This is a genomic window from Mesorhizobium sp. B2-4-3, assembly GCF_006442815.1.
GTDB lineage: Bacteria > Pseudomonadota > Alphaproteobacteria > Rhizobiales > Rhizobiaceae > Mesorhizobium.
This window is the reverse complement of record NZ_VFVL01000015.1, coordinates 1-111544: the sequence shown is the minus strand read 5'-3', so window position 1 is coordinate 111544 and position 111544 is coordinate 1. Positions and strand designations below refer to the sequence as shown.

General features: G+C 64.1%; 109 protein-coding genes, 2 tRNA genes, 1 pseudogene and 1 riboswitch (1 of these 113 cut by a window edge). Of the genes and pseudogenes, 61 read left to right on the top strand and 51 right to left on the bottom strand.

All coding sequences use genetic code 11. The features are described 5' to 3' along the window. From FJ956_RS16380 to FJ956_RS16330, 11 genes are all read left to right on the top strand, one after another. Positions 1–1695: the end of an SPOR domain-containing protein gene (locus tag FJ956_RS16380; RefSeq protein ID WP_140680148.1), read on the top strand. Its footprint begins 1758 nt before the window's first position; only the last 1695 of its 3453 coding nucleotides appear in the window; its start codon lies beyond the left edge, outside the window; its stop codon occupies positions 1693–1695. Between the two features lie 133 nt (positions 1696–1828). Next, positions 1829–2848 carry a beta-N-acetylhexosaminidase gene (nagZ, locus tag FJ956_RS16375; protein WP_140680151.1) on the top strand — a complete coding sequence of 340 codons (1020 nt, stop codon included), beginning with the start codon at positions 1829–1831 and terminating at the stop codon, positions 2846–2848. A 62-nt stretch (positions 2849–2910) separates the two neighbouring features. After that, positions 2911–3711 (top strand): ScpA family protein, encoded by an 801-nt coding sequence (locus FJ956_RS16370; protein ID WP_140680416.1) that lies wholly within the window; start codon positions 2911–2913, stop codon positions 3709–3711. Next, positions 3708–4463 (top strand): SMC-Scp complex subunit ScpB, encoded by a 756-nt coding sequence (gene scpB / locus FJ956_RS16365; protein ID WP_140680153.1) that lies wholly within the window; start codon positions 3708–3710, stop codon positions 4461–4463. The genes FJ956_RS16370 and scpB overlap by 4 nt, the downstream gene beginning before the upstream one ends. Before the next feature lie 182 nt (positions 4464–4645). Further along, positions 4646–4864: a twin-arginine translocase TatA/TatE family subunit gene (locus tag FJ956_RS16360; protein ID WP_027167260.1), complete on the top strand. Its 219-nt coding sequence runs from the start codon at positions 4646–4648 to the stop codon at positions 4862–4864. An 83-nt stretch (positions 4865–4947) separates the two neighbouring features. Further along, positions 4948–5676 carry a Sec-independent protein translocase protein TatB gene (gene tatB / locus FJ956_RS16355; protein ID WP_140680155.1) on the top strand — a complete coding sequence of 243 codons (729 nt, stop codon included), beginning with the start codon at positions 4948–4950 and terminating at the stop codon, positions 5674–5676. Next, the gene (gene tatC / locus FJ956_RS16350) at positions 5673–6536 is read left to right on the top strand and encodes a twin-arginine translocase subunit TatC (RefSeq protein ID WP_140680157.1); all 864 of its coding nucleotides are present in this window, start codon (positions 5673–5675) and stop codon (positions 6534–6536) included. Before tatB ends, tatC begins: the two co-directional genes overlap by 4 nt. Positions 6537–6635: 99 nt before the next feature. After that, positions 6636–7940: a serine--tRNA ligase gene (gene serS, locus FJ956_RS16345; RefSeq protein ID WP_140680161.1), complete on the top strand. Its 1305-nt coding sequence runs from the start codon at positions 6636–6638 to the stop codon at positions 7938–7940. Between the two features lie 4 nt (positions 7941–7944). After that, positions 7945–8703 (top strand): 5'/3'-nucleotidase SurE, encoded by a 759-nt coding sequence (gene surE, locus FJ956_RS16340; RefSeq protein ID WP_140680163.1) that lies wholly within the window; start codon positions 7945–7947, stop codon positions 8701–8703. 47 nt (positions 8704–8750) lie between these two features. Then, complete coding sequence (locus FJ956_RS16335; protein ID WP_140680167.1) at positions 8751–9404, top strand: protein-L-isoaspartate(D-aspartate) O-methyltransferase; 654 nt, start codon at positions 8751–8753, stop codon at positions 9402–9404. A 138-nt stretch (positions 9405–9542) separates the two neighbouring features. Then, positions 9543–11063, top strand: a complete 1521-nt coding sequence (locus tag FJ956_RS16330; RefSeq protein ID WP_140680169.1) for a LysM peptidoglycan-binding domain-containing M23 family metallopeptidase — start codon at positions 9543–9545, stop codon at positions 11061–11063. A gap of 111 nt (positions 11064–11174) precedes the next feature. Here FJ956_RS16330 and FJ956_RS16325 read toward each other — a convergent pair whose 3' ends face one another. Beyond that, positions 11175–12065, bottom strand: a complete 891-nt coding sequence (locus tag FJ956_RS16325; RefSeq protein WP_140680171.1) for an NAD-dependent epimerase/dehydratase family protein — start codon at positions 12063–12065, stop codon at positions 11175–11177. 112 nt (positions 12066–12177) lie between these two features. Here FJ956_RS16325 and FJ956_RS16320 point away from each other — a divergent pair, with 112 nt between their 5' ends. Continuing rightward, positions 12178–12987 (top strand): AraC family transcriptional regulator, encoded by an 810-nt coding sequence (locus FJ956_RS16320; RefSeq protein ID WP_140680173.1) that lies wholly within the window; start codon positions 12178–12180, stop codon positions 12985–12987. 34 nt (positions 12988–13021) lie between these two features. Here FJ956_RS16320 and FJ956_RS16315 read toward each other — a convergent pair whose 3' ends face one another. After that, the gene (locus tag FJ956_RS16315; protein WP_140680175.1) at positions 13022–13894 is read right to left on the bottom strand and encodes an ATP-binding protein; all 873 of its coding nucleotides are present in this window, start codon (positions 13892–13894) and stop codon (positions 13022–13024) included. A gap of 266 nt (positions 13895–14160) precedes the next feature. On the opposite strand from FJ956_RS16315, the gene yajC reads away from it, so the two are divergent. The 7 genes from yajC (at position 14161) to FJ956_RS16280 (ending at position 20995) form a co-directional block, all read left to right on the top strand. Beyond that, on the top strand, positions 14161–14499 hold the full coding sequence (yajC, locus tag FJ956_RS16310; RefSeq protein WP_140680180.1) for a preprotein translocase subunit YajC: 339 nt from the start codon (positions 14161–14163) through the stop codon (positions 14497–14499). Positions 14500–14551: 52 nt separating this feature from the next. Next, positions 14552–15565, top strand: coding sequence for a hypothetical protein (locus FJ956_RS16305; RefSeq protein ID WP_140680182.1), 1014 nt, complete (start codon positions 14552–14554; stop codon positions 15563–15565). 88 nt (positions 15566–15653) lie between these two features. Continuing rightward, complete coding sequence (secDF, locus tag FJ956_RS16300) at positions 15654–18203, top strand: protein translocase subunit SecDF (RefSeq protein ID WP_140680185.1); 2550 nt, start codon at positions 15654–15656, stop codon at positions 18201–18203. A 76-nt stretch (positions 18204–18279) separates the two neighbouring features. Beyond that, the gene (locus FJ956_RS16295) at positions 18280–18669 is read left to right on the top strand and encodes an Mth938-like domain-containing protein (protein WP_140680187.1); all 390 of its coding nucleotides are present in this window, start codon (positions 18280–18282) and stop codon (positions 18667–18669) included. After that, positions 18670–19542 carry a phytoene/squalene synthase family protein gene (locus FJ956_RS16290; protein ID WP_246672135.1) on the top strand — a complete coding sequence of 291 codons (873 nt, stop codon included), beginning with the start codon at positions 18670–18672 and terminating at the stop codon, positions 19540–19542. Positions 19543–19619: 77 nt separating this feature from the next. Further along, on the top strand, positions 19620–20045 hold the full coding sequence (locus FJ956_RS16285) for a hypothetical protein (RefSeq protein ID WP_140680192.1): 426 nt from the start codon (positions 19620–19622) through the stop codon (positions 20043–20045). After that, positions 20045–20995 (top strand): sterol desaturase family protein, encoded by a 951-nt coding sequence (locus FJ956_RS16280; RefSeq protein WP_181170269.1) that lies wholly within the window; start codon positions 20045–20047, stop codon positions 20993–20995. The genes FJ956_RS16285 and FJ956_RS16280 overlap by 1 nt, the downstream gene beginning before the upstream one ends. 8 nt (positions 20996–21003) lie before the next feature. Here the strand turns inward: FJ956_RS16280 and FJ956_RS16275 are convergent, their stop codons facing one another. The 5 genes from FJ956_RS16275 to FJ956_RS16255 form a co-directional block, all read right to left on the bottom strand. Next, positions 21004–21336 (bottom strand): type II toxin-antitoxin system RelE/ParE family toxin, encoded by a 333-nt coding sequence (locus FJ956_RS16275; RefSeq protein ID WP_140680420.1) that lies wholly within the window; start codon positions 21334–21336, stop codon positions 21004–21006. Next, complete coding sequence (locus FJ956_RS16270) at positions 21308–21610, bottom strand: type II toxin-antitoxin system ParD family antitoxin (protein ID WP_140680208.1); 303 nt, start codon at positions 21608–21610, stop codon at positions 21308–21310. The genes FJ956_RS16275 and FJ956_RS16270 overlap by 29 nt, the downstream gene beginning before the upstream one ends. 71 nt (positions 21611–21681) lie before the next feature. Continuing rightward, complete coding sequence (gene trmFO / locus FJ956_RS16265; protein WP_140680217.1) at positions 21682–23091, bottom strand: methylenetetrahydrofolate--tRNA-(uracil(54)-C(5))-methyltransferase (FADH(2)-oxidizing) TrmFO; 1410 nt, start codon at positions 23089–23091, stop codon at positions 21682–21684. A 398-nt stretch (positions 23092–23489) separates the two neighbouring features. Next, on the bottom strand, positions 23490–23630 hold the full coding sequence (locus FJ956_RS16260; protein WP_084508100.1) for a DUF1127 domain-containing protein: 141 nt from the start codon (positions 23628–23630) through the stop codon (positions 23490–23492). A gap of 51 nt (positions 23631–23681) precedes the next feature. Next, a complete protein-coding gene (locus FJ956_RS16255; RefSeq protein ID WP_006335194.1) occupies positions 23682–23822 on the bottom strand; it encodes a DUF1127 domain-containing protein in 141 nt (46 codons plus the stop codon). A 234-nt stretch (positions 23823–24056) separates the two neighbouring features. Between FJ956_RS16255 and FJ956_RS16250 the strand changes: the two genes are divergently transcribed. Both FJ956_RS16250 and FJ956_RS16245 read left to right on the top strand, forming a co-directional pair. Further along, entirely contained in the window at positions 24057–25175 is a 1119-nt protein-coding gene (locus FJ956_RS16250; RefSeq protein WP_140680227.1) for a DUF2157 domain-containing protein, read from the top strand. Next, positions 25172–25753, top strand: coding sequence for a GDYXXLXY domain-containing protein (locus FJ956_RS16245; protein ID WP_140680235.1), 582 nt, complete (start codon positions 25172–25174; stop codon positions 25751–25753). The genes FJ956_RS16250 and FJ956_RS16245 overlap by 4 nt, the downstream gene beginning before the upstream one ends. 115 nt (positions 25754–25868) lie before the next feature. Here the strand turns inward: FJ956_RS16245 and FJ956_RS16240 are convergent. Then, positions 25869–25953: transfer RNA gene (locus FJ956_RS16240), tRNA-Leu, on the bottom strand. Positions 25954–26396: 443 nt separating this feature from the next. Here FJ956_RS16240 and tig point away from each other — a divergent pair. Together tig and FJ956_RS16230 are read left to right on the top strand one after the other, a co-directional pair. Further along, positions 26397–27881 (top strand): trigger factor, encoded by a 1485-nt coding sequence (tig, locus tag FJ956_RS16235; RefSeq protein WP_140680248.1) that lies wholly within the window; start codon positions 26397–26399, stop codon positions 27879–27881. A gap of 177 nt (positions 27882–28058) precedes the next feature. After that, entirely contained in the window at positions 28059–28586 is a 528-nt protein-coding gene (locus FJ956_RS16230) for a hypothetical protein (RefSeq protein WP_246681611.1), read from the top strand. 8 nt (positions 28587–28594) lie between these two features. Here FJ956_RS16230 and FJ956_RS31015 read toward each other — a convergent pair whose 3' ends face one another. Continuing rightward, the gene (locus FJ956_RS31015; protein ID WP_140680262.1) at positions 28595–28894 is read right to left on the bottom strand and encodes an isochorismatase family protein; all 300 of its coding nucleotides are present in this window, start codon (positions 28892–28894) and stop codon (positions 28595–28597) included. A 130-nt stretch (positions 28895–29024) separates the two neighbouring features. Between FJ956_RS31015 and FJ956_RS16220 the strand changes: the two genes are divergently transcribed. Then, complete coding sequence (locus tag FJ956_RS16220; RefSeq protein ID WP_140680269.1) at positions 29025–29405, top strand: cytochrome c family protein; 381 nt, start codon at positions 29025–29027, stop codon at positions 29403–29405. 388 nt (positions 29406–29793) lie between these two features. Beyond that, positions 29794–30612 carry a DUF2189 domain-containing protein gene (locus FJ956_RS16215; protein ID WP_140680276.1) on the top strand — a complete coding sequence of 273 codons (819 nt, stop codon included), beginning with the start codon at positions 29794–29796 and terminating at the stop codon, positions 30610–30612. 42 nt (positions 30613–30654) lie between these two features. Here the strand turns inward: FJ956_RS16215 and FJ956_RS16210 are convergent, their stop codons facing one another. The 8 genes from FJ956_RS16210 to map form a co-directional block, all read right to left on the bottom strand. Further along, positions 30655–31128 carry an aminoacyl-tRNA deacylase gene (locus FJ956_RS16210; RefSeq protein WP_140680283.1) on the bottom strand — a complete coding sequence of 158 codons (474 nt, stop codon included), beginning with the start codon at positions 31126–31128 and terminating at the stop codon, positions 30655–30657. Positions 31129–31208: 80 nt separating this feature from the next. Beyond that, a complete protein-coding gene (locus FJ956_RS16205; RefSeq protein ID WP_140680290.1) occupies positions 31209–31610 on the bottom strand; it encodes a cytochrome C oxidase subunit IV family protein in 402 nt (133 codons plus the stop codon). Between the two features lie 26 nt (positions 31611–31636). Beyond that, entirely contained in the window at positions 31637–32356 is a 720-nt protein-coding gene (locus FJ956_RS16200) for a heme-copper oxidase subunit III family protein (RefSeq protein ID WP_140680297.1), read from the bottom strand. A gap of 10 nt (positions 32357–32366) precedes the next feature. Next, positions 32367–33071, bottom strand: coding sequence for a cytochrome c oxidase subunit 3 (locus FJ956_RS16195; RefSeq protein ID WP_140680304.1), 705 nt, complete (start codon positions 33069–33071; stop codon positions 32367–32369). Continuing rightward, positions 33068–34837 carry a cytochrome c oxidase subunit I gene (gene ctaD / locus FJ956_RS16190; RefSeq protein ID WP_140680311.1) on the bottom strand — a complete coding sequence of 590 codons (1770 nt, stop codon included), beginning with the start codon at positions 34835–34837 and terminating at the stop codon, positions 33068–33070. The genes FJ956_RS16195 and ctaD overlap by 4 nt, the downstream gene beginning before the upstream one ends. 17 nt (positions 34838–34854) lie before the next feature. Next, positions 34855–35742, bottom strand: a complete 888-nt coding sequence (locus FJ956_RS16185; RefSeq protein ID WP_140680318.1) for a cytochrome c oxidase subunit II — start codon at positions 35740–35742, stop codon at positions 34855–34857. A 142-nt stretch (positions 35743–35884) separates the two neighbouring features. Continuing rightward, positions 35885–36646: a DNA repair protein RadC gene (gene radC, locus FJ956_RS16180; protein ID WP_140680324.1), complete on the bottom strand. Its 762-nt coding sequence runs from the start codon at positions 36644–36646 to the stop codon at positions 35885–35887. A gap of 134 nt (positions 36647–36780) precedes the next feature. Further along, a complete protein-coding gene (gene map, locus FJ956_RS16175; RefSeq protein ID WP_140680331.1) occupies positions 36781–37608 on the bottom strand; it encodes a type I methionyl aminopeptidase in 828 nt (275 codons plus the stop codon). 170 nt (positions 37609–37778) lie between these two features. On the opposite strand from map, the gene FJ956_RS16170 reads away from it, so the two are divergent. The 4 genes from FJ956_RS16170 to FJ956_RS16155 all read left to right on the top strand — a co-directional run bounded on the left by FJ956_RS16170 (position 37779) and on the right by FJ956_RS16155 (position 41408). Then, complete coding sequence (locus FJ956_RS16170) at positions 37779–38174, top strand: hypothetical protein (RefSeq protein WP_140680338.1); 396 nt, start codon at positions 37779–37781, stop codon at positions 38172–38174. Between the two features lie 114 nt (positions 38175–38288). Then, positions 38289–38525, top strand: coding sequence for a hypothetical protein (locus FJ956_RS16165; protein ID WP_140680345.1), 237 nt, complete (start codon positions 38289–38291; stop codon positions 38523–38525). 146 nt (positions 38526–38671) lie between these two features. Beyond that, positions 38672–39643, top strand: a complete 972-nt coding sequence (locus FJ956_RS16160) for an ABC transporter substrate-binding protein (protein ID WP_140680353.1) — start codon at positions 38672–38674, stop codon at positions 39641–39643. Between the two features lie 82 nt (positions 39644–39725). Beyond that, a complete protein-coding gene (locus tag FJ956_RS16155) occupies positions 39726–41408 on the top strand; it encodes an iron ABC transporter permease (RefSeq protein WP_140680422.1) in 1683 nt (560 codons plus the stop codon). On the opposite strand, the gene FJ956_RS16150 is transcribed toward FJ956_RS16155, so the two are convergent. Further along, positions 41409–42452 (bottom strand): ABC transporter ATP-binding protein, encoded by a 1044-nt coding sequence (locus tag FJ956_RS16150; protein ID WP_140680359.1) that lies wholly within the window; start codon positions 42450–42452, stop codon positions 41409–41411. 214 nt (positions 42453–42666) lie between these two features. Here FJ956_RS16150 and FJ956_RS16145 point away from each other — a divergent pair, with 214 nt between their 5' ends. Then, the gene (locus FJ956_RS16145) at positions 42667–42972 is read left to right on the top strand and encodes a DUF982 domain-containing protein (RefSeq protein WP_140680367.1); all 306 of its coding nucleotides are present in this window, start codon (positions 42667–42669) and stop codon (positions 42970–42972) included. Between the two features lie 30 nt (positions 42973–43002). Here the strand turns inward: FJ956_RS16145 and FJ956_RS16140 are convergent, their stop codons facing one another. From FJ956_RS16140 to FJ956_RS16105, 8 genes are all read right to left on the bottom strand, one after another. Further along, positions 43003–43689: an aspartyl/asparaginyl beta-hydroxylase domain-containing protein gene (locus FJ956_RS16140; RefSeq protein ID WP_140680375.1), complete on the bottom strand. Its 687-nt coding sequence runs from the start codon at positions 43687–43689 to the stop codon at positions 43003–43005. Positions 43690–43784: 95 nt separating this feature from the next. After that, positions 43785–45278, bottom strand: a complete 1494-nt coding sequence (locus FJ956_RS16135) for an efflux transporter outer membrane subunit (protein WP_140680382.1) — start codon at positions 45276–45278, stop codon at positions 43785–43787. A 13-nt stretch (positions 45279–45291) separates the two neighbouring features. Continuing rightward, positions 45292–48435, bottom strand: a complete 3144-nt coding sequence (locus FJ956_RS16130) for an efflux RND transporter permease subunit (RefSeq protein WP_140680386.1) — start codon at positions 48433–48435, stop codon at positions 45292–45294. Positions 48436–48439: 4 nt separating this feature from the next. Continuing rightward, a complete protein-coding gene (locus FJ956_RS16125; protein WP_140680388.1) occupies positions 48440–49732 on the bottom strand; it encodes an efflux RND transporter periplasmic adaptor subunit in 1293 nt (430 codons plus the stop codon). Next, the gene (locus tag FJ956_RS16120; RefSeq protein WP_246672136.1) at positions 49716–52862 is read right to left on the bottom strand and encodes an efflux RND transporter permease subunit; all 3147 of its coding nucleotides are present in this window, start codon (positions 52860–52862) and stop codon (positions 49716–49718) included. The genes FJ956_RS16125 and FJ956_RS16120 overlap by 17 nt, the downstream gene beginning before the upstream one ends. Beyond that, entirely contained in the window at positions 52859–54016 is a 1158-nt protein-coding gene (locus tag FJ956_RS16115; RefSeq protein ID WP_140680390.1) for an efflux RND transporter periplasmic adaptor subunit, read from the bottom strand. The genes FJ956_RS16120 and FJ956_RS16115 overlap by 4 nt, the downstream gene beginning before the upstream one ends. After that, the gene (locus tag FJ956_RS16110; RefSeq protein WP_246672137.1) at positions 53997–54200 is read right to left on the bottom strand and encodes a hypothetical protein; all 204 of its coding nucleotides are present in this window, start codon (positions 54198–54200) and stop codon (positions 53997–53999) included. Before FJ956_RS16110 ends, FJ956_RS16115 begins: the two co-directional genes overlap by 20 nt. A gap of 108 nt (positions 54201–54308) precedes the next feature. Continuing rightward, positions 54309–54971, bottom strand: coding sequence for a hypothetical protein (locus tag FJ956_RS16105; protein WP_140680392.1), 663 nt, complete (start codon positions 54969–54971; stop codon positions 54309–54311). Positions 54972–55212: 241 nt separating this feature from the next. Between FJ956_RS16105 and FJ956_RS16100 the strand changes: the two genes are divergently transcribed. The 3 genes from FJ956_RS16100 to FJ956_RS16090 all read left to right on the top strand — a co-directional run bounded on the left by FJ956_RS16100 (position 55213) and on the right by FJ956_RS16090 (position 57628). Further along, positions 55213–55959 carry a response regulator gene (locus FJ956_RS16100; protein ID WP_140680395.1) on the top strand — a complete coding sequence of 249 codons (747 nt, stop codon included), beginning with the start codon at positions 55213–55215 and terminating at the stop codon, positions 55957–55959. After that, the gene (locus tag FJ956_RS16095; protein WP_140680397.1) at positions 55956–57200 is read left to right on the top strand and encodes an ATP-binding protein; all 1245 of its coding nucleotides are present in this window, start codon (positions 55956–55958) and stop codon (positions 57198–57200) included. Before FJ956_RS16100 ends, FJ956_RS16095 begins: the two co-directional genes overlap by 4 nt. A gap of 134 nt (positions 57201–57334) precedes the next feature. Then, positions 57335–57628 carry a hypothetical protein gene (locus FJ956_RS16090; protein WP_140680399.1) on the top strand — a complete coding sequence of 98 codons (294 nt, stop codon included), beginning with the start codon at positions 57335–57337 and terminating at the stop codon, positions 57626–57628. 941 nt (positions 57629–58569) lie between these two features. Here FJ956_RS16090 and FJ956_RS16085 read toward each other — a convergent pair. The 3 genes from FJ956_RS16085 to phaC all read right to left on the bottom strand — a co-directional run bounded on the left by FJ956_RS16085 (position 58570) and on the right by phaC (position 62442). After that, positions 58570–58644, bottom strand: a tRNA-Glu gene (locus FJ956_RS16085). Between the two features lie 475 nt (positions 58645–59119). Next, positions 59120–60280, bottom strand: coding sequence for a YcbK family protein (locus tag FJ956_RS16080; protein ID WP_246672138.1), 1161 nt, complete (start codon positions 60278–60280; stop codon positions 59120–59122). Between the two features lie 326 nt (positions 60281–60606). Further along, positions 60607–62442 (bottom strand): class I poly(R)-hydroxyalkanoic acid synthase, encoded by a 1836-nt coding sequence (gene phaC / locus FJ956_RS16075; protein WP_140680403.1) that lies wholly within the window; start codon positions 62440–62442, stop codon positions 60607–60609. 97 nt (positions 62443–62539) lie between these two features. Here phaC and FJ956_RS16070 point away from each other — a divergent pair, with 97 nt between their 5' ends. The 6 genes from FJ956_RS16070 to recJ all read left to right on the top strand — a co-directional run bounded on the left by FJ956_RS16070 (position 62540) and on the right by recJ (position 68862). After that, positions 62540–62944: a hypothetical protein gene (locus tag FJ956_RS16070; RefSeq protein WP_181170271.1), complete on the top strand. Its 405-nt coding sequence runs from the start codon at positions 62540–62542 to the stop codon at positions 62942–62944. A 48-nt stretch (positions 62945–62992) separates the two neighbouring features. Continuing rightward, positions 62993–64210 carry an LL-diaminopimelate aminotransferase gene (locus FJ956_RS16065; protein WP_140680404.1) on the top strand — a complete coding sequence of 406 codons (1218 nt, stop codon included), beginning with the start codon at positions 62993–62995 and terminating at the stop codon, positions 64208–64210. Between the two features lie 58 nt (positions 64211–64268). Beyond that, positions 64269–65582, top strand: coding sequence for a homoserine dehydrogenase (locus FJ956_RS16060; protein ID WP_140680406.1), 1314 nt, complete (start codon positions 64269–64271; stop codon positions 65580–65582). Between the two features lie 215 nt (positions 65583–65797). After that, positions 65798–66781: a class II fructose-bisphosphatase gene (gene glpX, locus FJ956_RS16055; RefSeq protein WP_140680408.1), complete on the top strand. Its 984-nt coding sequence runs from the start codon at positions 65798–65800 to the stop codon at positions 66779–66781. Between the two features lie 71 nt (positions 66782–66852). Next, positions 66853–67077 carry a DUF6434 domain-containing protein gene (locus FJ956_RS16050; RefSeq protein WP_140680410.1) on the top strand — a complete coding sequence of 75 codons (225 nt, stop codon included), beginning with the start codon at positions 66853–66855 and terminating at the stop codon, positions 67075–67077. Next, the gene (gene recJ / locus FJ956_RS16045; RefSeq protein ID WP_140680412.1) at positions 67078–68862 is read left to right on the top strand and encodes a single-stranded-DNA-specific exonuclease RecJ; all 1785 of its coding nucleotides are present in this window, start codon (positions 67078–67080) and stop codon (positions 68860–68862) included. Positions 68863–69248: 386 nt separating this feature from the next. Here recJ and FJ956_RS16040 read toward each other — a convergent pair whose 3' ends face one another. From FJ956_RS16040 to folE, 3 genes are all read right to left on the bottom strand, one after another. Then, the gene (locus FJ956_RS16040; RefSeq protein ID WP_140683676.1) at positions 69249–70214 is read right to left on the bottom strand and encodes a patatin family protein; all 966 of its coding nucleotides are present in this window, start codon (positions 70212–70214) and stop codon (positions 69249–69251) included. An 84-nt stretch (positions 70215–70298) separates the two neighbouring features. Continuing rightward, the gene (hisI, locus tag FJ956_RS16035) at positions 70299–70757 is read right to left on the bottom strand and encodes a phosphoribosyl-AMP cyclohydrolase (RefSeq protein WP_140683678.1); all 459 of its coding nucleotides are present in this window, start codon (positions 70755–70757) and stop codon (positions 70299–70301) included. A gap of 41 nt (positions 70758–70798) precedes the next feature. Beyond that, positions 70799–71428: a GTP cyclohydrolase I FolE gene (gene folE, locus FJ956_RS16030; RefSeq protein ID WP_140648134.1), complete on the bottom strand. Its 630-nt coding sequence runs from the start codon at positions 71426–71428 to the stop codon at positions 70799–70801. Between the two features lie 236 nt (positions 71429–71664). On the opposite strand from folE, the gene FJ956_RS16025 reads away from it, so the two are divergent. Together FJ956_RS16025 and FJ956_RS16020 are read left to right on the top strand one after the other, a co-directional pair. Then, positions 71665–72111 carry an iron-sulfur cluster assembly scaffold protein gene (locus FJ956_RS16025; RefSeq protein WP_140683680.1) on the top strand — a complete coding sequence of 149 codons (447 nt, stop codon included), beginning with the start codon at positions 71665–71667 and terminating at the stop codon, positions 72109–72111. Further along, the gene (locus tag FJ956_RS16020) at positions 72108–72584 is read left to right on the top strand and encodes a cell envelope integrity protein TolA (RefSeq protein ID WP_140683682.1); all 477 of its coding nucleotides are present in this window, start codon (positions 72108–72110) and stop codon (positions 72582–72584) included. The genes FJ956_RS16025 and FJ956_RS16020 overlap by 4 nt, the downstream gene beginning before the upstream one ends. A 19-nt stretch (positions 72585–72603) precedes the next feature. On the opposite strand, the gene FJ956_RS16015 is transcribed toward FJ956_RS16020, so the two are convergent. After that, a complete protein-coding gene (locus tag FJ956_RS16015; protein WP_140683684.1) occupies positions 72604–73521 on the bottom strand; it encodes a LysR substrate-binding domain-containing protein in 918 nt (305 codons plus the stop codon). Between the two features lie 91 nt (positions 73522–73612). Between FJ956_RS16015 and FJ956_RS30505 the strand changes: the two genes are divergently transcribed. From FJ956_RS30505 to blaOXA, 3 genes are all read left to right on the top strand, one after another. Next, the gene (locus FJ956_RS30505) at positions 73613–73771 is read left to right on the top strand and encodes a hypothetical protein (protein WP_181170369.1); all 159 of its coding nucleotides are present in this window, start codon (positions 73613–73615) and stop codon (positions 73769–73771) included. Positions 73772–73832: 61 nt separating this feature from the next. After that, positions 73833–74207, top strand: a complete 375-nt coding sequence (gene yidD / locus FJ956_RS16010) for a membrane protein insertion efficiency factor YidD (RefSeq protein ID WP_140683686.1) — start codon at positions 73833–73835, stop codon at positions 74205–74207. 143 nt (positions 74208–74350) lie between these two features. Then, the gene (gene blaOXA / locus FJ956_RS16005; protein WP_140683688.1) at positions 74351–75163 is read left to right on the top strand and encodes a class D beta-lactamase; all 813 of its coding nucleotides are present in this window, start codon (positions 74351–74353) and stop codon (positions 75161–75163) included. Positions 75164–75169: 6 nt separating this feature from the next. Here blaOXA and FJ956_RS16000 read toward each other — a convergent pair whose 3' ends face one another. Further along, on the bottom strand, positions 75170–76006 hold the full coding sequence (locus tag FJ956_RS16000) for an SAM-dependent methyltransferase (protein WP_140683690.1): 837 nt from the start codon (positions 76004–76006) through the stop codon (positions 75170–75172). A gap of 226 nt (positions 76007–76232) precedes the next feature. On the opposite strand from FJ956_RS16000, the gene thrS reads away from it, so the two are divergent. From thrS to FJ956_RS15985, 3 genes are all read left to right on the top strand, one after another. Beyond that, on the top strand, positions 76233–78206 hold the full coding sequence (gene thrS, locus FJ956_RS15995; RefSeq protein WP_140683692.1) for a threonine--tRNA ligase: 1974 nt from the start codon (positions 76233–76235) through the stop codon (positions 78204–78206). 83 nt (positions 78207–78289) lie between these two features. After that, the gene (locus tag FJ956_RS15990; protein WP_140683694.1) at positions 78290–79231 is read left to right on the top strand and encodes a GNAT family N-acetyltransferase; all 942 of its coding nucleotides are present in this window, start codon (positions 78290–78292) and stop codon (positions 79229–79231) included. A gap of 152 nt (positions 79232–79383) precedes the next feature. Next, a complete protein-coding gene (locus tag FJ956_RS15985) occupies positions 79384–80211 on the top strand; it encodes an outer membrane protein (protein WP_140683696.1) in 828 nt (275 codons plus the stop codon). Positions 80212–80226: 15 nt separating this feature from the next. On the opposite strand, the gene FJ956_RS15980 is transcribed toward FJ956_RS15985, so the two are convergent. Beyond that, on the bottom strand, positions 80227–81192 hold the full coding sequence (locus FJ956_RS15980; RefSeq protein WP_140683698.1) for a hypothetical protein: 966 nt from the start codon (positions 81190–81192) through the stop codon (positions 80227–80229). A 277-nt stretch (positions 81193–81469) separates the two neighbouring features. Here FJ956_RS15980 and FJ956_RS15975 point away from each other — a divergent pair, with 277 nt between their 5' ends. After that, positions 81470–82054, top strand: a complete 585-nt coding sequence (locus tag FJ956_RS15975; RefSeq protein ID WP_140683700.1) for a nitroreductase — start codon at positions 81470–81472, stop codon at positions 82052–82054. A gap of 5 nt (positions 82055–82059) precedes the next feature. On the opposite strand, the gene FJ956_RS15970 is transcribed toward FJ956_RS15975, so the two are convergent. After that, positions 82060–82827 carry a TetR/AcrR family transcriptional regulator gene (locus FJ956_RS15970; RefSeq protein WP_140683702.1) on the bottom strand — a complete coding sequence of 256 codons (768 nt, stop codon included), beginning with the start codon at positions 82825–82827 and terminating at the stop codon, positions 82060–82062. A 142-nt stretch (positions 82828–82969) separates the two neighbouring features. Here FJ956_RS15970 and FJ956_RS15965 point away from each other — a divergent pair, with 142 nt between their 5' ends. Next, entirely contained in the window at positions 82970–83644 is a 675-nt protein-coding gene (locus FJ956_RS15965; protein WP_140683704.1) for an isoprenylcysteine carboxylmethyltransferase family protein, read from the top strand. A 65-nt stretch (positions 83645–83709) separates the two neighbouring features. Here FJ956_RS15965 and FJ956_RS15960 read toward each other — a convergent pair whose 3' ends face one another. Together FJ956_RS15960 and FJ956_RS15955 are read right to left on the bottom strand one after the other, a co-directional pair. After that, the gene (locus tag FJ956_RS15960; RefSeq protein WP_140683706.1) at positions 83710–84591 is read right to left on the bottom strand and encodes a CoA ester lyase; all 882 of its coding nucleotides are present in this window, start codon (positions 84589–84591) and stop codon (positions 83710–83712) included. Then, positions 84591–85043, bottom strand: a complete 453-nt coding sequence (locus FJ956_RS15955; protein WP_140683708.1) for a MaoC family dehydratase — start codon at positions 85041–85043, stop codon at positions 84591–84593. The genes FJ956_RS15960 and FJ956_RS15955 overlap by 1 nt, the downstream gene beginning before the upstream one ends. A 152-nt stretch (positions 85044–85195) precedes the next feature. On the opposite strand from FJ956_RS15955, the gene FJ956_RS15950 reads away from it, so the two are divergent. Further along, positions 85196–86317: a DUF2336 domain-containing protein gene (locus FJ956_RS15950; RefSeq protein WP_140683710.1), complete on the top strand. Its 1122-nt coding sequence runs from the start codon at positions 85196–85198 to the stop codon at positions 86315–86317. A 25-nt stretch (positions 86318–86342) separates the two neighbouring features. Here the strand turns inward: FJ956_RS15950 and FJ956_RS15945 are convergent, their stop codons facing one another. The 3 genes from FJ956_RS15945 to parE are packed head-to-tail and all read right to left on the bottom strand — an operon-like array spanning position 86343 to position 91001. Beyond that, positions 86343–86780, bottom strand: a complete 438-nt coding sequence (locus FJ956_RS15945) for a VOC family protein (RefSeq protein ID WP_140683713.1) — start codon at positions 86778–86780, stop codon at positions 86343–86345. A gap of 42 nt (positions 86781–86822) precedes the next feature. Further along, positions 86823–88904, bottom strand: a complete 2082-nt coding sequence (locus tag FJ956_RS15940) for an FUSC family protein (protein ID WP_140683715.1) — start codon at positions 88902–88904, stop codon at positions 86823–86825. A gap of 42 nt (positions 88905–88946) precedes the next feature. Next, positions 88947–91001 (bottom strand): DNA topoisomerase IV subunit B, encoded by a 2055-nt coding sequence (gene parE, locus FJ956_RS15935; protein WP_140683717.1) that lies wholly within the window; start codon positions 90999–91001, stop codon positions 88947–88949. 254 nt (positions 91002–91255) lie between these two features. Here parE and cpaB point away from each other — a divergent pair, with 254 nt between their 5' ends. The 9 genes from cpaB to FJ956_RS15890 all read left to right on the top strand — a co-directional run bounded on the left by cpaB (position 91256) and on the right by FJ956_RS15890 (position 100534). Next, the gene (gene cpaB / locus FJ956_RS15930) at positions 91256–92176 is read left to right on the top strand and encodes a Flp pilus assembly protein CpaB (protein WP_140683719.1); all 921 of its coding nucleotides are present in this window, start codon (positions 91256–91258) and stop codon (positions 92174–92176) included. Between the two features lie 101 nt (positions 92177–92277). Then, the gene (locus FJ956_RS15925) at positions 92278–93645 is read left to right on the top strand and encodes a type II and III secretion system protein family protein (protein WP_246672221.1); all 1368 of its coding nucleotides are present in this window, start codon (positions 92278–92280) and stop codon (positions 93643–93645) included. Between the two features lie 4 nt (positions 93646–93649). Beyond that, complete coding sequence (locus tag FJ956_RS15920) at positions 93650–93925, top strand: hypothetical protein (RefSeq protein ID WP_140683723.1); 276 nt, start codon at positions 93650–93652, stop codon at positions 93923–93925. Positions 93926–93938: 13 nt separating this feature from the next. Further along, the gene (locus FJ956_RS15915) at positions 93939–95153 is read left to right on the top strand and encodes a response regulator (protein WP_140683726.1); all 1215 of its coding nucleotides are present in this window, start codon (positions 93939–93941) and stop codon (positions 95151–95153) included. Further along, positions 95150–96571, top strand: a complete 1422-nt coding sequence (locus tag FJ956_RS15910) for a CpaF family protein (protein WP_140683728.1) — start codon at positions 95150–95152, stop codon at positions 96569–96571. The genes FJ956_RS15915 and FJ956_RS15910 overlap by 4 nt, the downstream gene beginning before the upstream one ends. Positions 96572–96575: 4 nt before the next feature. Next, entirely contained in the window at positions 96576–97541 is a 966-nt protein-coding gene (locus FJ956_RS15905; RefSeq protein ID WP_140683730.1) for a type II secretion system F family protein, read from the top strand. 1 nt (position 97542) lies between these two features. Beyond that, positions 97543–98505 carry a type II secretion system F family protein gene (locus FJ956_RS15900; protein WP_140683733.1) on the top strand — a complete coding sequence of 321 codons (963 nt, stop codon included), beginning with the start codon at positions 97543–97545 and terminating at the stop codon, positions 98503–98505. A 202-nt stretch (positions 98506–98707) separates the two neighbouring features. Continuing rightward, positions 98708–99181, top strand: a complete 474-nt coding sequence (locus tag FJ956_RS15895; protein WP_140683735.1) for a hypothetical protein — start codon at positions 98708–98710, stop codon at positions 99179–99181. A gap of 180 nt (positions 99182–99361) precedes the next feature. After that, positions 99362–100534 (top strand): GGDEF domain-containing protein, encoded by a 1173-nt coding sequence (locus tag FJ956_RS15890; RefSeq protein ID WP_140683737.1) that lies wholly within the window; start codon positions 99362–99364, stop codon positions 100532–100534. 15 nt (positions 100535–100549) lie between these two features. Here FJ956_RS15890 and gcvP read toward each other — a convergent pair whose 3' ends face one another. From gcvP to gcvT, 3 genes are read right to left on the bottom strand one after another with little or no spacing between them, the layout of a single operon-like run. Next, on the bottom strand, positions 100550–103360 hold the full coding sequence (gcvP, locus tag FJ956_RS15885; RefSeq protein ID WP_140683739.1) for an aminomethyl-transferring glycine dehydrogenase: 2811 nt from the start codon (positions 103358–103360) through the stop codon (positions 100550–100552). Positions 103361–103377: 17 nt separating this feature from the next. After that, a complete protein-coding gene (gcvH, locus tag FJ956_RS15880) occupies positions 103378–103746 on the bottom strand; it encodes a glycine cleavage system protein GcvH (RefSeq protein WP_140683742.1) in 369 nt (122 codons plus the stop codon). A gap of 6 nt (positions 103747–103752) precedes the next feature. Next, positions 103753–104853, bottom strand: coding sequence for a glycine cleavage system aminomethyltransferase GcvT (gene gcvT / locus FJ956_RS15875; protein ID WP_140683744.1), 1101 nt, complete (start codon positions 104851–104853; stop codon positions 103753–103755). A 149-nt stretch (positions 104854–105002) separates the two neighbouring features. Then, a riboswitch (glycine riboswitch) is annotated at positions 105003–105089 on the bottom strand. Positions 105090–105432: 343 nt separating this feature from the next. On the opposite strand from gcvT, the gene FJ956_RS15870 reads away from it, so the two are divergent. Continuing rightward, a complete protein-coding gene (locus FJ956_RS15870) occupies positions 105433–106437 on the top strand; it encodes a hypothetical protein (RefSeq protein ID WP_140683747.1) in 1005 nt (334 codons plus the stop codon). Positions 106438–106439: 2 nt separating this feature from the next. On the opposite strand, the gene FJ956_RS15865 is transcribed toward FJ956_RS15870, so the two are convergent. Then, positions 106440–107303 (bottom strand): transporter substrate-binding domain-containing protein, encoded by an 864-nt coding sequence (locus FJ956_RS15865; RefSeq protein ID WP_181170370.1) that lies wholly within the window; start codon positions 107301–107303, stop codon positions 106440–106442. Between the two features lie 87 nt (positions 107304–107390). Between FJ956_RS15865 and FJ956_RS30715 the strand changes: the two genes are divergently transcribed. Then, entirely contained in the window at positions 107391–107999 is a 609-nt protein-coding gene (locus FJ956_RS30715) for a DUF3011 domain-containing protein (protein ID WP_210241606.1), read from the top strand. 40 nt (positions 108000–108039) lie between these two features. Here the strand turns inward: FJ956_RS30715 and FJ956_RS15855 are convergent, their stop codons facing one another. The 6 genes and pseudogenes from FJ956_RS15855 to FJ956_RS15830 form a co-directional block, all read right to left on the bottom strand. Further along, positions 108040–108468 (bottom strand): GNAT family N-acetyltransferase, encoded by a 429-nt coding sequence (locus FJ956_RS15855; RefSeq protein ID WP_140683751.1) that lies wholly within the window; start codon positions 108466–108468, stop codon positions 108040–108042. Beyond that, positions 108468–109259, bottom strand: a complete 792-nt coding sequence (locus FJ956_RS15850) for a molybdopterin-binding protein (RefSeq protein ID WP_140683753.1) — start codon at positions 109257–109259, stop codon at positions 108468–108470. The genes FJ956_RS15855 and FJ956_RS15850 overlap by 1 nt, the downstream gene beginning before the upstream one ends. Before the next feature lies 1 nt (position 109260). Next, positions 109261–110133: a cytochrome b/b6 domain-containing protein gene (locus FJ956_RS15845; protein WP_140683755.1), complete on the bottom strand. Its 873-nt coding sequence runs from the start codon at positions 110131–110133 to the stop codon at positions 109261–109263. Between the two features lie 98 nt (positions 110134–110231). Then, entirely contained in the window at positions 110232–110903 is a 672-nt protein-coding gene (locus tag FJ956_RS15840; RefSeq protein WP_140683757.1) for a DUF1345 domain-containing protein, read from the bottom strand. Positions 110904–110929: 26 nt separating this feature from the next. Next, positions 110930–111397 (bottom strand): YaiI/YqxD family protein, encoded by a 468-nt coding sequence (locus FJ956_RS15835; RefSeq protein WP_140683759.1) that lies wholly within the window; start codon positions 111395–111397, stop codon positions 110930–110932. A gap of 66 nt (positions 111398–111463) precedes the next feature. Then, positions 111464–111544, bottom strand: a pseudogene (locus tag FJ956_RS15830) (aldehyde-activating protein); the annotation flags it as partial.

Below are 111544 nucleotides of genomic sequence, written 5' to 3'. Positions count from 1 at the left end.
AGCGAACCCGCAACGGATTATTCCGCCTATGCCAAGCCGGCGCAGTCGCCGGCGCCTTCGTCGCCGCCTCGCCAGCACGAAGACGTGCCGGATGTCGAGACGGTCGATGTGCCGGAGCGCGTGGTCGCGCTCGCGGACGACCTCGACATTCCGGAGCTCAGCTTCGAGGAAGACCAGCCGGCGGCGCCCGCTTACGACGATCTCGATGCGGAATTCGCCAGCCTGCTCACCGACATGAACGCGACGGAGATCGCGCCGGCGCCCGCGCAGAACCGGGGCTATGATGACGAATCCTACAGCGCCGGCTTCAATGGTTATGACCGTCGCGACTTGCGCACCGAGGCTCCGGCGGCTCCGGTAGCCCCGGCGTCGCTTGCCGTCGCGAACGATTACGACGCCGACGACCTGCCCGGCAGTCGGCCGGTTTCGCAGGCGGAGGATTTCGCCGCCGATGAGCTCGACTACGATCCCGAGCTCGAGGAAGCGATGGCGATCCCCGGGCTTGCAGAGCGCGAGGCGGCGCAGCCGCGCCGGCGCGGCGTGATGATGGCGGCGCTGGTCGGCGCCGTGGTGGTTCTCGGCGGCCTTGGCGCGCTGGCCTTCTCCTTCGGCGGTAAGGGCGGCAGCGAGGCTCCTGTTATCGTCAAGGCCGACAATTCGCCGATCAAGGTGAAGCCCGAAAATCCGGGCGGCACGGTGGTGCCGAACCAGGACAACAAGGTTTATGACGCGGTGGCCAAGGGCGGCGGCGCGGCCAAGCCCGCCGAGCCGGTGCAGCAGAAGCTGGTGAACACCACCGAGCAGCCCGTGGACCTGGCATCGAAGGAACCGCCGCCGAGCCGGGTCGTCGATCTCTCGCCCAACGACGACGCCGCGGCCGGCACTGACGCCGCCGACGATTCAGCTGCAGCCTTGCCTGGCGTCGCGCAAGCGACCGTGCCGCAAAGCGCGCAACCTGCCGCGCAGGCAAGCGCGCAGCCGGCAGCGCCGGCGCCGAAGTCGGAAGACCGCATCGCCCAGGTGCTGCAGCAGGATGCCGACAACACCGTCAACAACGATGTCGTCGCCGTCGCGCCGCGCAAGGTGAAGACCATGATGGTGAAGCCGGACGGCTCGCTGGTGCCGCGTGAAGACCCGGCCCCGGCCGCGCCGAAGGTCGCGGCGGCCGAGCCGAGCGATCCGGCGCCGCAGCATGTCGCGGCGGCCTCCGACGGCCAGCAGACGGGAACCGTGGCTTCCGACGCGAGCCAGTCCGATACGGGCCAGGCCGATGCGCCTGCCGTCAAGCCGGCGAAGGCCGCGAAGAAGGCTGAAGCCAAGGCTCAGTCGGCCAACACGCCGGCGGTGGTGCCGGTGGCGCCGGCGCGTCCGTCCGACCAGCCGGTCGATATCGTCGGTGAGGTCAAGCCGGACCAGGTCGCTTCGATCGATCCGGCGGCGGCCGCCGGCAGCGGCTCGTGGTCGATGCAGATCGCCTCACAGCCGACGGTCGAAAGCGCGCAGTCGACCTATCAGGACTTGCAACGCCGCTACGGCAGCGTGCTCTCCGGCCGCACCGCCAGCATCGTCAAGGCGGAAGTCGCGGGCAAGGGCACGTTCTATCGGGTTCGCGTTCCTGCGAAGTCGCGCAACGACGCGATTGCCATGTGCACCAGCTATAAGGCGGCCGGCGGCAACTGCTTCGTATCGCGCTGATTAAGTCAAGCCTATCAAAGCCGGCGCCGCCGCGAGGCCGCGCCGGCTTTTCGTTGTGGACGGTTGTGGGCTTTGGCAGGTCCGAGGGCAGGGGTGATTCCCTTTGCTCGCTCAAAGCCTTAAGCTTCCCGGCATGAGCGAATCAAAATCCATGATCCTCGGCTGCGCCGGGAAATCCCTCACTGAAGGCGAAATCCGCTTCTATCGCGATGAACGTCCCTGGGGCTTCATCCTGTTTGCGCGCAACATCGGCGAGGCCGGGCAGATCCGCGATCTTGTCGCCTCGATGCGCGACAGCGTCGGCCGCCCGGACGCTCCGGTCTTCATCGACCAGGAAGGCGGCAGGGTGCAGCGGCTGCGTCCGCCGCTGGCGCCGAACTATCCGGCCGGCGGCGCGCTTGGCGCATTGTGGCGCGACGATCGCGAGGCCGGCCGCCGCGCCGCCTGGCTGATGGCGCGGCTGCATGCCTTCGATCTCTCTCGGCTGGGCATTACCGCCGACTGCCTGCCGGTGCTCGATGTGCCGGTCGAAGGCGCCAGCGACGTCATCGGCGCGCGCGCCTATGGCAAGGAGCCCAATGCCGCGATCGAGCTTGGCCGGGCTTCGGCCGAGGGGCTGATGTCCGGCGGCGTGCTGCCGGTGATGAAGCATATTCCCGGCCACGGCCGTGCCTTTGCCGACACGCATTTCGCGCTGCCGACCGTCGATACGCCGCTGGAAGAGCTCAGACGGCATGATTTCGCCCCGTTCAAGGCGTTGAACGAGCTGCCGATGGCGATGACGGCGCATGTCGTCTACAGCGCCGTCGATCCCGACAATCCGGCGACCACATCCGCCAAGGTCGTCGACCAAGTGATCCGCGGCGAGATCGGTTTCGACGGGCTGCTGATGAGCGACGACACCTCGATGAAGGCACTTTCTGGGGATTTCCCGACAAAGGCGGCCTCGATCCTTGCGGCCGGCTGCGATCTCGTTCTTCACTGCAACGGCGTTTTCGAGGAGATGTCGGGGATCGCGTCGCGCACGACGGCGTTGTCGGGCAAGTCGTTGCAACGCGCGGAGCGGGCGCTGACCTATATAAAGGACCGCGACGTCGCCGACGAAACCGCGATACGCGCAGAATTCGCCACCTATTTCGAAGCGGTGGCCTGAACCGAAGGGACCAAGGGCAAGTGGCGGAGACATTGGAAAGCAAGGCCGCGAAGGCCGCACCGATGGACCGTCTGTGGGCCGAGAACGACGATTCACGCCTGACCGGCGACCCGTCGCTGGTCGTCGACGTGGCCGGCTTCGAAGGTCCGCTCGATCTTCTCTTGCATCTTGCCCGCAACCAGAAGGTCGATCTGGCGCGCATTTCGATCCTGGCGCTCGCGGAGCAATATCTGGCCTTCGTCGAGAAGGTGCGGGCGCTGAGACTCGAGCTTGCCGCCGACTATCTGGTGATGGCGGCGTGGCTCGCCTTCCTGAAATCGAAGCTGCTGATCCCGAAGCAGCCGGGCGAAGAGGGCGAAAGCGGCGAGGAACTGGCGGCGGTGCTGCAATTCCGGCTGAAGCGGCTGGAAGCCATGCGCGACGCCGCGGCGCGTCTGGTCAACCGCAACCGTCTCGGCCGCGACGTCTTTTCGCGCGGCATGCCGGAAATGGTGATCATCGAGAAGCGCAACAGCTTTTCGGCCTCGCTCTACGATCTGCTCACCGCCTACGCGCAGCAGCGCCAGAAGCAGGCGATCAACAATGTGACGATTGCCAGGCGCGCCGTTTGGTCATTGAAGGATGCGCGTGAGGTGCTGGCGCGCCTGATCGGCTCGGTCGGCGACTGGACGGCGCTCGACAGCTTCCTGATCGAATATCTGGCGGCGCCGGAAGAGAAGCGCACGGCGATGGCCAGCTCTTTCGCGGCGACGCTGGAAATGGTGCGCGAGGGCAAACTGGACATGCGGCAGGACCAGGTGTTTGCGCCGATCTATCTGCGCGGCCGCGCGCAAGGGGTAAGGGCAGTCGAGGTGGTATCATGAGCGAACGCGCCAACGCTTCGGTCATTCCGTTCAAGGTCGAGGACGAACCGGAAGACGAGATGGCGGAGCAGGGTTCCATCGAGAACCCGGCCGAGCGGCTGCAATTGTCGGAAGCCGTGCGCATGGCGGAGGCAATCATTTTCGCCAGCGCCGAGCCGGTCAGCGAAAAGCAGCTTGCCGCGCGCCTGCCGGAAGGCGTGAACATTGCCGCCGCAATGGCGGATCTGCAGGAAATCTATGCCAAGCGCGGCGTAAACCTGGTACGGGTCGGCGATGCCTGGGCTTTCCGCACCGCCGGCGACCTGGCTTTCCTGATGAGCCGGGATTCGGTCCAGCAGAGAAAGCTTTCGCGCGCGGCGCTCGAAGTGCTGGCGATCATCGCCTATCACCAGCCGGTCACGCGCGCCGAGATCGAAGACATCAGAGGCGTCGAGACGTCGAAAGGCACACTCGATACGCTGCTCGAAACGGAGTGGGTCAGGATGCGCGGCCGCCGCCGCACGCCCGGACGGCCGGTGACCTATGGCACCACCGACGCTTTCCTGGATCATTTCGCGCTGGAGGAGATCCGCGATCTGCCCGGCATGGAGGAGTTGAAGGGCGCTGGCCTGCTCTCGACGCGCATGCCGGCCAATTTCTCGATGCCGGTGCCGCCGGCCGATCCCGATGCGCTCGCCGAAGACGAGGACGCGCTGACCGATATCGACCTCGAGGAGCTCGGGCTGCTGACGCCGCGCGTCACGGAAGAGTGACCGCGAAACCGGCGCGGGATGGTTTATTGGCAAGGCCTGCGCGGATTCGTAGCAAGGCGCTCACGCCGAAAGTGCGTGACATCCGCTAGCCATTTTATCAACTTCATTGCGGTTGTGTTTGAATCCCCGAGCGAAAACGCATAGATCATCGCCAGGGAAAAACATTCGAGAGAGATTTAGCAATGGGTTCGTTTTCGATTTGGCACTGGATGATCGTGCTGGTCATCGTGCTCCTGGTGTTCGGCCGCGGCAAGATCCCGGAACTGATGGGCGACATGGCCAAGGGCATCAAGAGCTTCAAGAAGGGCATGGCCGACGACGACGCCGACGACAAGCGTACCGTCGAACATCGCGCTGACGAGACTGTTTCGCCGGCCAAGGAAAAGGTCAGCAAGAGCTGATCTCGGTTGTTGCTTTGAGCATGCCGTTGTCCCAAAACCGCTTCGTATTTTTGGGCGGCAGGCACTCGTCGGAATAGATTGTCATGTTCGAAGTCGGTTGGAGCGAACTGCTGGTGATCGCGGTCGTCATGATCGTGGTCGTCGGGCCTAAGGATTTGCCCAACATGCTGCGCACCTTCGGCCGCACCGCGGCGAAATTGCGCGCCATGGCCGGCGACTTTCAGAAGCAGTTCAACGAGGCGCTGAAGGAAGCCGAGCTCGACGATGTGAAGAGCTCGATCGATAGTCTTCGCGGCCTCAATCCGATGAACGAGGTGCGCAAGCAGCTCAATCCGTTCGAGCAGGCAGCGGCCGATGTGCGCGCCGGCGTCGATACGATGATGAAGCCCAAGCCGGCCGCCGATCCGGCGGCGCCTGCAGCGGAGACGCCGCAGGCCGCCGAGCCGCTCAAGAATGGCGCGACGGATATGCCCGGCGTCCGTGGACCCGAGGCTGCCTCGGCGGCTCCGACCTTCCCGGCCATGACCGACGCCTCCGTCACCGCACCGGTTTCCGTGACCGCCGCGCCGGCCCGGCCGGCGAAAAAGGCTGCGACCGTCAAGGCCAGGACGACCGGCGCCGCGGCGAAAACGGGAGCGGCAACTAAGGCACCGGCTGCAAAAGCGCCGGCCAAATCCTCGCCGGCCTCGGTTAAAGTCGCCGCGCCCGCCAGGGAGGTTGCGCCCAAGGCTGAGGCAAAGCCTGCCGCGGCGAAGAAGCCGGCCGCGAAGAAGGCAACCGACGGCAAGAAGATGGCGGGCGACACCAAGTGAGCGTTTCGGACAAGGAAAAGGAAGAAATCGAAAAATCATCCGCGCCGCTGATCGAGCATCTCATTGAGCTGCGCCGCCGCTTGATCTGGTCGCTGGGTGGCTTCTTCGTCGCCTTTCTCGTCTGCTTCTTCTTTGCCAAGCGCCTGTTCAACCTTCTGGTCGTCCCGTTCAAATGGGCGACGCAATGGGCAGGGCTCGACCCGCACAAGGTCGAGCTGATCTACACTGCGCCGCAGGAGTTCTTCTTCACCCAGGTGAAGCTCGCCATGTTCGGCGGCATGGTGATCGCCTTCCCGCTGATCGCCACGCAGATCTACAAATTCATCGCGCCGGGCCTCTACAAGAACGAGCGCAGCGCCTTCCTGCCATTCCTGATCGCCTCGCCCATCCTGTTCCTGATGGGCGCCTCGCTGGTCTATTTCTTCTTCACCCCGATGGTCATGTGGTTCTTCCTGGCCATGCAGCAGACCGGCACCAACGACCAGGTGCAGATCTCGCTGCTGCCGAAGGTGTCGGAATATCTCAGCCTGATCATGACGCTGATCTTCTCCTTCGGCCTGGTGTTCCAGCTGCCGGTGGTGACCAGCCTTTTGACGCGCGTCGGCATATTGTCGTCGCAGGCGCTGGCCGAGAAGCGCAAATGGGCGATCGTTCTTTCCTTCGTCGTTGCCGCCGTGCTGACGCCGCCCGATCCGATGAGCCAGTGCGGCCTCGCCATCCCAACCATCATTCTCTACGAGGTCGCCATCTGGTCCTCGCGCATGATCGAGCGCAGCCAGGCGCGCGACCGCCTGGCGCGCGAGCAGGCGGAGGCCGGGAACTCTGCCGCCAGCAACACGCCGGATGCGCCGTCGACATAAGTCGCCAAGCCGGAAAATCGCGGCGGTGCGCCTACCCGCCGTCTTGCATCGATGGCGGATGCGGTTTACCCCCTCGATCCTTACTTTTGAGGATCGACCATGCTTGATATCAAATGGATTCGCGACAACCCGAAGGCCCTTGCGGAAGCGCTGGTGAAGCGTTCCTGGTCGACGGGCGATGCGCAGTCCACGGTCGACGACCTGATCGCCAAGGACGAGGCGCGGCGCACGCATCTAAGTGATTTGCAGCTCAAGCAGGAGCGTCGCAACGCCGCCTCGAAGGAGATCGGCAATGCCATGCGTTCGGGCGATTCAGCACTCGCCGAGAAGCTCAAAGGCGAGGTCAGCGACATCAAGGCGTTCATCCAGAATGGCGAGGCGCGCGAGCGCGAGCTCGACAAGGCGCTGGACGACGCGCTGGCGGTGCTGCCCAACGTGCCGCTTGATGACGTCCCAGTCGGTAAGGACGAGCACGACAATGTCGTCAAGCGCATCGTCGGCGAGGTGCCGACGCGTCCGAATTGGGTGAAGGAGCATTTCGAGATCGGCGAAGCGCTCGGCATGATGGATTTCGAGCGGGCAGCGAAGCTGTCCGGCTCGCGCTTCACGGTGCTGAAGAGCCAGCTGGCGCGTCTGGAGCGGGCGCTCGGCCAATACATGATCGACCTGCACACCACCGAGCACGGCTATGAAGAGATCATCCCGCCGCTGATGGTGCGCGACGAGGTGCTTTTCGGCACCAACCAGCTGCCGAAATTCGAGCTGGACCTGTTCTTCACGCCGCACGGCGACAGTCGCCTCGGCCTGATCCCGACGGCCGAGGTGCCGCTGACAAATCTCGTGCGCGAGGAAATCACCGCACATGAAAAGCTGCCGCTGCGCTACACGGCGTTGACGCCATGCTTCCGTTCGGAAGCGGGCTCGGCCGGCCGCGACACGCGTGGCATGCTGCGCCAGCACCAGTTCTACAAGGTCGAGCTGGTCTCGATCACCGACCAGGAAAGCTCGATCGCCGAGCATGAGCGGATGACTGAATGCGCCGAGGAGGTGCTGAAGCGGCTCGGCCTGCCGTTCCGCACGGTCACGCTCTGCACCGGCGACATGGGCTTCGGCGCGCGCAAGACCTATGACATCGAGGTCTGGCTGCCGGGGCAGAACGCCTATCGCGAAATCTCGTCCTGCTCGGTTTGCGGCGACTTCCAGGCCAGGCGCATGGATGCCCGCTACAAGGACAAGGACGGCAAGGGCAATCGCTTCGTCCATACGTTGAACGGCTCGGGCACCGCGGTCGGCCGCGCTCTTATCGCCGTCATCGAAAACTACCAGAACGAGGATGGCAGCGTAACCATTCCTGAAGTGCTGCGGCCTTACATGGGTGGTCTCGCCAAGATCGAATCGAAATGACTTGATGCGCATTCTCCTGACCAATGACGACGGCATCCACGCCGAGGGGCTGGCGTCGCTCGAACGCATAGCCCGCACGCTGTCGGACGACGTCTGGGTGGTCGCGCCGGAGCAGGACCAGTCCGGCTATGCGCATTCGTTGTCGATCTCGGAGCCGCTCCGGCTGCGCAAGATCGGCGAGAAGCATTACGCCGTGCGCGGCACGCCGACCGACTGCGTCATCATGGGCACGAAGAAAATCCTGCCCGGACGGCCGGACCTTATCCTGTCCGGCGTCAATTCCGGCGCCAACATCGCCGACGACGTCACCTATTCCGGCACCGTTGCGGGCGCCATGGAAGGCGCGCTGCTCGGCGTGCGCTCGATCGCGGTCAGCCAGGCCTATTCCTATGTCGGCGAGGATCGCGTCGTTCCTTACGAGACGACCGAGGCGCTGGCTCCGGCGCTGCTCAAGCGCTTGGTGGAAACGCCGCTGCCGGAAGGCGTGCTGCTCAATGTCAATTTCCCGAACTGCGCGCCCGACGAAGTGGAGGGCACCGTCGTTACCGCGCAGGGCAAGCTGGTGCACAGCCTGTGGGTCGACGAGCGGCGCGACGGGCGCGGCCTGCCTTACTACTGGCTGCGCTTCGGCCGCGAGCCGGTCGAAGGCAAGAAGGGCACGGACCTCCATGCGATGCGCAACCGGCTGGTGTCGGTGACGCCGCTGCAGCTCGACCTCACCGCCCATGAACTCCGCGACCAGCTGACCAAGGCGCTGTCATGAACAAGGCGTTGGCATGAATAGGGTTTTGGCATGAACACGGTTTTGGCATGAACACGGGCATCGACGACCGCGAAGGTTTCGCCGCTTTCCTGCTCAGGCTGCGGGGCAGAGGTGCGGCGCCGAAGGCGCTGGTCGCCGCCTTCGAGGCGACGCCGCGGCGTGGTTTCCTGCCGGCGCAGTTCCATGCGGTCGCCTGGTCGGACGGCATGCTGCCGATCGAATGCGGCGAGGCGATCGAGGGCGCCGATCTGCAGGCGGCGGTGATCGCCGCGCTCCACATCGAGCCGGGCAACCGCGTGCTCGAGATCGGCACCGGCTCGGGCTACACGGCCGCCGTCATGTCGAGGCTTGCGGCGCGCATCATCACCGTCGACCGCTACAAGACCCTGACCGAGCAGGCAAAGCAGCGCTTCGAGGCGCTCGCCATCAGCAACGTCATCGCCCGCCAGGCCGACGGTTCCAACGGCCTGCCCAATGAAGGGCCGTTCGACCGTATCGTCGCCTGGGCAGTCTTCGACAGCCTGCCGCGCTTCCTGCTCGACCAATTGTCGAGCGGCGGCATCGTCATCGCGCCGATCGGCCCGGAAGAAGGCGGGCAGGTGCTGGCCAAGCTCACCAAGGTCGGCAGCCGCTTCGAGCGCGAGGACATCGGCATGGTCAGGCTGCAGCCTATCCTGCGCAGCGTCGCGATGGTGATTTAGCGGCCTTACGGCTCTTCGCCAAAATTTCCGCCAATGTTTTAAGAAAATTTTTGTCGGATTCTAATGGGTTAACCGCCCAGTAACATTAACGCGCTTTAATCGTGACCAGTTTGTACCGGGTCTGTGCGGGTTAGTGCGATGCAATTCAATCACTTGAAGGCAAACAGACGTAATCTGGCGCGCGGTTGCGCTGTCCTGATGATTGCCGGCGCGGCGGCCGGGTGCAGTTCCCAGTCGATGCGCTTCAACGGTGTCGATGATGTCTTTACATCCTCCACCAACAATCAGCGTGCCATCATCAACAAGCAGAATGTCGACCAGCCCTATCCGGGCGACACGGTCGCGCCTGCGCCGGTCGACGGCACCCATACTCAGTCGGTGAGCCGCTCGAGCCTCGATCCGGTTACGGCCCAGCAATTGCCGCCGCCCTCGGCGTCGGCTCCGGCAAAGCCGATGCGTACCGCTTCGGCTCCCGCCCTCGCGCCGGCTCCGGCGCTTGCTCCCGCGCCGCATCTCGACAGGACGGCCACCGGCACGGTTGCCGCGGCCAAGCCGTTCAAGACCGCCGAGCCCGATGCCGTGCGCAATGCGAGCGCCGCGCCGCACGCGACCGAAATCGTGGTGCGGGACGGCGAGACACTTTCGGGCCTTGCGGCGCACTATCATGTGCCTGCCGATGCCATCGCCAAGGTCAACGGGATCGATCCCAAGAAGGGCATCCGCAGCGGCCAGAAGATCGTCATCCCCGCCTATGCCTATTCGAGCAAGGCGGAGCCAAAGGTCGCCGAAGGCAAGCCGGTGAACACGCCGAAGCAGCCCGCGCCGGAAAAGGTCGCTGTGCTGCCGCAGCAGCCCAAGGTCAAGGACGGCAAGTCGGCCGCTCAGGTCGATGCATCGGCCGCGGCCAGCGGCTCGAAGAACCCCAAGCCCGCGCCGCGGATGGCCGAGGCCAAACCGGCCGGCGCCGGCGGCTCCTACACCGTGCAGCAGGGCGACTCGCTGTCCTCGATTGCCAGGAAGACCGGCGTCGGCGTCGTGGCGCTGAAGCAGGCCAATGGCATGCAGGACGGCCTCCTCAAGATCGGCCAGACGCTCAAGGTTCCGGCCGGCGGCACGGTCGCTGTCGCAGCGGCCAAGCCCGCGGCCACCAAGCTGGCGGTCGATCCGGTGACGACGGCAACGACGCCGCCGGCGGCCAAGACCACCGAAACGCTCGCCTCCTATACGCCGCCGAAGAAGGACGCCAAGGTCATCCAACAGGCCGAGGACGACGATGCGGTGGCGCCCGACGCGACCGGCATCGGCAAGATGCGCTGGCCGGTGCGCGGCCGCGTCATCTCCGGTTTCGGTTCCGGCAAGGACGGCGTCGACATCGCGGTGCCGGAAGGAACGCCGATCAAGGCGGCCGAGAACGGCGTCGTCATCTATGCTGGCGACGGTCTCAAGGAATTCGGCAACACCGTCCTGGTGCGGCACGAGAACGGCCTGGTCACCGTCTATGGCCATGCAAGCTCGATCGAGGTGCAGCGCGGCCAGAAGGTCAAGCGCGGCCAGGAGATCGCGCTGTCGGGCATGAGCGGCACCACCGACTCGCCCAAGCTGCACTTCGAAGTGCGCAAGAACTCGGCCCCGGTCGATCCGACCGGCTATCTCGAATAGAACAAGAACCGTTTTGCTGGCCGCCTGACCTCCAGTCCGGCCCGCCGTCTTCAGCCCGCTCCGCAAGGAGCGGGCTTTTTCAGATTCGTGCAAGATGCCTGCCCGCAAGGTTCAGAGATGATCACGGAGCGTGTCGGCGATCATCTCTTCAAGGCTGCTGGCCTTCACGCCAAGAAGTGTCTCCGCGTCGGAGCTATCAACCAGCAAGGGGCTCTCGAAAAGGTACCGCATCTCGATGAGCTCATGCATGCCAAGGGCTTCCATCTCGGAGATGGAATAGGAGCGTGTTTCTGGGACCTCTTGTCCGAGCATTGCCGCGGTTTTCCGGATGAGCTCGCGCGGCGAGGCGTATTGCGAAGGAACATGAAATGCCCGACCCCATTCACCCGTGTAGCGGGAGGCCGCGACAAGCGCGCTGGCGACGTCCTTGGTGAAGGACCAGGCATGAGTTGCGTCGAGGTCTCCAATGAAAGCAGTGGGCTTGCCTTCAATGATGGAAGGCAGCGCGATCAGCGAGAAATAGCTGATCGCGCCATGTCCGAGATAGTCGCTGGACCGCACTTCGATCGCCGGCACACTGGCCCGGAGCGCCCGCTGCCACATGATGGTCCTGGCGGTTCCCTTCTTCGAGCTCGGGTCCAGCGGCATGTCGGAGCGAAGCGGGTTTTCGGTATTTTTCCCATAACCATAGAGGTTTCCGAGCACGATAAGCTTCGCGCCTGCCGCTTCCGCCGCGCGCACGGTGCCGTCGATTATGGGGAAAAAGTCGGTCGGCCACCGATGATAGGTGGCCATGGCACACATGAAGATGGCATCGGCGCCTCGGCAGATACGCGACAATTCCAAGGCATCCGTGGCATCGGCCTGTATGGCTCGCACATTCGGCAACGTGTTCGAACCGACGCTTCGGCTTGTAAGCACGACATCATGGCCTTCTTCGCCTAGAAGGCGAGCGGTCTCGCGTCCGACCGGGCCCGCGCCGACAACGACATGGAAACTCATGGCAACCTCTCTTCCAAGCTTGATGGGAGAGGGGTGAGTACAAGCTCGCGGCATTGAAAATCGCGCGGGAACCGCCAAATCTTGGACAGGTTTTGCCATGAATCGAGAGAGCATGCGTCCGCAATTCGCCCCGGCCCGATCCTCGTCAGACGTAGCAATGGTCTCCCGCCATGTTGAAGCAGGCGTCCATCGCCTGTCCCGAGCGTCACACCATCGCATCATGGTGCATGCGAGCGCGGCGACGCGCTCCTACTGCAATCAGGTCGGGCGATATTTCGTCAGGCGCGCCGGCGATATCGACCTGGTGCCGGCCGGCGAGGAGGGCGGTTTCGAGGCGGAAACCCCGTTCGACACGGTTGAGATCGTCTTGCAGCCGGCCTTGATGGAAAGGGTCGCCGCGGAACTTGGCGGCAGGGCGCGAGTGTCGCGGTTCGAGACGCGCCATTTGCTGCGTGACCAGCGCATCGAACATCTCGCCCGGGCGCTGCAGAGCGATCTCGACGCAGGCGCGCCGAGCGGTCCTTTGTTTGCCGACAGCATCGGCGCCGCCCTTGCGGTGAGGCTGCTCGGTCTCGATGGCCCAGACATTGTTCGAACGAACCGGTTGTCGGATGCGCAGCTCAAGCGGGTTCTGGAACACATCGAGACCGCTCTCCACGAGCCGCTTTCGATTGACCGGCTGAGCCGGGTTGCCGGCGCGAGCAGCTCGCACTTGCGGACATGGTTCAAGGTGGCGATGGGCGTCACCTTGCATCGCTACGTGTTGCGACGGCGCGTGGAACGCGCGCGCCTTCTGCTGCAGCAAGGCGATCTCAGCACAAGCGAGGTCGCCGCATTGACGGGCTTTGCGCACCAGTCGCATCTGGCGCATTGGATGCGCCGCGAGATCGGCCAAACGCCACGTGACCTGCGACGGGCGTAGCCGCCCAAATGACGCTGGCGACGCTATCGGTGCTTCAATCCTTGAGCGGCTTGCCAAGCCGGCCGGCGAGGTCCTGGGTGAACTGCCAGGCGACGCGGCCGGAGCGGCTGCCGCGCGTGGTTGCCCATTCCAGCGCCTCGGCGCGCAGCTGCTCGGGGTCGATCGCCAGGTCGTGATAGCGGACATAGCCGTCGATCATGTCGAGATACTCGTCCTGCGAGCATTTGTGGAAGCCGAGCCACAGGCCGAAACGGTCGGAAAGCGAGACTTTTTCCTCCACCGCTTCCGAGGGGTTGATGGCGGTCGAGCGCTCATTGTCGATCATGTCGCGCGGCAACAGATGCCGCCGGTTGGACGTGGCGTAGAAGATGACGTTGGTGGGGCGGCCCTCGACGCCGCCTTCGAGCGCCGCTTTCAGCGACTTGTATGATGTGTCGTCATGGTCGAAGGAAAGATCGTCGCAAAACAGGATGAACCGATAAGGCGCTGCCTTCAGGAGACCCATCAGCTTAGGCAGCGTGTCGATGTCTTCGCGGTGGATCTCGATCAGCTTCAGCGGCCGGTCGAGCTTGTCGGAGGCGTTCACGGTGGCATGCACGGCCTTGACCAGGGACGACTTGCCCATGCCGCGAGCGCCCCACAAAAGCACGTTGTTGGCTGCATAGCCGGACGCGAAGCGCTCGGTGTTGTCGAGCAGGATGTCGCGCACGCGGTCGACGCCGCGGATCAGGCCGATGTCGACGCGGTTGACCTTGCGCACCGGTTCCAGAAAGCCAGGGTCCGCCTGCCAGACGAAGCAGTCGGCAACGCCGAGGTCGGTCTGCGGAACCGGCGGCGGGGCGAGGCGGGAAACCGCCTCGATCAGGCGGTCGAGTTTCTTGTTCAAGGCGTCCAGGCTGTCGGTCATATCAGGTCTTTTTGTTGTGATATTTCAGCATGTGGGAACAGCTTCCACGGCGTCGCTGCTAGAACCAGGTCCAAGCTTTTGTTGGAGCATGATCTTTCGGTGGCCTCGAAGCCGTTTCCGCTGCGACGCTCTAGCACGCCGCAAACGGCTGGAAAAGCAACGGATCGGGCTCGCAGCGCAGTTGCATTGGCAAGTTTACCGACTATATTCCGGCCAAATTTTCGCGGGGCCGCCCCGGCGGTATTTCACCATCCAGGAGTTTCTTGATGTTCGTTACACCGGCATACGCCCAGGGCGTCGGCGCTTCGCCAGACATGCTTATCTCGATTTTGCCGTTTGTCCTGATTTTCGTGATCATGTATTTTCTGATCATCCGGCCGCAGCGCGGGCAGCTGAAGAAGCGCCAGGAAATGCTCTCGGCGGTGCGCCGCGGCGACACGGTGGTGACGGGCGGCGGCTTCGTCGGCAAGGTGACCAAGGTGATCGACGACAATGAGCTGGAGATCGACCTTGGCGGCGGAACCAAGGTGACCGCGCTGCGCTCGACGATCTCGGACGTGCGCGTCAAGGGCGAACCGGTGGCGAACCAGAACGCCAAGAAGTAGGCGAAATCCCAGCGGTGATGGCTGCGGGCAGGGTTCTGACGAACGGCGGCATATGGTCTATCTTTCGCGCCTGAAGGTCATTTTGATCGGGCTTGCCCTGATCTCGATGGTCTTCGGCGCGTCGAATGTTCTGGCCGCAGTGCCTGGTGCGCATATTCTGTTTCACCTGGATACGGACCAGGTAAAAAGCCGCCGGCTGGAAGCAAAGCGCGACCAGATCAGGACGCTGCTTCGCGACGCCGAACCCAGGATCAACTATAGCGGCCTTGTCGTATCGGGCCTCACGGTTCAACTGCGCATTAGCGATCCCGCGCAAGTCGAGGCCGCCAAAGCGGCACTCAAGGCGGTGGTCGATCCCATTGCCGGCAAGGAAGGCCCGGTCCAGGAGTTTGCGCTGGACGACAGCGAGCCTGGCTTGTTGAAGCTCACCATGACCGATGCCGGCGCGAAGTATCGAACCTCTGCCGCGCTCACACAGTCGATCGAGATCATCAAAAATCGCCTCAACGAACTTGGCGTGGCCGATCCCTCGGTCCAGTTGACGGATGACGGCATACTGGTTCAGGCGCCAGGCGCCGCGGATTTGCACAGCCTGGCGCAAACCCTTGCGCGGCGAGGCCGACTGAGCTTCCAATTGGTCGATACTTCGATGCCTGTGGACGATGCGGTCAATGGCCAGGCGCCCGCCGGATCAACGGTGCTGTACACGCCGGATGATCCGCCAGTTCCCTATCTGGTCGAAGACCGGGTGCTTGTCTCGGGCGACAGCGTGCTGGACGCGAAAGCGATCCACGACAGCTCGACAGAACAGTTTGTCGTCGCATTCCGGCTCGATTCCAAGGGTACGCAACGTTTCAAGTGGGCAACCACTCGGAATATCGGCAAGCCATTTGCGGTGATTTTGGACGATCAGGTGATTTCGGCACCTATGATCCGTGAACCCATCGAGCACGGCACTGTCCAGATATCGGGTAATTTCACGGCTGAAAGCGCCAGGGAACTCGCGCTGTTGTTTCGCACCGGCGCGCTGCCGGCGCGATTGACAATAGTCGAGGAAGCACGATAGGGCCGGCCATGGCCGGAATGACAACCATAGCTGACTACGAGCCGATGGCGGAACGCTGCCGCTTGTACGCCTGAACGGATAAGAACGAATGCTCTATTTCTCGCGCCTGAAGATGATCCTGATCTGGCTCGCCGTGGCCATCACAGTGATCCTGGCCGCGCCCAACCTTTTCCCGGCAAGCACGCTGGCGCAACTGCCGAGCTGGGTGCCGAAGCGGCAGATGACGCTCGGCCTCGACCTTCAGGGCGGCTCGCACATCCTGCTGCAGATGGATCAGAACGACCTGATCAAGGATCAGCTGCAGACGACGCGCGACGAGATCAGGACGCTGCTGCGCGACGCCAAGATCCAATATACCGGCCTTGGCGGAACAGGCCGAACCGTGCAGGTGCGCATCAACGATGCGAGCCAGGTCGAGGCCGCCAAGACAGCGCTGAAGCCGATAACCAACCCGGTCACGGCCGGTCTGTTTGCCGGTGGTTCCGTGCAGTCGATGGCGCTGGACGATTCCGAGCCTGGGCTGTTGAAGTTCACCGTCACGGATGCCGGCATCAAATATCGTACCTCGACCGCGCTCTCGCAGGCGATCGAGGTGGTGGAGCGACGCGTCAACGCGCTAGGCACGACCGAGCCGATCGTGCAGCGGCAGGGCGACGATCGCATCCTGGTCCAGGTGCCTGGGCTCCAGAACCCGCAAAGGCTCAAGGACATTATCGGCCAGACCGCCAAGCTGACGTTCCAGATGGTCGACACGTCGGTGCCGGTCCAGGACGCGATGAAGAATCGCCCGCCGGCTGGCGACTCGGTCCTTTATTCGCAGGACGATCCTCCGGTTCCTTACCTGGTCGAGAACCGCGTCATCGTCTCGGGCGAAGACCTGTCGAATGCGTCGCCGACTTATAATTCACAGACCAATGAGCCGGTGGTCTCGTTCACCTTCAATTCCCGCGGAGCGACCAGGTTCGGCCAGGCGACCCAACAGAATGTCGGCAAGCCGTTCGCCATCGTGCTCGACAATCAGGTGATTTCGGCACCGGTGATCCGCGAGCCGATCCTCGGCGGCAGCGGCCAGATCTCCGGTAATTTCACGACCGAGAGCGCCAACGACCTCGCCGTCTTGCTGCGCGCCGGCGCCCTGCCGGCCAAATTGACGATCATCGAAGAGCGTACCGTCGGCCCGGGCCTCGGTCAGGATTCCATCCACGCCGGCAAGGTGGCTGGTGTGATCGGCTCGATCCTCGTCGTCGCCTTCATGTTCGTCGCCTATGGTTTCCTCGGTTTCATCGCCAATATCGCCTTGGCCGTGCACGTGGCGATGATCGTCGGCGCGCTGTCGCTGCTCGGCGCCACGCTGACCTTGCCCGGCATCGCCGGTATCGTGCTCACCATCGGCATGGCGGTGGACTCCAACGTCTTGATCTATGAGCGCATCCGCGAAGAGCGGCGCAACGGCCGCTCGGTCATCCAGGCGATCGACACCGGCTTCTCCAAGGCGCTTGCGACAATCGTCGATTCCAACGTCACCTCGCTGATCGCGACCGTCGTGCTGTTCTTCTTGGGCACCGGTCCGGTGAAGGGCTTCGCCATTACCTATGCCATCGGCATTCTGACGACGGTCTTCACAGCCTTTACCTTCACCCGCATGCTGGTGTCGATCTGGCTGCGCCGCGCTCGTCCGAAGGAATTGCCGCGCGCGCCGGTCACCTTCATTCCGCCTGGCACCAAAATCCCGTTCATGGGCATCCGCCGCTGGACATTTGCTCTCTCCAGCACGTTGTCGATCCTGTCGGTCGTCGGCTTCCTGACTCTTGGTATCAACTACGGCATCGACTTCAAGGGCGGCTCGATGATCGAGGTGCAGTCCAAGCAGGGCGACGCCGACCTCGGCGACATCCGCAACAGGCTGTCCGAGCTCAACATCGGCGAGATCCAGGTGCAGCAGTTCGGCGCGCCGAACGACGTGCTGATCCGCGTCGGCACGCAGGACGCCGGCGAGAACGCCGAGCAGACCGTCATCGACAAGGTGCGGGGCGAGCTGCAGGACCAGTATGATTTCCGCCGCGTCGAAGTGGTGGGTCCGACGGTTTCCGGCGAGCTCGCCAAGCAGGGCACGATCGCCATGCTGATCGCGCTGGCGGGCATCCTGCTCTATGTCTGGTTCCGCTTCGAATGGCAGTTCGCCGTCGGCGCCATCGTCGCCACGGTACACGATGTGGTGATGACGATCGGCTTCTTCGTCCTCACAGGACTTGAGTTCAACCAGTCGTCGCTGGCGGCGATCCTGACCATCATCGGCTATTCGCTGAACGACACCATCGTCGTCTATGACCGCGTGCGCGAGGATTTGCGAAAATACAAGAAGATGCCGCTGCCGCAGCTCTTGAACAACGCCATCAACGAGACGCTGTCGAGAACCACGCTGACCTCTGTCACCACGTCCCTGGCGCTGTTGGCGCTGGTGCTGTTCGGCGGCGAGGTGATCCGCTCGTTCACGCTGGCGATGCTGTTCGGCGTGGTGTTCGGCACCTATTCGTCGATCTTCATCGCCGCGCCGCTGCTGATCCTGTTCCGCTTGCGGCCGCAGGCCGCGACCGAAGAAGAGAAGAAGCCGGTGAACGGCAAGGCCGTGACGACCTGACGCTCTAAATCAAGGAGATGGAGCATGATGTCGTCCGAAAACCGCTCCACGCTTTTCGGCATCATGCTCTAGACCCATGGCCAAAGGCATCATCATCCGCGAGGCGCATTTCCCGGGCAAGGCGCCGATCGAGGCCTATGGCAATGGCGGCTTCCGTTTTGCCGACATGTCGCATCGGGGCTCGCTGCTCGTGCTGCCGTCGGGCATCCATGGTTGGGAGCCGGCCGATCCGCTGGCGCTGAAGGCCTCGGATTTCGACAGGCTGTTCGCCGAGGCCGGCAGGGTGGAGATCCTGCTGGTCGGCATGGGCAAGGAATTGCGGCCGCTGCCGGCGGCGCTGCGCGCCGCGCTCAAGGAGGTCGGCATCGCGGCCGACCCGATGTCGACGGGGGCGGCGGTGCGGACCTACAATGTGCTGCTCGCCGAAGACCGCGCGGTGGCCGCTGCGCTGATCGCCGTCGACTGAATGGCCGGCACGTCCAACATCGTCAAGAATGGCGGCGTCGTCATGGATGCGGTGCGCGCCGCCGACCATGACCGGTATCTGTCGGCGCTCTACGCGCCGGCCGACAGGCGCGACGCGCTGCTCGCGCTCTACGCCTTCAACGCCGAGATCGCCGGCGTGCGCGATCGCATCCACGAGCCGCTGCCGGGCGAGGTCAGGCTGCAATGGTGGCGCGACGTCATCGCGGCCGACGGGCCAGAGGAGACCGGCCATCCGATCGCCGATGCCCTGAAGGCCGCGATCGTCGGCAATCATCTGCCGAAATCCGCTTTCGACAACATGCTCGAGGCGCGCATCTTCGATCTCTATGACGATCCGATGCCGTCGCGGACCGACCTCGAGGGCTATTGCGGCGAAACGGCCGCTGCGCTGATCCAGCTTGCGGCCATGGTGCTCGATCCGGTCGCGGCGCCGCGCTTTGCCGAACTGGCGGGCCGGGCCGGTTGCGCTCAGGCCATAACCGGCCTGCTGCTTCTGCTGCCGCTGCATCGTCGCCGCGGCCAGTGTTTCGTGCCCGCGGACATCCTGGCGGCCGCCGGCACGACGCCGGAAGAGTTCGTCAAGGGAGAGGGCGGGGCCGCCGCCGAGCGCGCGGTCGCTGCGACGATCGCGCTGGCGCGGGACCATCTCAACGCCTTCGAGAAAGTCGCGCCGGGGCTTCCCGTTGCGCTGCGGCCGGCTTTCCTGCCGTTGGCGCTGACCCGTGTCTATCTCGACAAGATGGAGAAGGCGGGCGGGTCGCCGCTCGGCTCGACGGCGACGCTCTCCACCCTGCGCCGGCACTGGTTGCTCCTGCGTCATGCGATGCGGGGCTGGACGCCCCCTTTGACGTAAACGTCAATCGTGCTAGGGGTTCCGTCTATGTGGACTCGCGTCAAAGAAATGCGGGCCGCCGGAGGAGTAGACTTTCCATGAGCCTGCCAGTCCTGGTCGTTCTCGTCGTGTTCGGCATCGCGTTGTCGGTCGCCGCCGTGCACTTCACCGGCGGCACGACGACCGCGACGCTTGCCGGACCGGATCAGGCGCTCGCACGCTTTGCCGAGGATTTTCCCGACGAGAGGCCGAGTACAGTACGGCTGACAGCCGACAGCCATGCCGCGTTTCTCGATCTTGGCCCGCAGCGTTGCGGCGTCGTCCAGAGCATCGGCGACTGTTTTCTGACGCGCATCGTCACGCCGCACGACATTCTGGCGCTGGCGAGGGAAGGGAATGCGGTCTCACTGCGGCTCAATGATTTCACCTGGAAAGGCGGCAATTTCGTCTTTGCCGAAGAAGCCGGCGCGCTGGCGGTGGCGGCGGCATTGCAAGGCCATGAGCGGATCCGAAAGGCGGCGTGATGGACGAGTATAATTTCCCGCAGGTCACCCAGCTTGCGATCCCGTTCTTCGTCGCGGCGATCCTGATCGAGCTCTGGCTGGTGCGCACCGGCCGCGCGAAAGGATCGTTCGAGACGCGCGACACGCTGGCCAGCCTGATGATGGGAACGGGCAATGTCGTTGCAGGCCTGCTGCTCGGCGTCGTGTCTTACTGGGCGCTGCTGTGGCTCTGGCAGTTCCGCTTCTTCAATCTCGGCCTGTCGGTCTGGGTGTTCGTCGCGGCCTTCCTGCTCGATGATTTGCGCTACTATGTCTACCACCGCATTGCGCATCGAGTGCGCTGGGTATGGGCTGAGCATGTCAACCATCATTCAAGCCAGCACTACAATCTGTCGACCGCGCTCAGGCAAAGCTGGACCGGGCTGTTTACCTTCACCTTCATCCTGCAGGCTCCCCTGGTGCTGCTCGGCTTCCATCCGGCGGTGATCGCCTTCGTCTTCGGCTTCAACCTCGTCTGGCAGTTCTGGATCCACACCGAGACGATCGGCAAGATGTGGGGCTGGTTCGAATTCATCTTCAACACGCCTTCGCACCACCGCGTCCACCACGCCACCAATCCGCGCTATCTCGACGCCAACTACGCCGGCACGCTGATCATCTGGGACCGCATGTTCGGCACCTTCGTCGAGGAGTTGGAGGAAGACCGACCGCGCTACGGCATCGTCAAGAACATCGGCACCTTCAATCCATTGAAGGTGGCGTTTCACGAATGGATCGGCATGTTCAAGGATGCGCTGGCGCCGGGCCTGACGTTTGGTCAGCGCGTCAACTATCTCATCCAGCCGCCGGGCTGGAGCCATGACGGCTCACGCGACACGTCGGAGACGCTGAAGGCGGCTTATGTGAGGAGGAATCCGGGAGAGGCGGGCAAGCCGGGGTTGCCGAGCGCGAAGGCGGAGGCGGCGGAGTAATCAACGCCTTAGGATGGATCGCCAGAACCACCGTCGCGCATCAATGTCTCGTAGTCGCGGCCGCCGTAGAAGATGTTGAGTATGAGAACGACATCGCTCTCGACAACATAGGTGATGACCGCAGAATGTTCGAAAGGGACGGTTCGCAGTCCGGGCGCGATGTCATCGCGCGAGCGGCCGCCGCGAGGTGCATTGCCGATGCTTTCGCAGCGCTTTCTAACCCGATCCACGAAGCCATTGGCGACGTTTTCGCTGCCGCCTTTCTCAAGGATGTAGCTGCCAATCGCTTCGAGATCGGAGATCGCGTTTTCGCTAAGAACGACGGCGAGGCGCTGGATCATCATGGCCTTGCGCCAGCTGTGAAATTCGGTTCTTTACCCGGTCGATTGCTTCGTCGAGTGGGACGGCTGGTCTTTTATCTTCGATCGAAGCCCTCACCCGCGCCCGGATCGATGCCATTCGCTCGGCATGCTCTTCCTCTTCGCGCTGGAAGGCGCGGAGCGCTGCGCGGACGACTTCGCTGGCGGAGCCGAAAGACCCGTCCTCGACTTTCTCGCGGATCATGCGCGCCATGGCAGGCGTGACGGTGATGGATAGTTTCTCGGCAGATTCCATTGACATCGCTCCATGCATATAAAGTGGGATGATATCCTACTTTATATGCATGGCCAATGGGACAGAAAAGCTTATTCGGCTGCCTCAGCTCTGCCCGGCAGCCCCAACCATGCCCTGCATTCAGCCAGGGCGCGGGAGGTGATGGCGTGCCTTTTGGCGACGGTCTTGTCCTTGCCGCGCAGACGCTTGCCTTCGGTCTTCGGTGCTTCCACGGGTGGGAACAGACCGAAATTGACGTTCATCGGCTGGAAGGAGCGTTTGCCGGGCTCGTCGTCGGAGACGATATGGCCGCCGGTGATGTGGTTGAGCAGTGCGCCGAAGGCGGTGGTTGAGGGCGGCAGCGAGGGCGTCTGGCCGAGCCGTTCGGCGGCGGCGAAGCGGCCGGCGAGCAGGCCTATTGCCGCGCTTTCGACATAGCCTTCGCAGCCGGTGATCTGGCCGGCGAAACGCAGGCCTGGCCGCGATTTCAGCTGCAGCGACGGATCGAGCAGCGTCGGCGAGTTGATATAGGTGTTGCGGTGCAGGCCGCCGAGACGCGCGAAGTCCGCGTTTTCAAGGCCGGGGATGGTGCGGAAGATGCGCACCTGCTCGGCATGCTTCAGCTTGGTCTGGAAGCCGACCATGTTGTAGAGCGTGCCCAGCGCATTGTCCTGCCGGAGTTGCACCACTGCATAGGCCTTGACCGTCGGATTGTGGGCATTGGTCAGCCCCATCGGCTTCATCGGCCCGTAGCGCAGCGTCTCGACACCGCGCTCGGCCATCACCTCGATCGGCAGGCAGCCGTCGAAATAGGGCGTGCCTTCCCACTCTTTGAACTCGGTCTTTTGGCCGTCGAGCAGCGCCTGGACGAAGGCGAGATATTGCTCCTTGTCCATCGGGCAGTTTATGTAGTCCTTGCCGGTGCCGCCGGGACCGACCTTGTCGTAGCGCGACTGGAACCAGGCGGTCTCCATGTCGATCGTGTCGAAATGGATGATCGGCGCGATGGCATCGAAGAAGGCCAGCGCATCGGCGCCGGTGGCTTCCGCGATCGACTGCGCCAGCGAGGGTGCGGTCAGCGGGCCGGTGGCGATGATCGCCTGGTCCCAATCCTCGGGCGGCAGTCCCGGCACTTCCTCGCGCCGGATGGCGATCAGCGGATGCGCTTCGATCCTCGCGGTAACTGCATCGGAAAAGCCGTCGCGGTCGACCGCCAGCGCACCGCCGGCCGGAACCTGGTTGGCGTCGCCGGCGCTCATGATCAGCGAGCCGGCAAGCCGCATTTCGGCATGCAGCAGGCCGACCGCATTGTTTTCGGCGTCGTCGGAGCGGAAGGAGTTCGAGCATACGAGCTCGGCCAGGCTGTCGGTCTTGTGGGCGTCGGTGCCGCGCACCGGGCGCATTTCATGCAGTACGACCGGAACGCCGGCTTGCGCAATTTGCCATGCGGCTTCGGAGCCGGCGAGGCCGCCGCCGATGACGTGTACGGGATTTTTGCTCATGAGCGCCGGAATAATCGCTTGGCGGTCCGATTGCAATTGCCGGCCGGCAACGGGCGAAGTGGGAAGCCTGCGCCAGAAACAACAACACCCGCCGGGGGAGGAGGTCCGGCGGGTGTCGTTTTGGGGGTCGATCCTCGGGAGGAGGTGAAGATCGACCTTATTCGTCATTGCCGGGGAGGAGGTCGGCTCTGACGAAATCTCTTTCGCTTTTAGAGGGGGCGAAACCCCTGGAAGACGAACTTCGTTCGCTGAAGACGAACTTCGTTCGCTTCTGAACAACGCCCGCCGGGGGAGGAGGTCCGGCGGGCGCCGTTTTGGTGGTCAACCCTCGGGAGGAGGTGAGGGTTGGCCGTATCCGTCAGGGTCGGGGAGGAGGTCGACCCTGGCGAAATTCCTGGTTAGATCGCCTTGCGGGCGACCATCTTGATCTCGTCGCGAACGATGCCGAGATCATGGAGCTGGCGGTTCGAAAGCCGACCCAGCTCGGTAACGGTGTCGCGGTAGACGCGCCAGTTACGATAGCTGCGGATCAGGTTCATTGTCGTTACTCTCTTCAAAACTGGTTCGGACCATTTGCGGTCCGAAGCGGGTTAGACCGCCTTGCGGGCGACGTAGTGGATGTCGCTGCGGCTGATGCCGAGGTCGGTCAGTTCACGGTTCGACAGGCGGCTCAGCTCGGAGACGGTGTCCCGGTAGCGGCGCCAGTTGCGGTAGTTGCGGATCAGGTTCATGGTAGTTCTCGTTTCGTCTTTGGTTCGGATCATTCCGTTTGTGTACGAACAGAAAATAGGTCGGATCATATCGGTTTAAAAGTGCCGTTGGCGCATGGCAGCAATGCAAATTGTGCAATGCAACATTAACGGCCATTCACGCCTGCGTCACAAAGAAGGCCGAATCGGAAAATGCCGCCCCGTCAACGGTTTGGCTGTTCCGGCTGAGGAAATGACCAGGCTTCGGGGGAAAGCATGGCGGGCTATACAGCGCGGGTAAGGGCGGATATCGCCCGCTGGCGGGAGAGAGAGCTGATCGATCCCGCCACGGCGGAGGCATTGACGCGCGACGTCGCCGCCAACGAGCGCGCGTCGCTGAGTTTCGGCTCCATCCTGGCGATGATGGCGACGCTTTTGTTCGGCGCGGCGATCCTGATTTTCGTCGCCGCCAATTGGGAGGCTATCCCGCGTGTCGTTCGCGTGGCGGCGCTTTTCGCCGTCATCCTGGCTGGCTATGTCGGCGGCGCTGTGCTGAAGACGCGCGACCATGACGCGATCGGCGAGGCGCTGTGGATCGTCGCCGCCGCCGCCTTCGGCGGCTCGATCGCGCTCATCGGCCAGATGTATCACCTCTCGGGCGACGAGGCCTCGGCGCTGTTGACATGGTGCGCCGGCACGGCGCTGGCGGCGGTGGCGCTGCGTTCCAACCCGCTGACCGTGGCGGCGGTCGGCATTGCCGACGCCTGGCTGGTCCTCAAGGGGTTCGGCTTCTACTGGCGCGCGGAGATCCCGCATCTCTTCATCGTCATGGCGGTCGTGCTGTTCGCCATTTCGTTCTGGACGCGCAGCCGGGCCGCGCGCCACCTCATCATTCTTTCTGTCATTCTCTATCTGGTTTTGCTGGCGACGGATCACGACACGTTGCCGGTGGCGGTTTCGCTCGCCGTCGTATCGGCGCTGCTGTTTGCCGCTTCGGTCTTTACGGGCGATCCGATCGACAGGATCCTTCAGCTCGGCGGCCGGCTGCCCTTGCACGCCTTGTTCGGTTTCCTCACCGGCATGGCGATCGTCCAGTTCGAGCTGGCGGATGAAAGCACCTACAACAGCGGTTTCGCCGTCGCCTCGATCGTGGCGCTTGCCGGCATCGTGGCGGCGATCATGCTGGCTGGCCGCGAGAGCAGGGGGCTGCGCTGGCTGGCCTATGCCGGCTTCGCCTTCGAACTCGCCATCATCTATGGGGTCACCTTGCGGTCGATGCTCGATACGGCCGGATTCTTCCTGGCCGCGGCCGTGCTGCTCGGCATCCTGGCGCTGGTCATCATCCGCATCGAGAAGCGCATGAAAGCGCCTGCCCAGACAGGAGCAACGACATGACCGGCAAGAAACTGATCATCGCGGCGCTGGTGCTGGCGCTTGTCCAGATCGGCTTTCTCAGCTGGATCATCGCCGGCCGCGCCGCGATCCTGCGCAGCGGCAAGGAAGTGCTGCTGAAGGTCCAACCGGTCGACCCGCGCGATCTCCTGCGCGGCGACTATGTCTCGCTCAGCAACAACATTTCGCGAATCCCGGTGAAGCTGATCGCCGACATTCCGCAAGGCAAGTTTTCCAGCGACGACGGCTCGATCATGGTGCGGTTGAAGAAGGGCGCGGACGGCTACTGGCAGCCGATGGCGGCCTGGTTCGGCAAAGCACCGGCCCCGGCGGGCGCGGACGAGGCGGATATCGCCGGGCATGTCGCCGCGGGCTGGGATCTTCGCAGCCCCGGCATGACGATCGCGCCGGACTACGGGATCGATCGCTTCTATGTGCCGGAAGGTGAAGGCATGGCGATCCAAGACGACATGCGCGTGCGGCCGTTCGGCATCAAGCTCGCGCTCGCGGCCGACGGCACGGCGCAGATCAAGGCGCTGATGGATGGCGACAAGACGCTGTTCGAGGAGCCGCTTTACTAGCGCCTTGGGTTGGCACTGACAGCGCCGGTCCTCCTTCGCCAAGGCTTCGGAGGACACCTTCGGCTCTTCGAGCCTCAGGTGGTGGCCTGCCATCCGAAGCTCGAAGAGCGAAGGATGGTGCGGATGAAGGGACTCGAACCCCCACGCCTTTCGGCACTGGAACCTAAATCCAGGGCGTCTACCAATTCCGCCACATCCGCTTTCCCCGGCAATCCCATGTAGCCATCATTCTGTCAATGTCGGCGCCCAAGTCATGCCTATCCAGTTAAAAGCGCGTCGCGTCGAAATGGATTCAGGTGACGCGCTTAAGTCCTTTGATGCATGCCGTTCGCCCAAAACCGCTGCGCAACTTTGGGCGGCATGCATTGAAGCGAAGATGGTTGAAAATTAGCCTAGCCTGTGACAAAAGGCGTGTCGAATGTGACGGAATGTGAATTTCCGCCTCTGCAAGGTGCGAAAAGTTATAGGAAAAACAAGAACTTATTCGCATTTGGCAAGGCGCAGTTCAGGAGGATTTGAACCGCATTAGCGGTCAAATCGCCAGGTTCCGTCCCAAAAGCCATTTCCGGCAAGATCATACCGGCAGGCTGTAAACGGCTAAGAACCGTTTGGCAGTCTCATTGTTGAAAACAAAGGTTCTAGGATGCAGGTCACCGAAACGCTCAACTCCGGTCTCAAGCGCGAGATCAAGATCACCGTGCCGGCCGGTGACATGGAAGCCAAGCTGATGGCGCGGCTGACCGACGCCCGCGACAAGGTGCGCATCAACGGCTTCCGCCCGGGCAAGGTACCGGTGCAGCACCTGCGCAAGATGTACGGCAAGTCGTTCATGGCCGAGGTCGTCAACGAGATCCTCAACGACTCGACCCGTTCGATCATTTCGGGGCGCGGCGAAAAGGCCGCCATGCAGCCCGAAGTGATCATGACCGAGGACGAGAAAGAGGCCGAGAAGATCCTGGCCGGTGGCGCCGATTTCGAATTCAGCCTCAACTACGAAGTCATCCCGCCGATCGAGATCAAGGATTTCTCCGACATCAAGGTGACGCGTCAGGTCTATGACGTGCCGGACACGGAAGTCGAGGATCAGGTCAAGCGCGTCGCGGAATCGGCGCGCAGCTACGAACCGAAGACCGGCAAGGCCGCCGAGGGCGACCGGGTCAGCATCGATTATGTCGGCAAGATCGGCGGCGAGGCTTTCGCCGGCGGCGCCGGCACCGACCAGCCGCTGGTGCTCGGCTCCAAGGAGTTCATCCCGGGCTTCGAGGACCAGCTGATCGGCGCGAAGGCCGGCGACGAGAAACAGGTCACCGTCACGTTCCCGGAAAACTACCAGGCGGCGCATCTGGCCGGCAAGGAAGCCACCTTCGACGTCACAGTCAAGGAAGTGTCGGCGCCCGGCGCGCTCGAGGTCAATGACGAGACGGCCAAGAATCTCGGGCTGGAATCGCTCGAGCGCCTGCGCGAGATCGTGCGCGGCCAGATCGAGAACCAGTTCGGCTCGATGACCCGCCAGAAGGTGAAGCGCCAGCTGCTCGACCAGCTCGACGCGTCCTACTCGTTCGAAGCGCCCTCCAAGCTCGTCGAGGCCGAGTTCAACAACATCTGGGCCCAGGTCAACCGCGACCTCGAAGCCGCAGGCCGCACTTTCGCCGACGAAGAGACGACGGAAGAAGAGGCGCGCGCCGAATATATGCGCCTTGCCGAACGCCGCGTGCGCCTTGGCCTCGTGCTTGCCGAGATCGGCGAAAAGGCCGGCGTCACCGTGTCGGACGAGGAACTGCAGCGCGGCCTGTTCGAGCAGGTGCGCCGCTTCCCGGCCAACCAGCAGCAGGAAGCCTTCGAGTATTATCGCAGCAACCCGGAAGCCATCAACGCGCTGCGCGCGCCGATGTTCGAGGAGAAGGTGGTCGACTATCTGCTCGGCCAGATCTCGGTCGACGACGTCAAGGTCGGCAAGGACGAGCTGATGGCCGACGACGACGAGGCCGAGACCGCGACCAAGGCGAAGCCGGCCAAGAAGGCCTCGTCGAAGAAGGCCGAGGCAAAGGCGGACGAAGCCACCGACGAGGCGGAAGAGCCGAAGAAGAAGGCCGCGCCGAAAAAGAAAACCGCCAAGGAAGCCGAGTAACAGCTTCCAATCCATCGATTTCAAAAGGCCGCCTCCGGGCGGCCTTTTTCGTGTTGAGGTACTTCATTGTGGCGGCGCGGCAACACTGACAACTTGTCTTGATGGCCCACCGCTGGCGATACGGAGCGTTGAATATTATCTGCGCTTCATCGCATGCGCGGGTGTTTGGAGGCATTGGTGAGGCTGGGGTTCATGATGAGGGACGTGGTCGTCGCCGCGGCGCTCTTGTTTGCCGCGGCCGCCGGTGCCGCCCGGGCCGAGCCGGATCTCGGCAACTGGAGCGTTGGCGCCGGCGACGACGGCCGGATCACGGCATCGCTGCATGCCAGCAACAAGCTGATCACCGGCGGCGGGGCCTTGGGTTACAGTCCTGTGCTGACCCTGGCTTGCCGGCCCGATGGCGAACCACGCTGGAGCGAGTGGCTCCAGCTCAACGATGCCGTCTCCGCCAGCCGCAAGATCACCATCTCCGTCGTGGTCGACGGCGGCGGCAAAACCGATGAAAGCTGGTCGGTCGGCCCGCGCGGCAGAATGCTGGTCAGGGACGGGGACGACGGCATCAGGCGTCTGGCTTCAGCGAACCGGCTGACGCTGTCGTGGCGCTTCGGCCTCCTGTCGGGACGCGGCGAGGCCGATTTCGAACTCGCGGGCCTCTCCGAAGCGATCGGACAGATCGCGGCAAGCTGCAAAACCGATCCGCCCTGATCCACTGCTTAGAACAGGCTTTCCAGTTCTGCGGCCGTCATCACCCGCCCGAACACCTTGCCGACGATGGCGAGCGTCGCGTTGTGCGAGGCCTCGTCCAGCCCGCCATTGGCATCTCTGACGAAAGCCACCTTGTAGTCACTCATGAAGGCGCTGCGGGCCGTCGATTCGCAGCAGATGCTGGTTCCCAGTGGTTTGAGGCGGCTGCTGTCCTGTGTCGTATCCGGTCGAAATGGCCGAAGGCCACCCGCCCGTCGCTCACGGCCTAAACCTCCGCAAAGGCTGGGTTTTCTATGTATTGGGATCATTCTGTGGTATGTAGATGCCGCAGTTCCACTGAAGAGACGCGAACAATCCGCTGTACCATGCAGGGCACAAAAGCGAGGCCGGTGTGGAGCGGCTTCGTCCGACGTAAGTGACCATCAGGGAGGAAATGCGATGCGTGCAATCGCGCTTTTCATTGTCTTGTCCGCAACGACCTTCTTCGCAAGTCCATCGCAGGCGCAGGATGCCGCAGCGGGCGAAAAGGTCTTCACCAAGTGCAAGGTCTGCCACATTGCCGACCAGGACCAGAACAGGATCGGCACGTCCCTGCATGGTGTCATCGGGCGTGTCGCGGGCACGCATCCCGATTTCACCTATTCCGCGGCCATGATCGCGGCCGGAAAATCCGGCATCAAATGGGACGAACCGACCCTGACGACCTACCTTCACGCCCCCCAGGCAATGGTCAAAGGGACGAAGATGACATTTCCCGGCCTCAAGGACGATAAGGACATAGCCAACGTCATCGCTTACCTGAAACAGTTTTCCAAGTAGGCGCCGTTGCGGGCCCTATCTGGGTGGTCGCCCGCCGAAGGAAAGAGGACCGGCAATTGCGCTGTTGAGATGCCGCGCGCTCCGTGCCGTCACGCCGGCAGCGCAAAGAACCCCAACAGCAGCAGAATGACTATGCCAAGACCGAGTATGAGAAGCGTCCGCGTATCCATGACGTTCACCTTCGCCGCTTGAGAATACCGAAAAAGAACCTGTGGAGCCAGCATGCTGCTGCGGCCGACCATTGGCCGGCGCCGACAGAGAGGCGACAAATCGGGCGCAAAGGAGTATGTTGGCGGTAGTGCAGGTTGCGGTTTGCGTGAACCAGTCACGCAGAGCGGTAGCACAGTGAAATCCGCGACCTTGCCGGACCCGATCTGGAGGAACGGCCATGGCAAGCTTTCACGTGATTGCAGGCGCCAGCGAAACGCTGGAGCGTACCAAGGTGAGAAAGATCGGCGTTTCCGATCTTTTCGATGCGCTCAGGCGCGGTGTCGACGACTTCATGATCAAACCCTCGCACATCGTGTTTCTGTGCATGATCTATCCACTTGTCGGTGTGGTGCTTGCCACCTGGACATCGGGAGCAAACACGCTGCCGCTGCTGTTTCCACTGGTGTCAGGTTTTGCGCTGATCGGGCCGCTCGCGGCGATCGGCCTCTATGAGATCAGCCGCCGGCGCGAAGCCGGGCTAGATGCTTCCTGGAAACATGCTTTCGAGGTCAGGAATTCTCCGGCGCTGCCGGCCATTGCCGCGGTCGGCATCATGCTGTTTGCGATCTTCATCACCTGGCTTTTAACTGCCAAGTTTTTCTACGAGTACCTGTTCGGCCCCGAGCCGCCGGCGTCACTGTCCGGTTTCATCGCCCAGATATTCGCCACCGGGCGCGGCTGGACGCTGATCTTGCTGGGTCACGCGATCGGGTTCGTATTCGCCGTGGTCGTGTTGTGCACCACAGTGGTCGCTTTCCCGCTGCTGCTCGATCGCGACGTCGGTGCCTATGAAGCCATCCACACTTCGGTGCGGGTGGTCCTGGCTAACCCGATTGTGATGGCCGTCTGGGGACTTATCGTCGCCATCGGGCTGATCATCGGCTCGCTGCCCGTGTTCGTGGGGCTGGCGGTCGTGCTGCCGATCCTTGGCCATGCCACCTGGCACGTGTACCGCAAGGTGGTGGAGCCGCCGGCTGGCCCCAGACCGGCGAACTGAGCAAGTCCCTGTATTGCGTGCCGGCAACACCACCGGTGCCGTTCAGTAAGCCCGGTGGCTGAACCGCGCCTGACGCGCGCCCGTGGTCAGGTTGCGGAAATCGTTGCCGCTGACATGCACAAGCGTCTTGTGGTCGCCGCCCTCGAAATAGATATCGGCGACATCGCCCAGGCTTTCGTCCAGAATGACCGGCACGTCATAGGCCGCGCCGATCGGCGGTATGGCGCCGATGTCGCAATCGTCGAAGAGCGATACCACCTCATCCTCGGAAGCGAGCCCGAGGCGTCTGTCCATGACGTCCTGTAGCTTGCCGAGCTCGATCCTATGGGTGCTTGGCACCACAGCCAGCGCATAGCCGAGCTCGTGGTGAACGACCACGGACTTTGCCATGATGCTGCCGGGCACGTGCGCGGCAATAGCGGCTTGCCTGCTGGTGGCGGTTCGATGGTGTGCGACGGTGTCGTACGGGATTCCCTTGCCGTCGATAAAATCCTTCAGCCTGTTTGCCATCGTCATTGTCCGCGTCCTTTGCTTGAGTTCACGGTGCATGCGCCAAACCAAATGGACCGGTGTCCTGCTGTTTTTGGCGGCACCCGTCAGGGACCGGGCCCGAAAAACGCGATACGGGTCAGCAGCGTATAATCGGCCTCAAAGACCATCATCGTCACGAAGACCAGCACCAGTATCGGCGGCAGGATGATCGCATACATCATTGCCAGCCGCTCCCAGGCCATGTGCATGAAGACGGCGACGATCAGTCCCGCCTTGAGCATCATGAAGATCAGGATCAGCGACCATCTGGGATAGCCGTGGATGCCGAAATAGTCGACCAGATAGGAGCAGGTGCTGAGAATGAACAGCCATGCCCAGACCACCAAGTAGAGCTTGATCGGGTGCTCCTGATGGACCTCGGCGTGAGCGGCCGTAGCAGCCGCATCCTGCGCATGGGCGGCGTGCAGCGCGTGTTGTCCGAGACCGTTTGCGGTTGCTTCAGCCATATCGTCCTCTCAACAAAGCCTGCCTTTCACCAAAGATAGAAGAAGGCGAAGATGAACACCCAGACCAGGTCGACGAAATGCCAGTAGAGGCCCATGATCTCGACATTCTCGTAGCGGCCCCGGCGGCTGGTGAAGAAGCCGGGACGGCCGGTGTCGAAGTCGCCACGCCAGACTTTTCGCGCCACGATGATGAGGAAGATCACGCCGATCGTCACGTGCGTGCCGTGGAAACCGGTGATCATGAAGAAGCATGAGCCGAACTGCGCGGCTCCCCAGGGATTGCCCCAGGGCCGTACCCCTTCGGTGATCAGCTTGGTCCATTCGAAGGCCTGCATGCCGACGAATGTTGCGCCAAGCGCAGCGGTCAACAGCATCAGGATCGCGGTCTTGCGGCGGTCGCGGCGGTAGCCGAAATTGACCGCCATGGCCATGGTGCCGCTGCTCGAGATCAGCACGAAGGTCATGATGGCGATAAGGATCAGCGGGATCTCCTGGCCGCCTATGCGCAAGGCAAAGACCTCGCTCGGATTCGGCCAGGGCACGCGTGTCGACATGCGGGCGGTCATATAGGAGAGCAGGAAGCAGCCGAAGATGAACGTGTCGCTGAGCAGGAAGATCCACATCATGGCCTTGCCCCAGGACACGTTTTTGAACGCGCGCTGATCCGAGGCCCAGTCGGCGGCGATCCCGCGCAAGCCTTGGGGGCGATCCAACGGGCTGGTATGCGTCAGTGTCGTTTCGGCCATCGCCAGTCTCCTAGGTGAGCAGCCGCTGGCAAATGCTCACGAACGTTGCCGCCCAGCCGGCCAGAACGGCGAAGATGCAGAGCCAGACGAAAAGCAGGAAATGCCAATACATGGCGCAGAGCTCGACGCTGAGGCGCAGCCGCTCCGGCCGCGCTCCGTTCCAGGCGCCGGCGCTCGTCCTGCCAAGGCCGACCAGCCCGCCCAGTATATGCAGGCCATGCATTGCCGTGATCAAATAGAAGAAGCTGTTGGCCGGGTTGGAGGCCAACAGGTAGCCGTCCTCGGTCAGCTGCCGCCAGGCCACCAACTGGCCGGCGAGGAAGGCGAGGGCGGTCAGTCCCGCCGTTGCAAGGCCGAGCCTGACCATGTCCATCTGGCCCCTGCGTGCGGCGACCACGGCACATTGCAGCGCGACGCTGCTCAGCACCAGCACGCCGGTGTTCAGCCAGAGCAGGCGCGGCAGCGGCAGCGGCCGCCAGTCGGACAGGCCCATGCGCATGAAATAGGCGCTGACAAACAGCGAAAACAGGCAGCCGACGACCGCCAGGAAGACACCGAGGCCGATCTTGGCGGTGGGCAGGGCCGACCGGCCGAGACCGACGAATTCCTCGGCCAGGCCTTGCTCCAGCCACGGCTTAGCCGTCAACCGCTGGTGCGAGAGCCACCAGCCGGCAAAGCCGGCGACCACCAGTAGAAAGACGAGGATGACGCTCATGCCGGCTCCCTTGAGGGGGCGAAGTCGCCCGGCACGTTCTGCGGGATGAAGTCCTCCTTGGCGCCCGGCACGCTGTAGTCATAGGCCCATCGATAGACGATCGGCAGCTCCTTGCCGAAATTGCCGTGCGCCGGCGGCGTCTGCGGTGTCTGCCATTCGAGCGTGGTCGCACGCCACGGGTTGCCGCCGGCCTCGCGGCCATGGCGGATGCTCCAGATCAGGTTGAACAGGAAAACCAGCTGCGCGAAGCCGACGACGAAGGCCATGATGGAGATGAACGAGTTCAGATGACGGGCCGACTCCGTCATGATGGTCATGTCGGTCAGTTCGGCGTAGCGCCGCGGAATGCCCATCAGGCCGAGATAGTGCATCGGGAAGAAGATCAGGTAGGCGCCCAGGAAGGTTACCCAAAAGTGGAACTTGCCGAGCGCTTCGTTCAGCATCCGTCCGGTGACCTTCGGATACCAGTGATAGATCGCGCCGAAGATCACCAGGATCGGCGCGACGCCCATGACCATGTGGAAATGGGCGACGACGAACATGGTGTCCGAAAGCGGCACGTCGACAACGACATTGCCGAGGAACAGCCCGGTTAGGCCGCCATTGACGAAGGTGACGATGAAGGCGAGCGCGAACAGCATCGGGACGGTGAGGTGGATGTCGCCGCGCCACAGCGTCAGGACCCAGTTATACACCTTGATCGCCGTCGGGATGGCGATGATCAAGGTGGTGGTGGCGAAGAAGAAGCCGAAATAGGGATGCATGCCGCTGACATACATGTGATGCGCCCAGACAACGAAGCTCAGGGCGCCGATGGCGATGATCGCCCAGACCATCATTCGGTAGCCGAAGATGTTCTTGCGCGCATGCGTGCTGATCAGGTCGGAGACGATACCGAAGGCCGGCAGGGCCACGATGTAGACCTCCGGGTGGCCGAAGAACCAGAACAGGTGCTGGAATAGGATCGGGCTGCCGCCATTGTGCTGCAGCTGCTCGCCCATCTCGACAATCGCCGGCATGAAGAATGAGGTGCCGAGCACGCGGTCGAGCAGCATCATAACGCAAGCGACAAACAGCGCCGGGAAGGCGAGCAACGCCATGACGGTGGCGGTGAAGATGCCCCAGACGGTGAGCGGCAGACGCATCAACGTCATGCCGCGCGTGCGCCCCTGCAGCACCGTCACCACATAGTTCAGGCCGCCCATGGTGAAACCGATGATGAACAGGATGAGCGAGGAGAGCATCAGGATGATGCCCCAGTCCTGGCCGCCGGGCGTGCCGGTCATGATGGCCTGCGGCGGGTAGAGGGTCCAGCCGGCGCCGGTCGGTCCGCCCGGCGCGAAGAAGCTCGACACCAGCACGAGCACGGCGAGCAGATAGATCCAGTAGCTCAGCATGTTGACATAGGGAAACACCATGTCGCGGGCGCCGACCATCAGCGGGATCAGGTAGTTGCCGAAGCCGCCGAGGAAGAGCGCGGTGAGCAGGTAGATCACCATGATCATGCCGTGCATGGTGATGAACTGGTAATAGGCCTCCGGGGTGATGAAATCGAACGTGCCGGGAAAGCCTAGCTGCAGGCGCATCAGCCAGGACAGAACCAGCGCCACAAGTCCGATCGCGGTTGCCGTTGCCGAGTACTGGACCGCGATGACCTTCGCGTCCTGCGAGAAGACGTATTTCGTCCACCAGCTGTGCGGATGGTAGAGTTCCATCTCCCCGACTTCGGCGGGAGGAACGGCATCTGCGGGTGTGACGTCGACCATCGGAGCACCTCCGTGCCCTATTGTGCGGACCTCGAGAGTTTCGAGTTTGCCGCTACGCCCAGATTGGACGCTATTGCCTCTCCTGGCAGCGAGTTCGCCGAGCCCGATTGCTGGGGCGCCGACAATTGCGCAAAAGTCTGCTGCTGGCCGAGCCAGGCCAGATAGTCCTGCTCGGTGTCGACCATGACCACGCCATGCATCAGCGGATGTCCCTGGCCGCACAGTTCGGCGCACAAGACCTGGAAAGTACCGGTCCTGATTGGGGTGAACCAGAAATAGGTCACCGAGCCCGGGATCATGTCCATCTTGGCGCGGAATTCCGGGATGTAGAAATCGTGCAAGACATCGATCGAACGCAGCAGCACCTTGACCGGCTTGCCGACCGGCAGATGCAGATCGGCGGCTTCGACCAAGACATCATCCTGGCCGTTCGGGTCTTTGGGGGCCACGCCCAACGGATTGTCAGCGGTGACGTCGCGGGTGTCCGAAGTCCCGAGCTTGCCGTCCTTGCCGGGCAAGCGGAAGCTCCACTGCCACTGCTGGGCGACGACCTCAATCTCGGTCGCATCGCTTGGAACGGTGACGAAGCGGCTCCAGACGAACAGGCCGGGGACCAGCAGGGCAGTGACGCCTGCCGCGGTGACGACCATGAGCCACCATTCGAGCCGCTTGTTCTCCGGTTCGTATGCCGCGCGATTGCCTTCGCGATGCCGGAAGCGGAAGACGCAATAAGCCATGAACAGGACGACCGCGGCAAAGACGATGCCGGTGATCCAGAAGCTGATGATGATGGTGTGGTCGATATAGTCCCAGTTCGAGGCAATGGGCGTCCACCACCATGGGCTCAGGAAGTGGAACAACACTGAGCCCACAACGATTAAAACGAGTACAAGCACAACGGCCATGTCCCGTTCCTCCCGGCATTCGGGAGCGCGAAGCATCCGGAAATGCCAAAGCGCATCATGCTCGATTTCCGGTTGAAATTCCAGAGCCGACTATCCGATTGGCAAAACGTTGCTATTGCGCCCGGAGCTTCGGGCGGGGCCTTCAGATCAGCAGCAGGCCCTTCATCGAGGCGTTGCCCTTGCGGCCGATGATGATGTGGTCGTGGACCGCGATGCCGAGCGGCTTGGCCGTATCGATGATCTGCTTGGTCATCTCGATGTCCGCGCGGGAAGGTGTGGGATCTCCCGAAGGGTGGTTGTGGACCAGGATGACGGCGCTGGCTGAGAGCTCGAGCGCACGCTTCACCACCTCGCGCGGATAGACCGGCGTGTGGTCGACGGTGCCTGTTTGCTGCACCTCGTCGGCGATCAGCCCGTTCTTCTTGTCGAGGAACAGGACGCGGAACTGTTCGCGGGCCTCGAAGGCCATGGCCGAACGGCAATAGTCGAGCAATTGCGTCCAGTTGGACAGGATCTCGCGGCCGCGCACCTCGCCGCGCGCCATGCGCTGGGCGGCGGCGGCGATGACCTTTAGATCGGTCGCGACGGCCGGCCCGATGCCTTTGACTTCCTCGAGCAAGGATGCCGGCGCGCCGAGCACTTCGGCCAGCGAGCCGAAGCGGGCGATCAGCGCCTTGGCGATGGGCTTGGTGTCGACCCGCGGGATCAGCCGGAAGAGCAGCAGCTCGAGCAGTTCATAGTCGGGCAGGGCGTCCGGTCCGCCGGCCACGAAGCGTTCGCGCAGACGGTCGCGATGGCCGTGATAATGGGGCTTTTCTGCTGCCGCGGCCGTTTTCGGCACCATCTTGGGCGGCTCGATCCAGCCTTCGGAAAAGAACGCCCGCTCGTCCTCGACTTTCCCCATGCTCACCCGCTCCCCCTCAGGCTTCGGCTGAAACCTAAAGCAATTCCCGGAAAAGTGTGAAGCGGTTTTCCGTTCGGAATTGCGTGAAACAAGAGGATAGAGCGACCATCGTTTCCATGAAACGATGAACCGCTCTACCCCGGCAGGCCGGGGCGGTCGAGCTTTTTCGGCGACAGCGTGAAGATCTCGCAGCCGGTGTCGGTGACGCCGATCGTGTGCTCATACTGCGCCGACAGCGAGCGGTCGCGCGTGACCGCCGTCCAGCCGTCCGACAGCACCTTCACATGCGGGCGGCCGAGATTGATCATCGGCTCGACCGTGAAGATCATGCCCGGCCGCATCTCGACGCCTTCATTGACGGTGCCGTAATGCAGGATGTTCGGCGCGTCGTGGAAAAGCTGGCCGACGCCATGGCCGCAGAAGTCGCGCACCACCGAGCAGCGCTCGGCCTCGGCATAGGTCTGGATCGCGGCGCCGATGGCGCCTGTACGGGCGCCGGGCTTGATCGCGGCGATGCCGCGCATCAGGCACTCGTAAGTCACCTCGAGCAGGCGCTCGGCTGCGCGCTTGATCGAGCCCACTGGATACATGCGCGAGGAATCGCCGTGCCAGCCGTCGAGGATATAGGTGACGTCGATGTTGACGATGTCGCCTTCCTTCAGCGGCTTGTTGTCGGGAATGCCATGGCAGACGACATGGTTGATCGAGGTGCAGGACGACTTGGTGTAGCCGCGATAATTGAGCGTCGCCGGCAGCGCGCCATTGTCCATGCCGAATTCGAAGACGAAGCGGTCGATCGTTTCCGTCGTCACGCCGGGCTTCACCATCGGCACAAGCTCGTCAAGGCAGCGCGCGGTGAGGTCGCAGGCCTTGCGCATGCCGGCAAAACCTTCCTCGCCATAGAGGCGAATCTGTCCGGTATTTCGAAGGGGGGCCGTGGAGGCGTCGAGATAGGTAACCATTTTTGTCCGTTTGCCGGCGTCGGCTCCAAAGGAGGCGAACGCGAAAATCTTCTCCAGATTTGGCACCGGAAGCCGCAAGGTTCAAGGACGAAGTGCGGTTGCGGCGTCCATTGCGGCTTTCCTCCGGCCATTCCATGGGTTAGGGGCGGTCCTGATATCGGGAGATCGCCTTGACGGCACCTGAACGCGAAAGATCGATGCTGTTGCCGGTCAGGGCCGCCTGCGCGGGCCTGATGGCGCTGCTGATGCTCGCGCTGCTGGGCTTTGCTCAGGCCGAAATCTCCGCATCGGCCGTTTCGCTCCCGGGCACTTCCAGCGTCAGCGCCGCTCGCCAGGGCGACACGATCGCGCTGCTCAGAACGACCGGCAAGGCGCAGGCGCTTGAAGTCCGGGCCGGCCGGCCGCTGCCGATAAAGCTCGTCAGCGGCAATCCAGGCGCGCTCGCCCCCGCATCCGATTTCCTGCTTATCGGCCAGGCGTTGCCGGCTGAGATGGGCGTCGCGCCCGTATCGGGAAGCGCAGCAGCTTCGCGCACCAACCAGCCACGCGCGCCGCCCGCCGCGTAAAGTCTTGGCCGCCGAGCGCGGCGTTCAAATCAAAGACAATTCCTTCGCGTCGCGATCCGGCGACGGCCGCCGGCCGTCCGCCGATTGCGTGCGCGTCAGTTCGGATTCCGTTCAATGCAACGCATCAAGACGTTCAAGACGCTTACCCGCGCGGCGGCCGCGGCCTCTTTTCTGGCAGTCCAGGCGGTAATCTGCATCGGCACCGTCTACTGGGCCGTTGCCGCCACCCTTCGCATGGAAGGAGCGGCGGCGATCGTGCTCGGCGCCATCTTCGCGCTGCCGTCAGCCTATGTGCTGACGGTGGTTGCCCGCATGGCCTATGATGCCGAGACCGACCCGGCCAACCAGTAGCGCCGATGATACGGATTAGGGGCAAGGGCAGGGCGATGCGAGTTGCGTCGTCCTGTCACATAATGGTTATCCTGCGGCCTTACTCAGGTTTTCCAGCCCCGGCGCCTGCCGGACCTTCCCAGCCGTAATCAACAACAGGTATTTCCATGCGCCAGATCGTTCTCGCCGCCCTATTGCTGGCATCCACCGTAGCGGGAGCCGCCGCCGACAGCAGGCTGGTGCTCTACACGAGCCAGCCCAACACCGACGCCCAGCAGACCGTCGACGCCTTCATGGCGAAGAACCCGGGCATCAAGGTCGACTGGGTGCGCGACGGCACGCCGAAGATCCTGGCCAAGCTACATGCCGAGATCGAGGCCGGCCAGCCGCAGGCCGACGTGCTGCTGATCGCCGACGTCGTGACCATGGAAGGCCTGAAGAAGGAGGGCCGGCTGCTGGCCTATCCAGAGGCCAAGGTCGACGGCCTCGACGTGGCGCTCTACGACAAGGACAAGACCTATTTCTCGACCAAGCTGATCACCACCGGCATCGTCTACAACACCAAGGCGCCTTTCGTGCCGACGAGCTGGGAAGATTTGAAGAAGCCGGAAGCCAAGGGCCTGATCGCGATGCCCAGCCCGCTGACCTCGGGCGCCGCGATGATCCATACCGTGACGCTGACGGGCAACCTGCCGGAGGGCTGGGACTATTATGGCGCGCTCGCCAAGAACGGCGCGCAGGCCAGCGGCGGCAATGGCGACGTGCTGAAGGCGGTCAGCGGCGGCGACAAGCTGTTCGGCATGATCGTCGACTACATGCCGATCCGCGAGAAGGCCAAGGGCGCGCCGGTCGAGTTCGTCTTCCCGAAAGAGGGCGTGTCCGCCGTCACCGAGCCGGTCGCCATCCTCTCCACCGCCAAGAACCAGGACGCAGCCAAGGCGTTCGTCGATTTCCTCTTGTCGAAGGACGGGCAGGAAATGGCGGCCAAGATGGGCTACATCCCGGCGCGCGCCGACGTCGCGCTGCCGGCCGGCTATCCGGACCGCGCCTCGATCAAGGTGCTCGGCTATGATGCGGCGGCCGCGCTCGCCAACGATGCCCAGAACAAGGAAAAGTTCAGCGCGGTGATGAGCCGGTAAGCGGCCCGAAAGGGAAGCCTTGGCCTCCGCGGAACATCACATCGCCAAGCGGGGCGTGGCGTCGCCGCGGGCCGGCGGCTTCATGGCGTCAGGCCCGATATTCGGCCAGCGTTTGTCGGCGCTGGCCGTCCTGCTGGTCATCGCCGTGCTCTGCGTGTTGCCGATGGCGCGCCTCGTGCTTGCGGCGATCGCGCCAGGCGGCGAGGCCGATTTCGCAGCCTTCGCCGGGCGGCTTGCCAGCCCTGCCGCGCTCAAGGCGATGTGGCACACGCTGGACACGGCTTTTTTCGGCGCGCTGCTGGCGCTTTGCCTCGGCATTCCGTTCGCCGTCGCAGTGACGATGACCGATCTGCCGGGACGAAAGATCCTCGGGTTTCTTCTGCTCTTACCGTTGATGATCGCGCCGCAGGTCACCGCGCTCGCCTGGCTGCATCTCTTCGGCCCGTCGAGCACGCTGCTCGGCATGCTTGGGCTGGCGCCTGCGCCCGGCAGCGGCAATCCCATGCTTGGCCGCGGCGGCATCATCCTTCTCTATGGCGTTCAGCATGCGCCGATCGTGTTCATCACCATGCGGGCGGGGCTGTCGCGCGTGCCGCGCGATCTGGTCGAGGCGGCGCGCTCCTGCGGCGCGCGGCCGCTCGGCGTATTGCGGACCATCGTGCTGCCCGTCGTGCGGCCCTATGTGGTGGCCGCCGCGGCGCTTGCCTTCGTCTCGGGCGTCGGCAATTTCGGCATACCGGCGCTGCTTGGCATGCCCGTCAACTATCTGACGCTGCCAACCCTGATCTATCAGGACCTGTCGAGTTTTGGCCCGAGCGTGTTGCCGCAGATCGCGGCGCTGTCTGTGCTGGTCGGCGCCCTGGCGCTGGCCGGCATGGTCTTCCAGTCGCTGGCGCTGCGCGGCGCCGGGCATCGCATCGTTGCCGGCACGCCGGCGCAATTCGAGCTCGGAGGCTTGCGCATGCCGCTCGCCGGCGCGGGCTGGCTGGTCATCGGCCTGATCCTCATTCTGCCGGCCTGCGCGTTGCTGGCGACGTCGCTGGTGCCGTCCTTCGGCGTGCCGCTCAGTCCGCGGACGGCAACGATCGCCAACTATGTGGAAGTGCTTGTCCGGCAGGCGTCGACGGCGCGGGCCTTCCGCAATTCGCTGCTCTTTGCCGGCGGCGCGGCGCTTATCCTCGCCCTTGGCGCCATTCCCATGGCCGCGCGGCTCGAACGTTTCGACAAGCGCTGGCGGCGTGTGCTGGGCGGCATCGTCGACCTGCCTTACACAATCCCCGGCGTGGTGCTGGCGATCGCCTGCATCCTTTTGTTCCTGCGGCCGCTGCCGCTGATCGGCAGCCTCTACGCGACCGCGTCGATCATCCTGGTCGCCTATGCGATGCGCTTCCTGACGCTGGCGATGAAACCGGTGACGACCGCCGTCGGGCAGATTCCGCGCGATCTCGAAGAGGCGGCGGCGGTGTCTGGCGCCGGTCCGTTCCGGCGGCTCGCAACGATCACCGCGCCGCTCGCGGCGCCGGCCGCCGTGGCGGGCGGGCTGCTGGTATTCATGAGTGCCTTCAACGAGTTGACGGTCTCGGCGCTGCTGTGGTCGAGCGGCAAGGAAACGCTCGGCGTCGTGCTGTTCAGCCTGGAGGAGGCGGGGCTCGGCACGCAGGCCGCGGCAATCGCTGTGTCCACGATCGTCGTCGTGATCGCGCTGCTTCTGGCGCTTGATCGGCTCGGCCGCCGCTTGCCGGCCGGCGTGTTGCCCTGGCGCTAATCAGGCGCTCGGCACCACCCAAGCGTCCGACACGGCGACATGCACGCGCTGTCCCACCGCCAGTGCCTCGGCGCTGTCGACGAGCAGGTGCTGGCCGGGCTCGGCGAGCGCCAGCCGCACCTCGTGCACCGGCCCGCGATAGACGCTGTCCAGCACCGTCGCGGGCAATCCCTCGGCCGCGATGCGCAAGGCTTCCGGGCGCAGCAGGACCTTGACCGCACCGGCCGGTTTGTCCTGGCTGCGCGCCGTGAGCCGGTGGCCGGCGATATCGATGATCGAGGCCTTGTCCGAATGGCCGACGGTGTTGCCTGAGACCAGGCTGCCGCGACCGACGAAACCGGCAACAGCGGCGTCGGCGGGAGAGCGGTAGATTTCCCGCGGGGGTGCTGCCTGCAGCAGTCGGCCTTTGCTCATCACGGCGACGCGGTCGGCAAGCGCCAGGGCCTCGGCCTGGTCATGCGTGACATAGACGATGGTCGCGCCGGTGCGGCGGTGGATTTCGCGGAAGGCGTCGACCATTGCCGCGCGCAGATGCATGTCGAGATTGGCGAGCGGCTCGTCGAACAGGATGATGCCGGACTCGGCGATCAGGCAGCGGGCCAGCGCCACGCGCTGCCGCTGACCGCCCGACAACTCGTCGATGCGGCGCTTGGCGAAGCCGCCAAGCCCGACGATATCGAGGACCGAAGCGACGCGGGCAGGGATGTGGGCGGAGGGGACATGCCTGGCCTTCAGCGGATAGGCGACGTTTTCGGCGACATCCATATGCGGCCACAGCGCGTAGGATTGGAAAACGACGCCGACATTGCGCGCCTCCGGCGGCAGCTGCCGCTTCGGGTCGGCGACAAGCGCATCGCCAAGGAAAACACAGCCTTCGCTCGGCGCCTCGAAGCCGGCGATCAACCGCAGCATCGTCGTCTTGCCGCAGCCGGAAGGGCCGAGCAGCGCCGTGAAAGATCCCTGCGGAAAGGCCAGCGAAACGCCGTCCAGCGCGGTGGTGCCGCCATAGCGCTTGACCAGAGACTCGACCCGGATTTCGCTCATATTTTCGCCCGCGGCAGCTGTGATGGCCGGCAATACGGTGGAAATCCGGCATTGGCAATGAGCCGGTATCGATCCGGACTGACGCCGATCCGCCGCACCGGCGAACCTAATCTTCACCGCACTGAGGTCACATTTGCGAGTCAGAAGGCCGCAAAAAGCAACTTTTCACATCGAGCGGCGTTGCTCAGGGCTGCGCCAGTTCGGGAGACAGGGAATGGACAGACTGCAATTCGAGGTGCCGGTGCGCATCACGCCCGCGCCCGGCCTGCCGGTCGAGGAAATCTACAGCGTCGAGCAGGCGCTCGATTTCCTGCAGGATTGGCCGAAGCGCCGGCAGGGCAAGGTCTACGAAGCCGCGTTCAACGCCTGCTTCGGCGCGACCGTCGATGTCGCCAGCGCAGAGGAAGCCTGCCGCGCGTTCGCTGCCTTCTGCCGCGTCAGCGGATTGCTGGCGAGAGACGCGATGTTCCCCGGCAAGCCTGGCAGCGGGACAGGGACGTATCGCGAGGCGCGCGCTTAAAGCGCGGCGCTTTGAGCCTTTGCAACTGGTTCAGCCGCCGAACGACACACCACGATAGCGCATCCCAACCTGCACGCCGCGCACGATCACGCGCGACAGGATTTCCATGTCCAGCGGCATTTGCGGACGCCACACGTCGAGGAGGAGAGCCACGCGGGGCTGATCCGAGTTGTTCATAACCTCGTGCTCGAACGTGTCGTCCCATAGCATGCACTCGCCGTCGGCGATGCGCCGTTCCTCGTGATCGATCATCATGATCGTTGCCGGACGGCCGTCCGGCTGTTTCGGGATGACCAGGCCAAGATGGAACCGCATGATGCCGCGAAAAGGTCCGCGGTGCGCCGGGATGTGCTTGTGTGGGGCCAGGAATGAGACAGCCGCCGATTTGACCTCTGGGCACTCCGCAAGCAGCCGGCTCAGGACCGGCATGCGCGCGAGGTTTTCCGGGACCGTCATGTCATAGGCCTTGAGCACGAACATGCGCCAGTCGAGACCGTCATTGGCCGAGACATCGGCCTGCTCCGGCATGATGTCGTGGAAGCGCGGCGCGTTGTTCAGCTTCGCCGCCAGCGCCTCGTCGCGGATATCCCGCCAGGCGGCGGTGAACTTCGCGGCATTGGGAAAATGCGTGCCGGCATCAAGAATGGCCGGTGCATCTATGCGCTTCTCATAGATACGGCGGACCAGATTGGTTCCCAGATCGTAGGCGCCTGACATCTCATTACCTCAACGACGCTGTTATATAGTGTGATATTGCTTGCGGGCATGGCTCACGGGAATTTGTTACGGATAGACAGCGCGACTCACACTGGTCATTGCGTCTTCGATGCCAGTCGCGGACCGGTGCGGACATCGATGATTTCGGGCCTGGCGGTGTCGATCGCGCCGTTCCAGCCGCCGCCGAGCGCCTTGTTGAGGGCTATATAATCGGTGGCAATCGAGACGCGGCTTTGCAGGACAGAGTCGTCGGCGGAATAGGCCGAGCGCTGGGCATCGAGCACGTCGAGAAGGCTGGTCTCGCCAGCCTTGTAGAGCGTTCCTTCAAGCCGCGCGGCATCGCCATAGGACTTCGCGGAGGAGGCGAGCTTGCCGTTTCTGATGCGCTCCTGCGACAGCGAAACCGTGGCGTTTTCCACGTCTTCCAGAGCCGTCAGCACGGCGGCCTTGTAGGTGACGAAAGACTGGTCGCGTTGGGCTTTGGCGACGTCCACGGCCGCCTGCAGTTGGCCGGCGTTGAACAATGGCACGCTGAGCGTCGGGCCAAAGGACCAGCCGATGGTAGAGTTCTTGCCGAGATCGCCGAGCTTGAGAGAAGTGGTGCTGATGTCGCCGGTCAGGCTGACGCTTGGATAACGCGCCGCCTCGGCCTGGCCGATCTTGGCGGTGGACTGCGCATACTGCCGCTCGGCCATGCGCACGTCCGGACGGGTGAGCAGGATGTCGGCCGGGATACCGGTCGGGATCGGCAGGCGCGGCGCCGGGATCGGTGCTGCGCGCTTCAAGCGCTCGGTGAGCGCCGCCGGCGGCCGCCCGGTCAGCACGGAAAGGCGATGCACAGCCTCGGCATAGCTCGCTTCCAGGCTCGGAACGCCGGCTTCCGTGCCGCTTGCCTGTCCATCCGCCTTGGCGACATCCGCCGCGGTCGCCGAGCCGGCCAGAGCCATCGTGCGGGTGAGCTGGGCGGTTTGCCGCTGCGACGCTGCAGAGCGCCGGGCAAGCGCTATGCGGGCCTGATAGCCGCGTGCCTGGACGTAGTTGGAGGTCACGTCGCCAACCAGCGTGAGAAGGGTTGAACGCAGCTCCTCCTCGGAGGCGTCCAGTCCGTAGCTCGCCGCCTCGACGCCCCTGCGGTTGGCGCCGAAGAGGTCGAGTTCCCAGCTGGAATCGAAGCCTGCCTGATACTGGCTGTAGGTCTCGCTGGCCGTCGTTCCCGCGGTGGTGGCCGAAACCTTGTTGCGGGTGGCCGAGGCCGAACCGTCGGCGGATGGAAGCAATGTGCCTACCGACTGGCGGTAGCTCGCCCGTGCCTCGCGGATCTTGGCCTTGGCAGTGGCGACATCGAGATTGCCGGCAACCGCTTCGTCGACAAGCGCGTTCAGCTCGGGGTCGCGCAGGCGCTGCCACCATTTCGATAGCTGTGCCGGCTTGGCCGGCTTCGCCGCCTTCTGCCCGCTCCAGCTCGCCGGCATTGCCAGCAGGGGCTTCTGGTAGTCCGGACCGACGACGCATCCCGAGAGCAGGGCAGCGGCGAACGCGGGCAAAAAGAGCCCCTTCGCGGTCGCGAGACCGCGTTCAAAATCAAACATTTGAGAGAAACCTTTATTCCGGAGTGGCTGTGGCTTGTGTCCCGCCCGAATCCTGCTTGGCCGCCTTGCCCCTGAAGATGCGGCGCACCGTGACGAACAATAGCGGCACCAGAAAGACGCCGATCACGGTCGCCGCGATCATGCCGCCCATGACGCCGATGCCGACCGAGTTCTGCGCGCCCGAGCCCGCGCCGCTGGCGATCGCAAGCGGCGTGACGCCGAGGATGAAGGCCAGCGAGGTCATCAGGATCGGCCGCAGGCGTTGTCGCGCCGCCTCGAGCGTCGCTTCGACCAACCCCATTCCGGCCGACTGCCGCTCGATGGCGAACTCGACGATGAGGATGGCGTTCTTGGCGGCAAGACCGATCGTGGTCAGCAGGCCGACCTTGAAATAGACGTCGTTGGTCTGCCCGAACAGGCTTGCCGCCGCCAGCGCGCCGAAGATGCCGATCGGCACCGACAGCATGACGGCGAACGGGATCGACCAGCTCTCGTAAAGCGCGGCAAGGCAGAGGAAGACGACCAGCGCCGAAATCGCGTAGAGCGACATCGCCTGGTTGCCGGAAAGCCGCTCCTGGTGCGACAGCCCGGTCCATTCATGCGAATATCCGGCGGGCAGTTGCGCGACCAGCCTGTCGATCTCGTCCATGGCAGCACCCGAGCTTTGGCCCGCGGCCGCCGCGCCCTGGATCTCCACCGCCGCCGAGCCGTTGTAGCGTTCGAGGCGGGGCGATCCGTAGGTCCAGTGGCTGGAGGCGAAGGCCGAGAACGGCACCATGGCGCCGCCGGAGTTGCGGACCTGCCATTTGTCCAGGTCTTCCGGCTGCATGCGGAAGTCTGGGTCCGATTGCAGATAGACCGGCTTCACCCGGCCGCGATCGATGAAGTCGTTGACGTAGTCGCTGCCCCAGGCGGTCGACAGCGTGTTGTTGATGTCGGCAAGGCTGATGCCCAGCGCGCTCGCTTTTTCCTGGTCGATATCGACCGAGAATTGCGGCTGATCCTCCTGGCCGTTGGGGCGGGTGTTGGCGAGCAGCGTGCTCTTCGCGGCCAAGCCCAGCAGCTGGTTGCGCGTCTGGATCAGCGCTTCATGGCCGGCGCCATTGACGTCCTGCAGGTAGAAATCGAAGCCGTTGGTGTTGCCGAAACCCTGGATGGCGGGCGGGGCGAGCGCGAAAACCTGCGCGTCCCTGATCTTGGAGAAGGCGCCCATGGCGCGGCCGGCGACCGCCGACGCGGCGAGAGCCGGCGTCTTGCGCTGACCGAAATCCTTCAGCCGCACGAAGGCGATGCCGACATTCTGTCCGGCGCCGCCGAAGCCGAAGCCGGAAGCGGTGAACACGCCTTCGACGGCGTCCTTCTCTTCGTTCAGATAGTGGTTGGTCACCTCAGCCAGCACGCGCTCGGTGCGACCCTGCGTCGCGCCGACCGGCAGCGATGCGCTGGTGATCAGGATGCCCTGATCCTCGTCCGGCAGGAACGAGCTCGGCAGCCGGGCGAACATCCAGCCCATGGCGATGACGATCGCCAGGAACACGGCAAGGAAGCGCCACGACCGGTTGATGATGCCGTGCGAGCCGTCGCGATAGGCGATCGTGCCGCGATCGAAGACGCGGTTGAACCACCCGAACGGACCTTTCTGCGTCGCATGGCCCTTGGCCGGGCGCAGGATCGTGGCGCATAGCGCTGGCGTCAGCACCAGCGCGACCAGCACCGAGAGCACCATCGCCGAGACGATGGTGACGGAGAATTGCCGGTAGATGATGCCGGTGGAGCCGCCGAAGAAAGCCATCGGCACGAACACGGCCGACAGCACGGTGGCGATGCCGATCAGCGCGCCGGTGATCTCGTGCATCGATTTGCGCGTCGCCTCTTTCGGCGGCAGGCCTTCCTCCTGCATCACGCGCTCGACATTCTCGACCACGACGATGGCATCGTCGACGAGCAGGCCGATGGCCAAAACCATGGCGAACATGGTGAGCGTGTTGATCGAATAGCCGAAGAAGGAGAGCACGCCGAATGTGCCGAGCAGCACCACCGGCACCGCGATCGTCGGGATGATGGTGGCGCGCAGGTTCTGCAGGAAAAGCAGCATCACCAGGAAAACCAGCACGATCGCTTCGGCGAGCGTCTTCACCACTTCCTCGATCGACAGGCGCACGAAGGGTGAAGTGTCGTACGGGTAGACCACCTCGACGCCCTGCGGGAAGGTCGAGCTCAGGCGGTTGATCGTCGCGCGCACCGCCTCGGCGGTGCTGATGGCGTTGGCGCCGGTCGCCAGGTTGACGGCGACGCCGGCGGCCGGCTTGCCGTTGTAATGGGCCTGCGTGGTGTAGCTTTCGGCGCCGATCTCGACCTTGGCGACGTCGTTCAGCCGAACCAGCGAGCCGTCGGTATTGCTCTTGAGGATGATGTTGCGGAACTGCTCGGCGGTTTGCAGCCGGCTCTTGGCCGTCACCGTGGCGTTGAGCTGCTGGCCCTTGCGCGCCGGCAAGCCGCCGAGCTGGCCCGCCGAAACCTGCGTGTTCTGCGCCTCGATGGCGGTGGCGACATCGCTCGGCATCAGCGCGTATTGCGCTAATTTGTCGGGGTCGAGCCAGATGCGCATGGCATAGCCGGAGCCGAAGAGCTGTGTCGAGCCGACGCCTTCGACGCGCTTCAGCGTGTCGTTGACGGTGCTGTCGACGTAATCGGCGAGGTCGGTCGAGTTCATCTTGCCGTCGCTGGAGACGAAGCCGATGACCATCAGGAAGCCGGTCGAGGATTTGGAGACGGTAATGCCGTTGCTCTGGACGACCTGCGGCAGCTGCGACTGCACCAGCTGCAGCTTGTTCTGCGTCTGAACCTGGGCCGTATCCGCGTTGGCGGCGCTGGTGAAGGTCAGCGTGATCGAAGCCTGACCGGTCGAGGTCGACGTCGCCGTCATGTAATCGAGATTATCGATGCCGGTCATGCCCTGCTCGATGACCTTGGTCACCGAGTTCTCGACGGTCTGGGCATCGGCGCCGGGATAGGTGGCGCTGATGTTGACGGTGGTCGGCGCGATCTGCGGATATTGCGAGATCGGCAGCGACTGCAGCGCGAGCAGGCCGCCCAGCATGATCACGATGGCGATCACCCAGGCGAAGATCGGCCGGTTGATGAAGAAACCCGACATCGCTTTAGTTCCCGGTTGCGCCAGAGGCAGGCTGCTTTGCGGCGCCGGCGGCGTTGCCGCTGGCAGACTCCGCTGAGGCGGAGCTCTGCTCGCGGTCCTTGATCTCGCCGGTCGTTTCGTCGATCGTCACTTCGACAGCCGTCGCGTCGCCGCCGGCGCGCACCAGCTGCAGGCCCTCGACGATGACGCGGTCGCCGTCGCCGACGCCGGAATCCACCAGCCAGTTGTTGCCGACGCTGTTGCGCACGCTCAGCGTGCGCTGTTCGACCTTGCCCTGGGCATTGATCACCATGGCCGTCGCCTGGCCCTTGGGATCACGGGTGACGCCGCGCTGCGGCACCAGGAAGCTGTTTTGCGCAACGCCTTCCTCGACGATGGCGCGCACATACATGCCGGGCAGCAGCAGGCGGTCGGGATTGGGGAACTGGGCTCTGAGCGCGAAGGTGCCGGTGGACTGGTCGACATTGGCGCCGGCGAATTCCATCTTGCCGTCCTGCGCGTAGATGGTGCCGTTGTCGAGCTTCAGCTTGACGCTGACATTGGCCCCGCTGAACTTCAGCCGGCCTTCGTTGATCGCCTGGCGCAGATTGAGCAGGTTGGTGCTCGACTGCGTGACGTCGACATTGATGGGGTCGAGCGAGCGAATGGTGGTTAGCACCGTCTCCTGGTTGGCCGTGACCAGCGCGCCCGGCGTCAATGTCGATTTGTCGATCCGGCCGGCGATCGGCGCGGTGATCGAGGTGCGGTTGAGGCTGATCTTCGCGGTTTCGACGCTGGCCTTGGCCGATGCGACGTCGGCCTGGGCCTGCGCCAGCGTCGCGGCGGCATCGTCGTAATCCTGCTTCGAGACCACGTTCTGCTTCAGCAGCCCGGAATAACGGTCGAACTTCGCCTGCGCGGTGGGCACGGCGGCTTCCGCCTTCTGCTGAGTGGCGACGGCGCTGTCATAGGCGGCCTGATAGCTCGCCGGGTCGATGAGGTAGAGCGGCTGTCCCGCCACCACCTCGGCGCCCTCCTGGAACAGGCGCTGCTGGATGATGCCGTCGACCTGCGGGCGCACCTCGGCGATGAGCGAGGCAGCCGTGCGGCCAGGCAGCTCGGCGGTGATCGCAACCGATTGCGGATGCAGCGTGACGACGCCGACCTCTGGTCGCCCGACACCTCCCATGCCGGCCGGCACCTGGCTCTTTTCCTGCGAGCAGGCCGCCAGGAGAAGCGCGGCGCACAGAATTCCCGCCCAGGGAGACAGGCGGCGCGGCTTCGCCAGCAACAGAGAGCGATCAGGCTTGATATGCATTGGCTGGATCTTTCGCTGGAGTTGCGGTTCCCGCTTGGCCGGTCGCGCCGGGCGCTTCGACCAACAGCTTGCCGAGATGGCGGGCGAGGAAGCCCTGGATGTCGTCCATGAAGGTGTAGACCACCGGCACGTAGACGAGGCTGAGCACGGTCGAGGAGATGAGCCCGCCGATCACGGCGATCGCCATCGGCGCCCGGGTTTCGGCGTCGGCGCCGATGCCAAGCGCGATCGGCAGCATGCCGGCGCCCATGGCGATCGACGTCATGACGATGGGCCGGGCTCGCTTGCGGGCGGCGTCGAGCAGTGCCTCGAAGCGGCTCATGCCGTGCTCCTTCTCGGCGACCAGGGCATATTCGACGAGCAGGATCGAGTTCTTGGCCGCGATGCCCATCAGCATCAGTATGCCGATCAACGGCGAGATGCCAAGTGCCTTGCCCGTGACGAGCAGGAAGCCGAGCGCGCCGCCGACCGACAGCGGCAGCGCCACCAGGATGGTCACCGGCTGCACGAAGCTGCGGAAGAGCAAAACCAGCGTCAGGTACATCAGGATGATGCCGGCGGCGATCGCGGTGGCAAAGCCCGTGAACAGCTCCTGCATGCGCTGGGCATCGCCGCGCGCCAGCTCGTGCACGCCCGGGGGCAGGCTTTTCATGATCGGCAGCGCGCGAATGGCGGTGGTCGCCTGGCCAAGCGTCAGGCCGGAGAGGTCGGCCTCTATCGTCGCGCTGCGGCTGCGGTCGACGCGCGTGATGCTGTTCGGTCCGGCGCTGAAGCCGATGTCGGCGACAGCGCCGAGCGGCACCGTGCCCTTGCTGCCGGCCAGCGGCAGCACGGCAAGCTTCGCCGGATCGTCGATGGCGCCGTCGGGCAGGGTGACGACGATCGACACCTGTCGGTCGCCGAAATTGAATTTCGCCAGGCTGGTGTCGGTGTCGCCGATGGTGGCGATCTTCACCGTCGCGGCGATCTCGGTCGGCGTGACGCCAAGCTCGGCAGCCCTGGCGCTGTCGGGCCGCACGATCAGCTCGGGCTTGGTGGTGGCGGCCGTCGAGGTCGGGTTGATCAGGCCCGGCACGGATTTCATCTGCTCGATCAGCGCGTTGCTCGCTTTTTCGAGAGCCGCGCCGTCGTCGCCGACCAGTGTGATCGACACCTTGGCGCCGGCGAAGCCGTCGGCGCCGAACTGGATGCGGGCGCCTGGAATGTCGTTGAGCTTCGGCGAAGCCTCGGCCTCGAATTGCTGCTGGCTCACTGTGCGCTCGGCGCGCGGCTTCAGGTTGACCGTGACGGTCGCGGTCCGCACTTCGGCCGAGCTCGAGCTTTGGTTCGGCCCGCCGCCCGAAGAGGCGGCCGTGCCGATGGTGGTGAACACGCTGTCGACGGCCGGCTCCTGCTGAAGCCGTTTGGTGATCTCCTGCACCACCGTCGTGGTCTGCTCGATGGTCGAGCCGGGCTGCAGCTCGACCGAGATCATCGAGCGGCCGCGATCCGCCGCCGCCATGAATTCGGTCGGCAGTTTCGTTGCCAGCGCCATCGAGCCGGCAAAGAAGGCAATGCCGGCCAACAGCGTGATCCAGCGGTGGTCGAGCGCCTTGCGCAGCAGCCACAGATAGGTCGGCACCCAGGCAGGCAGATCGTCCTCGTCGTGGCCGCCGGCGCGCACCAGATAGGCGCCCATCAGCGGGGTGAGCATGCGCGCCACCAGCAGCGAAAACAGCACGGATACGCAGACGGCGACGGCAAAGGAGAAGAAGAATTTGCCGGGAATGCCGGACATGAAGGCGACCGGCAGGAAGACGGCGACGATGGTGGCGGTGGTCGCAACCACGGCTAGGCCGATCTCGTCCGCCGCCTCGATCGCTGCCCGGTAGGCGCTGACGCCGGTCTGGCGCATGTGGCGCACGATGTTCTCGATCTCGACGATGGCGTCGTCGACGAGGATGCCGACGACCAGCGACAGCGCGAGCAAGGTGATGTTGTTGAGTGAGATGTCGAAGGCCGCCATCACCGCGAAGGTCGGGATCAGCGACAGCGGCATGGCTACCGCCGACACCAGCGTTGCCCTGATGTCGCGCAGGAACAGCCAGACCACGCCGACGGCGAGCAGCGCGCCCAGCCACAGGGCCTCGAGGGCGGCGTCATAGCTTTCCTGGACGAAGCCGGACGAGGAGGTGACTTCGGTGAATTTCGCAGCCACGGTCCTGGCCCCCAAGTCGGCGATCGCGGCGCGGGCGGCCTTGACCACGTCGATCTCGCTCGAACCGACCGATCTGTAGACATTGAAGGCGACGACCTGCCTGCCGTCGAGATAGGCGGCTTGGCGCGGCTTTTCCCAGCTGTCGACGACGGTGCCTAGATCGGACAGCTTGACGTCACCGGCGCCATTGAGCGCGATGCGGGTGTCGGCCAGCGCCTCGACCGTCGTGGCGCTGGCGAGCGTGCGCACAGACTGCTCCTGGCCGCCGATATTGGCGCGGCCGCCCGGCTGGTTGACGTTGTTGGAAGCCAGCGTCTGGCTGACATCGCCGGCGCTGATGCCTAGCGCCGCAAGCCGGTCGGGGTCGAGCTCGACGCGGATGACGCGGTCGACGCCGCCGGAACGCGTGATCTTGGAGACGCCGTCGACACCGAGCAGCACCTTGGCGACGTCGTTGTCGATGTACCAGCTCAGCGCGTCGGGCGACATGGCGGGCGCCTCGACGACAAAGGTCAGCACCGAATTGCCTGTCGCGTTCACTTTGGCCACGACCGGCGTCTGGGCGGCTGCGGGCAGGCTGGACTGCACACCCGAGACCGCGTTGCGGACATCGTTGGTGGCGGTCTCGGGATCGGTGCCGAGCGTGAATTCGACCGTGGTGACGGACGAGCCCTCGCTGATCGAGGTCGAGACGTCGTCGACGCCTTCGAGGGTCGCCACGGCATTTTCGATCACCCGCGCGACCTGGATTTCCATTTCGCTCGGCGCCGCGCCCGGCTGCGCCACCGTGACGGTGGCGGTCGGCAGGTCGATGTCGGGCATGTTGTTCGTGCGCAGTTGCATGAAGCCGTAGACGCCGGCGATGGCCAGCGACAGGAACAGCACGATGGTCGGCACCGGATTGCGGATCGACCAGGAGGAGATGGCGTTCATCGCGTCTGCTCCGCCGCGCTTGCGGCATCGGCAGCCGTCGCTTCGCCAGCGGCGACGCGCACGAGGTTGCCGTCGTTGAGGAAGCCGGCGCCGGCGACGACGACTTGGTCGCCTTCCGACAGGCCGCTTTCGATGGCGACCCGACCGTTCTGGCGCGTGCCGGTCGCGACGGGACGCGCGTTGACCTTGCTTTCACCGTCAATGACGAACACGGCCGGCTTGCCGTCATGCCAGACCAGGGCCGTCTCGGCGACGGTGAGCCGCCGCGACGCCGCCGTCTCGATCGTGACGCGGGCAAACATCCCGGGCTTCAGCCCGGAACCTTCGCCGACCGCGACATAGACGGTGGCGAGCCGGGTGGTCGCGTTGACCGTCTCGGTTATCGAGGAGACGCTGCCGGAGAAAGCGCGGCCCGAGGCGTCGACGATGTTCGCCGCCTGGCCAACCGAGATGGCCGCCAGATCCTTTTCCGGGACGAGGACGCCGACCTCCAGCCTGCCGTCGCGGATGATCTTCATCAACTCAGTGCCGGCCTGGACGATGGAGCCCGTCACGGCCGGCTTGCTGGACACGATGCCGTCGAAGGGTGCGCGGATAGTCGTCCTGTCGAGCTCGGCCCGCAACCTGTCGGCGGCGGCCTCGGCCTGCTCGACACCTGCCTTGCCGGTCTTGACGGCGGTCGCCTTTTCCTCGGCGGTCTCCGCGCTGACGGCATTGCTGGCGAGCAGCTTGTCGGCGCGCGCGGCGGCCGACAGCGCGGAGTCGAGCGTCGCCTGCGCCTGGGCGACGGCTGCTTTCTGCTCGGCAAGCTGGGCCTTGAGAAGCGAGTCGTCCAACCGGGCGATGACATCGCCGGCTTTCACATTATCGCCCTCGGCCACCAGAACCTCGGTCAGGCGCAGGCCGCTCTCCTCCGCGCCGATCGTCGCTTCCTGCCAGGCTGCCACCGTGCCGGTGGCGCTGACGGAAGATGTGATCGCCTCGGAACGGACCCGCTCCACCGAAACGGTGAGCGTGGCAGCCTGAGCAGGCGCGGCTTTCCCGACGTCCGGCTCGGGCGCTGCGCGGCCATAGGCCTTCAGCATCGCGGCGACACCGGCCGCGACCAGCACGGCGACGAGGAGAAGATGGCTTTTACGCAATTTTCTGGTCATGATTTTCGGTGTTCGAAGGCGAGATCGGAAGCGACAGACTGTAAGCGGCGAAGCTCAGCCGGATCGCCCCCTGCAGCGCCTGCTTCGACAGGATCCGCTGCCTGGCGCCGGCGCCGGGGCGGATCGTCAAGGGCGAGCCCAGGGAGGCAAACAGCCGCAGCATCATCAGGGCTTCCCACATCATAATGCGCTCCATGCGTGTTGGCGGTCGCGCGGACGCGTCCGCCAACACGCAAAAAGTACCGGCCGGCCCTTGAACGGGTGGGTCAGGGAGACCGGCCGGCGCAGCCGGTCAGAGTTGCTCGCCACTCCGGGGTAGGGGTGGAGGGAGCTGTCCGCCGTGATCGGGCAGACCTCTGGGGCCGGCTGCATCCGGCGGATTACCCCATGGACCGGGGGGCGGGCCGTGAGGCCGATCCGCCGAAGCGAGGATTTCAAGCTGTTCGGGTGTCAGCTTGGAGCGGAGCGTGGCGATCGCGTCCTTCAGCTTGGCCGCCGAGGCGGCGCGCGTCGTGACATCGTCGGCCAGTTTTTCCTGTAAGGCGAAGGGATCGCGGGCAGCACCTGGCGCAGGTCTGTCGGGACCCGGGCCGCCTGTGCCGCCCAGGCCGAAGTCCGGTCGTGCCCGCGGTGCCAGCACCGCCTGCAGCGCGCTGGTGTAATCGCGCCAGGCGTCGAGCTGTTCGGAGCGGATGCCGATGCGGGTCTCGAGCAACGAAAGGTGCGCCGCGAGCATTTCGGGCGGCGGTCCCATGCGACGAGGGCCGAAATCCTCCGGTCCATGCCGCATCGCCCAGCGCTGTCCGTGCCAGCGCATCGGGCCTGGGCCCGCATCGTCCTGCCGGTCGATGGCCGGCGGCTGGTCGCCCGGCGCGCCGGGCTCGGGCTGGGCGGCCAGCGCCGGGTGGATCGCCGCGACCGAGAACAGGCCGAGCGCCAAAAGTCTGCTTCGCATGACGTTATCCTTTCCTGCATGCTTCGGATGCAGGGAGGATAGGAAGCGACTTTTGCCGCTTCGCGTCGGCGTGTTGCCGAAGGTTTCCGCAAAAAGGAGATTTGTTTCCAAACGTTTCCGGCGCCTTGCGGGAAACGTTCGGTTGCAATTTTTCGTGCCGTCGGCGCGCGGCACTTCCTATAATCAGGGACAAGGAGTGATAAACGGGCAACGATAACGGGCAAGGTGAAACGGGCCGGGAATGCAGGTACAACCCCACATCCTCGTCGTCGACGACGATCGCGAGATCCGTACGCTGCTCGGGCGCTATCTGGACGGCCAGGGCTTTCGCGTCTCGGTGGCGGCGGACAGGCGCGAGTGCGAGCAGAAGCTGGGCGCCGGCCAGTTCGATCTCATCGTGCTCGACGTCATGCTGCCGGACGGCTCGGGGCTCGACATATGCCGGGCCTTGCGCGACCGCAAGCCGCATATCCCGGTGATCCTGCTGACAGCGCTGAAGGAGGATGTCGACCGCATCATCGGGCTGGAGCTCGGCGCCGACGACTATCTTGGCAAGCCGTTCAACCCGCGCGAGCTATCGGCCCGCATCCGCGCCGTGCTCAGGCGCTCGGCTCCCGATGAGGCAACCCCGCCCAAGGTGCGTGTCTACCAGTTCGCGGGCTACCGGCTGGAGCCCGACACGCGCAAGGTGATGGATGCCGATGGCGCCCTGATCGACCTTACCGGCGCCGAGTTCGATCTGCTGCAGGTTTTTCTCGACCGGCCGGGCCGGCTGTTGTCGCGCGACCAGCTGCTCGACCTGACGCAAGGGCGCGAGCGCGATCCGCTGGAGCGCTCCGTCGACGTGCTGGTGAGCCGGCTGCGCAAGAAGTTTGCCGAAGCGGGCGAGGCGTCGCTGTTCAAGACGGTGCGCAATGGCGGCTATCAGCTGACCGCGCGCGTCGAGACGACGGAGTACCGCGTCCCGACGTCGGAGCCCGAAGCATGACTTCGCTGCGCCGGCGGCTGATCATCCTTCTGGTCGTTTCGATCCTCGGTGTTGTGGGTCTCGCGACATTCGTCGCCGTCAAGGTGCTCGGCGGTCCGTCGCCCGAACTGATCATGGGGCCGCTGGCCCACCAGATCCAGTATATGGTGCAATTGGCTCCCGGCCACGTGCAGACAGCGCGCGACGCGCCGGTTACCGTCAGCGGCAGTCCGGCCCCCGGTATCGAAGACCGCAAGCACACGCGCGTGCTGAACGAGATCCTGCAGCATGACGGCGTCGATGTTTCGGCTGTCGTCACCCGTAACGTCGGCAGGCCCGGCATGGTCGCCTCGGTCGCCCTGCCTGGCAATCGCTGGATGATCGTCGACGTTCCCGATTTCGGTCCGCCGCGCGATGTCTGGTACGGGCTGGCGGGCTGGATGGTGCTGATCGTGCTCGGCGCCACGCCGGTGTCGATCTACTTTACCGGTGTGCTGGTGCGGCCGCTGGAGATGCTGGAAGCCACCGTCAGCAAGATCGGATCGGACGGGGTGCTGGCGGCTGTGCCGGAGAAAGGACCCGCCGAAGTCAGGGCGACGGCGCGTGCGCTCAACGAGCTGTCGGAGAGGCTCAAGACCGCGATGGAAAGCCGCATGCGCCTTGTTGCGGCCGCGGGTCATGACCTGCGCACGCCGATGACCAGGATGCGGCTCAGGGCCGAGTTCCTCGACGAAGACCGCGAAAAATGGCTGAGTGATCTCGACGAGCTCGATCGCATCGCCGACAGCGCCATCCGCCTGGTGCGCGAGGAGGTGAACCAGGACGCGGTCGAGCCGGTGGAATTGGACAGGCTGGTTCGCGATATCGAGGTCGAGATGGTCTCGCTCGGCCACGCGGTGACGATCGATCATCTCGATCATGTGTCGGTCAAAGCCGGCGCGCTTGGCTTGCGCCGGGCGCTGCGCAACCTGATCGTCAACGCCGCCACGCATGGCAGGAGCTGCAGCATCGCGCTTGCGGGGCGGGGCGGCGAAGCGGTCCTCACCATCGCCGATCGCGGTCCCGGCATTCCGCCGGACCTGTTGAACAAGGCCTTCGAGCCGTTCTTCCGGGTCGATCCGGCGCGCACGCAATTCATTCCGGGCGCGGGGCTGGGGCTTGCGATCGCGAAGGAGATCATCGAACGCTACGGCGGGACGATCACGCTGGAGAACAGGCAGGGGGGAGGGTTGCTGCAGACGGTGGTTTTCGCGGTGGTCTAGCGTTTTCGACAGCCCCGTTCGTCCCTGCGCTGTCCGGTGTCGGCTTCGCTCGCCGCATCGTGATAGCGCGACCGTTGCGGAACGGCGTCGCTGGATGCGAATTTGTGGCGATACGATGTTTTGCGAGGATTACCATGCCCATACGCAAGATTGCGTTCTGCGCGGCAGCGATGGTCGTTGCGGCCACACATTTCGCCGACGCCCGGCCCGACACACGCACAATGACCTGCGCGCAGACCCAGGCGCTGATCCAGAGCCGGCATGCGGCGGTGCTGAGCACCGGAGCGAACACCTACGATCGCTACGTCCGCCAGTTCGGCAATGAGTGCGATGCGCCTTACGTGCCGATGGTCGACTATGTCCCGGCGAGCGACGGTCGATGCATGGTTTATCGGTGCGAAGAGCCGGCGCCCATGGTTCTGGATTGATCGGCGGCCAGCGCCGCTTTCCCGGTTTGCACGGAATCTCAGACGCCGGCTGATGCCATTTACTTGACCTTTTGGATCTCCGGGGCAGGCGTCTGGTCAGTCGCCGGAGCCGGCGTGCAATCCGGGCCCTTGCAGTCAAGGACCGGATCCTCGGCCGGGGGCAGGCAATTCTGCCCCTCGCAATGAATTGCCGGCGATGGTTGCGTCGCTGGCTGACTATTCGGCTGGGCGGGCCGATCGTCGGCGCGCGAAGCGCCTGCCAGGCCAATCATCGCCGCGCACAGCAGCGCTATCCGAAGCAAGTTCATTCTTGCCTCCACGGTTGGGAGCGAGGAGAAGCTACACCTTCGGGTCGGAGCCTACACCCTGTCAGCCGTGAATGGCGTTAACGGCGGGTTTCTGCTCCCGAGAGCCCATTGTCGCGGCGAGCTGTACGTGCATTTCACTCCGCAAACGGAACGAGAATGCGGGTTAACCAGTTACCTCGATATGCCTACCAAGGTCAAAGAGCCGCAGCCGAAGTCCGACCAGAAAAAGGGCCCTGTTCCCGATCAGAAAGGATCGCCAGAGCCTGAACATGTCGATAAGCCGCCGCGAGACGTACGAGAGGCACCGGCACCAAATCCCGACGGCGACAAGAAGTCCTGATGAATTCCGCAAGTGAAACGATGGCCCGACTGCCATGTGGCTGGGCCCTTGCCAACCCAACCACGGATGTAACCCAGGAGGGCTTCATCAATTGCATGAAGGGCTGATATGGGGTGAAGTTTCCAGCCGCGCCGCCCCGGTGAGGCTATCTTAGGCTCATCGAAGCGATCGTACGCAGAAATGAAACTGCCGATTTGGCTGGAGTGGATCGGTCGGTAGCTTCTGCCTCAGAGAATCCTCAAGCGTTAGGCCCGTGATCGCCGCTCGACGTTCCTCATATGTGCTTGAAAAGCTGGTACGCCCAAGGGGAATCGAACCCCTGTTACCGCCGTGAAAGGGCGGTGTCCTAACCGCTAGACGATGGGCGCGCTCAGACGAAGCGGCTTATAATTGCGTTGTTGCCAGCCGGCAACCCATCCGCAGCCACATGCGACAACTTTTTTCGAAAGCGGCAAAGGTGCTCTGCCGATGCGCCAGGCGTGGTTTCCGACTCCACTTGATAATGCACCTTGGAGATTGGCTGCAACGCCCCTCGCGGTCGTCATTCTATGGCGGAGCAAGGAGCGCAGCGACGCGGCGCAGACCATAGAATCCATTCCGTGACGCATGAGCGCTGCAACGGTGCAGAATCTGCGCCGCTACACTCTACGGTCGAGGTAACGGAATGGATCCTCGGGTCTGCGCGTCCGCTTCGCTCCCGCTCCGCCCGTGGATGACGAAGTTCGAAGGGCTTCGGCTAATCGCCGACGTCTGTGGTGGCGTGTTGAAGCCAATGTCGGCGTTGGCGGCGATCGGCTCCCAACCGGTCAAACCGGCCATGCTCACGAGACCAAGCCGAACGTATCAGCCGTCCTCGCCACCGCCGCTACGCCTGCGGCAGCGCCAGTTCCAGTCGCGCTCGGGGCCGACGTCGACATGGACGGATTCGGTGTGGCAGTAGGTGCCGACGCCGCCGCGGCCCGGCATCGTGCGGACATAGCTCGCCAGCTCCCATTTCGAAACGCCTGGCAATTGGATGTCGGCGGCGGCGCAATACATGTGCAGCGAGTTCTTGGCGCCGTTGGCGCGGCGGTTGCGCGAGGGATCGCGATAGCCGGAGGTGACGATCATCTTGCGGCCGAAATGGCCCTCGATCGTCTTCAGCACCCGCACCAGCGAAGGCTTGAGGCAGGCGACGTCGACACTTTCGTTCTGCTTCAAAAGACCGTTGGGCGCGAGTCTCGCCATGCCGGCGGCCGACGCCACCTGGTAGGAACCGCCACCGCCCTCGTCCTCATTGAGGTCGACGTCGCTCTCGTCGTCGATGCCGGACTTGCGCTTGATCTCGAACAGCGCCGTCTGGCGCACGCCGGGGAGAGCGTCGGCGCCGGTGATGTGATTGGCCGGGTCGTCGAGCGAGGCCAGTTGCACCGGCTTCTCGGCCGGGGTCGCCGAGGCCAGCGTCACGATCGGCTTGGCCGGCGGCGGCGTGGTCTTGGCCTGCGCCGCCGGCTGGTCGCCGGAGCGCGCGTTGTTGATCAGGGGGGCGGGCGCGGCCGAAGCCGGCGTGGTGCTGAACAGCGAGGCGAACAGGCTCTTCTTAGGCGCGGCGATCTGCGGCTGCGCCGGCTCGCCGGCGGTCACATAGACGCCGTTGCTCATGGCTTGCGTGGTCGCCTGCGCCTTCGACGCGACGGCGGCGGCATCGCCGGCGGCGACCTGCTGGGCGACGGCTTGCGTCTGGTCCGCCGTTTGCGCCTGTTGAACCAGCGGTTGCGGCGTGTTTCCGGCAATGGCCTGGGCGCCGGCAGGGATGGCGATGGGGAAGGTGCCGTCCGGCCGCGTCTCCGGCACATAGGCGACCTTCTCGGGCAGGGGCGTATCGCCCTCGGTCATCACGGTCGATGCCGCCTCTGCGGGCGCCGATGCCTGCAACGACGAATCGGCCGAAGCCGCGGTCTTGGCGCCGGATGACGCGCTCATTTCGGTCGCGGTCGAGCTGTAGGCGGGCGAAACGACCGACATCGTCGGGTCGCCGGTCGATGTGCAGGAGGCCAGAAGCACGGAGAAAAGCGCCGCCGCAATGCTGCGGCTTTCCCCTCGTGCAAGACGCCAACCCGCTGATTTCAAAATAAATTCCCCCTCGGTATCCGGTCGGTTCGTTATCGCCGCGCCACTCCAGAACCGCGCCGCGATAACCCTCCTGTTCCCAACCGGAAACGGGATGTGTGTCGAATCTGCAAGCCTCGGAATTATTCCGCGTCGGAAGGTGATTTGAGGCCGCCGAACGATTGACGCCACCATTTCGCCCTGTTTTGGCGGCCCGTCAACTCACCAGACATTACAGTCCGTTACACACGTGCCCTGACATAGGTGCCCGGCGCATCTCCCAAGGTTTTCATACGCTTGCCGGGTTTGCGGGCGGGTACGCGGATGTCGTCCTGGTTCTCGATCCAGTGCTGCCAGTGCGTCCACCAGGACCCGGGATGCTCGTGCGCCGCGGCGAGCCACGCATTGAAGTCGCCCACCGGCTTGCCGCCGGTCCAGTACTGATATTTCCTCGCGGCGGGCGGGTTGACGACGCCGGCGATGTGGCCGGAACCCGCCATCACATACTCGACGTCGCCGCCGAAAAACTGTGATCCCAGGAACACCGAAAGCGCCGGCGCGATGTGGTCTTCCTTCGTGGCTAGGTTGTAGACGGGGATGGTGATGTCGGCCAGTGAGACCGTGCGCCCGGCAAGCTCCATCACGCCGCGCGAGAGATTGTTCTCGAGATAGCAATTGCGCAGGTAGAACGAGTGGTTGGCCGCCGCCATGCGCGTGGAATCGGAATTCCAGTAGAGCAGATCGAAGGGCAGGGGCTCCTTGCCGCGCATGTAATTGTTGACGACGTAGGGCCAGATCAGGTCGCCCGAGCGCAGCATGTTGAAGGCGGTCGCCATCTTGGTGCCTTCCAGATAGCCCTTTTCGCTCATCGAGCGCTCGACGGCTGCGACCTGGTCCTCGTCGACGAACACCTTGAGGTCGCCGGCATAGGTGAAGTCGACCTGGGTGGCGAAGAAGGTGGCCGATTTGATGCGGCGGTCACCCTCTTGCGCCAACAGGGCAAGCGCGGCGCCAAGCAGCGTGCCGCCGACGCAGTAGCCGATGGCGTTGACCTCTTTTTCGCCCGTCGCCTTCTCCACCATGTCGAGGCCGAATTGCAGGCCTTCGCGGATATAGGCCTCCCAGCCCTTGGTGCCGTGGCGTTCGTCGGGATTGATCCAGGAGATGACGAAGACGGTGTGGCCCTGCTCGATCGCCCAGCGGATGAAGGATTTCTGCGGGTTGAGGTCGAGGATATAGAATTTGTTGATCCATGGCGGGCAGATCAGCAGCGGCCGCTTCAGCACGGTCTCCGTCACCGGGTCGTATTGGATGATCTCGGCGACGTCGCTGCGGCCGATGACCTTGCCGGGCGTCGTGGCGATGTTCTTGCCGATCTCGAAGGGCGTGTAATCCGCCTGGCGCAGCCTCAGGTCGCCGCGGCCCGCGGCGATGTCCTCGGCCAGCATCTTCATGCCGCGCGCGAGGTTCTCGCCGTTCGAGGCGACGGTCTCGCGGAACAGCTCCGGATTGGTCAGGATGAAGTTCGACGGCGCGATCGCGTTCGACACCTGCTTGACGTAGAAGCTCGCCTTGTGGCGGGTGTGCTCGTCCAGGCCCTCGGCATGCTCGACAAGCTCGTTCGCCCAGCGCGAGGTGACGAGATAGGCCTGCTTGAGGAAATCGAAGAAGGCGTTGCGGCCCCATTCCGGGTCCTGGAAGCGTTTGTCGCCGCGTTCGGGCTGAACCGCGTCCTGCGGTGCCTCGGCGTTGGGGTTGACTTTCTGGATGGCGTTCGCCCAGACGGTCATATAGCCGGCGAACAGCCGCGTCTGCGCTTCGAGCGCGCGCTGCGGATCGCCCAGCCAATATTCTGAGAGCTTGGAGAAGGTCTTGACCATGTCGACGACCGGTTCGGCGACATGGTCGCGCACTTCACCCTTCTCGCGCGGTTCTGCCCAGGCGGAAGCCGCCTTGCCGGCCTGCTCGACCATGCGCGCCATGTTCAGGGCGAAGCGCTCGGGATCCTTCACCAGATATTGCTCGATGGCCGAAGGTCCGCCATTTTCCGCTTTGTCCGAATCGTCAGGTTTGGACATGGTTCGCGGGGTTCCTCCCGGAGCGTTTTCTTGACATATTACCATGGGACATCTGACCGGGTCCAATTCGCTGTAACCCGGCTGCCAGGAAAACAATATGACGATTAATGTTGGCGGGACTTTTTTTCTCAGGCCGGGTTCGATTTGCCGCATGGCGCTGATGGCGGGACTGGTCGGCATGCTGCTGCCCGCTGCCGGCTGCACGAGCACCAGCACGAACAATGCGCCGACGGCATTGGCCGAAGGTCCGAGGGACACCGGTTCCTATCCGAACCTCAACATCCCGCCGCAAGTGGCCGCCAAGCAGCTCACCAAGGAGGAGACCGCGGCGAACCTCGCTCAGCTCAAGGCCGAGGAGCAGACGCAGATTGCCAAGGGCAGCGGCGTCAAGGCGCCGGCCAATTCGGCCGCGCTCAACACTTTGGCCAAGACGCATGGCGCCGACACGCTGAAGCAGATCGAGGGCAAATGCGACCCCGCCCTCGACCCTAGCTGCAATTAGGTTTATATCGCGCGCCGAAAGCGCCCCCTTTGACCGTCTGGAACTGAAATGGAAGAATTTCACAAGGTACGCCGGCTTCCGCCCTACGTGTTCGAGCAGGTCAATCGGCTGAAGGCCAGCGCCCGTTCGCGCGGCGCCGACATCATCGACCTCGGCATGGGCAATCCGGATCTGCCGACGCCGAAAGCCATCGTCGACAAATTGTGCGAAGTGGTGCGCGATCCGCGCACGCATCGCTATTCGTCGTCGCGCGGCATTCCCGGCCTGCGCCGCGCCCAGGCGAATTATTATCAACGCCGCTTCGGCGTGAAGCTCAACCCCGACACGCAAGTGGTGGCGACGCTGGGCTCGAAGGAGGGCTTCGCCAACATGGCGCAGGCGATCACCGCGCCCGGCGACGTCATCCTGTGCCCCAATCCGACCTATCCGATCCATGCCTTCGGCTTCATCATGTCGGGCGGCGTTATCCGCTCGCTTCAGGTCGAGCCCGATGACGGCTTCATCCCGGCGGTCGAGCGCGGCATCCGCCATTCGATCCCGAAGCCGCTGGCGCTGATCCTCAACTATCCGTCGAACCCGACGGCGCTTGTCGCCTCGCTCGACTTCTACAAGGACGTGGTCGCCTTCGCGAAGAAGAACGACATCATCATCCTGTCGGATCTCGCCTATTCGGAAATCTATTTCGACGGCAATCCGCCGCCGTCGGTGCTGCAGGTGCCGGGCGCGATGGATGTCTGCGTCGAGTTCACCTCGATGTCGAAGACCTTTTCCATGCCTGGATGGCGCATGGGTTTCGCGGTCGGCAACGAGCGCCTGATTTCGGCGCTGACCCGGGTGAAGTCCTATCTCGACTATGGCGCGTTCACACCGATCCAGGTTGCGGCGGCGCATGCGCTAAACGGCGATGGCGCCGACATCGAGGAGGTGCGCGAGATCTACCACAAGCGGCGCGACGTGATGGTCGATTCCTTCGGCCGCGCCGGCTGGACCATTCCGGCGCCCGCGGCCTCGATGTTCGCCTGGGCGCCGATCCCGGAGCCGTTCCGCCATCTCGGCTCGCTGGAATTCTCCAAGCTGCTCATCGAGCATGCGGATGTCGCGGTGGCGCCGGGCGTCGGCTTCGGCGAGCATGGCGACGACTATGTGCGCGTGGCGCTGGTCGAGAACGAGCACCGGATCCGCCAGGCCGCTCGCAACATCAAGAAGTTCCTCGCGACCACCGCCAAGCAGCCCAACAACGTGGTGCCTTTAGCCGCTCATCGTTGAGTTGCCTGACATTTTTTGCACCTGACATTTTTCTGCAAGTTGAGGGGCGTCGCCGGACATGGCTGAAGCGTTGCGTGTTGGAATTGCCGGCCTTGGCACGGTAGGCGCCTCGGTGGCGCGCGTGCTGCGCGACAAGGCGGCCGAGCTTACCCGGCAGTGCGGTCGCGACATCGTCGTGACCGCCGTTTCGGCCCGCGATCCGAAACGCGACCGCGGCATCGATCTGAGCGCCGCGAAATGGTTCGACGATCCGGTCAAGATGGCCGAGCGGGCCGATATCGACGTCTTCGTCGAACTGATCGGCGGCGACGAGGGGCCGGCGCGGCTGTCGGTGAAGGCGGCGCTCGAGGCCGGGCGTCATGTCGTGACCGCCAACAAGGCGCTGCTTGCCAAGCACGGCGTGCAACTGGCGGAAATCGCCGAGAAGAAGGGCGTGCTGCTCAACTACGAGGCGGCGGTGGCCGGCGGCATCCCGGTCATCAAGACGATGCGAGAGGCGATGGCGGGCAACGCGGTGACCCGCGTCTTCGGCATCCTCAACGGCACCTGCAACTACATCCTGACCCGCATGGAGGCGGAAGGCATCTCGTTCGACGCCTGCCTGAGGGACGCGCAGCGGCTCGGCTATGCCGAAGCCGATCCGACCTTCGATATCGAAGGCCATGACACGGCGCACAAGCTGTCGATCCTGACCAGCCTTGCCTTCGGCACCAGGATCGCCGCCGGCGACATCTATATGGAAGGCATCTCCAACATCACCCAGGCCGACATCCGCGCGGCGGGCGATCTCGGCTACCGCATCAAGCTGCTCGGCGTCGCGCAGCGCACCGACAGCGGGATAGAGCAGCGTGTCCATCCGACCATGGTGCCGACGGCGTCGGTCATCGCGCAGGTGCATGGCGTCACCAACGCGGTGGCGATCGAGACCGATATCCTGGGCGAGCTTCTGCTTTCCGGCCCGGGCGCCGGCGGCAATGCGACCGCTTCGGCGGTCGTCGGCGACATCGCCGACATCGCCAAGAGCCGACCGGGCTTCCAGCATGGCCCGGTCTTCGGCTGGCCGGCGAAGGAACTGAAGCCCTACAAGAAGGCGCAGATGCGCAGCCATGCCGGCGGCTATTTCATCCGACTGACCGTGCATGACCGCACGGGCGTCTTCGCGGCCATCGCCAAACGCATGGCCGATAACGACATCTCGCTGGAATCGATCGTCCAGCAGGCGGCCGGCGCGGAAACACAGGCGCAGAAGACGGTCATCCTCGTCACCCACGAGACGACGGAAGCGGCGGTGCGCAAGGCCGTCGAAGGCATCACCAAGGACGGTCATTTGACCGACAAGCCGCAGGTGATCCGCATCGAGCGGGCGGAATAGCCAAGTCCGATTCCGTCTTCAATCGATTGATTTTGCTGTCATTTCAAAAATTGACGGGGCAAGTCTTGCCGTTGTCATGGAGCTTTGCCAGAAGAAGCGCGCCTCTGGCGGGAGGCGGAGCAATTCCGGTGTTCAACCGTTCTGGAATTGCTCGAAGCAACGATTAGGGCGGTTCATAACTGACCGCCCTCATGACAACGAGGAATGCGTAATCCATGAACATGGCCCAGAACATCGTCGCTGGTCTCGATCGGATCCTTACCATGGAAGTCGTGCGCGTCACCGAGCGGGCGGCGGTCGCGGCGGCAAGGCTGCGCGGGCGCGGCGATGAGAAGGCCGCCGACCAGGTGGCGGTCGACGCCATGCGCCAGGAGCTCAACCGGCTGGCCATCAAAGGCACGGTGGTGATCGGCGAAGGCGAGCGCGACGAGGCGCCGATGCTCTATATCGGCGAGGAGGTCGGCACCGGCAAAGGTCCGGCCGTCGACATCGCGCTCGATCCGCTCGAAGGCACGACGATCTGCGCCAAGAACCTGCCCAATGCGCTTGCCGTCATCGCGATTGCGGAAAAGGGCAGTCTGCTGTTCGCACCCGACGTCTACATGGACAAGATCGCCATCGGTCCAGGCTATCCCGAAGACCTGATCGACATCGACGCCTCGCCGGCCGAGAACCTCGCCAATCTGGCCAGGGCCAAGGGCGTGGCCGTTTCCGACATCACCGCCTGCATCCTCGACCGGCCGCGTCACACCAAGCTGATCGACGCAGTGCGCGCCACGGGTGCGGCGATCCGGCTGATCGGCGACGGCGATGTCGCCGGCGTCATCCACACCACCGATCCGGACGAGACCGGCATCGACATCTATCTCGGCACCGGCGGCGCGCCGGAGGGCGTGCTGGCGGCGGCCGCACTTCGCTGCACCGGCGGACAGATGCAGGGCCGGCTGATCCTCGACACGGCGGAGAAGGTGGCGCGGGCGCAGAAGATGGGCATTTCCGACCCGAAGCGGATCTACCGCGCCCAGGACATGGCGCGCGGCGACGTGCTCTTCGCGGCGACCGGCGTCACCGACGGCAATTTGCTCGACGGGGTGAAGTTCGGCCGCACCTTCATCACCACGCACACCATCGTGCTGCGCTCGTCCTCGCGCACGGTGCGCGAGATCAAGGCCAGGCATCAGGATCTGGATAAGTTCTAGACCTCTTGCGGAGCCGGATCGCAGTTGTTAGCCATTTCGGCGACAACGACACTGGCCGCAGGGATCCGACGATGAATGCGTTCGACTGGCACGCGGATCCGATTTCGCGTGCTACTCCCATCACGAAATCCTATCGCAACACCCAGAATGTGCGCCGCTTTCTCACGCGCGAATGCGGCGGTGCATTCCGGTTCGACCGCCCTTTCATGGCCTGGCTCAAGAATGGTACGGAAAAGACCATGGGCGATGCGGCGGACGAATGGCTCCGCCGCCAGGTTGAAAAGCGGAAAGCGTAGTTGATCGGCGAAAAGCGCCTCTTCCTCGATGTCAGGCAATCGGCGACTGGTGTTTCCTGGGAACACCGGCTGACCGAGCGGCAGGACATGGCCGCGCTCGCGATCGCACAAGGCCATGGCGTGCCGGATATTGTGGCGCGGGTGCTTGCCGGGCGCGGCGTCAGCGTGGAGCAGACCGAGCGTTTCCTCGATCCGACCATTCGCGAGCTTCTGCCGAACCCGGCATCGCTGACCGATATGGAGAAAGCGGCGGCGAGGCTGGCCGATGCGATCGTCGCGCACGAAAAAGTGGCGATTTTCGGCGACTACGACGTCGACGGCGCGGCATCGTCGGCGCTCCTAAAACGCTTTCTCACACATTTTTCGGTGCCGTCGGAAATCTACATCCCGGACCGCATCTTCGAAGGCTACGGACCCAATCCGGAAGCGATGCGGGAGTTGATCTCGCGCGGCGCGAAGCTGATCGTCACCGTCGACTGCGGCACCAACAGCGCGACCTCGATCGACGCGGCCGCAGAGGCCGGCGCCGATGTCGTGGTGCTCGATCATCACCAGGTCGGCGGCTCGTTGCCGGCGGCGGAGGCTGTGGTCAATCCCAATCGCGAGGACGACCTGTCGGGGCAGGGATATCTGTGCGCCGCCGGCGTCGTCTTCCTGTGTCTTGTCCAGACGGCGAAGGTGTTGCGCGAAAGGCTGCCGGACGCCGCGCCGGTCGATCTGCTTTCAATGCTCGACCTGGTGGCGCTGGCGACGGTCTGCGACGTGGTGCCGCTCACCGGTGTCAACCGCGCCTTCGTCGTCAAGGGCCTGCAGGTGTTGCGCCAGCAGAAGAATGAGGGGCTTGCGGCGCTGGCGCGGGTGTCGCGCATCGGCGAGCCGATCAACACCTTCCATCTGTCCTTCCTGATCGGGCCGCGCATCAATGCCGGCGGCCGCATCGGCGATGCCGCGCTCGGTAGCCGGCTTTTGGCCACCGACGATCCCGTCGAGGCGACAGGGATTGCCGAGACGCTGGACCGGCTGAACCAGGAACGGCAGCAGATGGAGCAGGAGATGCTGGCGCAGGCGCGCGCCGAGGCCGATGCGGAGCTTGCCGGCGGCAACGGCCCGGCAGTCATCGTCACCGCCAGCAACAGCTGGCATCCGGGCATCGTCGGGCTGATTGCTTCGCGGCTCAAGGATTATGCGCGCCGGCCTGCCTTTGCCATCGCCTTCAATTCGACCGGCATCGGCACGGGCTCCGGCCGTTCGGTGACCGGCTTCGATCTCGGCCGGTTGGTCCGCGAGGCGGCCGAGGCCGGACTGATCCTCAAGGGCGGCGGCCACGCAATGGCGGCGGGCATCACCGTCGAGCGCGCCAAGCTAGGCGAACTGCGCGCCTTTTTCGAGCAGCGCGCCGCGGCCGACGTGTTCCGGCTGCAGAACGAGGAGAGCCTGGCGATCGACGGCGCCTTGGCCGCCGAGGGCGCCACGATCGCGCTGCTCGACGCGCTGGAGAAAGCCGGGCCGTTCGGCGCCGGATACATCGCGCCGGTGTTCGTGCTGCCGCGCCATCGGCTGGCCGGCGCGCGCGCGGTCGGCACTAACCACATCCGCGTGGACCTGCAGTCGCAAAGCGGCGGCAATATCCAGGCCATGGCGTTCCGTGCCGTCGACACCGCGCTCGGTGAATTCCTGTTCAAAAACAGGGGCAGGACCGTGCATATCGCCGGTTCGCTCTCGGGCAATTACTGGAACGGCAACCGCACGGTGCAGTTTCGCATCAGCGATGCGGCGCTAGCCTAACGACGCAATAGTACTTTAACACAGACGTTCTGACCGGTTGGTTAGTGTGCTTGGCAGATCCCATGCTTTGGCGATTGGCCGAGACGCCTATCGCGATCGTCATCCACGGGCGAAGCGACGCGCGCAGACCCGAGGATCCATGCCGTGGCTTGGAAGCGCCGCGGCGGTCCAGAATTCTGCACCGTTGCACACTTCGGTCCAGGTAACGGCATGGATTCCAGGGTCTGCGCGCGTCGCTTCGCTCCTTGCTCCGCCCTGGAATGACGAGGTTCAGGAGCCTTCAGCTTATTGCCAGCGTTTGCGCTGACTACCGCAACGGACGTTGATAGCCTTGCCCGACAGGCGTGCAATCTTTCCAAATCAATGTGTAGAGGAAGTAGCGGAATTCAGACCAGAACGGACTGCAGCCGGGTCAGTTCGTTGATCTGGGACTTCGTCGCCTGGTAGCCGAGGCTGATCGCCTCGTCGGCGCGATGGAATTCCGTCAGGCCGATATGGCTGAGCTTGGGCTGCAGCGACATATCTGGCGGATCGCCTGCGAGCCTGGCCCGCGAAATCCGGTCCTGGATGATGTTGAAGGCCTCCACCATGACGCCGGTGATACCAAGGCGGGTCTGGTGTGACTGGGAATTGACGTGGCCCGGGCGCGGCGCGTCGTTCTCGACAAGCAGCTCGCCGGCGCTGTGCTTGATGACGGCGGCGCGGCCGAACAGGTCGTAATGCAGGTTGACGGCCACGACGAGCGGCTGCTCATAGGCGCGGCAGACCGAGACCGGCACCGGATTGACCAGCGCGCCGTCGACCAGCATGCGGCCGTTGCAGGCCACCGGCTCGAAGACGCCTGGCAGCGCATAGGAGGCGCGCATGGCGGTGACGAGCGAGCCGCTCGACAGCCATATCTCATGGCCGGTGCGGATTTCGGAAGCGACGGCGACGAAGGGCTTCGCCAGGTCCTCGAAGCGGGCGCCGTCGAGGTGCTCGCGCAGGCGCTGATCGAGCCTCATGCCGCCGAACAGGCCGCTGCCGCGAAGATTGAGATCGAGAAGGCCGAAAATGCGCCGCTTGGTCAGGCTTCTGGCGAATTCTTCCAGTTCGTCAAGCTTGCCGGCAAGGTAGCAGCCGCCGACCAGCGCCCCGATCGAGGTGCCGGCGATCATCGATACTTCGATGCCGGCCTCGTCAAGCGCGCGCAGCACGCCGATATGGGCCCAGCCGCGGGCGCATCCGCCGCCGAGCGCCAGCGAGATACCGGCTTTCCTGCCTGGCTTCGGGTCAGACGCGCCGCCGGACGATGCGGGGCCGTTGGCCTCCCGAACGTCAGGTCTGCTGCGCAATGACGCCCATTCGAGCATCACGATCTCCCTTGTCCCATATCCCTTCTACCGCAAGGATATTTGAGAATAGTGAATATGAGTGGTTTGTGAATATTGAATGGTTCACACCGGCTTCCGATACGTCTCAACCGCATCGAACAGCGGCTTGCTGCCGTCGTCGGCAAGCGTCGCCTTGCCGTCGTTCAGCCCCACCGTCCGATAAAAGCAGGAACGTCTGCCGGTGTGACAAGTTGCGTCGTGGCCCAACACTTTGACGCACAACCATATCGCGTCCTGGTCACAATCCGTGCGCATCTCGACGACGTGCTGGAAATTGCCCGAGGTCTCGCCCTTCTTCCACAGCGCGTTGCGTGAGCGCGACCAGTAGTGGGCGATCCCGGTCTCAAGCGTGAGCGCCAGCGCCTCGGCGTTCATATGCGCGACCATCAGCAGCATGCCGTCGCCGGCATCGGTGACGACGACGGTGACGAGGCCCGCGGCATCGAAGCGCGGAGAAAGAACAGTGCTTTCCTCCAGCGCTTTCTTGTCTGATGGAGCGTTTGGAAATTCGACTGCCGACATCGCCGGTCCTTGTATGTTCGGGCCGGCGAGGGCCGGCAAAATCAGCCGGCGCGCACCATGGTGACGAAGCGGACCTGCTCCTCGGGCGTGTCCTTGAAGACGCCGGTGAAGGTTGAGGTCAGCGTGGTCGAGCCCTGCTTGCGGATGCCGCGCATGGCCATGCACATATGCTCGGCTTCGAGCATGACGGCGACGCCGCGCGGGTTGAGAACGTCCTGGATAACGCCGGCGATCTGCGCCGTCATCGCTTCCTGGGTCTGCAGGCGATGCGCGAAGATGTCGACGACACGCGCGATCTTCGACAGGCCGACGACCTTGCCGTCCGGCAGATAGCCGACATGCGCCTTGCCGATGATCGGCACCATGTGGTGCTCGCAATGCGAATGGAACTTTATGTCCCTGACAATGACGAGATCGTCATAGCCGGCGACTTCCTCGAAGGTGCGGCCAAGCTCGTCGGCCGGGCACATGTCATAGCCGTTGAACATTTCGCGGAAGGCTTTGGTGACACGCTTGGGCGTGTCGATCAGGCCTTCGCGGTCTGGATTGTCGCCGGTCCAGCGCAAAAGCGTGCGCACGGCGGCCTCGACCTCGGCTTCGCTCGGCCTGTCGGTGACCGGCTTGTCCAAATACTCGGATGGGGGCATGATTTTCTTGATGACGGCATCCATAAAGGCGTCTCCCGTAGTCCCACTCAAAGGTGGGACGAGTTGAACGGACCACGACCTTTTGGGTGAAAATCGCCCATTTCCATCCCGCAAGCGGCGTGAACATATGAGCAGGGACAGCGGCTTGTCGTCGCCTTGTCGATGCCCGACTGCGATTATTATATATGGTTCTGGCGGCGCGAAAGGAAGACGCGAGAGCGGCAAAGCCTGTTCGCTTGGCGGCGACGGATTGGAAAAATATGATCGACGACGTCTACAATGCGAAAATTCTCGGTTTCGCCGGGAACATAGAGCGGATCGGCCGGCTCGACGATGCCGACGCGACAGCCAGGGCGCATTCCAAATTGTGCGGCTCGACCGTTACCGTCGACCTCAAGATGGACGGCGACGTGGTGACCGATTTCGCCCATGACGTGAAGGCCTGCGCGCTCGGCCAGGCCTCGTCGTCTATCATGGCCCGGCATGTGGTCGGCGCCCGCGCCGACGAACTGCGCGCCGTGCGCGAAACCATGCTGAAGATGCTCAAGGAGAACGGCGCGCCGCCGGAAGGCCGTTTCGCCGACCTCAAATATCTGGAGCCGGTGCGCGACTACAAGGCGCGCCATGCCTCGACCATGCTGACCTTCGACGCGGTGGTCGATGCGATCGGCCAGATCGAGAAGAAGCGCGCCGGACAGGCTGCTTGAGCTTGGGAATTCAGCTTTCGCGAGGGGTGGGCGTGCGAGTTCCCGTTTTTGCATTGAGCTTTGCAATTTTACTTGTGTTGAGCGGCGGCGTGAGCCGGGCTGACGTGGCGGTCGAGCGGGATATCGGCGCCTATTTGATGAGGGCTATCCAAGTCTGTTGGATCACGCCGGCCGATACCAGCGGCGTTGCGCGCGTCAAGATCAGCTTGAACAAGGACGGCTCGCTCGCCGGCCCGCCAAAGATACTCAGTCCCGTGACACCATCGCCGGACGAGGTTGCGGAGGCTGCCGTTCGGGCGATCAGGCGTTGCGCGCCATTTTCCGGGCTGGCATCCTACGCAGACCACTACGATCTGTGGCGCGATGTCGTTCTCACATTCAACCCGGCAGAGGACACGTCGGAGAAGCCCTTGGGCATCGATGCCAAGGATCTCGAAAAACTTCTGGAAAAATATCGCAAGAAGCCGGATTAACCGGAGCAGCGCACGCGTTTCAGCTCTTCGCTTCCTGCGCCTGTCTGCTTTCGGCGAATTCGATTCTCACCCAGTCGGCAAAAGCCTTGGCGGGTTCCGGCAGATTCCGCAGGCTCCTGGCCACCAGCCAGTAGGCGCCGGAAGCGACATTGATATCGAACGGCTTGATCAAAGTGCCTGACGCAAGTTCCTCGCCGATCTGCAAGAGATCGCCGAGCGCTACGCCATGGCCGAGCAGCGCAGCCTGTTTCGAAAGCGAGATGTCGGCCAGCATCGGGCCACGCGCGGGCACCGCATCGGCGGGCACGCCGGCTGCCTGGAACCAGCGCGCCCAACCCTGGCGGTTTTCCTCGTGCAGCAGCGTGTAATGGCGAAGGTCGATCGGCTTTTCGAGGGGAGGGCCGGAGGCGAGCAATCCCGGCGACAGAACCGGCGAATCGACAGTCGAGGCCAAGCGCTCGGCCTCGCTGCGCGGCCATGACGTGGCGTGCGCGCTGAAACGCAAGGCGAGTTCCGGCTGATCGCTGCGGAACTCGATCGGCCGTGGATCGACTTCAAGGGACACATCGATATCGGGCCGCAATTGGCGGAAGCGATTGAGCCGCGGCACCAGCCATACGGCGGCAAGCGACGGTTCGACGCTCACACGGACGACGGCCTGCGCCGGCGAGGCCGTGAGCGCGGAAAGCACGCGGTCGATATCGTCGAAGCTTCTGACCAATCGGTCGAGCAGCCTTTGCCCCGCATCGGTCAGTTCGACGCGGCGATGGAGGCGCAGAAACAGTGGTCTTCCAAGGAAGGTTTCGAGCTCGCGGATCTGACGGCTGATCGCGGCCTGCGAGACATAAAGCTCCTCCGCCGCCCGGCTGAAGCTCAAATGCCGGCCGGCCGTCTCAAAACTCCTGAGCGCCGTCAGCGGCAGCCGTCCTCGCTTCATTCGCATAACCTCAAGTTATTCCAAGCGGAAATTATACTCGTTTGAGCAGGAAGACCAGCAGCAGTCTAATCCGTTTCAAAGGAGACCTGCCATGAACGAGTTCCTGGCTATTTTCAGCGACGTGATACGGATAGCGACCTTCCAATGGCACAGCGAAGTCGTGCGCGGCGGCCACCATAACCATCGCGATCTTCCCTCTCACCATCGCCCATGGACCGGCAGCCATCCCATCCGGCGCTCCAGGCCATGAGGGCATTGCGTTTCAGCGCCAGAGCCCACATCTATCGCGCAGTGAAACAGGCTGCGGAGAAATGGGCGACCATTCCGGGCATACACATAGCGTCCGGCCGGTGCAGAGCGGGCGCAACTGGCCGGGGCCATGGCGCAAGACGCCCGGGCGCGTGCTCGGCACGTCGTTCGTGCGCCTTTATCAGCTGACGCTCTCGGGCTTCGTCGGCAACAGCTGCCGGCACCTGCCGACCTGCTCCGAATACGCGCATGAGGCGATAGCTCGCCATGGTCTTTGGGCCGGTGGCTGGATGGGGCTGTTCCGGGTCCTGCGCTGCGGGCCGTTCGGGACGCATGGGATCGACCGCGTGCCGGAGACGCTTGCCCAGCGCTATGCCTGGTTCATGCCCTGGCGCTACTGGCGGATCGGCAAAGGGCACAGCGAGCCCGAAATCTGATTGCTTCGCCGCCACGCACGACCGGTTTTAACGATCCGGTAGGGTTAACGCGAAGCTGCACAAACACTGCGAATTTGAGACAAAATCGAGACAAGTCGCCTCGCTAAGCCGCTCCCGCAATCTCATTCCGGAGTGACTTCGCCATGCGCCAGATGGACCGCTATCCCTTCATTTTCGCCATCGTCCTCTTCCTTCTGGCATGGATGCTGGGCTTGCCGGTGCGGGCGCAATCGGCGCCGCTCGACGATATCCACTGCACGCTGATCCAGGATTCACGGAGCGGCGAAACGCTTTACCAGGACGGCGTCTGCGACAAGCGCGTCAGCCCGGCATCGACGTTCAAGGTGCCGCTCGCGCTGATCGGCTACGATTCCGGCATCCTGAGCGATCAGCATACGCCGAGCTGGGAGTACAAGCCGGAGTTCAAGGCGGCGAAGCGGGACCAAAAGACCGTCGATCCGACGATCTGGGAACGCGACTCAATCGTCTGGTACTCGCGCGAGATCACGCGGCGTCTCGGCGCCGAGAAGTTCGCCTTCTACGTGTCGAAATTCGGTTATGGCAACAAGGACGTCTCGGGCGATGCGGGCAAGGACAATGGGCTGACGCAATCCTGGATCAATTCCTCGCTCGAGATATCGCCGGTCGAGCAGACGGCTTTCCTGCGCCAGCTGCTCGCAGGCAAGATGCCGGTGTCGGCGAAGGCGCATGAGATGACAAGGGCGATCCTGCCGACCTTCGCGGCAGGGGACTGGACCGTGCAAGGCAAGACCGGCAGCACCAGGCTCGGCCACGATGGCAAGCGGTCGCTCGGTTGGTTCGTCGGCTGGGCCGAGAAGAATGGCCGCCGCATCGTCTTTGCCAGGCTGGTCGTCGATGCAAAGCGCACCGACACGCCGAAGGGCCTCGCCACCCGGGCCGCCTTCCTGAAGGACCTGCCGCGACTGGTGAAGTAATCGCGCTCAGACGCTTCGGCGGGCGCGCAGCAGATGCCCACCGGAATTTCGACGGCTGGTGTCCGGGCTCCTTGCAACACGAGCGGCAATATCGCCGTTATCGAGATCCTCGATCTCGTCGAAGCCGAGATCGAGGATCGACTTCGCCAGTTCGTCCGGCACGAAGAAGCTGATCCAAGGTTCGCCGATCGCGGCGACGCGCGCCGTATGGAAGGCAAGCGCCGCCTGTCCGGCGCTATCGCGGTCCTCGGCCGGCTCGCTGTAGTCGAACACGACCTCCGATCCCGGGATGCCGGCGATATAGGACAGCGTGGCGAAAATCGCATCGCGCGTGAGGTAAGGCACGACACCGAGCCACATGAAGAAACCCGGCTCGGCCGTTTTCAGCCCCGCCGCGGCAAGTTCTTCCGCCAGGCGCTGCCGTTCGAAATTGACCGGCACGAAGCTGACGCCCGATGGTTCGGCAAGGCCGGCCTCGGCGATGCGCCGCCGTTTCCAGGCTTGTGTCGCGGGATGATCGACCTCGAACACGGCGAGGTCCGGATAGGGATTGCGCAGCGAAAACGTGTCGAGACCGGCTCCGAGCACGACGAGCTGGCGAACGCCGCGCCGCACTGCCGCCGCCAACCAATCCTCGGCGAGGCGGGCACGCGCCGCCACGAACAGGCGCATGCGACGGCCATGTTCGTCCTCCTGCTGCAGCTCCTGTCCGCCGGGCGCGGCATCGCCCAGGATTGCGCTTGCATAAGGATCGCGAAACAGCGCTGCCTGCGGTGAGAATTGAAGAAGAGCTCTCAGGCGCGCGACGCGCAGGGCGGTTCGGCTGGGAGATGCGTCTTCCATGCGACTATACAAGCTGTGTCGCGCGCTGTTCACAAGCCTTCGCGAGCAGCCTGCGACATCGCTCACGACATTTCCTGACGGCCGCTCTTTACCTCGCGCGACACTGCCTCTAAAACCGCGCCCGCTGCCGGACGCCTCCGGCTAACCCTCTGCATGCCGCGACGCATCCTGCGGCATGCATTTCACCACCCGCGCTCGTTTGCGGGACTGGATAGGAGAACCCCTGATGCCGAATTCCGTTTCCCTGACATTTCCCGATGGTTCCGTCCGCGAGCATGACGCGGCGCTGACCGGCGCGGGTCTTGCCGAATCGATCTCCAAGTCGCTTGCCAAGAAGGCTGTCGCCTATAGCCTCGACGGCACGGTGCGCGATCTTTCCGATCCGCTCGGCACGTCCGGCAAGGTCGAGATCATCACCCGCGAGGATCCGCGCGCGCTGGAGCTCATCCGCCACGACGCGGCGCATGTGCTGGCAGAGGCCGTGCAGGAGCTGTGGCCGGGAACGCAGGTGACGATCGGGCCGGTGATCGAGAATGGGTTCTATTACGACTTCGCGCGCAACGAGCCGTTCACGCCGGACGATTTCCCGGTGATCGAGAAGAAGATGCGCGAGATCATCGCGCGCAACAAGCCGTTCACCAAGGAAGTGTGGTCGCGTGAGAAGGCAAAGAAGGTCTTCGCCGACAAGGGCGAGCGCTACAAGCTCGAGCTGATCGACGCCATTCCGCAAGACCAGGACCTCAAGATCTACGCCCAGGGCGACTGGTTCGACTTGTGCCGCGGTCCGCACATGGCCTCGACCGGGCAGATCGGCAATGCCTTCAAGCTGATGAAGGTGGCGGGCGCCTATTGGCGCGGCGACTCGAACAATCCGATGCTGACGCGCATCTACGGCACCGCCTTTGCCGACCAGGCGCAGCTCGAGGCCTACCAGACGCTGCTGGAAGAGGCGGAGAAGCGCGATCATCGCAAGCTCGGCCGCGAGATGGACCTGTTCCATTTCCAGGAAGAGGGGCCGGGCGTCGTCTTCTGGCACGCCAAGGGCTGGAAGATGGTGCAGAACCTGATCAACTACATGCGCCGCCGCCTCGACGAGCACGGCTATCAGGAGGTCAACGCGCCGCAGGTGCTGGACAAGAGCCTGTGGGAGACGTCGGGCCACTGGGGCTGGTATCGCGATGCGATGTTCAAGGTGACGGTCGCCGGCGACGATACCGACGACGACCGCGTCTTCGCGCTGAAGCCGATGAACTGTCCCGGTCACGTGCAGATCTTCAAGCATGGGTTGAAGTCTTACCGCGAACTGCCCGTCAAGCTTGCGGAGTTCGGCAATGTGCATCGCTACGAGCCGTCGGGCGCGTTGCACGGGCTGATGCGCGTACGCGGCTTCACCCAGGACGACGCGCACATCTTCTGCACCGAAGAGCAGCTCGCTGCCGAATGCCTGCGCATCAACGACCTGATCCTGTCGACCTATGCCGATTTCGGCTTCGACGAGGTCAGCGTGAAGCTGTCGACGCGGCCGGACAAGCGCGTCGGCACCGACGAGGCCTGGGACCATGCCGAGGCGATCATGAGCAACGTGCTGGAGACGATCCGCACGCGCTCGGGCAACCGCATCAAGACCTCGATCAATCCGGGCGAGGGGGCTTTCTACGGGCCGAAGTTCGAATATGTGCTGAAGGACGCCATCGGCCGCGAATGGCAATGCGGCACCACGCAGGTCGACTTCAACCTGCCGGAGCGCTTCGGCGCCTTCTATATCGGCTCGGATTCGGAGAAGAAGCAGCCGGTGATGGTGCATCGCGCGGTCTGCGGCTCGATGGAGCGGTTCCTCGGCATCCTGATCGAGAACTATTCCGGCCATTTCCCGCTGTGGTTCGCGCCGCTGCAGGTGGTGGTGGCGACGATCACCTCGGATGCGGACCAATACGCCATCAAGGTCGTCGAACGGCTGAAGGCGGCGGGGTTGTTGGCCGAAGCCGACCTGCGCAACGAGAAGATCAACTACAAGGTGCGCGAGCATTCCCTGGCCAAGGTGCCGGTCATCCTCGTCTGCGGCAAGCGCGAGGCGGAAGAGGAAACCGTCAATGTCCGCCGGCTGGGCTCCCGCGACCAGGAATCGCTGAAGCTCGACGACGCGGTGAAGCAGCTTTCCGACGAGGCGGTCTCGCCCGACCGCAAGCGTCGCGCAGCCTGACTTACCGGCACTTCCTAGAATGGCGGTGGCGTCTCCACCGCCATTTTCATATGCCTGTCACGCCAGCCTTGTAACGAGCCGCCATGCTCAAGTTGAAACTGCGGGAAAGACGGTTTCCCGAGCTCTCCTACGCCAACCCGCATCAACCGGTGCTGACGCGCTGGTTCATCCATTCTGTCGAGGGCCTATCGGGTCGCAACCGCTTTGCCGTGCTCTATGACTTCTGGCGCCGCCAGGTGGTTCCCACCGGCGACCGGGTGTTCACGCGCATGCTGGAGCTGATCGACGTCAAGGTGCGCAACGCCGTGCAGTGGCCGCCGGCGGCGCTGCCCGATACGCCGCTGGTCATCGTTGCCAACCACCCCTTCGGCATCGGCGACGGCATTGCCGTGCTTTCGCTCGTCGAGCAGTTGGGCCGCCCGTTCCGGGTCATGATCCATAAGGACCTGCTCAGGATCCGCGAGATGGAGCCCTATTCGCTGCCGATCGATTTTTCCGAGACCAAGGAAGCGCTGAAGAACAATATGGCGGTGCGCCATGAGGCCGTGAGGCTGTTGAAGGAAGGTGTCACCATCGTGATCTTCCCCGCTGGCGGTGTCGCCACGGCGCCCAAGGTCTTCGGCCGCGCCATCGACCTGCCATGGAAGATGTTTCCGGCCAAGCTGGTTCAGGAGGCCAAGGCCTCTGTCATCCCGATGCACTTTTCCGGCCAGAACGGCCGCCTGTTCCACCTCGTCAGCGGTCCGATGAACATGGCCGAGCGCGACAACCGCGTGGCCAAGTTCATCGGCAAGGCATCGTTGACGCTGCGTCTTTCCCTGCTCATCCGCGAGTTCGCCCGCCTGTCAGGCAGGACAATCGAGGTGCGGATAGGCGACGTGCTGAGATGGACCGACCTCGAGCCGCTGCGCGAGCGCAAGGCGCTGCTCGATCGTCTCTACCGCTCGGTCTTCGACCTGGCGACGCCGGCCGCGCAACGTGGACGTGTGCCGTTCCTGCCGAAGCGGATGCGCAAGGCCGCCTGACGGACAAGCTGCCGTCTTGGCGACATAGTCACCCTTGATAGCCTTATTTTAGCTGCTGCTTGAATAATTTATAGATATTCATACTGTGGCTCAATAGCCACAGTCACAAATTGCACGGTTTGCTATCAAAGGCTGGGTGGGGAACTGAGCCGATGAATATCGCCAACACTATTGTATTGACGGGACTGGTCCTGGGTGTCGCAGGAGTTGGTATCAACTCCGCAATGGCCGGCGATGCGGCCCCCTCCTGGAGTGGCGCCTATATCGGCGCCAATATCGGCTATGGCTGGGACACGGGCAACGCTGATCTATTGTTGAAGCCAGGGCCTGAACACGCACCGCCTGATTTTCCTATTGAAGATATTCAGGCAATTGTAGACGCCCTCAACGATGTCGGTGCGTTTCCAACGTCGATGTCGCCCTCCGCGCGCGGGATAGTTGGAGGTGGACAGGTTGGATATAATTGGCAGTTGCCTTCGAACTGGGTCGTCGGCGTAGAGGCGGATCTTCAGGCGTCAGGGATTAAGGGCTCGGAGACGCAAAGGCTGAGCCCCCAGTTTTTTGACAAGACAGTTACGACTGTCAGCAAAAATGTGGACTGGTATGGCACTGCGCGGGTGCGGGCAGGCTATCTCGTCAGTCCGCAATGGCTGGTCTACGCGACTGGCGGTTTGGCCTATGGCAAGGCCGTTATCGGTTTCAGCACGGCCAATTTCCCTGAAATCCCCGTGCCGAATCCCTGCTCCGAAGTTGATATTTGTGCAAACACTTCGTCCGACAGCGTACGCTTGGGCTGGGCGTTGGGAGCGGGTATCGAGACGATGCTGGCGCCGAACTGGAGCTTGAAGGCCGAATATCTCTATGTCGATCTAGGGAAGAAATCCTTCACCGCTCAGGCGACTGCTCCGATGGATTTCAACGTTTCGGCCAAGTTCCACGAGCAGACCGTGCGCATCGGCCTGAACTACCACTTCGAATAGGCTTGGACGGTATCGTCAGTCCGCGCCTTCTTCCGGATCGATCGCCGAAGACTCATTGGCCACGACCTCGATTTCCTGGTTCTGCCCCGCAACCACCGTGAAATCCTTCTGGTAGATGCGGTCGCGGTTCTTGGCGATGATGGTGTACTGGCCCTCGGCCAGCACCATCGAGGCGAAGGCGCCGACCGCTTCCTTGATGGGATCGCCGCTCTCGTTGAGCAGCGACCAGGACGTGTCGGCGATGGCTTCGCCGCCAGGCTCGCGCACCAGCTTCATCGTCATTTCGGCGGCGCGGTGCTCGACTGTCGCTTCCGTCAGCTTGCCGGCCTCGACACGGATGTCGGAGCGGATCACCGCGTTGACCGCGCCATAGGTGGAGACGATGTGGTAGGTGCCGGCGTTCAGCCGCACCACGGTGTTGGGTGCGACTTCGGGGGCGATCAGCGCCCGGTCGCCATTGGCCGCGGCCTGGCCTTCATAGATCGAGAAGCGCAGTTTCTTCGACGGAATGGGCGCGCCGCCTGACGTCACCGCGTCGAGCTTCAGGCCGCCGGCGTCGAGCACGAGGCTTTCGCGCCGGGCTTCCTTGCCGACGGTGATGCGCTTGGTGGCGCCGGCGCGTCCGTATGAGGCATGGACGAGATAGCTGCCGGGTTCGAGCTGGAACACGGCCGCGCCGCCATGCGCGGATGCCACCATCGGCAGCTTGCCGTCGCTGGCAGGCTGCGGCTTGAAGACCCGCCAGACGATGCCGCGGGTGATGTCGGCGCCCTTGTCGGTCAACTGCGCCGACAGCGTGATGGCGCCGCCATTGCCGAGCACCAGCGGCGCCCCGGTCTTCGGCGACGCGTAGCTTGAAATGCCTGGAAGCTTGATGTCGCCGACATCGTTGGCGTTCTGGGCGAGCGCGAAGGAAACCGGCACCGCGAACAACGCAGCGACGAGTGCGATCACGAAAAGGCGCAGGGTCCCCTCAAACATGCCTTGCGTTGAAGCCCAAGGCGGTGGCAATTTCAAGGCCTAGAGCCGGATGATTTCAGGTCGAATTGACCTGAAATCTGAATCCGGCTCTAAGTCAAAGAAGTAGAGCATGATGTCGTCCGAAAACCGCTTCACACTTTTCGGCATCATGCTCTAGAAGCGCGCCGCCCTGCGCGGCGGCTGCTTATCCGGCGCAAAACGCCACCGCCCGAGCCGCCCGACCTCCCGATGGCGTGCTTCAGCTCAAAATTGAATGCTTTCCAGGAGACTTGCGCCCATGGCGTCGCCGATCATCGACTTCCTGCTCACCCGCAATTCCGCGCCGATCCCCGACCTCAAGGAGCCGGCGCCGAGCGACGCCGAGATCGCGACGATGATCGCTGCGGCCTCGCGCGTGCCCGACCATGGCAGGCTCGAGCCCTGGCGTTTCATCCTCTATCGCGGCGAGGCGCGGGTCGAGATCGGCAGGAAGCTGGCGGCGCTTGCCGAACAGCGCGAGGGGCTGTTGCCGGAAGGCCGGCGCAACCAGGAGCTGGCGCGCTTCTCGCGCGCGCCGCTGGTGATCGGCGTCGTGTCGGTGCCGAAGGAGAACCCGAAGATCCCGCAATGGGAGATGTTTCTGTCAGGTGGCATGGCGGCCATGAACCTGATGATCGCGGCCAACGCGTTGGGCTATGGCACCAACATGATCAGCAACTGGTATTCCGATGTGGCCGAGGGCAGGGCGATCCTCGGGCTGTCGCCGCAGGAGCGCGTCATCGGCTTCGTCCATATCGGCTCCTATCAGGGGCCGGCGCCGGAACGGCCGCGGCCAGATCTGGCGAGGCTTTATGTCGATTACGCGGGTCCCTGGGCAGGGTGAACGGTCTATGGGCGCCGCAAAGGGGCGCGGCCTGGCTCACGATTCTTCGAAGGCGGAGCGTCCGCGCCGACGGAAGGATTGGAGCGGCGCGCTGTCATGACGGCGCGCACGTAGCCGGGCTCGCCGATGCGTATGCTGCCGTCGGGGAGCCCCAGAATGCGGTCGAGCGCGATCTCGTAGAGCCTCACGCGCCTTTCCAGGGTTTCGATCGCAATGTCCATATCGGCATCGCTGCCGCCGGCGAATGCCTTGGCGATCACATCATGCGTGGCCATGCCGAACTGCATGACGATGTCGGCGACGCCTTCCGGATCGAAGGTGCAGAAGGTTCCGTCCGCCACACCTTGCCTGATGATTTCGACCAGCAAGGGCGAAAAGGCCGCGCTGGCCGCCAGGTTGATGCGGTGGAACAGCACCAGGTTCTCCGGCCGGAACATCGTCTCGAACAGCGCCCAGGCTTCCGCCGCGGTCTCGACCTTGGCCTGCCGTGACTTCGCGAGCAGGGCGTTGAGGCGTCCAAGCGGATCGAGCGCCGGATCGCCGAGCACATCCTGAACGCCGGCCAGCGCCTGTCTGGCGAAGCGCTCGGCGAGCGACTCCAGCAGGGCCTCCTTGGAGGCGAAGTAGTGATAGAAGGCGCCCTTCGAGATGCCGGCGGCCGCGATGACGTCGTTGAGGCTTGCCTTGTCGTAGCCATGCGTCAGGAACAGCGCCTGGGCGTGGTTCAGCAGCTCTTCTCGTCTGAGCTCCGGATGCTTGATGACACGTGGCATGACGAAACCTTGTGCACGCGGCAGCCGTTCCCGTCCAGAGCGCCGGACGTGCCTTGAGAAATAGACTGATGGTCGGTATAATAGACCATCGGTCGGATTCGGCCAAATTGCGGGTTGGGCGAAACTTCGCGGAAGGTTGGTCATGATCTCGAGATTGGTTCTCCAGACATTCGTGTGGTTCGGCCTGATGGCGGCCTTGCTCTTTGTGTCGGCCGGCACGCTGCACTGGACCGGAGCCTGGGTGTATGTAGTCGTGATGGTCGGGCTGAGCCTTACCATGGGCGTCGCGCTCGCACGGCGCGATCCAGGCCTGATGAATGAGCGCCTCCGCCCGCCGATCCAGAAGACCCAGACCGCGGCCGACAAGATATTGCTGAGCATATTGCTGCTCGGCATCTTCGCCTGGCTAGCTCTGATGGGACTCGACTTCCGTTTCGGCTGGTCGCCAGTTCCCGTCTGGGTGCAGGCGATCGGCGTGCTGGTCCTGCTTATCGGGATATGGGTCTGCTATCTGACGATGCTGGAAAACAGCTTCGCCGCGCCTGTCGTGAAGATCCAGGACGAGCGCGGACAGAGGGTGATTACCACCGGTCCATACAGTTACGTCCGCCACCCTATGTATGCGGGGGCCATACTCTATTTCGCCGGCACGGCGCTGCTGCTTGGTTCCTGGTGGGGGCTGGCATCGGTCCTCGCCTTCATCGTCCTGCTCGCCATCCGCACCTTCATCGAGGAAAAGACCTTGCGGACCGGCCTGCGGGGCTATGACGATTACGCCGCGCGTGTTCGCTACAAACTGATCCCGATGGTCTGGTAGCGGTCAGGCGGAGCTGCCTGCCGCCCTAGAGCCTTGTTTTTACGCAATTCCGGACGGGAAACCGCTCACACTTTTCCTGGAATTGGTCTAGCGCGAGCGAGCAAACGTTCGGCCAGCCGCAGATGCGGCCGGTCGTACATCTTGCCGTCGATGCCGACGACGCCCGGGTTTCCCGCCGCCGCGAAGGCGTCGACGATCGCCTGCGATCGCCCGACCGCCTCGGCGGATGGCGTGAAGGCGGCGTTGATGACCGGCACCTGCGCCGGATGGATCGCCATCTTGCCGGTGAAGCCGTCGCGCTCGGCCTCGCGGCATTCCTCCTCGAAGGCCGCCATGTCGCGGAAATCAGGAAAGACAGTGTCGATGGCGGCGACTTCGGCCGCGCCCGCCGCCAGAATGGTCATGGTGCGCGCCAGGCGAAACAGGTCGGTGTAGCGGCCGCTCTCGTCGCGGGTCGAGCGCGCTCCGACCGCCGCCGACAAATCCTCCGCGCCCCAGGTCAGGCCGGCAAGCCGCGCGCTCGTTCCGGCATAGCTTGCCGCCGCCAGCACGCCCGCCGCGGTCTCAGTGATGATCGGCAGGATTCTTATGGCGCCGTCCGGCAGCCCGTTTTCGGCCTCGTGCACCCGGAGCTTCGCCGCCAGCTGCTGGACGTCCCGCCCGCTGTTCGACTTGGGCAGCATGATGCCGTCGGGCTTCGCGGGGACGAGTGCCGCGAGGTCGGCGTCGGTGAGGCCGGTCGACAGGTCGTTGACCCGCACATAGATGGCGGAGCTGGTCTGCTGCTTTTGGCCGGAGATGAAGCGCGCTGCAACGTCGCGCGCAGCGACCTTGTTCGCGGCGGCGACGGAATCCTCGAGATCGACGATGACCACGTCGGCGCCGGCGTCAAAACCTTTTTCCAGCTTCCGCTCCGAGTCGCCGGGTACGAAGAGCAGCGAGCGCATCAGGCCGCCTTCTTCAGCATCATCGCCTGCCTTGTGCATTTGGCGACGAGAACGGCATTTTGATTGTAGGCGCGATGCTCGAACTCGACGATGCCGCGGTCGGGCTTCGACTTGGAGCCGCGCACGGAGACGACCGTCGTCTCGACCCGGATGGTGTCGCCGTGAAAGACGGGATGCGGGAACACCGTCTCCTTCATGCCGAGATTGGCGACAGTGGTGCCGACGGTGATGTCGTTCACCGAAATGCCGATCATCAGGCCGAGCGTGAACAGCGAGTTCACCAGCGGCTTGCCCCATTCGGTCTTTGCGGCGAAGTCGAAATCGATGTGCAGGGGCTGCGGGTTCAGCGTCATCACCGAAAACAGCATGTTGTCGCTCTCGGTCACTGTCTTGCGCAGCGTGTGGTGGAAAACGTGGCCGACGACAAACTCTTCCAGATAAAGCCCGGCCATGGTTCGATCTCCTCCAATGCACCTGCTTGATAGGCGTTGGCCGCGCCTCCATCAAGCCGGTTAAGAAACATGGTGAACCGTTCGTAAACCATTTCCAGCCTACCGTTGACAACGGGGCCGGGAACATTCCGGCATGGGCGTAGCTGGTCGGTATGATTGTTTCGCACTTTCTAAAATGGATTGATACGGCAAGGGTTTCCGAGCGAGCCGCCGCCGCGAGCGCGCTGGCGCGTGCCTATATCAATTCCGATCTGCCGTTCGAGGATCGCTGCGCCGCCGAGGCGGCGCTGACGCTGCTTCTGGACGACGCTTCCTCCAAGGTGCGGCTGGCGCTCGCCGAGGCGCTGTCGATGAGCCATCACGCGCCGCCGCAGGTGATCAGCGCGCTGGCCGCCGACCAGCCGGAAGTCGCGGCGCTGGTTCTGGCGCGTTCGCCGCTGCTTACCGATGCCGATCTGGTCGAGCGCGTCGCCTGCGGCCAGAAGGCGACGCAGAAGCTGATCGCCAACCGTCCGGTCGTCTCGATGTCGCTGGCGGCGGCGATCGCCGAGATCGGCGAGCCGGAAGCCTGCGCCGCGCTGGTCGGCAACAGCGGCGCCGAGATTGCTTCGCTGAGCTTCCGCCGCATGGCCGAGCGGCACGGCCACCTGCCGCTGGTGCGCGAGGCGCTGATTGCCGATCAACGCCTGCCCGCCGATTGCCGGCACATGCTGCTGGTCAAGCTCGGCGAGACCCTGAAAGGTTCGCCACTGGTGCTGGCGATGATGGGTGCGGCGCGCGCCGATCGCGTGATGCGCGACGCCTGCGTGAAAGCCTCGGTCACGCTGATCGAGGGAACGCGCCTGGAAGAGCATGCCGCGTTGATCGAGCATCTGAGGCTGCGCGGCGACCTCACGGCAAGCTTCATCATCCGCACCATCGCGCATGGCAAGGTGGACTTCTTCGGCTCGATGCTGGTGGCTTTGGCCCAACAGTCCGAGCAGCGGGTTACAGCACTTCTCGCCGGCGGGCACGACGTTGCCCTGCAGGCGCTATTCCGCAGCGCCGGACTTGCGCCGGTGACGCATGCCATCATCCTGCGCGCGCTGAAAGTCTGGCGCGAGGTAGCCAACGGCCGGCGTGTCGCCGGCGTGCAGGAAGTGAGCTGGCTGATGTTGAAGGAACTCGGCGGCCAATCCGCCGAGGGCGATCTTGCCGGGCTGGTGAAGTCTATCCATCTCGATGCCTTGCGGGAAAATGCGCGCGGGCACGCGCTGGCCATCGCCGCGGCCTAAATTAGGGCACGTCTATATTCAGGCCTCAGCTGAGTTCTTGGGCGAGGCCGATGAGAAGCCCTTCAGGCCCGCGGATGTAGCAGAGCCGATACGCGTCCTTATACTGGACCACTTCGCCTACGAGCTCGGCGCCGCGCTTGCGGAGTCTCTCAAGCGTCTCGTCGACGTCGTCCACGGCGAACATGACGCGCAGATAGCCCAGGGCGTTCACCGGGGCATTGCGGTGATCCGCCACGATACGTGGCCTGAGGAAGCGGGAAAGCTCGAGCCGGCTGTGACCGTCCGGCGTGCGCATCATCGCAATCTCGACGTGCTGATCGCCGAGCCCAGTGACACGTCCGGCCCATTCTCCTTCGATCGTGGCTCGCCCTTCGAGTTCAAAGCCGAGCTCGCGAAAGAAATCAATCGTCCCGTCGAGGTCCTCGACGACGATTCCCATGTTGTCCATCCGTTTGAGCGCCATGTGTCCAACCTTTGACCTGAAACGCGGCACGCCCCGAATTGTTCAAGCGCGACCCTTCGCAAAGAAATCCGGATAATCCTCCGTCGCCGCGGCGATGATGCGCAGCGAGGCGGCGATCTGCAGCATTTCGAGCCGATCGCTGCGTTGGGCGATGCTGGCCGCATATTGCCTCGCCACCGCGACGGTCGCGGTCTGCGGCTCGCCCGGCCGCCTAAACAGCAATTCGCGCGCCAGGCCGCGCAGGAAATTGCCGATGGACTCGACTGTTTCGTGCGGGACGGCGGAGTTCAGTTGCGCGTGGCGCAGCCGCAGCACCTCCAGCCCGACGGTTACGGCCGAAATGCTTCCGCCAAGAATGGGATCACCCTTGCGGCCCGTCTGCTGCACCTGCGGCATCAACTGGTTGATCCGGTCATACGCGAGGCTTTCGAAGGCCGAGCGCCGGGGAATGCGCTCATGCAGGCAAAGCCGCGCCAGGTCCTCGCGCATCGCCTGCGAGATGCGCTCCACGGTGACCCAGGGGTCGGCGGGCAGCACGACGATGAAGACGCCGATGGCAATCAGGATGCCGACCAGGATCGACGCCGAGCCGGCGAAGAACGGCCCGGGATCGTAGATCATCTGCTGATGCGGGCTGAGGAAGGCGAGGAAGTTGATGGCGAAGGCGGTGGCGACGCCGACATGGCGGGGATTTGCCATGCCGAGCGCCGCGGGCACCAGGATCGGCACGACGAAGAGCGTAAACCAACCGAAGCCCGGCAGCGCCGGCAGCGCGACCTGGCCGACCAGAAAGGCAAAAGGCAGCGCGATCAGCGTTCCGGTGAAGAAACCCCAGGCGGACTGCACCGGATCCGGGCGCGCCGCGAACAGGCTGGAGACGACGGCGACGAGGATGACGGTGCCGGCTGCTTCCGACCATTTGGTCGTCAGCCAGAAGATCGCCACGAGCAAAGTCGCGAGCGCCGCGCGCACGGCGTTGCGCCACGCGGCCTGGTAGTCGCGGTGGACGACCAGCGCCGGCTGGCCCCGCTCGCTCGATTTCCGCGAGACGGGCGAGCGAAGCGCGTCAAGACCGCGCATCACCTGCTTCAGCGCCTCGGCGAAATCGCCGGCAATGGTCAGGCGGGTGATGGTGCCGACCTTGTCTTCGGCAGTATCGTTGGAGCCGTTATCGTTGGGCAGGTCGGGCATCTCCCTGGCCTTGCTTGCGATTGCATCGAGCCGCGCCACCCAGGGGCCGGTGTCGTCGAGCGCGCCGGGCGTCGCCGCCAGTTCGCCGACGAAGGCTTTCAATTCGCTGCGCATGGGAATGAGCGCCGCATTCTTCGGCCTGCGGTGGCTGTGCAATGCGCGCGCCGCCGAAAGCGCCCACAGAAGCTGACCGATCGTGCGCCGCACCGGGTGGGCGCGGGTGGCGAAGCTCGGCGCCTCTAGGCGCGCATAGGTGCGCATCTCGGCAAGCGTCTGGGCATCGGTGATCAGCTTGCGCTGGAGCGCGGAGAGGCTTGCCGGATCGCCGTTGGAAAAGGCGCCGCCGGCATATTCGGCGAGGTCGAGGATGCTGCGCTTCAACCTGGAAATGATGGCGTCGGCCGCGAGCTTCGGCAGGATCAGCCGGCTGGTGACGCCGGCGCAGACGATGCCGAGCACGATCTCCGCGCAGCGCGCGATCGCCAGGTCGACGACGATATGCGGCTGTCCGAGGGCCGGCAGGCTGATGATCATCGCGGTATAACCGGCAAGCGCGGCGCCATAGGCTTCCGGGTTGCGCAATAGCGACGAGATCAGCGTGCAGACGCCGATCCAGAGCGCCAGCACGCTCACCAGCAGCCAGGGATTGGCGCCGAACAGCGATGTGATGCCGACGGCCGCCAGGCCGCCGGCCAGCGTGCCGAGCAGCCGGTAGAAGCCTTTCGCCAGCACCATGCCGGCGACCGGCTGCGCGACGATGAACACCGTCATCATCGCCCATTGCGGATGGTCGAGCTTCAGCGCGTAGGCGACAAGCAGCGCGATCAGTCCGGCCGAAACCGTGCGCAGGGCAAAAATCCAGTCCGAACGGGTCGGCTGCGTCAAACCGCTTAAGGGCGTCTCGACAAGCTCTTTCAACCGCGTCCAGGTCACATCGGTTCTCCGTGCCGGAGACTGTTATGGACCAGCAGGCGATCAGATATCCAGCACGTCCGCCTCTGCGAATTCGGCACGCTCCTGGATGAAGCGGAAGCGCGCCTCGGGCTTGGTGCCCATCAGCGCGTCGACGGCATCCTTGGTGGCCTGCTCGGCGTCGATCACGTCGACCCTCAGAAGCGTGCGCTTCCTCGGATCCATCGTGGTCTCCTTGAGCTGCGCGGCCATCATCTCGCCCAGGCCCTTGAAGCGGCCGATCTCGACCTTGCCGCGGCCGGTGAATTCGGTGCGCAGCAGTTCGTCCTTGTGCGCGTCGTCGCGAGCGTAGCCGACCTTGCCGCCCTGCCGGATCGAATAGAGCGGCGGCACGGCCATATAGAGATGGCCGCCGCGGATCAGGTTCGGCATCTCCTGATAGAAGAAGGTGATCAGCAGCGAGGCGATGTGCGCGCCGTCGACGTCGGCGTCGGTCATGATGATCACGCGGTCGTAGCGCAGATCCTCGTCGCGGTATTTCGAGCGCGTACCGCAGCCGAGCGCCTGGATGAGATCGGAAATCTGCTGGTTGGCGGCGAGCTTGTCGTTGCCGGCGGAGGCGACGTTGAGGATCTTGCCGCGCAGCGGCAGCACCGCCTGGCTGGCGCGGTCGCGCGCCTGCTTGGCCGAGCCGCCGGCCGAGTCGCCCTCGACGATGAAGATCTCGGCGCCGGCGGCGGCGTTCTGCGTGCAGTCGGCGAGCTTGCCCGGAAGGCGCAGCTTGCGCACCGCGCTCTTGCGCGAGACTTCCTTTTCCTGGCGGCGCCGCACGCGTTCGTCCGCGCGCGCGATGATCCACTCCAGAAGCTTCGAGGCTTCCTGCGGATTGTCTGCCAGCCAGTGGTCGAATGGGTCACGAAGGGCGTTCTCGACGATGCGCATCGCCTCGATCGTCGCCAGCCTGTCCTTGGTCTGGCCGACGAATTCCGGCTCGCGGATGAACACCGACAGCATGCCGGCGGCCGAGATCATCACGTCGTCGGTGGTGATGATCGAAGCGCGCTTGTTGCCGATGAGGTCGGCGTAAGCGCGCAGTCCGCGCGTCAGCACGTTGCGGAAGCCGGCCTCGTGCGTGCCGCCTTCGGGGGTCGGAATGGTGTTGCAATAGGAGTTGAGGAAACCGTCGCCGCCGAACCAGGTCACCGCCCATTCGAGCGAGCCGTGGCCGCCCTGCTTGTCGCCTTTGCCGGCGAAGACCTCGCGCGTGACCTGGAATTCGTCGCCGAGCGTCGCCTTGAGATAGTCCTTCAGGCCGCCGGGGAAATGGAACTCGGCCTTGGCCGGCGTCTGGTCCTTTTCCTTGATCAGCGACGGATCGCAGGTCCAGCGGATCTCGACGCCGCCGAACAGATAGGCCTTCGAGCGCGTCATGCGGTAAAGCCGCGCCGGCTCGAAGGCGGCGCCCTTGCCGAAAATCTGCTCGTCGGGATGGAAGCGGGTCCTGGTGCCGCGGCGGTTGTGGACCTCGCCGAGATGCTCCAACCCGCTGACCGGAACGCCGCGCGAAAAACGCTGGCGGTAGAGCTGACGACCCCGCGCGACCTCGACCTCGAGGTGGTCGGACAGCGCGTTGACGACCGAGACGCCGACGCCGTGCAGGCCGCCGGAGGTCTCGTAGACCTTGGAGTCGAACTTGCCGCCCGAATGCAGCGTGGTCATGATGACTTCGAGCGCCGGCTTCTTGAATTTCGGATGCGGATCGACCGGGATGCCGCGGCCGTTGTCGGTGACGGTCAGGAAGCCGTCGGCGGAAAGCTCGACGTCGATGAAAGTGGCGTGGCCGGCCACCGCTTCGTCCATCGAATTGTCGATGACCTCGGCGAACAGGTGATGCATCGCCTTGTCGTCGGTGCCGCCGATATACATGCCCGGACGGCGGCGCACCGGTTCCAGCCCTTCCAGCACCTCGATGTCGGCGGCGCTGTAGCTCTCGCTGCCGTCGCGGGCGGGGGCCGAACGCTTCGCGGCCTGCACCAGCGGATCGGCCGGGCGCGAGGGCGCGCGCACTTGCTGCGGCTGCTTTTCCATCTTGCCGAAGAGGTCGTTGCTGTCGTCCATGCTGGGCCTAGCGTCCGGTAAAGCGAATCACGTCTCGATACTGCCACGCTTTTGGCGGGCGAACGAGTTCCTGTTCCGTTCAGGGATCAAACTGTCTCTTATTCCAAAACCATTCGATAACCAAGCCGGCCGAAATAGGGCGATCGGCGGGTCGCGGGATTCCTGATTCTTTAACATTAACGCCTAGCGTGAGGCTCAACCAACAAAAGACCACGGGCGTCAGGGGTTTCGTTGTGAGGGGCAGGGCCATAACCATGATCGGCATCGCCGCCGTGTTCGGCGCGATCTCGATCTTTGCGGCGGACTTCTGGGTCAAGAGCCAGGCCAAGGCGCAGCCCGAGGTCAAGGTCGTCTCCGTCACGGCGCCGCAGCAGCCCAAGGTCGAGTTCAAGACCATCGTGGTGGCGCAAGCGCCGCTTCGTTACGGCATGGAGCTCGGACGGCCGCAGCTCGCCGAGATTCCGTGGCCGCAGGATTCCCTGCCGCAAGGTGCCTTCCCGACGATCGACAAGCTGCTTGCGGACGGCAGCCGGGTCGTGCTGTCGCCGATCGAAGTCAACGAACCGGTGCTGCTCACCAAGCTGTCGGGGCCGAACGGCCGTGCCACCCTTTCCAACATGCTGTCGCCGGGAATGCGGGCCGTCACCGTGCGCACCGATGAGATCGCCGGTGTCGGCGGCTTCATCACGCCCGGAGACCGCGTGGACGTCGTGCTGACGCGCGACGCTGGCGACATCCAGGAAGTGTCCAAGAATGCTCAAGGGGCTGCCGGCTCGACCGTCACGTCCGAGATCGTCGTCTCCGATGCCAAGGTGCTTTCGGTCGGACAGGGCGCCGACGAGCGCAAGACCGAGCCGCAAGTCGCCAATTCCGTGACCCTCGAAGTCACCAACGAAGGGGCGCAGAAAGTGGCGCTTGCCCGAACCGTCGGCACGCTGTCGTTGTCGCTGCGGTCGGCCGCCGACGCAACCGCCAGCAATGGCGGGCTTACGACCATCTCGTCCTTCGGCGGGTCGGTTGCCGCAAACGCGCAGGCGAGCGCCACCTCGCTGGTCAATGCGATGACGAAGGACCAGGACGCGCCGAAACTGAAGACGGTGATCGTGACGCGCGGCGACAAGGTCGAGGAATACAAGGTTCCTTCGCGGGAACCGCCGCAGGAACTGCAGCAATAGCCGGTGGGGACCGGCGGGGACGGGGCAAGATGTTCGGGTTTGATGCATTTCGGACGACCGGGGGATGGCGTCTTCTCGGCGCGATAGCGCTGGCGGCGGCAATGCTTGGCGTCGCCGCGCCGGCAAGGGCGGACAATGACGTCGTCTATGTCTCGGCGAACAAGAACGCGTCGATCAAGGTGGCCAAGGGCAAGCCGAAGACGATCATGACGAGCGCCGCCTTCTACCAGATCGTCATCGGCGATCCGGAGATCGCCAACGTCAATCCGCTGACCGACAAGTCCTTCTACGTGCTCGGCAACAATCTGGGCACCACCGGCATCGCCCTGTTCGACCAGAACAAGCAGCTTGTCGGTACCATCGACATCGAGGTGACGCTGGACACCGACCAGCTGGCCAGCACCATCCGCGCCAGCGTGCCCGACGCCAAGATCAAGGTCGGTTCGGCGAACGGCCGCGTCGTGCTGTCGGGCGAAGCCGACGATGCGGTCGCCGCCGACAAGGCCAGCAAGATCGCGTCGCGCTTTTCCGGCAATGAGGAAGTCATCAACTCGGTCAACATCTCGTCCTCGCAGCAGGTGCAGCTCAATGTCCGCTTCGTCGAGATCAACCGCCAGGCCGGTCAGGATCTCGGCGCCAAGTACGCCGCCAATTTCGCCTATGGCATCGGCAATCGCAAAGTCGTGCTGAATCCGGATGGGGGAGACCTGACGGCTGCCGGAACAGGCGAGATTATCGGCAGTCTGCTGTCGAACGGCGTTTCAATCGACATCGCCATCAAGGCGCTGGAGGAGCGCGGCCTGGCGCGGCGGCTGGCGGAGCCGAACCTGATTGCGCGTTCGGGCCAGACGGCGAGCTTCCTTGCCGGCGGCGAGTTCCCGATCCCGGTTTCCGAAGACAATGGCAAGATCAGCGTCACCTACAAGAAGTACGGCGTCGGCCTCGATTTCACGCCGACGGTGCTGAAGGACGGGCTGGTCAGCCTCGATATCGCGCCGGAAGTGTCCTCGATCGACCCGTCGGCTTCCATCCAGGTCAGCAGCGGCATCTCCATTCCGGCCTTCATCGTGCGCCGCGCCAGGACGTCGGTCGACCTCAAGAACGGCCAGAGCTTCATGATCGCCGGCCTTCTGCAGTCGCAGAACGACATCACGACATCGCGGGTGCCAGGGATCGGCAAGCTGCCGGTGCTCGGTCCGCTGTTTTCGTCGAAATCCTATCAGCGGCGCGAGACCGACCTGGTCATCATCGTCACGCCTTACCTGGTCAAGCCGGTCGATCCCTCGAAGAAGATGGTCGAGCCGACCGACGGCACCCAGCCGGCTAGTCCCGCCGACTATTTCCTGAACAACACCGAGGAAGTGGACGCCTCGGCGTCGAAGCGTCCGGTGACGCTGGCGGACGGCAGCGCCGCCCGCTCGATGGCTGCCGCCACGTCCGGCCACTTCCTCGATCTGCCAAAGGACTAAGGCCATGCGCATCCCCGTCTGCATCGCTCTGCTGCTCGCCGGTTTGGCCGGCGGCTGCACCAGCGACGACTATGTCCGCACCGAAGGGGTGACGCCCGGAGTCGGCAACGCACAGGCATCCAACACCGCCATGCAGATGGTCGATCCGTGGAAGTACGGCGTGCAGAACACAAGGCTTCTCGTGCCGGCCCAGCGCCCGGGTTCCGAGAGCACCGCCGTCGGCGCGAAGGCCGGCTCCGCGCCGTCATCGACGACATCATCATCAACGACATCGGACTGATGGGCTGACGACGATGGCATCTGGTAGCAAGACCAAGAAGATCCTGCTCGTTTCGACGGACACGACGTTCTTGCAAGACACGCGGACGGCTTTCGCGGCCTCCGAGGTCATCGAGCTTTTGACGCTGGAAAAGAGCGTCAACGAGCTGCGCGGCGAGATCCTCGAGGCGGCCTTCGGCACGGTCATCGTCGACATGGATGCAGCCAAGCTCGAGGAAATCGAGTCGCTGCAGCGCGTCATGCGACGGCTGGAAGGCAGCGTTCCGGTGGTCGTCGTGACCCAGGAATTCAACGCGGCGGCGGTGCGTATCCTGGTGCAGCTCAAGGTCGCCGATTTTCTGGTCAAGCCGATCACCACGGCCGACCTGGTGCGTTCCGTCATCCGTGCGCTGCAAGGGCCGGGGCGGGAAGAGAACACCGAATCGCACATCTACACGTTCATGCCGGCCGCCGGCGGCGTCGGCACCACCACACTCGCCTTGCAGACGGCGTTCCAACTGCATCATTCGGTGACGCGCGGCGCCTCGACATGCGTCGTCGACCTCAATTTCCAGCAGGGCGCCTGCGCCGAATATCTCGATCTCGAACCGCGCTTCGACATCACGGAAATCGAGAACCAGCCGGAGCGCCTCGACCGGCAATTGCTTGACGTGATGCTGTCCAAGCATGCGAGCGGGCTGTGCGTGCTTGCCGCTCCCACGCGCCCGTCGGACATGCGCTCGTTCAAGACCGATGTCGTGGTGCGCATGCTCGACCTCGTGGCGGCCTATTTCGACAATGTCGTCATCGACTTGCCGCGCACATGGTTCCCCTGGACCGAGACGGTGCTGCTCGGCTCGAACAAGCTCTATATCGTCGCCGAGATGACGGTGCCCTGCCTGCGCCATACGCAGCGTCTCATCCAGGCCGTCTATGAGACCGCCGGCAAGGAAGTGAAGCCCAACGTCATCGTTAACCGCTTCGAGCAGAAGATGTTCGACAGCGGTATCAAGCAGGCCGACGTCCAGGAGATTCTCGGCGAGCATTTCGTCGGCGGCATCTCCAACAATTACCGGCTGGTGCGCGAGGCGGTCGACCGCGGCGTGCCGCTGCACGCCATCGACCCCAACGCCAATGTCGTCAACGACCTGAAGAAGATCATCCTGCCGGAGGAGGCCGTCCAGACGATGGCCAAGTCGAAGTCGCTGTTTGGCCTGGGCAAGGGCTTGCTGAAGAGGAAGGCAGGATGAACAGCCGCTTTTCCAACCTGCAGAGCCGCGACGTTCGTCCGCAGCGGGCGCCCGAACCCGCGCCGGTCACACACAATGCAGTGATCATCCCGACGACCCGCAAGCCGGCGCCGCCGAAGCCTGAAGCAGCGCCTGCAAAGAGCGCCAACAAGGTGCTCGATGCGCGTGTGCGTATCCATCGCATGCTGCTCGAGGAGATCAATCTGGTGGCGCTGGAGCGGCTGCCCCGGGATGAAATGCGCCGGCAGGTGCATGATTTCGTCTCGGAAAAGACGCGCAATGAGCGGATGGCGATCAACAACGCCGAGCTCGACGCCCTGGTCGACGACATCGTCGACGAGATGGTCGGCCTAGGCCCGCTGGAGCCGCTGCTCAAGGACCCCGAGATCAACGATATCCTGATCAATGGCCACCAGAACTGCTTCGTCGAAAAGCGCGGCAAGCTGCAGCAGGTCAACATCCCGTTCAAGGATGAGGCACATCTGCTTCGAATCATTAATAAAATCGTCGCGGCGGTCGGCCGCCGCGTCGATGAATCGCAGCCGATGGTCGACGCCCGCATGCTCGACGGCTCGCGCTTCAACGCGGCGATCCGTCCCGTCGGCGTCGACGGGCCGCTGGTGTCGATCCGCAAGTTCTCCAAGAACAAGCTCGGCCTGCACAAGCTGGTCGAATTCGGCGCCATCACCCAGAACATGGCCGAGGTGCTGGCGGCGGCGGTGCATGCCCGCAAGACCACGATCATCTCCGGCGGCACCGGCACGGGCAAGACGACGATGCTCAACGCCTTGTCGGCCTTCATTCCGGAAGACGAGCGCCTGATCACCATCGAGGACGCGGCCGAGCTGCAATTGCAGCAGCCGCATGTCGCGCGCATGGAAACGCGCCCGGCCAATATCGAGGGCCACGGCGAATTGAAGCAGCGAGACCTGGTCAAGAACGCGCTGCGCATGCGCCCCGACCGCGTCATCCTCGGCGAGTGCCGCGGCGAGGAAGCCTTCGACATGCTGCAGGCGATGAACACCGGTCATGAAGGCTCGATGGCAACCATCCATGCCAACACGCCGCGCGACGCCATCTCGCGTCTGGAGCAGATGCTCGGCATGACCGGCATGCCGATGACCGTGCAGTCGATCCGCAGCCAGATCTCCAGCGCCATCGACATCATCGTCCAGCTGACGCGCCTGTCCGACGGTAAGCGCAAGGTGACCAGCGTCGCCGAAGTGACCGGCATGGAAGGCGACGTCATCCAGATGCAGGAGATCTTCCGCTTCGTGCGCACCGGCATGGAGGCGGACGGAAAGATCCTGGGCCACTTCGAAGCGACCGGTATCCGGCCACGCTTCCTCGAGGATCTGCGCAACATGGGCATCGAATTCCCGGGCAAGTATTTCGAACCCGGCCGGCCGCAGGACTAGGCCGGTGTTTGAGGGATTCAGCCCTGTCTACGTCGTCTACGCCGCGGCGGCGCTCACCGGTATCATGATCGCCGAGGGCCTTTATTTGCTCTATGCCGGGCGCAGCGACAAGCGCAAGGCCATCAACCGCCGCATGAAGCTCGCGGAGAACAAGATCAGCCAGGAGCAGGTGCTGATCCAGCTGCGCAAGGAACGCGGGATCGACGGCGGCGGCTCCATCTTTTCCCTCGACCGCTTCCGCGCCCTGCGCACGCAGTCCGGCATGACCACGCCGCTGCCGAAGTTCCTGACGATCACCTCGGGCGTGGCCGCGGCGCTGGCGCTTGTCGGCATCTGGAAGGGCCTGCCACTCCTGTTCGGCCTCATCCTGTTTGTCTTGCTGTTGCCGGTGCTGCCGGTAGTGGCCATGCGCTTCCTGCGCAAGCGCCGGCACAAGCGGTTCGGCATGCAACTGCCCGAGGCGCTGGAGCTGATCACGCGCGGCCTGAAGGCCGGCCATCCGGTGCCGGTGGCGATCGCCATGGTGTCGCGCGAAATGGCCGATCCGATCGGCACCGAGTTCGGCGTCGTCGCCGACGAGGTGACCTATGGCTCCGACCTGGTCTCGGCGCTGAACAACCTTTTCGACCGGGTGGGGCATGAGGACCTGCCGCTGTTCGTCACGGCGGTCTCGATCCAGAGCAGTTCGGGCGGCAATCTGCGCGAGATCCTCGACGGCCTGTCGGTGACGATCCGCGACCGCGGCAAGCTGCGCCGCAAGGTGCGCGCCATTTCGACGGAAGGGCGCATGTCGGCTTACATCCTGACTGCGATCCCCGCGCTTCTGTTCACCGCCATCATGGTGCTGATGCCGCAATTCTACCAGGATGTCTGGGACGTGCCGAAGACCTGGTACATGATGGGCGGCTCCATCATCTGGCTGCTGCTCGGCAACGCCATCATGTTCAAGATGTCGAATTTCAGGTTCTGAGATGGAAGACGTCATCCGCTTCCTCGCCTCGCTCGCGCCGACCTCGCTGGTGCCGGTCGCCGTGCTGCTCCTTGTGCTGGGCGGCGGCGCCGTCGCCTGGCCGCTGGTGCTCGCTAAGGGCGATCGCGGCGAGGTCAAGCGCCGGCTGAAGGTGGAGATACTGCAGCCGGCCGAGCAGGCGGAACCCGCGCCCAAGAAAAGCACCAATGCCGTGCGCGAGAAGGCGGTGAAGCGGGCGCAGGAGTTCTACGCCAAGAGCGATCCGGAAAATGTCGCGCGGCTGCGCCTGAAGCTGATCCAAGCCGGCTACATGGAGCCGCGCGCCGTCGGCATGTTCTTCCTCATCCGTTTCGCCGCGCTGGTCGGCGCAGCGCTCGGATCATTCCTGATCAACCACTGGGCGGCAAGCGCCGAGTCGACCATGACCAGCCGCTGGACCTTCATCATCCTGTCCGGTGCCGGCGGCTATTTCCTGCCGGGCCTGGTGCTGACGCAGAAAATTCGGGAAAAGATGCGCGAATACCGCAACGGCTTTCCCGATTTCATGGATTTGATGATTGTCTGTTCCGATGCCGGCATGAGCATGGAGGCCGGCATCGAGCGGGTCTCCAGGGAGCTTGCCAGGACCTATCCGTCGCTCAGCCAGAACCTGATCCTGGTGTCGCTGGAGTTGCGGGCCGGGCGCAGCCTCGACGACGCGCTGAAGGCGCTTGCCGACCGCCTCAGCCTCGATGAGGTTCGCTCCTTCGCGACGCTGCTGCAGCAATCCAAGGAACTCGGCACCAGCCTGTCGGGCTCGCTGCGCGTCTTTTCCGACGAAATGCGGCACAAGCGCATGTCGCTGGCCGAGGAGAAGGCGCATGCCCTGCCGGCCAAGATGTCGGTCCCGGTGACGGTTTGCATCCTGCCGGTGGTGCTGATGATCGCCATCATACCGATCATCGTGAAGCTGACCGCGCACTGAGGATTCAGGTGAGGCCGGCGAAGGCCGGTTCTCGGAACCCGCCACTTTCGGCTCGGGCCTGACCTGAATCCTGGCAGCCGTGGTTAACGCATCCTCTGCGGACAACCAAAATTTAGCTGCATTTCGGCACCGAAGCTTAATCGCTCTTCTGTATGGTTTTTCCTGAAGAACGACCCGGCAAATCGGGCGATGGGGCAGGGGCATGCGTCAGAGACTTCCCAGGGCAGCGGCGGCGTTGGCGGCCGTCTTGATGATTACCGGCTGCACGACGAACAACAATGTCGACACGACCAAGACCACGGCGATCCAGCCGGTGGCCAAGGATGTCAGCGCCAACGACCTCGTTGAAGGCAAGGCGCAGTTCCGCGAGGCGAATTTTGGCCTTGCCGAACAGCATTTCCGCAAGGCGGTCGAGCTCAAGTCCGACAATGCCGAGGCCTGGATGGGGCTTGCCGCATCCTATGACGAGCTTGGCCGCTTCGACTTCGCCGATCGCGCCTATATGCAGCTGTTGAAGGTCGCCGGGCGCAAGCCCCAGATCGTCAACAACATGGGTTATTCGCAGCTTCTGCGCGGCAACAAGAAGAAGGCGCGCGCGCTGCTGCTCGAAGCCAAGGCCGGCATGGCTGACCAGACGGTGGTCAACGCCAATCTGGCGCTGCTCGACAGGGGCTGATCCGTCTGCGGGTTCTCGTTTCCCGTGTATCGTCACGGGATTTCGCCTCACATGTCGACGCTTTGTAAACCCTGTGTCGAGGTAGCGTTGGGCATCGTCCGAAAACGGTTTGCGCCAGCCGCAGCCAGCCTACATTGAGGGGACGGGCACCGACTAGACGCTAGAGGCAGTTCTTCACGGATGTTGGATTTCAGTTCGCTCCTGCTCGCGGCGGCGCTGTCGGGCACATGCCTCAGCATTACCATGTTTGCAATCTGGCTCACCACGCCGCGGGCGCGCTTCGTGCTCACGGTCGCCTGCGGCACCCTGGTGCTCGTCGTCCATGTCGTCGCGTTCTGGCGCTATGCCAAGGATGCCGATCCCTGGCTGTGCCAGGTCGTGCTGGCGCTGTTGACCCTGGGTTTCCTGATCATCTGCCTGTCGGCCATGCAGTATCTCGGCTTTCGCGACTACCGCCGCGCCGTCGTGCCGGCGCTGGCCGCGATGGCGGCCTGCGCTCTGGTCACCTATCTCGGCTTCGACGGCATCGGCTTCCAGATCACCTATGCGGTCGTGACGGTGCTGCTCGCGGCGATCGGTGCGATGTTCTGGATGAAGGGGGATCACGACCGGCGGATTCTGCTCGTCGTTTCGTTCCTCAGCGGCGCCTGCGGTCTGTCCTTCGCGCTGTGCGGCCTGACGTTGCTGGCGCAAGGGCAATGGGTCCTCGGCGCCGCGCCCGACAATTGGGCGGAACGGCTGAACTCCGTCGTCGCGGTCGCCTGCATGACCGGCCTCGGCGCGCTGACGCTTTCGCTGCACCACTTGCAGGCGCAGATCGAGCTCAAGGCCGAGACGATGACCGATCCGCTGACCGGCCTGATGAACCGCAGGGCGCTCACCGAGCTTTACGGCGATCGCAGCTTCGGTCCGTTCATGGCGATCGCGATGTTCGATCTCGACCATTTCAAGATGACCAACGACGTCTTCGGTCATCCCGTCGGCGACCAGGTGCTTTGCCGCTTCGCGGCGGTGATCAAGAAATACGGCAGGGCAGGGGTCGACGCATTCCGGCTGGGCGGCGAGGAATTCGCGCTCGTCATGGCGCGCGTGACGCCGGAAAAGGCGCATGACATGGCCAGCCGGATCGGCGTCGCTTTCGGCACCGAGATCGTTGCGACCCATCGCGGCCCGCTGCGCAGCAGCGTCAGCGGCGGCATGGGATTCGGCTCGACCGCCGGCCGCCCCCTCGACGAGGTGCTGGCGCAAGCGGACGCCGCGCTTTATGCGGCCAAGCGTGCAGGACGCAACCGCGTCATCGCTCAGGTCGAAGTGGGCCAGCCCGATGTGGGGCCGGCCCTGAAAACCGCCTGAGCAAAACCTGGGCTGCTACTCAGCGGCGCCGAGATATTCCGACAGCGGCGGGCACGAGCAGACCAGGTTGCGGTCGCCGGCGACATTGTCGATGCGCGAGACCGGCGGCCAGTATTTCGCCGAAAGGTCCGCGTCGCCCGCCGGATAGGCCGCCTCCAACCGCGAGTAGGGATGCTTCCACTCGCCGGCAAGCGCTTCGGCCGCGGTGTGCGGGGCGTTGACCAGCGGGTTGTCGTTGGACGGCCACTCGCCCTTCGCCACTTTCGTCGCCTCGCCGGCGATGGCGATCATCGCCCCGCAGAAGCGATCGAGCTCACGCTTGGGCTCGGACTCGGTCGGCTCGACCATCAGCGTGCCGGCAACCGGGAACGACATGGTCGGCGCATGGAAGCCGTAGTCGATCAGGCGCTTGGCGATGTCGTCGACGCTGATGCCGGCGCTTTCCTTGAGCACGCGCGTGTCGAGGATGCATTCATGCGCGATGCGATCGCTCCTGCCCTTGTAGAGCAGCGGGTAGTGCGGCGCGAGCCGCGTGGCCACGTAATTGGCGGAAACGATCGCCGTCTCGGTCGCCTGCTTCAGGCCGGAGCCGCCCATCATGCGGATGTACATCCACGTGATCGGCAGGATCGACGCACTGCCGAAGGGCGCGGCGGCAACGGCATGCGCCGAGCCTTCGGTGACATGGCCCGGCAAATAGGGTTTCAGATGCGCCCTGACGCCGATCGGGCCGACGCCCGGGCCGCCGCCGCCATGCGGGATGCAGAAGGTCTTGTGCAGGTTCATGTGGCAGACGTCGGCGCCGATGTCGCCGGGGCGGGCGAGGCCGACCAGCGCGTTGAGGTTGGCGCCGTCGAAATAGACCTGGCCGCCATGCTCGTGGATCAGCGCGCATAGATGACGCGCGCCTTCCTCGTAGACGCCATGCGTCGAAGGGTAGGTGAACATCAGCGCCGCGAGGTTCTTGGAATGCTCGTTGGCCTTGGCGCGCAGATCGTCCATGTCGATATTGCCGTCGTCCAGGCAACGCACGACGACGACATTCATGCCGGCCATCGCGGCGCTCGCCGGATTGGTGCCGTGCGCGGAGGACGGGATCAGGCAAACGGTGCGGTGGCCTTCACCGCGCGCGCGGTGATAGGCGCGGATGGCGAGCAGGCCGGCGTATTCGCCCTGGCTGCCGGCATTGGGCTGCAGGCTGACGGCGTCGAAACCGGTGATTTCCGACAGCCAGGCCTCCAGATCGCCGGCCATCTTGCGATAACCCGCCGAATGGCCGGCCGGCGCGAAGGGATGCAGATTGGCGACGCTCGGCCAGCTCACCGGCATCATCTCTGCGGCGGCGTTGAGCTTCATGGTGCAGGATCCGAGCGGGATCATGGTGCGGTCAAGCGCCAGGTCCTTGTCGGCCAGCCTGCGCAGGAAGCGCATCATCTCGGTTTCGGAATGGTTGTCGTTGAAGACCGGCTGGGTGAGGAATTCCTTGCCGCGCGGCTTGCCGGGCATGGAGCCGCCTTCCGCCGTGCCGGGCTTGGCCCCGAACAGGGCGGCGATCGCCTCGAGATCGGCTTCCGTGGAGGTCTCGTCGAAGGCGACACTGACATGGTCGGCATCGATGACGCGCAACAACCGGCCGGTCTTCTCGGCGGCAGCGGCTATTGCCGCGGCCTTGCCCTTCACTTCTGCGGTCACCGTGTCGAAGCGGCTTGTACCAAGCACAGCAACGCCTGCAGCCTTGAGACCCGAGGCGAGGCGGCCGGCCAACGCGTGGATCAGCCCGGCAATCGCCTGCAGGCCGGTAGGACCGTGCCAGATCGCATAGGCCGTCGCCATATTGGCCAACAGCGCCTGCGCGGTGCAGATGTTGGAGGTGGCCTTGTCGCGGCGGATATGCTGCTCGCGCGTCTGCAGCGCCAACCGGTAGCCCGGGCGGCCCATGGTGTCCGTCGACTGGCCGACCAGGCGGCCGGGCATCAGGCGGGTCAGCTTGTCGGAAACGGCGCAATAGGCGGCGTGCGGGCCGCCGAAGCCCATCGGCACGCCGAAGCGCTGCATCGGGCCGACGGCGATGTCGGCGCCGAGCTTGGCCGGCGCGTCCGTCAGCGTGAGCGCCAGCGGGTCGGCGATGAAGACGACCAGCGCGCCGGCGGCGCGGGCCTTCTCGATCGCCGCCTTGTGGTCGCCGTAGACGCCGAACGTGTCCGGCCAGGAGACGAGCAGGGCGGCGGTGTTGTCGTCGATCGTCTCGCCGTCGACCTCGATGCCGAGCGGTTCGGCGCGTGTGCGCACGACGTCCAGCGTCTGCGGATGCGGCGTGCCGGCAAGCGCCACCTTGCTGCGCTTGTCGCGGTGGTGGCGCAGCGCGATGCCGACGGCTTCGGCGACGGCGGTGGCTTCATCGAGCAGCGAGGCGGACGCCACCGGCAGGCCGGTCAGTTCCGTCACCAATGTCTGGAAGTTGAACAGCATTTCCAGCCGGCCCTGGCTGATCTCGGCCTGGTAAGGCGTGTAGGCCGTGTACCAGGCCGGGTTCTCGAACAGGTTGCGCTGGACGACGGGCGGCACGAAGACGCCATGATAGCCGGCGCCGATGAAGCTTTTCAGCACCGTGTTCTTCGCCATGATCGCAGACAGTTCGGCCAGCGCTTCAGCTTCGCTGGCTGGAGCGGGCAGGTTGAGCGGCTGGTCGAGTCGGATCGATCTCGGCACGGCCTGGCTGATCAGCGTTTCGACGGACGGAACGCCGAGCACGGCAAGCATGGCTCTGACATCGTTGACGCCCGGGCCGATATGGCGGGCCGAGAAGGGAGTAAGCGCTGCGGTCATGTCTTTATGTCCTGATATCAGCCGATATGGGCTTTGTAGGCGGCTTCATCCATGAGGCTGTCGAGCTGGTTTTCATTGGCGAGCTTCATCTTCCAGAGCCAGCCGTCGCCGGTCGCGGCCGAGTTGACCAGCGAGGGATCGGCCGACAGCGAGGCGTTGGCCTCGGTGATCTCGCCGTCGACCGGCGCGTAGACGTCCGATGCCGCCTTGACGGATTCGACGACCACGGCGGTGTCGCCCTTGGCAAGCTTGCGGCCGATTTCAGGCAGCTCGACGAAAACGAGATCGCCGAGCTGTTCCTGCGCATAGTCGGTGATGCCGACGGTGGCGACGCCACCCTCTACGCGCAGCCATTCATGGTCTTCGGTGAAATAGGTCTTTGCCATTGGGTCTTATCCTTTGCGGTAGCGATGTGTGGTGAAGGGCAGGGACGCGACGTCCACCGGGATTTTCGCCCCGCGGACATCGGCGAAGAGTTTCGTGCCGGGCTTGGCAAGCGCGGTGTTGACATAGCCCATGGCGACCGGGTGGCCCGCTGAGGGGCCGAAGCCGCCCGAAGTGACATGACCGGCCGGATTGCCGTCGGCATCGATCAACGCCGCGCCCGCGCGCACCGGCTGGCGCCCGTCAGCCTTCAGGCCGACGCGCTTCTGCGACGGCCCGCGCTCGATGATCGAGCGCAGCGCGTCGGCGCCGATGAAATGACCCGAGGCCCGGATATCCTTGGGAATTGCCCACATCAATCCCGCGCTTGCCGGGTCGATTTCCGGCGTCAGGTCTTGGCCGTGCAGGCAAAGCCCGGCCTCGAGGCGCAGGCTGTCGCGGGCGGCAAGGCCGATCCACTGCACGCGCTCGTCTTCCAGGAGTCTGGCGACGAGATCGCGGGCATCCCTCTCCGGCAGGCCGATCTCGAAACCGTCCTCACCGGTGTAGCCGGAACGGCTCATGAACCAGTTTTGCCTGGGCTCGACCCCGTGCATGAAGAGCAGCGAGCCGGTTTCGATGCCGGCCCGCGCAAGGGCTGCCCAGGCGTCCGGTCCTTGGATCGCCAGGAACACGCGGTCAAGCGGCTCGACCTTGGCATCGAAATCGGCGGAGAGGTCGCGCAGATGCTTCTCGTCCTCGACGGCGTTGCCGGCGTTGGCCACCACCATGAACCGGTCATCGCCCAGGCGCGTCACGATCAGGTCGTCGATGATGCCTGCCGCCTCGTTGAGGAAGAAAGTGTATTTGGACTGCGAGATTTGCAACGCGCCGGTATCGAGCGGGCAGGCGCGGTTCAACAATGCGATGGCTCCCGGACCGGCGACCTCGAACAGCTTCATATGCGAGATGTCGAACAGGCCGGCATGGTCGCGTGAGTGAAGATGCTCCTTCATCACGCCGGGCGGGTAGGTAAGCGGCATCGACCAGCCGGCAAAGGCGCCGAAACGCGCGCCTGCGACCTGATGCAAATCCTCAAGGGGTAGATGTCTGGTGTCGTCGCCTGTCATGTCTTCTCCAGAGTCGCACGCAATCGACCGCCGGCGGCGGCCTAATTCGTGCCCCTCTGTCTGAAGCCTGAGAGACTCGCGCCCCGTAACTCTGTCGGCAGCGCTTACACCTTCGGCGCGGGGCTAGCCCCGACTTTCCAGAGTTGTCTTTCCCGTCTACGGTTCTTTTGCCTGAGAGATTTCGGGCGATTTCCCCTTCGGCGACAGCTTGCGCTGCTCTCTCCCACAAACAGGTAGGACTCAGTCGCCTGAGCCCCCGACGCGCCATCCATAGCCCGTCGGCGACACGTTGTCACCTCCCAGCGACATTTAAGATGCGCCGATATTCAGGTGAGGCCGGCCTGCAAGTAGCGGCTTCCTGCGCTTCCGGTGCTCACGTACTTTAGTACGCTCCGCTCCGGTTCTCGCAAGCCACCACTTTCGGCTCGGCCTGACCTGAATCTCGACGCATCTCAAGCGCCCAAACCGGCAAGGCTTCGCTAACCACGCCGTTTGCCGGTTTCTCAAGACAATGCTGATAAAGCTCGGTGGGGTAATGCACTGAGTTCGCCGGCAGCGGGCGACGGGCAGGGACGGCAAATGGGCGAATTGATCATGAGCGCTCCGGTGGCGGGGCTGACCTCGAAGAACAAGATCATGGCCGAAGACGTGACGATGCTGCGGCGCGAGGTCTTCGCCGACGGCGTGGTGAGTCGCGGCGAGGCGGAGGCGCTGTTCGCGCTCGACCAGACGGCGCGCGACAAATGCGGCGAATGGGCGCCGTTCTTCGTCGAGGCGGTGACCGACTACATCGTCCACCAGGAAAAACCGGAAGGCTACATCTCCGAAGAGAATGCCGACTGGCTGGTCCGCGCGATCTCGCGCGACGGCATGGTCGACAGCCGCACCGAGCTGGAGCTGCTGGTGCATGTGCTGGAGGAAGCGAGATCCTCGCCCGGCCAGCTCTCGGCCTATGCGCTGGAACAGGTCGCGCATGCGGTGATCGACGGCAAGGGGCCGCTGATGCGTGGCGGCAGCCTGATTCCCGGCCATGTCGCCAAGGCCGAGGTCGATCTGTTGCGGCGCATCCTCTATGCCTATGGCGGCGACGGCAACATCGCCGTCAGCAAGGCCGAGGCGGAGGTCCTGTTCAGGATCAACGACCGGATCGCGGCCGCCGAAAACGATCCGTCCTGGAACGACCTCTTCGTCAAGGCGATCGCCAACTATGTCATGTGCTCGACCGGCTACGAGCCACCGACGCGGGAAGTGGCGCTGCGCCACGAGACCTTCCTCGACGAGGCAGGCCCGACGCTTGGCGGTTTCTTCAGCCGGATGGTCTCGGGCGGGTTCGCCGCGATCCTCGAAGCCTACCATTCGCCCGGCGACATCGAGGCGGAATGGGAAGCCCGGAACCGGGCCACCGAAGCGCTTGCCCGCCGCGCCGAGACGATCGACGCGAGCGAGGCCGAATGGCTGGCCGAGCGCGTCGGCGGCGGCCAGCGGCCGCTGCGCGACAACGAGCGCGCGCTGCTGACGCTGATCAGGCATGCTTCGCCGGAAATCCATCCGGCGCTGAAGCCGCTGCTTGAGAAAGTAGCCTGACCTTACTGCTTCGGTTTGGTCTGTTCCGGCTTGGCCTGGTCCGTTTTGGCTTGGTCCGGCTTGGCTGAGGTATCGAAGCGCGACAGCCATTTGAAGCCGCCGAACCAGTAGCGGCGGACACCGGCGATGGTGCCGTCGGCGGCGCGCGCGCCGATCCAGTTGTTGACGTACTGGATGAGGCGGATGTCGTCGGGGCGCATAGCGAAGGCTTCCGGCGTGCGCAGAAGCGGGCCGCCGACAAGTCTGAATTTGGCATCGTAGAGCCTCGCCGCCATCTGCGGCGTTGGCGAGGTGGCGACCATCGCCTGCGCGTCGCCGCCGATGATCGCGGCAAAGACATCGGCGGTGTTGTCGAAGGACAGGATGTTAGCCTTCGGAAAGGCTTCCCTGGCGGCCGCCTCGTCCGTGGAATTGGACAGCACGGCGATCTTATATCCGGGCGCCGTCAGCACCCTTCCAGGCCTTTTGCCAAGGCTGGCGATCGAGGCCACCACGCGGATGTCGGCGGTGCCGGTCGGATTGGAGAACACAACTTCGCGGGCGCGCTCCGGCGTGCTGGCATAGCCTGCGGCGATCAGATCGAAGTCGCCCTTGAGCAGACGTGCCTTCAGGTCGTTCCACGGCACCTCGACCAGCTTCAGGTCGACGCCGAGATCGGACGCCAGGGCGCTGGTCAGGTCGACATCGTAGCCCGCGAATTTGCCGTCCGCGTTCTTGAGGATCCATGGCGGGTTGAGCGCCACTCCGACCGTCAGTGTCTTCTGGTCGATGACGCGCTTCAGGCTGTCGTCCGCGCGAGCCGGCAATAACGCCAGCCATGCAGAGAGAACAAGTATGATCGCCGCGATCATTTTGTTAGCGCGCATGAATATATCCTCGCTGCAGCCTGTCTGGTTGTAAGACTTACACAGAGGTGCCATTCTGTCGATAGCGAACCCAATTGGAGACTTGCGATGTCGGCGCGGATGGCGGTTACCGGTTCGATTGTGTTGCTGGCCGGCTTCCTGGGGAATCCAGCGCAACTGTCGCTGCTGCCCGATGCCGCGCAGGCCGCAGGCCCGATGCGCCTGGTCTGCTCGAGTTCCAACTACCGCTACTCCCATTGCGGGGTGGACACGCGCGGTGGCGTGCAATTGACCAACCGACTGTCGAAGTCGCGTTGCCAGTTCGGCACGAGCTGGGGCTATGACGGCGGCGGCATCTGGGTGGACAAGGGCTGCTCGGCGCAATTCCTGGTCGCCGGCTCCGGCCGCAGGCCGTCTCCGGGCGATGCGGCGGCGGCCATCATCGTCGGCGGCATCGTCGGCGCCATCCTCGACAACAATGACAGGCACGGCCGCCGTTCGGACAATTACTATCCGAGGCCGAAGCCGCGCCGCGACGATCGATGGATCGACCCGACGCCGCAATTCGACAGAGACGGCAATCCCAATTTCGATACCCACGGCAACTATCAGGGATGCCACGGCGTCGGCTGCATGGTGGACAATCCGGACGCGCAGGACGCGCCACCCGAGCCCGGTCAGACCACTTTCGATAGTTCGGACGATTCGGACGAATAATTGCGTCGCATGCTGAACACCAGACCCGTCCGGCCGCTGCCTATCGGGAAGCCATCGTCTTGCAAAGGATGATGTTGGAATGGCCTTCGGGCCACCCGGTCAATTCGGCCATGCGCTCGAAGCCGGCCTTTTCGTACAAGCCCGGCGCCTGGAAGTCGTGGGTCGAAACCCATATCCGCAGCGAGCCGCGCGCGGCAGCCTCCGCGACGAAGGCATCGAGCAGCTTCCTGCCGTGGCCGAGGCCCCGATAGGCCTCATCGACCCACATCAGCGTGAGCTCGGCAATGCCGGCCCAGGAATAGCCGGCCGCGACCCCGACGGCGCGCCCTTGCTCATCCCGCAGCGCAAAGACGAGGGCACGGTCGTCGCCACGACCGGTCAGCCGCCGGTTGTCGTTGTCGAGACGCTCCTCGATGGCGTCGAGCCCGGCTGCCGCAAGATCGTGCTCGGCCTGCAGGCGAGGGACCATCAAATCCCGCCGTACCAGTCGTAGCCATTGTCCTCCCAGTAGCCGCCGCGGCCGCCGCCGACATTGGCAAAACTGTCGACCAACTCGATCTTGTAGATGTATTTGGGCATCTTGTAGCCGAGCTGGCGCTCGACGCGAACCCGAAGAGGAGCGCCGTTCTCGACAGGCAGCGGCTTGCCGTTCAGGCCATAGGCCAGAATCGTCTGCTGGTGGCGGGCGTCGATCAGGTCGATGGTGCCGTAGTATTTGATGTCGCCCGACAGGCTCTGCTCGATCGTGTCGAGGCAGTGGAACATGACGTAGCGGGCCTGCGGCTTGACCACTGCCTGGTCCAGCACCAGCGACAGCGGCGTGCCGGTCCATTTGGCGATGCAGCTCCAGCCTTCGACGCAGTCGTGGCGGGTGATCTGGGTGCGGCTCGGCATGTTCTGAAGCTGCTCGCGGGTCAGCGAAAGCGGCTTCTCTACGAGGCCTGAAACCTCCAGGCGCCAGTCGGCGAAATTGTTGGAGAGCAGGCCCTTGTAGGTGTCGTCATCGGGCGCCGTGACGCCATTTGGCCGCTGCGGCTGGCGGATATCGGCCTCGGTGAATTCCGGCGCCAGCGCGTCACGGCCGGCAAGCAGGCGCTGCGCGCGCCAGGTCAGGCCGTTGGCGTTTTCGAGGAAGCTGCGCAGGCCGCCGCCGATGCCGAGACCACTGTCGAACACATCGCAACCCGACAGCGCGATGCCGGACAAGCCGAGGCTGGCGGAAGTGAGGAAGTTGCGGCGGCTGATCTGGAATTTTGCCATGTCAGGCGCTCCTCTCGGTCGGCTCAGCGTGCTTCGCAGGCGGGTCGGTGCGGTACCAGCCGGTGATGATCGAGCGCAGCTCGTTGATCGGGCCTGCGGCCAGGATCATCAGGATGTGGATAAGGAAGAAGAGGACGAGCAGCACCATGACGGTGAAATGGATGGTGCGCGCCGTCTGCCTGCCGCCGAGTATCTCATTCAGCCAGGGCAACACCGAATTCATGCTCGGCGACATGGCGAGGCCGGTGACGATCATTAGTGGCAAAAGCACGAAGAGCACGCCGCCATAGGCCATTTTCTGCAGCGTGTTGTATTCGCGCGTGTGATGGAACCTCAGCTTCGCATGATCGACGATGTCGCGCGGCAGCTTGCGCAGGTCAGACACGCGAGGGGCGAGATCGCGGCGGATATGGCCGTTGATCAGGCTGGCGATCAGCCAAACGAGCAGCGTCGTGGACAGGATCCAGGCGAAGAAGAAATGCACGACGCGGGCGGTGCCGAGATCATAATAGGAGGGGATCGTCGCCCAGGCCGGAAAGGCGCGCGGCGTCTCCTGTCCCGGCGGCCCGGACCAGCCAAGCATGCCGGTGGTGTCGAAGCGATGGCCGAAGATTTCGGTGAAGCCGCGCGGACCGTTCGCGGTGTTTTCGGCGCCGATCTGGAGGATGGTGTTGTTGAACTCGAAGCCGGACTGCTTGCCGACATAGAGCTGCGGCCGCGCGTTGAAGATCTGCAGGCCCGAAAGCAGCATGAAGAACAGCGAAAAAGCCCAAATCCAGTGGGTCAACCGCGTCCAGCGCGACTGTCGGTAGATGAGGGTCGTGTCCTTGCCGTCCGCCTTGGGGGTGGATTGGCTGTTGGCAACAGTGTCCATCTTGCCTCCGGCCGCCCTGTGCGGGCGGCTTCTCAGGTCATTGTCTCCCCCTCAATACGTCGCCGCACAAGGCAATGTTTCATGCGATCACGGATTTATTACGGAGCGCCCAGGCTGACCGCGAGATTGACCGCCGCGGCAACGATCACCGTGTTGAAGAAAAAGGTCAGGACCGAATGGACGAGCACGACCAGCCGCATCTGCGAGGTGGTGACGGCCGTGTCCGCAGTCTGCGCCGTCATGCCGATGACCGTCGCGAAATAGAGGAAGTCCCAGCCTTCCGGTCTTTTGCCGCCCGGAAAATCGAGGCCGCCGACCGGCATCTTCTTCTGGGTTTTCTCGTCGATCTCGTCGCCATCCTTCCAATAGACATGCGCATAGTGCAGCGACGCCATGGCGTGGATGGCGAACCAGCCGAGCGGGATCGACAGCATAGCGAAGGCGAGCTGCAGGGGATGCGCGGCATCCTTCTGGTTGATGAGCAGGAACAGCGAGACGATGGCGGCGCCGACGACAAAGAGCGTGACGGCAAAGATCAGCAGTACCGGCAGGTCGGTCGCGCGTGCGTTCTTGCTGAGATAGCGGCCGGTAAGGCTCGGCATCAAGGCCAGCACCAGGGCGATATAGCTGACGAAGAACACATTGGCGCCGATCGAGTAGGGCAGCGGCGCGCGCAGCAACAAGGCAAGCAGCAGCGCGACGATGCCGATGGCCGCGGCCAGGGCGAACTGCATGTGCCGATGCATCGGCGTCTTGAGATCCTCACCCATGGCCCGAGGCCCCTGAAGACGTTGGATCAGTCCGGTGTGACGGATTTCAAAGCCCGCCGCAAGATGCGGTCGAGCTCGCCGAGAAACTGCGAGCGGTCCTTCTGGGTGAAGGAGGCGTTGAAGCCCCGGCTCTCGCCGGTTTCGCGCAGATGCTGCTTGAGGTCGCGCATCGCCACTGCCATGCCGATGGTTTCCGGGGTGAAGGGGCGGCCGGTGGGGCCTAGCACATGGGCGCGTAGCGCCACCGTGCGCGCGGCAAGCGGAATGTCGGCCGTTATCACGACATCGTTGGCCCTGGCGTTCTCGGCGATCCAGTCGTCCGCCGCATCCGCGCCCTTGGAGACGACGACGTTGCGGATCATCGGATCGCGCGACGGCCGCAGGCCGCCATTGGACACATAAGTGACGACGACGCCATGACGCTCCGCGACTTTCTCGACCTCGGCCTTGACCGGACAGGCATCCGCGTCGACGTAAATGATGGGGGCAGGCAACCTTATCTCCAAATGTACGAAAGGGCCGACATAGGCCGGCCCCCTTCGCATGAAATTTCGCAATTGTCAGGCCGCCAGGGCGCCCGACTTCTTGGCGGTCCAGGTGGCCATATAGTCCATCAGGCCGGGATTGAGGCAGTCATAGGG

Excerpts from the sequence above, each read along its gene's own strand:
- FJ956_RS15850 (WP_140683753.1), bottom strand. The coding sequence starts at position 109,259 with ATGGCAAAATTCCAGATCAGCCGCCGCAACTTCCTCACTTCCGCCAGC.
- FJ956_RS16080 (WP_246672138.1), bottom strand. The coding sequence starts at position 60,280 with ATGTCGGTCGTTTCGCCCGCCTACAGCTCGACCGCGACCGAAATGAGC.
- FJ956_RS16260 (WP_084508100.1), bottom strand. The coding sequence starts at position 23,630 with ATGAACCTGATCCGCAGCTATCGTAACTGGCGCGTCTACCGCGACACC.
- trmFO (WP_140680217.1), bottom strand. The coding sequence starts at position 23,091 with ATGAGCAAAAATCCCGTACACGTCATCGGCGGCGGCCTCGCCGGCTCC.
- FJ956_RS16070 (WP_181170271.1), top strand. The coding sequence starts at position 62,540 with ATGACGATTAATGTTGGCGGGACTTTTTTTCTCAGGCCGGGTTCGATT.
- FJ956_RS15960 (WP_140683706.1), bottom strand. The coding sequence starts at position 84,591 with ATGCGCTCGCTGCTCTTCGTACCCGGCGACTCGGAGCGGAAGCTGGAA.
- FJ956_RS16115 (WP_140680390.1), bottom strand. The coding sequence starts at position 54,016 with ATGACCAGAAAATTGCGTAAAAGCCATCTTCTCCTCGTCGCCGTGCTG.
- FJ956_RS16040 (WP_140683676.1), bottom strand. The coding sequence starts at position 70,214 with ATGCTCGAATGGGCGTCATTGCGCAGCAGACCTGACGTTCGGGAGGCC.
- FJ956_RS15925 (WP_246672221.1), top strand. The coding sequence starts at position 92,278 with ATGCTTGGCGTCGCCGCGCCGGCAAGGGCGGACAATGACGTCGTCTAT.
- gcvT (WP_140683744.1), bottom strand. The coding sequence starts at position 104,853 with ATGACAGGCGACGACACCAGACATCTACCCCTTGAGGATTTGCATCAG.
- gcvP (WP_140683739.1), bottom strand. The coding sequence starts at position 103,360 with ATGACCGCAGCGCTTACTCCCTTCTCGGCCCGCCATATCGGCCCGGGC.
- blaOXA (WP_140683688.1), top strand. The coding sequence starts at position 74,351 with ATGCGCCAGATGGACCGCTATCCCTTCATTTTCGCCATCGTCCTCTTC.
- FJ956_RS16105 (WP_140680392.1), bottom strand. The coding sequence starts at position 54,971 with ATGCGAAGCAGACTTTTGGCGCTCGGCCTGTTCTCGGTCGCGGCGATC.
- FJ956_RS15945 (WP_140683713.1), bottom strand. The coding sequence starts at position 86,780 with ATGGCGCTCAAACGGATGGACAACATGGGAATCGTCGTCGAGGACCTC.
- FJ956_RS16370 (WP_140680416.1), top strand. The coding sequence starts at position 2,911 with ATGGACCGTCTGTGGGCCGAGAACGACGATTCACGCCTGACCGGCGAC.
- radC (WP_140680324.1), bottom strand. The coding sequence starts at position 36,646 with ATGGGGAAAGTCGAGGACGAGCGGGCGTTCTTTTCCGAAGGCTGGATC.
- FJ956_RS16215 (WP_140680276.1), top strand. The coding sequence starts at position 29,794 with ATGGCAAGCTTTCACGTGATTGCAGGCGCCAGCGAAACGCTGGAGCGT.
- FJ956_RS15845 (WP_140683755.1), bottom strand. The coding sequence starts at position 110,133 with ATGGACACTGTTGCCAACAGCCAATCCACCCCCAAGGCGGACGGCAAG.
- parE (WP_140683717.1), bottom strand. The coding sequence starts at position 91,001 with ATGGACGACAGCAACGACCTCTTCGGCAAGATGGAAAAGCAGCCGCAG.
- FJ956_RS16140 (WP_140680375.1), bottom strand. The coding sequence starts at position 43,689 with ATGTCAGGCGCCTACGATCTGGGAACCAATCTGGTCCGCCGTATCTAT.
- FJ956_RS16150 (WP_140680359.1), bottom strand. The coding sequence starts at position 42,452 with ATGAGCGAAATCCGGGTCGAGTCTCTGGTCAAGCGCTATGGCGGCACC.
- FJ956_RS16110 (WP_246672137.1), bottom strand. The coding sequence starts at position 54,200 with ATGATGTGGGAAGCCCTGATGATGCTGCGGCTGTTTGCCTCCCTGGGC.
- FJ956_RS16095 (WP_140680397.1), top strand. The coding sequence starts at position 55,956 with ATGACTTCGCTGCGCCGGCGGCTGATCATCCTTCTGGTCGTTTCGATC.
- serS (WP_140680161.1), top strand. The coding sequence starts at position 6,636 with ATGCTTGATATCAAATGGATTCGCGACAACCCGAAGGCCCTTGCGGAA.
- tig (WP_140680248.1), top strand. The coding sequence starts at position 26,397 with ATGCAGGTCACCGAAACGCTCAACTCCGGTCTCAAGCGCGAGATCAAG.
- FJ956_RS16320 (WP_140680173.1), top strand. The coding sequence starts at position 12,178 with ATGCGTCCGCAATTCGCCCCGGCCCGATCCTCGTCAGACGTAGCAATG.
- folE (WP_140648134.1), bottom strand. The coding sequence starts at position 71,428 with ATGGATGCCGTCATCAAGAAAATCATGCCCCCATCCGAGTATTTGGAC.
- scpB (WP_140680153.1), top strand. The coding sequence starts at position 3,708 with ATGAGCGAACGCGCCAACGCTTCGGTCATTCCGTTCAAGGTCGAGGAC.
- FJ956_RS16090 (WP_140680399.1), top strand. The coding sequence starts at position 57,335 with ATGCCCATACGCAAGATTGCGTTCTGCGCGGCAGCGATGGTCGTTGCG.
- FJ956_RS16120 (WP_246672136.1), bottom strand. The coding sequence starts at position 52,862 with ATGAACGCCATCTCCTCCTGGTCGATCCGCAATCCGGTGCCGACCATC.
- hisI (WP_140683678.1), bottom strand. The coding sequence starts at position 70,757 with ATGTCGGCAGTCGAATTTCCAAACGCTCCATCAGACAAGAAAGCGCTG.
- FJ956_RS16290 (WP_246672135.1), top strand. The coding sequence starts at position 18,670 with ATGGCCGGCACGTCCAACATCGTCAAGAATGGCGGCGTCGTCATGGAT.
- FJ956_RS31015 (WP_140680262.1), bottom strand. The coding sequence starts at position 28,894 with ATGATCCCAATACATAGAAAACCCAGCCTTTGCGGAGGTTTAGGCCGT.
- cpaB (WP_140683719.1), top strand. The coding sequence starts at position 91,256 with ATGATCGGCATCGCCGCCGTGTTCGGCGCGATCTCGATCTTTGCGGCG.
- tatB (WP_140680155.1), top strand. The coding sequence starts at position 4,948 with ATGTTCGAAGTCGGTTGGAGCGAACTGCTGGTGATCGCGGTCGTCATG.
- FJ956_RS16165 (WP_140680345.1), top strand. The coding sequence starts at position 38,289 with ATGCAACGCATCAAGACGTTCAAGACGCTTACCCGCGCGGCGGCCGCG.
- yajC (WP_140680180.1), top strand. The coding sequence starts at position 14,161 with ATGTTCGTTACACCGGCATACGCCCAGGGCGTCGGCGCTTCGCCAGAC.
- FJ956_RS15855 (WP_140683751.1), bottom strand. The coding sequence starts at position 108,468 with ATGGTCCCTCGCCTGCAGGCCGAGCACGATCTTGCGGCAGCCGGGCTC.
- FJ956_RS16250 (WP_140680227.1), top strand. The coding sequence starts at position 24,057 with ATGGCGGGCTATACAGCGCGGGTAAGGGCGGATATCGCCCGCTGGCGG.
- FJ956_RS15970 (WP_140683702.1), bottom strand. The coding sequence starts at position 82,827 with ATGCCACGTGTCATCAAGCATCCGGAGCTCAGACGAGAAGAGCTGCTG.
- FJ956_RS16000 (WP_140683690.1), bottom strand. The coding sequence starts at position 76,006 with ATGGAAGACGCATCTCCCAGCCGAACCGCCCTGCGCGTCGCGCGCCTG.
- FJ956_RS16155 (WP_140680422.1), top strand. The coding sequence starts at position 39,726 with ATGGCGTCAGGCCCGATATTCGGCCAGCGTTTGTCGGCGCTGGCCGTC.
- glpX (WP_140680408.1), top strand. The coding sequence starts at position 65,798 with ATGAACATGGCCCAGAACATCGTCGCTGGTCTCGATCGGATCCTTACC.
- FJ956_RS16270 (WP_140680208.1), bottom strand. The coding sequence starts at position 21,610 with ATGGAATCTGCCGAGAAACTATCCATCACCGTCACGCCTGCCATGGCG.
- FJ956_RS15980 (WP_140683698.1), bottom strand. The coding sequence starts at position 81,192 with ATGTTTGAGGGGACCCTGCGCCTTTTCGTGATCGCACTCGTCGCTGCG.
- FJ956_RS16145 (WP_140680367.1), top strand. The coding sequence starts at position 42,667 with ATGGACAGACTGCAATTCGAGGTGCCGGTGCGCATCACGCCCGCGCCC.
- FJ956_RS16025 (WP_140683680.1), top strand. The coding sequence starts at position 71,665 with ATGATCGACGACGTCTACAATGCGAAAATTCTCGGTTTCGCCGGGAAC.
- FJ956_RS30505 (WP_181170369.1), top strand. The coding sequence starts at position 73,613 with ATGAACGAGTTCCTGGCTATTTTCAGCGACGTGATACGGATAGCGACC.
- surE (WP_140680163.1), top strand. The coding sequence starts at position 7,945 with ATGCGCATTCTCCTGACCAATGACGACGGCATCCACGCCGAGGGGCTG.
- phaC (WP_140680403.1), bottom strand. The coding sequence starts at position 62,442 with ATGTCCAAACCTGACGATTCGGACAAAGCGGAAAATGGCGGACCTTCG.
- FJ956_RS15865 (WP_181170370.1), bottom strand. The coding sequence starts at position 107,303 with ATGCGCGCTAACAAAATGATCGCGGCGATCATACTTGTTCTCTCTGCA.
- secDF (WP_140680185.1), top strand. The coding sequence starts at position 15,654 with ATGCTCTATTTCTCGCGCCTGAAGATGATCCTGATCTGGCTCGCCGTG.
- FJ956_RS15910 (WP_140683728.1), top strand. The coding sequence starts at position 95,150 with ATGAACAGCCGCTTTTCCAACCTGCAGAGCCGCGACGTTCGTCCGCAG.
- FJ956_RS16245 (WP_140680235.1), top strand. The coding sequence starts at position 25,172 with ATGACCGGCAAGAAACTGATCATCGCGGCGCTGGTGCTGGCGCTTGTC.
- FJ956_RS15840 (WP_140683757.1), bottom strand. The coding sequence starts at position 110,903 with ATGGGTGAGGATCTCAAGACGCCGATGCATCGGCACATGCAGTTCGCC.
- FJ956_RS16285 (WP_140680192.1), top strand. The coding sequence starts at position 19,620 with ATGAGCCTGCCAGTCCTGGTCGTTCTCGTCGTGTTCGGCATCGCGTTG.
- FJ956_RS15895 (WP_140683735.1), top strand. The coding sequence starts at position 98,708 with ATGCGTCAGAGACTTCCCAGGGCAGCGGCGGCGTTGGCGGCCGTCTTG.
- gcvH (WP_140683742.1), bottom strand. The coding sequence starts at position 103,746 with ATGGCAAAGACCTATTTCACCGAAGACCATGAATGGCTGCGCGTAGAG.
- FJ956_RS16210 (WP_140680283.1), bottom strand. The coding sequence starts at position 31,128 with ATGACGATGGCAAACAGGCTGAAGGATTTTATCGACGGCAAGGGAATC.
- FJ956_RS30715 (WP_210241606.1), top strand. The coding sequence starts at position 107,391 with ATGTCGGCGCGGATGGCGGTTACCGGTTCGATTGTGTTGCTGGCCGGC.
- FJ956_RS16205 (WP_140680290.1), bottom strand. The coding sequence starts at position 31,610 with ATGGCTGAAGCAACCGCAAACGGTCTCGGACAACACGCGCTGCACGCC.
- map (WP_140680331.1), bottom strand. The coding sequence starts at position 37,608 with ATGGTTACCTATCTCGACGCCTCCACGGCCCCCCTTCGAAATACCGGA.
- FJ956_RS16015 (WP_140683684.1), bottom strand. The coding sequence starts at position 73,521 with ATGAAGCGAGGACGGCTGCCGCTGACGGCGCTCAGGAGTTTTGAGACG.
- FJ956_RS16050 (WP_140680410.1), top strand. The coding sequence starts at position 66,853 with ATGAATGCGTTCGACTGGCACGCGGATCCGATTTCGCGTGCTACTCCC.
- FJ956_RS15870 (WP_140683747.1), top strand. The coding sequence starts at position 105,433 with ATGGGCGAATTGATCATGAGCGCTCCGGTGGCGGGGCTGACCTCGAAG.
- FJ956_RS16160 (WP_140680353.1), top strand. The coding sequence starts at position 38,672 with ATGCGCCAGATCGTTCTCGCCGCCCTATTGCTGGCATCCACCGTAGCG.
- FJ956_RS16195 (WP_140680304.1), bottom strand. The coding sequence starts at position 33,071 with ATGAGCGTCATCCTCGTCTTTCTACTGGTGGTCGCCGGCTTTGCCGGC.
- FJ956_RS16200 (WP_140680297.1), bottom strand. The coding sequence starts at position 32,356 with ATGGCCGAAACGACACTGACGCATACCAGCCCGTTGGATCGCCCCCAA.
- thrS (WP_140683692.1), top strand. The coding sequence starts at position 76,233 with ATGCCGAATTCCGTTTCCCTGACATTTCCCGATGGTTCCGTCCGCGAG.
- FJ956_RS15990 (WP_140683694.1), top strand. The coding sequence starts at position 78,290 with ATGCTCAAGTTGAAACTGCGGGAAAGACGGTTTCCCGAGCTCTCCTAC.
- FJ956_RS16185 (WP_140680318.1), bottom strand. The coding sequence starts at position 35,742 with ATGGCCGTTGTGCTTGTACTCGTTTTAATCGTTGTGGGCTCAGTGTTG.
- FJ956_RS16275 (WP_140680420.1), bottom strand. The coding sequence starts at position 21,336 with ATGATCCAGCGCCTCGCCGTCGTTCTTAGCGAAAACGCGATCTCCGAT.
- ctaD (WP_140680311.1), bottom strand. The coding sequence starts at position 34,837 with ATGGTCGACGTCACACCCGCAGATGCCGTTCCTCCCGCCGAAGTCGGG.
- FJ956_RS16330 (WP_140680169.1), top strand. The coding sequence starts at position 9,543 with ATGCAATTCAATCACTTGAAGGCAAACAGACGTAATCTGGCGCGCGGT.
- FJ956_RS16100 (WP_140680395.1), top strand. The coding sequence starts at position 55,213 with ATGCAGGTACAACCCCACATCCTCGTCGTCGACGACGATCGCGAGATC.
- FJ956_RS16220 (WP_140680269.1), top strand. The coding sequence starts at position 29,025 with ATGCGTGCAATCGCGCTTTTCATTGTCTTGTCCGCAACGACCTTCTTC.
- FJ956_RS16305 (WP_140680182.1), top strand. The coding sequence starts at position 14,552 with ATGGTCTATCTTTCGCGCCTGAAGGTCATTTTGATCGGGCTTGCCCTG.
- FJ956_RS16335 (WP_140680167.1), top strand. The coding sequence starts at position 8,751 with ATGAACACGGGCATCGACGACCGCGAAGGTTTCGCCGCTTTCCTGCTC.
- FJ956_RS16295 (WP_140680187.1), top strand. The coding sequence starts at position 18,280 with ATGGCCAAAGGCATCATCATCCGCGAGGCGCATTTCCCGGGCAAGGCG.
- FJ956_RS16255 (WP_006335194.1), bottom strand. The coding sequence starts at position 23,822 with ATGAACCTGATCCGCAACTACCGCAACTGGCGCCGCTACCGGGACACC.
- FJ956_RS16315 (WP_140680175.1), bottom strand. The coding sequence starts at position 13,894 with ATGACCGACAGCCTGGACGCCTTGAACAAGAAACTCGACCGCCTGATC.
- FJ956_RS16130 (WP_140680386.1), bottom strand. The coding sequence starts at position 48,435 with ATGTCGGGTTTCTTCATCAACCGGCCGATCTTCGCCTGGGTGATCGCC.
- FJ956_RS16280 (WP_181170269.1), top strand. The coding sequence starts at position 20,045 with ATGGACGAGTATAATTTCCCGCAGGTCACCCAGCTTGCGATCCCGTTC.
- FJ956_RS16135 (WP_140680382.1), bottom strand. The coding sequence starts at position 45,278 with ATGTTTGATTTTGAACGCGGTCTCGCGACCGCGAAGGGGCTCTTTTTG.
- FJ956_RS16360 (WP_027167260.1), top strand. The coding sequence starts at position 4,646 with ATGGGTTCGTTTTCGATTTGGCACTGGATGATCGTGCTGGTCATCGTG.
- FJ956_RS15955 (WP_140683708.1), bottom strand. The coding sequence starts at position 85,043 with ATGGCCGGGCTTTATCTGGAAGAGTTTGTCGTCGGCCACGTTTTCCAC.
- FJ956_RS16060 (WP_140680406.1), top strand. The coding sequence starts at position 64,269 with ATGGCTGAAGCGTTGCGTGTTGGAATTGCCGGCCTTGGCACGGTAGGC.
- FJ956_RS15965 (WP_140683704.1), top strand. The coding sequence starts at position 82,970 with ATGATCTCGAGATTGGTTCTCCAGACATTCGTGTGGTTCGGCCTGATG.
- FJ956_RS15915 (WP_140683726.1), top strand. The coding sequence starts at position 93,939 with ATGGCATCTGGTAGCAAGACCAAGAAGATCCTGCTCGTTTCGACGGAC.
- FJ956_RS16065 (WP_140680404.1), top strand. The coding sequence starts at position 62,993 with ATGGAAGAATTTCACAAGGTACGCCGGCTTCCGCCCTACGTGTTCGAG.
- FJ956_RS16125 (WP_140680388.1), bottom strand. The coding sequence starts at position 49,732 with ATGCATATCAAGCCTGATCGCTCTCTGTTGCTGGCGAAGCCGCGCCGC.
- FJ956_RS15890 (WP_140683737.1), top strand. The coding sequence starts at position 99,362 with ATGTTGGATTTCAGTTCGCTCCTGCTCGCGGCGGCGCTGTCGGGCACA.
- nagZ (WP_140680151.1), top strand. The coding sequence starts at position 1,829 with ATGAGCGAATCAAAATCCATGATCCTCGGCTGCGCCGGGAAATCCCTC.
- FJ956_RS15975 (WP_140683700.1), top strand. The coding sequence starts at position 81,470 with ATGGCGTCGCCGATCATCGACTTCCTGCTCACCCGCAATTCCGCGCCG.
- FJ956_RS15985 (WP_140683696.1), top strand. The coding sequence starts at position 79,384 with ATGAATATCGCCAACACTATTGTATTGACGGGACTGGTCCTGGGTGTC.
- FJ956_RS15950 (WP_140683710.1), top strand. The coding sequence starts at position 85,196 with ATGATTGTTTCGCACTTTCTAAAATGGATTGATACGGCAAGGGTTTCC.
- yidD (WP_140683686.1), top strand. The coding sequence starts at position 73,833 with ATGGGCGACCATTCCGGGCATACACATAGCGTCCGGCCGGTGCAGAGC.
- FJ956_RS15900 (WP_140683733.1), top strand. The coding sequence starts at position 97,543 with ATGGAAGACGTCATCCGCTTCCTCGCCTCGCTCGCGCCGACCTCGCTG.
- FJ956_RS15920 (WP_140683723.1), top strand. The coding sequence starts at position 93,650 with ATGCGCATCCCCGTCTGCATCGCTCTGCTGCTCGCCGGTTTGGCCGGC.
- FJ956_RS16325 (WP_140680171.1), bottom strand. The coding sequence starts at position 12,065 with ATGAGTTTCCATGTCGTTGTCGGCGCGGGCCCGGTCGGACGCGAGACC.